Raw genomic sequence first — 115,343 nt, forward strand, 5'->3', positions numbered from 1 at the left:
CATTCGGCTTACGCCTGGGATTGATGTTGCAATGTCCGCGCAGCTACTGGCCGGTATTGCTCGGCAGCGAATGGCTGCTGCTGGTTTGGCTGTCGCGGGAAGTGGCCCTGCTTCATTTACCCTTATTGATGATCGGAAGCCTGCTGTCGCTGTTGCCCGTCACATTGATCAACCGGCGCCGGAATGACTGGCATAGCCTGTTGCTGCAGGGCGGCGCGCTGATCGCGGCCGCGCTATTACAATCCCTGCCATGGATTGGCGCGGATGAGGATCCGTTTACCGTATTGTTGCTGACGCTGACCGGCGGACTGACGCTGGCGCCCACCTGTCTGGTTATCTGGCACTACCTTACCAGCGCCACCTGGCTGCCGCTTGGCCCGGCGCTGGTTGCACAACCGATCAACTGGCGCGCCCGGCATCTGGTCTGGTATCTCCTGCTGTTTGTGGTCAGCCTGTGGCTACAGTTAGGGCTGCCGAATGAACTGGCGCGCTTTACTCCGTTTTGCCTGGCGCTGCCGATTATCGCCCTCGCCTGGCATTACGGTTGGCAAGGCGCGTTAATCGCGACGTTGATGAATGCCATCGCCCTGATCGCCAGTCAGACATGGCACGATCATCCCGTGGATTTGCTGCTCTCGCTGCTGGCGCAGAGCCTGACGGGATTACTCCTGGGGGCCGGGATTCAGCGCTTAAGAGAGCTTAATCTGTCCTTGCAAAACCAGCTCGCCCGCAACCACCGCTTGGCGGAACGGCTACTGGAAACCGAGGAGAGCGTGCGGCGGGAGGTCGCGCGCGAGTTGCACGACGATATCGGCCAGACGATTACCGCGATTCGTACCCAGGCCGGTATCCTGCAACGCCTGGCGCCGGAAAACGATGGCGTGAAACAGAGCGGCGCGTTGATAGAAACGCTGTCGCTTGGCATCTATGACTCGGTTCGTCGTCTGCTGGGCCGACTGCGTCCGCGCCAGTTAGACGACCTTTCCCTTGAGCAGGCGATGCGCTCGCTGATGCGCGAAATGGAGTTGGAAGCGCGCGGCATCGTAAGCCGCCTTACCTGGCAAATCGATGAAACGCAGCTCAGTGAAAGCCAGCGCGTCACGCTGTTTCGCGTCTGTCAGGAAGGACTGAACAACATCGTTAAACACGCCAATGCCGACACGGTCATGGTGCAATGCTGGAATAAAGACCACCAGCTGCTGCTGATGATTGAAGACGACGGCTGCGGTCTGCCGCCAAATTCGGACCAAACGGGTCTCGGTCTGACCAGCATGCGGGAACGCGTCTCGGCCCTTGGCGGTTCGCTGACGATTTCCTGCACGCGCGGCACGCGCGTCACCGTCAGTCTGCCGCTGCGTAATCAATAAGGATCGTCATGTTTGGTTTTCTGAAAATTCCTCCCGCCATACCGCCGCTGACCGACCGGCAAACGATCGACGATACGTACCGCTACTGGCGGCGACATATCCTTATCTCCATCTATCTGGGCTATGCGCTGTTTTACTTCACGCGTAAAAGTTTCAACGCGGCGATGCCGGATATTCTGGCTAACGACATTCTGACACGCAGCGATATCGGTCTGCTCGCCACGCTGTTTTACGTCACCTATGGGCTATCGAAATTCTTTTCCGGTATCGTCAGCGACCAGTCCAACGCCCGCTACTTCATGGGAGCGGGCCTGATGGCCAGCGGAGTAATAAACATCCTATTTGGCTTTTCATCATCGCTGTGGGTATTCGCCCTGCTGTGGGTCGCTAATGCGTTCTTTCAGGGATGGGGATCGCCGGTATGCGCGCGCTTACTCACTACCTGGTACTCACGTACCGAACGCGGCGGCTGGTGGGCGCTATGGAATACGGCGCATAACGTGGGCGGCGCGCTGATTCCCATGATCGTGGGGGCGGCGGCGCTGCACTACGGCTGGCGCACCGGGCTGATTATCGCCGGGACATTGGCTATATTGACCGGCCTGTTTTTGTGCTGGCGATTGCGCGATCGTCCGCAAGCCCTTGGGCTGCCAAGCGTGGGCGAATGGCGGCAAGACGCGCTGGAAATGTCGCAACAGCACGAAGGAATGGGATTGTCACACCGGGAAATCCTCCATAAGTACGTGCTCACCAACCCTTATATCTGGCTGCTGGCATTTTGCTATGTGTTGGTTTACGTGGTGCGGGCGGCCATCAACGACTGGGGGAATCTGTATATGTCGGAGACGCTCGGCGTGGATCTGGTTACGGCCAATTCGGCGGTAACCATGTTTGAATTGGGCGGATTTGTTGGCGCGCTGGTCGCAGGCTGGGGCTCGGACAAACTGTTCAACGGTAACCGTGGGCCGATGAACCTGATTTTCGCCGCCGGTATCCTGCTGTCTGTCGGATCGCTGTGGCTCATGCCGTTTGCCAGCTATGTCATGCAGGCGGCCTGTTTCTTTACCACGGGATTTTTTGTTTTTGGCCCGCAGATGTTGATAGGCATGGCGGCGGCGGAGTGCTCGCACAAAGACGCGGCGGGGGCCGCGACCGGCTTCGTCGGCCTATTCGCCTATCTGGGCGCTTCGCTTTCCGGCTGGCCGCTGGCGCAAATTATGGATATCTGGCACTGGACCGGTTTCTTTGCGATTATTGCGGTGGCGGCGGGCGTTTCCGCATTACTGTTACTGCCGTTTTTAAATGCCCAGGCTCCGCGCGGCCAGGAAAAAACGCCGTCAGAAGCGTGACCCACCTCACTCTTTTCCACACAAAAGGCCAAAACCGAGAAAATTTCCTAGTTTTGACTGGATGATGTCTTAAGCCAGCGCCGGCCCCGGTTTCTTACAATGCAGCCAATTTCCAGCGTTTGCATTGTAAGAGGAGACAACCATGCTGGCCTTTCTTAATCAGGTGCGCAAGCCGACCCTGAACCTACCGCTCGAAGAGCGGCGCAAAATGTGGTTCAAACCCTTTATGCAGTCTTATCTGGTGGTCTTTATCGGCTACCTGACGATGTACCTGATCCGCAAGAACTTTAACATCGCCCAGAATGATATGATCTCCACCTACGGCTTGAGTATGACTCAATTGGGGATGATCGGCCTGGGATTCTCCATCACCTACGGCGTGGGGAAAACGCTGGTCTCCTACTACGCGGACGGTAAAAATACCAAGCAGTTCCTGCCGTTTATGCTGATTCTCTCCGCCATCTGTATGCTGGGCTTCAGCGCCAGCATGGGATCCGGCTCCGTCAGCCTGTTTCTGATGATTGCCTTCTACGCGTTGAGCGGATTCTTCCAGAGCACCGGCGGATCGTGCAGCTATTCCACCATCACCAAATGGACGCCGCGCCGTAAGCGCGGAACCTATCTCGGCATGTGGAACATCTCTCATAACCTGGGCGGCGCCGGCGCGGCGGGCGTGGCGTTGTTCGGCGCGAACTATCTGTTCAACGGCCACGTGATCGGCATGTTCATCGTCCCCTCCGTTATCGCGCTGATTATCGGCTTTATTGGTCTGCGCTATGGCAGCGACTCCCCGGAGGCTTACGGTCTGGGCAAAGCGGAAGAGCTGTTTGGCGAAGAGCTCAGCGATGAAGACAAAGAAGCGGAAGACGGTTCGATGACGAAATGGCAGATCTTCGTCGAATACGTACTGAAAAACAAAGTTATCTGGCTGCTGTGTTTCTCCAACGTCTTCCTTTATGTGGTGCGTATTGGTATCGACCAATGGTCCACAGTCTATGCCTATCAAGAACTGAAGATGTCAAAAGAAGTGGCGATTCAGGGCTTTACCCTGTTTGAAGCCGGCGCGCTGGTGGGCACGCTGCTGTGGGGCTATCTCTCCGACCTTGCCAACGGCCGCCGCGCTCTGGTCGCCTGTATCGCACTGGCGCTGATCATTGCAACGCTGGGCATCTACCAGCACGCCAGCAATCCGTACATTTACCTCTCCTCGTTGTTTGCGCTCGGCTTCCTGGTCTTTGGTCCGCAACTGCTGATTGGCGTCGCCGCCGTGGGCTTTGTGCCGAAAAAAGCCATCAGCGCCGCCGACGGCATTAAAGGCACGTTTGCGTATCTGATTGGCGATAGCTTCGCAAAACTGGGGCTGGGAATGATTGCCGACGGTACGCCGATCTTCGGTCTGACCGGTTGGGCGGGAACGTTCGCCGCGCTGGATACGGCCGCCATCGCCTGTATCTGTCTGATGGCGATGGTGGCGGTAATGGAAGAACGTAAAATTCGCCGCGAGAAACGCGCGCGTCAACTGAAAACGGCATAACGCGTTGATTCTCGTCATTCCCGCGCAGGCGGGAATCAGCCAATGGCTATTCACGGTTTCAGCAGGAGATCCCCGTTAGCTTCCCTTGTTGCACCAGTTATTTTTAGGATTGATGCCGCCATTCGGCGAGGTATAACCAAGGCATCCCAATATCGAGTCAAACAGCTCTTCGTGACGGTGAGTGTTGCCAATCCGCTGTTGAGCCTTTAGCCGATCGAAAGCATTCAGGTTATTGGCATCTGCCAGAAATTTATCCGATGCCCATACCATCATCGGTGAGCGGAACTGTTCCGGCGGCGCCATTTCCCGTGGCGTACCGTGCAGATGAGAGTTTTCATCAATGGACTCGCCGTGATCGGAGGCGTAAAACACCAGAGCCTTTTTATCCCGCACCTGATTGATAACGTTGTCAATAAAGCTGTCGGTATACAATACGCTGTTATCAAATGCGTTAATCAGCTGTTCGCGGGAACAAGAGGCGTCTACCCCCATACATTCCGGCTGATAACGCGCATAACTGCGCGGATAACGCATCGAATAGAGATAGTGAGACCCTTTGGTATGCAGCACAATCAAGTGCTTGCCTTTAGGATAGCGCGCCAGGGAATCTTTCACTTCATCCACCAGCAGCATGTCATCCACAGATTTACCATCGTTCTCTTTTTCCGATGCGATCATTTCACGGAAAGAATAGTTATCCGCTTCAATGCTGTTATAAAACCAAACCTCGCTCTGCATCGCGAACAGCTCGGACGTGAACCCCAATTCCTTCAATACCGCAAAGATATTTTGTTCCTTCAGCGTCCGCTGCGGGTTATCTGCCGTTCCGCCTTCCCGTACAAACATGCAACGCAAGGAAAGTTTGGTCGAGGTATCGCAGGACTGTCCGCGGAAAGCCACCAGATTTTTTTCTTTCGACAGTTTCGGCGTGGTATCGCGCTCATACCCCAGCAGACCCATGTGATCCCAACGGGTGGTTTCGCCAATGATGAAAACCACATAAGTATCATCAATCCCTTTTGGCGGGATGTAGGTAAATTGTTTGCCGGGATCGAACAGATTCTCCTCGTCCTGATTTTCATCATATTTGGTGTAAGCGAACAGCCCCAGCGCCGACAGCCAGTTTGACGGCAGATAAGAGTGAGCGACCACTCCGCCATAGCTAGGCAGGTCTACGTTAGAAGACTTTTCAGAGATCGACTGGCTTTCCGCCATATAGCGGATCGGAAACCAGACCAGGGCAACCACCGCCAATAACACCAGAATCGGCGACAGACGTTTACCCGGCGATTTCAACTGCTCAAGCAACGTATAACGTAACGAACTCTTCCATATCAGCAGCAAAGGTAATGCGCTCACCCCCACCATCCATAGGATAAAACGGAACCCTATCACTTCTTTAGAAAGATCGATGTCGGTTGTCATGACGGCGGCAATAATGCCGTAACCGATAACGACATTAAAAAATGTCATGTAATAACTGGCGGCGACAGAAAAAAGTACCAGCAGTGACGCGGCAATACGATAAAAATAGCGCCCTCCCAGAGAGATAATGCGCATAAGAAAAAAGGTAAAAAATACGCAGGCCGCCAGCTCAACGATCACAGGGATAAACTTTGGTATCTGTGTGCTCGCCAGTAATGAGACAGAATCAAAACGTCGATGAAAAACGGAAAGATTAAGGAAAAAGCCGATATATATTGCCAGTACGAACGATAACTTGGTTTGTGAAAAAGAGGGGCTACACTTCATTGCGACAGATGCTCCGACAAATCTTTATTTATTATCTGAAGCTATAGGACAACAACGTAATGCCAGAGTTCAGGCTTGGAAAACAAGTCGCCATTTTTGTAAAATTAAGTAATTGAGACATAAATCCGTCAAAGCATCCTTAAACATCGTCAGCCGCATATTCAGAGAAAACAAAATGATATATTCATGTTTTAAATCATATAATAAAAAACAAAAAAAAGAGCAAAACCGCGGCGTCTTGTTTTTACAAGGTTAATTAAGCCACAGCTTTTTTATGGCTATATAGCGTTATTCCACCAACGAGCCAAACGATGAAATGTATTCCCCTTTAAACCCAGGATGGGCCGAGTAATAAAGCCAGCGTACGGGCAACTTGAAGTATGACGGGTACACCTTGGTTATGGCTGGCTTGCATCGTATTAACGGTCTAAGGATTCCCTGAAAATTACGTTTTGATCCCTTCCCGGCTTATCCTGGCAATAAAATCCACAACGATCGGATGGTGTAAAAAAGCCATAATCTCCTCAGCCAGTCTGGCGCCAATCCCCGGAAACTGTCGCCACTGCGACAATGTACGTTGTTGTAACTGCAGCCAGCTCATATTTTCCAGCGCGCTGCCGGCTGAACGAGGTAAGGGAAGCCCCAACGCCAGTAACCAACGCGCCAGAGGCTGCCGGCGAGCCTGTTGCAAACTCTCATAAACGTTATCGGCCTGTTTATTACCCATACCCCTGACCTCCCCTATCTGTTCTCTGGTCAGCGTCAACCATGAGATGACGTCGCTCAGCGCGCCATGCTGTATCAGACGCCGCCACATCCCCTCGCCGATACCGTTAAGATTCAGCCCGTGCTCCCCGCTTAGCCAAGTTAAGCGCGAGAGCATCTGCTGCCGACAGGGGATGCTGTACTGAAAACAGCTCAGGTTATGAAAATCCCCCTCATTCGGCGGAGTTATCGGTGAGCGCTCAGCCGTCCGCCAGACCACCTTCTCCAACCGTGGGATCCCCAGCCCGGCCAGACTGATGCTAACCTGATCGCCGGGCAGAACGTCCCACTGCTTCCAGCGCGATAGCGAGCCGACGTTAACCCGGCGCACAGACTTGTCATCCAGCCGCAATGGATTGAGATTCAAGACAACATTTATCTTGCCGGTGCGGCCGATAGAAAAATCAACGCCGTTGACCTCCGCCACCTGCTGAACCAGCGGATATTTCCAGGCGATTGCCCAGTCGGCGGGCGTATCCCGCCAGTAGCGACCTTGAGGTTCCTTGTCCTGACGAATCACCACACCGTCGGTAACGAAAGGCAGGGGACTACGATACCAGCGTTCCCGCCAACGCTCGGCATCTTCCAGCGAGGAAATGCGCTGCGTATAGTCAGCCGTCAAGGCAAATCCCATTACCCGTAATGCATTAAGGCGCTCAGACAGCGTGGCCGGGCCATCGGGCCATGCCCAGATAAAGATACCGATACGCGGCAAAACGGATGAAGCCGCATGGCGACGCATTTCCCCGGCAACCACTGCGCGGGCATTGATTCCGCCTTGCTGCTTTTGCCGATGATTGTCCACTTTAAGGAATAACTCCCCTTGTAACACCAATGCTGAAGGCGCATCCGTCAACTGTTTGGGAATATCCGGAATGGCAAGCGCCTTCTCCGTCCAGTTTTCGCCCTGTAACCCGTTGCCCCGGCTTATTGCCGATACCAGCCGCCCCTGTTGATACACCAGCGTTACCGCGACGCCGTCAATTTTGGGCTGGATCCATAAATCGTTATGCTGTGTTATCCATTGCGACAGCCGCCCTCGTTCAGATAGTTTTTTTAAACCCGTATGCGCAACGGGATGATTTTCTTTACCGTTGCTCGGCAACCGGATGGCGAAATCCGCCTTATCCGGTTGGAAGCAGCGCCGCCAGTGGTTTAATCGGCTCCTAAGCTGATCGTAAACCTCGTCATCCACCAGACTGATGCCCGCTTTATAGTAAGTGTCATCCCACAACGTCAGCTGCTGATGCAGCATCGCCATCTCTTTTTGGGCCCGCTCAGCCGGCCACGCCGGGCAAGAGGAGAGAGCGATGCACGGCCAAGCGGCCAACCCCGCCAGGGCCATGATGACAAACCGTCTGAACCAGCAATTCATGTAACCTTCCCCCCATCAATACGAACTGCATGCAGTACAACGCAGTCACCGGCATAAAACGAGGGAGAAAAGCGGGGAACGCAAAACGCTTCGCAAAGTTTTTTGTCGTTTGCAAACAGTATGAAAAATAACGGGAATCCGCCGTGCAGCACACGCGGAAAGGCTTGGCAAAAGGCATTTATAATGGCATAACGGTAAAACATTCCGCGATGATATTTATCGCAACGCGACTGATGGTGTATCGCCGTGTATAATGTGAGGGAATGCACACTCTGCTGCATCCATACCCATGATCAATCGTAATTAATAAAACTTCAATTATGGCTCAAGGCACGTTATATATCGTTTCCGCTCCCAGTGGGGCAGGAAAATCCAGTTTGATCCAGGCGCTATTGAAAACGCAGCCGCTTTACGACACCCAGGTATCGATTTCTCATACCACGCGAGCCAAACGGCCGGGAGAAAGTCACGGCGAACATTATTTCTTTGTCTCGACTGATGAATTTAAACGCATGATCCAGGAAAATGAATTTCTGGAGTATGCTGAAGTTTTCGGTAATTACTACGGTACGTCCCGTACTGCGATTGAACAGGTATTGGCAACGGGCGTGGATGTCTTTCTGGATATTGACTGGCAAGGCGCCCAGCAGATTCGTACCCAAATGCCGCTGGCGCGCAGCATTTTCATTTTGCCGCCGTCGAAAGAAGAGCTGGAACGCCGCCTGCGCGGCCGGGGTCAGGACAATGAAGACGTCATCGCGCGTCGTATGGCTCAGGCCGTCGCTGAAATGACGCATTATGCCGAATATGATTATTTGATTGTGAATGATGATTTCGATTTGGCATTGCTCGATTTAAAAACCATTATCCGCGCCGAACGTCTGCGTTTAAGCAGGCAAAAAGTCCGGCATGACGCATTAATCACCAAACTATTGGCAGACTGACGGCTCTTTCAGTATGATGCCCAGTCCTTTTATATCCCTGTGGAGTAGCACATTATGGCACGCGTAACTGTTCAAGACGCTGTAGAGAAAATTGGTAATCGTTTTGACCTGGTGTTGGTCGCTGCTCGTCGCGCCCGCCAAATCCAAACGGGCGGCAAAGAGCCGCTGGTTGCGGAAGAAAACGACAAATACACGGTTATCGCACTGCGCGAGATCGAAGAAGGTCTGATCAACGCCCAAATCCTGGACGTTCGTGACCGTCAGGAGCAGCAAGAGCAGGAAGCCGCGGAAATTCAAGCGGTCACCGCAATTGCTGAAGGCCGCCGTTAATTAGACTACGAGTCTCCCTTGTACCTTTTTGAAAGCCTGAATCAACTGATTAAGCGTTATCTGCCCGAAGAGCAGATTAAACGCTTACAGCAAGCTTATGTCGTCGCGCGTGATGCTCACGAGGGGCAAACACGCTCCAGCGGCGAACCCTATATCACGCACCCAGTCGCCGTGGCCAGTATTCTGGCTGAGATGCGTCTCGACTATGAGACGCTGATGGCCGCCTTGCTGCACGACGTGATAGAGGATACGCCCACCACCTATCAGGATATAGAACAGCTCTTCGGCAAGAGCGTCGCCGAGCTGGTGGAAGGCGTCTCCAAACTGGATAAGCTGAAATTTCGCGATAAGAAAGAAGCGCAGGCTGAAAACTTTCGCAAAATGATTATGGCGATGGTACAGGATATCCGCGTCATCCTGATCAAACTGGCCGACCGTACCCACAATATGCGCACGCTGGGCGCGCTTCGCCCGGACAAACGCCGCCGCATCGCCCGCGAAACATTGGAAATATACAGTCCGCTGGCGCATCGGCTGGGTATTCATAATCTGAAAACCGAGCTTGAAGAGCTGGGTTTTGAAGCGCTCTATCCTAACCGTTACCGCGTAATCAAAGAGGTGGTCAAAGCCGCTCGCGGCAACCGGAAGGAGATGATCCAGAAAATCCTTTCCGAGATTGAAGGCCGTTTAACCGAAGCCGGCATCGCCTGCCGCGTAAGCGGCCGCGAAAAGCATCTGTACTCCATCTACTGCAAGATGCATCTGAAAGAGCAACGTTTCCATTCCATTATGGACATTTACGCTTTCCGGGTGATCGTTAAAGAGGTCGATACCTGCTATCGCGTGTTAGGCCAGGTTCATAGCCTGTATAAGCCGCGCCCCGGCCGGGTAAAGGACTATATCGCCATTCCCAAGGCCAACGGCTATCAGTCGCTGCATACCTCGCTGATTGGCCCGCACGGCGTTCCGGTGGAAGTGCAGGTGCGCACCGAAGATATGGATCAGATGGCGGAAATGGGCGTGGCCGCGCACTGGGCGTACAAAGAGGGCGAAAGCAGCACTACGGCCCAGGTTCGCGCGCAGCGCTGGATGCAGAGCCTGCTGGAGTTGCAGCAGAGTGCGGGCAGTTCGTTTGAGTTTATTGAGAGCGTTAAGTCCGACCTCTTTCCGGACGAAATATATGTGTTCACGCCGGAAGGCCGGATTGTGGAATTGCCCGCCGGCGCCACGCCGGTCGATTTCGCCTATGCCGTGCATACCGACATCGGCCATGCCTGCGTCGGCGCCCGCGTCGATCGCCAGCCCTATCCGCTGTCGCAGTCGTTGAGCAGCGGTCAAACCGTTGAAATTATCACCGCCCCCGGCGCCAGGCCCAACGCCGCATGGCTGAACTTTGTCGTCAGCTCCAGAGCCCGCGCCAAAATTCGCCAGATGCTGAAAAATCTCAAACGTGATGACTCCGTCAGTCTGGGCCGGCGTTTGCTTAGCCACGCCTTGGGCAGCGGCCGTAAACTTTCAGACATCCCGCAAAAGAATATTCAGATTGAACTGGATAGGATGAAACTCGCTACGCTGGACGATCTGATGGCGGAGATCGGATTGGGCAATGCCATGAGCGTGGTGGTGGCGAAAAACCTGCTGAATGAACCGTCTCAGTTGAATAACGCCGGACCGCACAAATTGCCGATTAAAGGCGCGGACGGCGTGATGATCTCATTCGCCAAATGTTGCCGCCCGATTCCCGGCGATCCGATTATCGCGCATGTCAGCCCCGGTAAGGGACTGGTTATCCACCATGAATCCTGCCGCAATATTCGCGGTTACCAGAAAGAGCCGGAGAAGTTTATGGCTGTGGAATGGGACAAGGTGACCGAGCAGGAGTTTATTGCCGAGATCAAGGTGGATATGTTCAACCACCAGGGCGCATTGGCAAATTTGGCGTCCGCGATCAATGCCGCCAATTCAAACATCCAGAGCATCAATACGGAAGAAAGAGACGGCCGCGTATACAGCGCGTTTATCCGCCTCACGACGCTCGACCGCGTTCATCTGGCGAATATTATGCGTAAGCTGCGCGTAATGCCGGATGTAATAAAAGTTAACCGTAACCGAAATTAAACGTTATGACTCCTCAACGCTATGCGCGCATAAGAGAGATGCTGACCTGCCGTCAGCCCGACCTGACTATTTGCATGGAGCAGGTGCATAAGCCACATAATGTTTCCGCGGTTATTCGCACGGCCGATGCGGTGGGCGTCCATCAGATTCACGCCATATGGCCCACCAAAAAGATGAGAACGCTGGTTTCCTCCGCGGCCGGCAGCAATAGCTGGGTACAGGTTAAGACTCACCGCACCATCAACGCCGCGGTCAGCCAGTTGAAAATGGCGGGCATGCAGATTCTGGCGACCCATCTTTCCGAACAGGCCGTCGATTTTCGCGAAATCGATTACACTCGGCCGACCTGTATTCTGCTCGGTCAGGAAAAGACCGGTATTAGCGTGGAAGCGCTGAAACTGGCCGATCGGGATATCATCATCCCGATGACGGGCATGGTGCAGTCGCTGAATGTCTCCGTGGCTTCAGCATTAATTTTGTATGAAGCGCAGCGCCAACGCCAGTTGGCGGGGATGTATCTGCGCGAAAATAGCCCGCTGGATGAAGAAGATCAGCAGCGACTGCTGTTTGAAGGCGGATACCCGGTACTGGCGCGCGTCGCCAAACGTAAAGGCCTGCCTCGCCCTTATATCGATAACAACGGTCAAATCGTGGCGGATACGTCCTGGTGGGCATCAATGCAATCCTCGGAGTGCTGATGAAAGGCCGTCTGCTGAATACCCAACCGTTGAGCACGCTTGCCGGTGTGGGTGCCAGTCAGGCCGCCAAACTTGCCCGTATCGGGCTGGAAACCGTACAGGATTTATTGTTTCATCTGCCGTTACGTTACGAAGATCGCACCCGCCTCTACCCAATCGGCGATCTTCTTCCCGGCATGTATGCCACGGTAGAAGGTGAGATTCTGCGCAACGATATTACTTTTGGCCGCCGCCGCATGCTGACCTGCCAGATTAGCGACGGCAGCGGCATACTGACCATGCGCTTTTTTAATTTTAACGCGGCTATGAAGAACAGCATGGCGCCGGGTCAGCGAGTCACGGCCTACGGCGAAATCAAGCGGGGTAAAATCGGCGCGGAAATTATCCACCCGGAATATCGTCTGCAAGGCGATAACGCTCAGATTGAATTACAGGAATCTCTAACGCCGGTGTATCCCACCACCGAAGGCGTTCGCCAGGCAACGCTGCGCAAACTTACCGATCAGGCTTTGGCGCTGCTGGATGCCAACCCCATCGATGAACTACTGCCGGAAGAGCTAAGCCGCTCACTGATCAGCCTGCCCGAAGCCCTGCACATCCTGCATCGTCCGCCACCGGATGTGCAACTCGATGAATTGGAGCTGGGTAAACACCCGGCACAGCAGCGGCTGATCATGGAGGAGTTGCTGGCGCACAATTTAAGCATGCTGGCCGTGCGTGCCGGGGCGCAGAGCTATCGCGCGTTACCGTTGCCAGCAAACGACTCGCTGCAACAGCGCCTGCTTGCAACACTGCCTTTCTCGCCGACGCAGGCACAGGTTCGGGTTGTCGATGAGATTGACGCCGATCTGGCGAAAAATATTCCCATGATGCGATTAGTGCAGGGTGATGTCGGCTCGGGGAAAACGCTGGTTGCCGCACTGGCGGCCCTGCGCGCGATTGCGAACGGCAAACAGGTCGCGTTGATGGCGCCGACAGAGTTGCTGGCAGAGCAGCATGCCCATAATTTTCGCCAGTGGTTTGAACCCTTGGGGATTAAAGTGGGCTGGTTGGCCGGCAAACAGAAAGGGAAGGCCCGCCAGGCCCAGCAGGACGCCATCGCCGGCGGCCAGGTATCCATGGTCGTCGGCACCCACGCCATCTTTCAGCAACAGGTTAAGTTCAATGGTTTGGCGCTGGTGATCATTGATGAACAGCACCGTTTTGGCGTGCATCAGCGTCTGGCGCTGTGGGAAAAAGGCGAAGAGCAGGGTTTCCATCCTCATCAGTTGATTATGACCGCCACGCCAATCCCCCGCACGCTGGCGATGACCGCGTATGCCGATCTGGATACCTCGGTTATCGATGAATTACCGCCGGGAAGAACGCCGGTCACCACCGTCGCCATACCGGACTCGCGCCGTAACGATGTCATCCAACGGGTTAACAACGCCTGTCGGCAAGAGGGACGTCAGGCCTATTGGGTTTGTACGCTGATTGAAGAATCCGAGCTACTGGAAGCCCAGGCAGCCGAAGCGACCAGTCAGGAGCTGAAGGCGGCATTGCCGGACATCAGCGTCGGCTTGGTTCACGGACGAATGAAAACGCAGGAAAAACAATCCATTATGGAAGCCTTTAAACAAGGCGATCTCCAACTGTTGGTGGCGACAACAGTGATTGAAGTCGGGGTTGACGTACCGAATGCCAGCCTGATGATTATCGAAAACCCGGAGCGGTTGGGGCTGGCGCAACTTCACCAGTTGCGCGGGCGCGTTGGCAGAGGCGCCGTTGCTTCCCACTGTGTGCTGCTTTATAAAACGCCGTTAAGCAAAACCGCGCAAAAACGGCTTCAGGTGCTACGCGACAGCAATGACGGCTTTGTTATCGCGCAGCGCGATTTGGAAATTCGCGGGCCAGGCGAATTATTAGGTACGCGCCAGACCGGTAATGCCGAATTCAAAGTGGCTGATTTACTTCGCGATCAGGCCTTGATCCCGCAGGTACAGCGCGTTGCCCGCCATCTTCACCAACGCTATCCGCAACACGCCCGCGCCTTGATCGAACGCTGGTTGCCGGAACGCGCCCGCTATACCAATGCCTGACGACGCCCCGTCGCGCACATAGGCCATTCAATATCCCTCTATACCCAATAGATTTCGAGTTGCATCAAGGCGGCGACCGAATGAATCCCGATGAGCTTACTCAGGTAAGTGATTCGGGTGAGCAAGGGAAGCCAACGCCGATGCAGCTTGAAAGATGAAGGGTATAAATAATAAGGGGTTATCAGCCAAACATATTTCATATTGGAAACACCGTTCCGCAAACGTTTGCTTTTATAAGGGAGCGCATTAAAATGCCCTCTTTGTCGTTTTGGAACGCCAACTATTATGACTACCACCACGGATATTCCCCAGACAGAAGCGCCAGTTGCAACACGCCGCAGTGAATTGATCTACCGTCTGGAAGACAGACCTCCCCTTCCGCAAACGCTGTTTGCCGCCAGCCAGCATCTGCTGGCGATGTTTGTCGCGGTAATTACCCCCGCCCTGCTGATCTGTCAGGCGCTGGGTCTGCCAGCGCAAGACACGCAACACATCATCAGCATGTCGCTGTTTGCCTCCGGCCTGGCCTCTATTCTGCAAATAAAAACCTGGGGCCCGGTAGGATCGGGGCTGCTGTCCATTCAGGGCACCAGTTTTAACTTCGTGACGCCCTTGATTATGGGCGGACTGGCGCTGAAAAACGGCGGCGCCGATGTGCCCACCATGATGGCGGCGCTGTTCGGCACATTAATGGTCGCATCCTGCACGGAAATCATCCTCTCCCGCTTCCTGCACCTTGCCCGCCGGATTATTACGCCGCTGGTTTCGGGAGTGGTGGTAATGATAATCGGCCTGTCGCTGATCCAGGTCGGCCTGACGTCCATCGGCGGCGGTTACGCCGCAATGAATAATAATACCTTTGGCGCGCCGAAAAACCTGTTGCTGGCGGGGATCGTGCTATTGGTCATTATCCTGCTAAACCGCCAGCGTAACCCCTACCTGCGCGTGGCATCCCTGGTGATCGCCATGGCGGTCGGTTATCTGGGCGCCTGGCTGATGGATATGTTGCCAAGCAGCGCCCCGGCGGAACAGAGTTCATTAATCATGGTGCCCACGCCGCTGTATTATGGTCTGGGCTTTGACTGGAGTCTGCTGGTGCCGCTGATGTTGGTCTTTATGGTGACCTCGCTGGAAACCATCGGCGATATCACCGCGACATCCGATGTATCGGAACAACCGGTCAGCGGCCCTCTGTACATGAAACGCTTGAAAGGCGGCGTCCTGGCAAACGGACTGAACTCGTGTTTATCCGCGATCTTCAATACGTTCCCGAATTCCTGTTTCGGGCAGAACAATGGCGTCATCCAGCTCACCGGCGTCGCCAGCCGCTACGTTGGCTTTGTCGTGGCATTGATGTTGATTATTCTGGGGTTATTCCCTGCCGTCAGCGGCTTCGTACAGCATATTCCAGAGCCGGTGCTCGGCGGCGCGACCATCGTCATGTTCGGTACTATTGCCGCCTCCGGCGTGCGAATTGTGTCGCGTGAACCGCTGAATCGCCGCGCGATCATGATTATCGCCCTTTCCCTGGCCGTCGGGTTGGGGGTTTCACAGCAGCCGCTGATCCTGCAATTCGCGCCCGACTGGATAAAAACCCTGTTCTCTTCGGGGATCGCCGCCGGCGGTATTACGGCGATTGTGCTGAACCTGGTTTTCCCGCACGACGAAAAATAATAGCCATTTCCTTCAATAATTTCTGATAAACGTGGAAAAAGCGACCGAGGATGCAACAGCGGTCGCTTTTTACTGTCTGTAACTGCATTATCTATTGAGCCGTTAAGGTAATTGCGGCATAAAAACAGATATCCCTGACGATTGACATGGACTGACACGATGAGATTTATCGGGAAATTATTGCTGACCATTGCGCTGCTGGCATTGCTGGCGCTGGTTATATTGTATGTATTACTGCAAACCACCTGGGCTTCAGGTTGGATCAGCAATTGGGTGAATCAAAATACCAACTATCAGGTGTCGTTGGGGAAAATCGACCATGACTGGTCCGCTCCCGATCATCTTCAGCTAAAAGACGTTATCTTTGGTCATAAAGATCAGCCGCCGACACTCACCGCCAAACAGATTTCCGCAGGGCTAAGCGCACGCCAGTTAACCGAACCCGGTCATTTCGCCAGTCTGGAGTTGGAGGGCGGCGCGCTGAATCTGTCGCCAACGGCCGCAACACTGCCCATCGAAGCGGATGTTTTACAACTGCGGACGATGGCGCTTCAGGCGCAGGACGATAACTGGAATTTAAACGGCCAACAGATTAATGGCGGGATCGCCCCCTGGCGACCGGAAGAGGGATATCTATTAGGAAAACAGGGGCATTTTCAACTCAGCGCCCGCTCGCTGCGGCTCAACGATGTCCCCGCCAGCCAGGTTCTGGTACAAGGCGAGATTAATCAGAACCAGCTTACCCTGAGTAATTTTGGCGCCGACGTGGCGCAAGGCCAGTTAACCGGCAGCGCCAGCCGGGCGGAAGATGGCAGCTGGCAGATCGACAACCTGCGCCTCAGCAAGGTTCGCTTGCAAACGCCAAGAACCATGCAGGAGTTCTGGCAACCGATTACCGCATTGCCGTCAGTCGCCGTCTCCCGCTTTGATTTGATTGATGCCCGTATCGAAGGGCCGGGATGGGCGTTTATCGATCTTGACGTCACCTTGCAGAACGTCACCTTCAAGCAGGATGACTGGCAAAGCGAGAATGGCGAGCTGTCGTTCAATGCCACCGATATCGTTAACGGCAATATGCATCTGATCGATCCGATCGTTAACCTGAATCTTTCCCCGAATGGCGTGGAAATCAAACAGTTCACCACCCGTTGGGAAGGGGGTTTATTGCGTACCAACGGTAACTGGCAGCGCAGCGATCACCGTTTACAACTGAATGAATTCGTCGTGGCGGGCATGGAATACACGCTTCCGGGCGACTGGCTTCAGCGCTGGCAAACCGCGTTGCCGAACTGGCTGGCGGAAGTGAATATCAAAAAGTTTTCCGCTAACCGTAATCTGCTGATTGATATCAACCCGGACTTTCCATTCCAGCTTACCGCGCTTGATGGATACGGCAGCGATCTGCTGCTGGCCCGCAATCATCAGTGGGGTGTGTGGGGCGGCTCGCTGAACCTCAACGCCAGCGATGCCACGTTCAACAAGGTCGATGTCCGTCGGCCATCGTTGGCGTTAACCGCCAATGACAGCCAGATCTCGCTTACCGACCTCAGCGCTTTTACCCAAGACGGCCTGCTGGAAGCGAAAGCCACTATCGGCCAGACGCCCAGCCGGGCATTTTCAATTACGATGAACGGGCGTTCCGTACCCGCGGATATTTTAACTCGCTGGGGATGGCCGGCTCAGGTATCCGCGGCGCCGGGCAACGCCAATCTGCAGCTACAGCTGAACGGACAGCTGGCGGCCAATACCCCGCTTAAACCCACGCTAAACGGCGCATTGCACGGTGTCGGGCCTGATGGGCACCCCATCAGGCAGCACATTCAGCAGGGGGCGGTAACAGAGACTTCGCAGTAAAAAGCATCGGATGATGGGGCGACGTCACCTGATATCGGATCCGCCCTTCTCCAAAGGCGCTTCCGGCGTGGCGGGTAATACGATATAGACGCCCTCAAACAACGAGCCTTTTTTATCATCCCCGAACAGTTCCACTTTTAATTGAACTCTGGCTTTGCGTCCGCGGGCCAAACGATCCAGATCGCCGCTCAATGAGCCAAGATCGGCGATAGCGCTTGGCCTGCCGGTGATCGGCGTACTATAGCGAATGTGCGCATCGGCCAGAATAATCGTGCCGCCTAAATGTCTTTCCCGCAGCAACAGCCAGATCAGGCCCCATCCCGTCAGGGTGGCAAGAGAAAACATGCTGCCGGCAAATAGGGTACGATGGGGATTCTGGTTGCCGGTTTCCGGCATGGTAGTAATAAATTTTTGCCCGGTATACTGCGTGATTCGCACCCCCATTTTTTCACTCAACGGAATGCGATCGTACCAGGCTTGCTGCAATTGCCCGCACCAGTCGGGCCGATGCAGGATATCATCCAGCGTCGCTACCGGTTTGATCATCAGAAAATGCCGTATTGGCGTGGTCTGCGCTGCGGTAATTTCGCCCTGATTCACAAAGCCCAGTTTGGCGAAAAACGCCATCGCATCCTCGCGGGCGCTACAGACTACGCGTTTTACCCCTTCCTGCCGCGCCACCGACTCCAGCGTGATCGCCAGCAACGTTCCCAGCCCCTTGCCCCGAACATCGGGGTGAACCGCCAGAAAGCGGATTGACGCTTCGTTATCGGCATTGATCGATAGCCGGCCGATCGCCACCAGCCGCCCCTGTTCATCCACCACCGTCTGATGGTGCGCTAAGGCATCATAAGCATCGCGTTCAGATCCCAGCGGTTGGTGTAGCGGTTTACGCAACATCTCCCAGCGGAATTGATAGTACGCATCAAGTTCTTCTGCGGTTTGCGGTACTCTCAGGTGATACATAAACATGCCTCATGAAAAAAGAGTAACGGGGGCTTTTCGTTGCTAATCTGAAATATCGAGATACTGGAATCTGCCGTGGGTCATGTTCCTTACTGCAACCTCACCCCGCGCTCCTCCTAACAGCATAATTACGCAGCGCTTTCCTTATACTTGCAGCCAGAACGTCACCGGACCGTCATTAACCAGCGCTACTTTCATATCCGCCGCAAAACGCCCGGTTTCAGTATGAACGCCCTGTTCGCGGCACTGTCCGGCAAAATATTGATAGAGGCGGTCGGCCTCCGTCGGGTGGGCGCCACGGGAAAAACCGGGCCGCATGCCTTTCTGGGTATCGGCCACCAGCGTAAACTGCGACACCACCAACACACCGCCGCCCGCCTGGCGGATATTAAGGTTCATTTTGCCATTGTCGTCACTGAATATACGGTAACCGAGAACCCGCTCACAAAGGCGCGCGGCTTTTTGTTCGTTATCGCCTTGCTCAACGCCCAACAATACCAACAGCCCGCTCCCGATCTCCCCAACGATCGCACCGTCTACAGTAACGCTAGCGCTGGAAACCCGTTGAATTAACGCGATCATCGAATGTTACCGCTCCTGTTTTCATTATTCTGCAAGGGCCATAGCGAATATGCGCGCCCCCCAGGTTTGACTTTACTCACTGACAGCGGCGGTTTGCGCGGCAAAAAAGTCCGGAACCACCTGACGGTCTTTAACCAAAATGCTGCGGATACCCAGCGCCTGAGCGGCGGCGATATTGGCGGGGTTGTCATCAAAGAAGACGGCTTGATCCGGCGTAACCCCTTCCTGCGTCAACACATAGTGATAGATGGACGCTTCAGGCTTGCGTGCGCCGATATCCTGAGAGAGATAAAGACGATCGGCCGCTTCTTCCACTTCCGGGAACAAAACGGGCCAATGACCGCAATGCAAACGATTGGTGTTGGAAAGGATCACCACCCGGTGCCCTTCTTTACGAAGCAACTGCATGATATTGATGACTTCGGGACGCAATGCGACAAAAATAGCCTGCCAGCCTGCGGAAAACTGCTCAAAGCTCAGCGCGATGCCCATTTCATGGCATAACTGCTCGGCAAACACTTCATCACTGATTTCACCGCGTTCATGCTGTTCAAAGGTTTCGCCCATCACAAACCGCTCTTTCAGCGTGGCCAGCGGCGCACTGCTCAACCTGCTCCATACGCCTAATACACGGTTGAAATCAATATCAATGACAACATTGCCCAAATCAAAGATATAAAGCATGGCACTTTCCTTCTGCTGTAACCGTAGGATTTTTTACTGTAACGGGAAATGGCAAAACTGAACAGCGGGGAGATCAAAGCGAAGTGTATCAATAAAACTCAGGGCACCCGAAGGTGCCCTGTTATACGCCAAACGGCAGAAAAATCAGTTTCCGCCGCGATTAGCGCGTCGACGATCGTTTTCCGTCAGATAACGCTTACGGATACGAACCGACAACGGCGTTACTTCAACCAGTTCGTCATCATCGATAAACTCCAGCGCCTGCTCCAGCGACATTTTGATTGCCGGAACCAGCGTCGTCGCTTCATCCGTACCGGAAGCACGCATGTTGGTCAGTTTCTTACCGGTCAGGCAGTTTACCGTCAGATCGTTGGAACGGGAGTGGATGCCGATGATCTGGCCTTCATACACTTCCGCGCCGTGACCCAGGAACAGTTTACCGCGATCTTGCAGACCGAACAGCGCAAACGCGACGGCTTTACCCTGACCGTTGGAAATCAACACGCCGTTCTGACGCTGGCCGATATCGCCCGGACGTACGTCATCGTAGTGGCTGAAAGTGGAGTACAGCAGACCGGTACCGGATGTCATGGTCATGAATTCGGTACGGAAGCCAATCAGGCCGCGAGCCGGGATCAGGTAATCCAGACGGATACGACCCTTGCCATCCGGGACCATGTTTTTCACATCGCCCTTACGCTCGCCCATGGCTTGCATGACGGCGCCTTGATGCTGTTCTTCAATATCCAGCGTGACGTTTTCAAACGGTTCCTGATTGCGGCCGTCGATAACGCGGTTAATTACTTTCGGACGAGATACCGCAAGTTCAAACCCTTCACGACGCATGTTTTCAATCAGCACGGACAGATGAAGTTCGCCACGGCCGGATACGCGGAACGCATCCGCATCTTCCGTTTCTTCAACGCGCAGCGCCACGTTGTGGACCAGCTCTTTTTTCAGACGATCCAGGATCTGACGAGAAGTCACAAACTTCCCTTCCTTGCCACAGAACGGAGAGGTGTTAACACAGAAGAACATGGTTACCGTCGGCTCATCAACGCTCAACGCCGGCAACGCTTCAACCGTATTGGGATCGCAGATGGTATCGGAGATATTCAGTTCACCCAAACCGGTGATGGCAATGATATCGCCCGCTTCCGCCAGCGTGGTTTCGATACGTTCCAGGCCCATATGACCCAGGACTTTACCGACTTTACCGTTGCGGGTTTTCCCTTCACTGTCGATAATCGTAACTTGCTGATTAGGCTTGATTACTCCGCGTTTGATACGGCCGATGCCGATAACGCCGACATAGCTGTTGTAATCCAACTGGGAGATCTGCATCTGCAAAGGACCGTCGCGATCGACCTTCGGTGCGTCAACATGTTCGACAATCGCTTCAAACAGCGGCGTCATATCGCTTGCCATGTCATTATGATCCAGACCGGCAATACCGTTTAATGCGGAAGCATAAACGATAGGGAAATCCAGTTGTTCGTCCGTTGCATCCAGGTTTACGAACAGATCGAATACCTGATCGACAACCCAGTCGGGACGGGCGCCAGGACGGTCAACTTTGTTGATTACCACGATCGGCTTCAGACCATTAGCAAATGCTTTTTTGGTCACGAAACGGGTCTGCGGCATCGGGCCATCCATTGCATCAACGACTAACAGCACCGAGTCAACCATCGACATTACACGTTCAACCTCACCACCGAAGTCGGCGTGTCCGGGGGTATCCACGATGTTAATGCGGTAGTCTTTCCAGTTAATGGCGGTATTCTTGGCGAGAATGGTTATTCCACGCTCTTTCTCCAAATCGTTGGAGTCCATTACACGTTCGGTTGCTTCAGTGCGTTCTCCGAAAGTTCCGGATTGTTGCAACAACTTATCGACCAGGGTGGTTTTCCCATGGTCAACGTGCGCAATAATGGCGATGTTACGCAAATTTTCGATCACAGCTTTGCCTCAGGCATTTAGAAATAGCGCGCTATTGTACACGTATTAATCGAGAGACTAAACAGGATCACAAGCATCAATCATAAACAACCTGATACTGCTTACTTTGTGATCCCTTTCACGGTGCAAAAACGCTACAAGCGATCACCATAGCACCATTTTAGTGCAGTGATTCGCAGATAAAGCACCATTTTGGTGCTACAAGCTATAATGGTGCAGCGAATCTTGAGAGCAAAGCCCCAAGCGGCAACACATAGCATTAATTTAAAAAGTTGGCACACTTTTAGCTTTAGTCTACTCACGGTAACAACATCAATCTACAACGATATTCGTTCCACGACGATAAATGACAATCGGGAGAACCAAGTATGTCCGCAGAACACGTTTTGACGATGCTGAATGAACATGAAGTGAAGTTCGTTGATTTACGCTTTACCGACACCAAAGGCAAAGAACAGCACGTCACCATTCCAGCCCACCAGGTTGACGCCGACTTTTTCGAAGAAGGCAAAATGTTTGATGGTTCCTCGATTGGCGGCTGGAAGGGTATTAACGAATCCGACATGGTATTGATGCCGGATGCCAGCACCGCCGTCCTCGACCCTTTCTATGAAGAATCCACGCTGATCATCCGCTGCGACATTCTGGAACCAGGCACCATGCAGGGTTATGACCGCGACCCGCGTTCTATCTCTAAACGTGCGGAAGACTTCCTGCGTTCTTCCGGTATTGCCGACACCGTACTGTTTGGGCCGGAACCCGAATTTTTCCTGTTTGACGACGTACGCTTCGGCAGCAGCATCTCCGGTTCTCATGTCACTATCGATGACATCGAAGGCGCCTGGAACTCCAACAAAGAATATGAAGGCGGTAACAAAGGTCACCGTCCGGCAATCAAAGGCGGTTATTTCCCGGTTCCTCCGGTTGACTCATCACAGGACATCCGTTCCACCATGTGTCTGACCATGGAAGAAATGGGTCTGGTTGTTGAAGCGCATCACCACGAAGTGGCAACGGCTGGTCAGAACGAAGTGGCAACCCGCTTCAACTCCATGACCAAAAAAGCGGATGAAATCCAGATTTACAAATACGTTGTCCATAACGTCGCTCACGCTTTCGGCAAAACCGCCACATTCATGCCGAAACCGCTGTTCGGCGACAACGGCTCCGGTATGCACTGCCATATGTCTTTGTCCAAAGATGGCGCAAACCTGTTCTCCGGCGACAAATACGGCGGCCTGTCCGAAACTGCGCTGTACTACATCGGCGGCATCATCAAACACGCCAAAGCGATCAACGCGCTGGCCAACCCGACCACCAACTCTTACAAACGTCTGGTTCCAGGCTACGAAGCGCCGGTCATGCTGGCTTACTCCGCTCGTAACCGTTCCGCTTCCATCCGTATCCCGGTGGTCGCTAGCCCGAAAGCGCGCCGTATTGAAGTTCGCTTCCCGGATCCGGCTGCCAACCCATACCTGGCATTCTCCGCGCTGCTGATGGCCGGCCTGGACGGTATCATCAACAAGATCCATCCTGGCGATGCTATGGATAAGAACTTGTACGATCTGCCGCCGGAAGAAGCGAGCGAAATCCCAACCGTAGCCGGTTCTCTGGAAGAAGCGCTGAACGCGCTGGACGCAGACCGTGAGTTCCTGACCCGTGGCGGCGTATTCACTGATGATACGATTGATGCTTATATCGAGCTGCGTAAATCAGAAAACGATCGCGTTCGCATGACGCCGCACCCGGTTGAGTTTGAACTGTACTACAGCGTTTAATTACTCAGCGCTTAGCCGACAGTAGTCCGATCGCGCTGACGCTCGGGCTACTGCCAGGATAGCTAATTTTATTGATGTTTTGTTTCGTGACGGGCTTATCCATGTCCGTCACCTCAGGAGGGCCGTCGCGGCGCGACGTTTAAAAATTTCTCCTGGAAATTTTTTGTTGCCGTGGAAACTTTTCAGCCCATCTCATGATGGGCTTTTTTCTCCACGGGCTCTGAAGTGGCTACATCATATCTATAATCTACAATACTATGCACTCATATAGTGCGGGAGTCTGCGTTATGGCAACAGGCACGCTGCCCGATGCTGGGCAGATCCTAAATTCTTTAATAAACAGCATATTGTTATTGGATAACGATCTGGCTATTCATTATTCCAATCCGGCGGCACAACAATTACTGGCTCAGAGTTCCCGTAAATTGTCAGGAACGCCTCTGCCGGATTTGCTGGGATATTTTTCTCTGAATATAGATTTGATGCGTGAGAGTCTGGATTCAGGGCAAGGTTTTACGGATAACGAAGTCACCATTGTCGTAGACGGCAAAGCACATATCATGTCGCTCACCGCCCAGCGGATGCCCAATAGTTTCATCCTGCTGGAGATGGCGCCGATGGATAACCAACGCCGCCTTAGTCAAGAACAGCTTCAGCAAGCTCAACAGCAAGCTGCCCGCGATCTGGTCAGAGGGCTGGCCCATGAGATTAAAAATCCGCTTGGCGGGTTACGCGGGGCCGCACAGCTGCTTTCGAAAGCGTTGCCTGATCCAACGTTGACCGAATATACCAAAGTCATTATCGAACAGGCGGATCGCCTGCGTAATCTGGTCGACCGGCTGCTTGGCCCGCAACAACCCGGCCTGCATGTGACTCAAAGCATTCATCAGGTTGCAGAACGCGTATGCCAACTGGTTTCTTTGGAAAAACCAGACAATGTAACGCTGGTGAGAGATTACGATCCGAGTTTGCCGGAGCTCACTCACGATCCGGATCAGATTGAGCAGGTTCTGCTGAATATCACGCGTAATGCATTGCAGGCTTTAGGAAAGACAGGCGGCACCATTACCTTGCGAACCAGAACCGCATTTCAGCTCACTTTACATGGTGTACGTTATCGCCTTGCGGCACGCATTGATATTGAAGACGACGGCCCCGGCGTTCCCGCTCAACTACAGGATACGCTGTTTTATCCGATGGTAAGCGGACGCGAGGGCGGCACCGGTCTGGGACTATCGATTGCCCGCAACCTTATCGATCAACACTCCGGTAAAATTGAATTTAACAGTTGGCCAGGTCATACCGAATTTTCGGTTTATCTGCCCATTCGCCAGTGAGGTTCACAATGCAACGAGGGATAGTCTGGATTGTCGATGACGATAGCTCCATCCGTTGGGTGCTCGAGCGTGCGCTCACTGGTGCGGGTTTAACCTGCGCCACATTCGATAATGGGAATCAGGCTCTGCACGCGCTGGCGACACAAACGCCAGACGTACTGTTGTCCGATATCCGGATGCCGGGAATGGACGGGCTGGCGTTATTACAGCAAATAAAGCAACGGCATCCGATGCTGCCTGTCATCATTATGACGGCGCACTCCGATCTTGATGCCGCGGTCAGCGCTTATCAACAGGGCGCTTTTGATTACTTACCAAAACCATTTGATATTGATGAAGCGGTTGCCTTGGTCGAACGCGCCATCAGTCACTATCTGGAGCAACAGCAGCCCGTTCGCAACCAGCCAATGAATGGCCCGACAACGGACATCATCGGCGAAGCGCCCGCGATGCAGGATGTATTCCGGATTATCGGCCGTCTTTCACGCTCTTCCATCAGCGTATTAATCAATGGTGAATCCGGTACGGGTAAAGAGCTGGTCGCTCATGCCCTACACCGCCACAGCCCTCGGGCCAAAGCGCCGTTTATCGCTTTGAACATGGCGGCGATTCCAAAAGATTTAATCGAATCTGAATTGTTTGGTCATGAGAAAGGCGCGTTTACCGGCGCGAATCAAATTCGTCAGGGGCGCTTCGAACAGGCCGATGGCGGTACGCTGTTTCTTGATGAAATCGGCGATATGCCGCTGGATGTTCAGACGCGTCTATTACGTGTACTGGCCGATGGTCAATTTTATCGGGTGGGCGGCTATGCGGCGGTTAAAGTCGATGTGCGGATTATTGCCGCCACGCACCAGAATCTTGAGCTGCGGGTGCAGGAAGGCAAATTCCGCGAAGACCTCTTTCACCGCCTGAATGTCATTCGCGTCCATTTACCTCCGCTACGTGAGCGCCGTGAAGATATTCCTCGTCTGGCGCGCTACTTCTTACAGGCTACCGCCAAAGAGCTGGGCGTTGAACCCAAAAATCTTCATCCGGAAACGGAAACGGCGCTAACAAGACTGCCGTGGCCGGGTAACGTGCGTCAGTTAGAGAACACCTGCCGTTGGCTGACGGTGATGGCCGCCGGACAGGAGGTGTTGATTCAGGATTTACCGCCTGAGCTGTTCGAAACAACTGCGCCTGATGCCACGGTACATATGCTGCCGGATAGCTGGGCAACCTTGTTAGCGCAGTGGGCGGACAGAGCGCTACGTTCCGGTCATCAAAACCTGCTGGCGGAAGCCCAGCCGGAAATGGAAAGAACCTTGCTTACCACGGCACTGCGCCATACGCAGGGTCATAAGCAGGAAGCCGCGCGTTTGCTGGGTTGGGGGCGTAATACCCTTACCAGGAAGCTGAAAGAACTGGGCATGGAATAACCGACACAGCGATTGTTGATACCGCCATTCGTCACAACAACGGGTAAACAGCCTGGGAAGTGAGGATGCCGGTCACTTTTTAAGGGGGAAATACGGTGATGAGGACGCCTCGCACCGTGGCCGCCCCCGATATCTCGATTCTTAGCCGGGATCGAGATGACCCAAAATGGGACGATGACGAAAACGCAAACTACCGCACGAAATTGTCGTTAATTTATACTTTACATGCCCCAAGTCAGCAGTATGATCGTGTCGCTGATTCGGGAGGAGTACTATGCTGGATTCATTAATTTCCATGGTGACACATGGCGCTGAAATAGGCAGTGCGGCAAGCCATACGCCGCAGACGGCTATCGCAGCAATACTGTGTGCCGCTCTGATTAACTTCTTTAGTTAATGTTCAGGCCATGCTGTTGGCCTGAATCTTGACTAAAGACGTCTGAAACAGCCGCGTAAAGCGGCTGTTTGTTTTTAAATCACCTTAGAAAATTGCCGCGCCCGCATTTTGTCACGCAGATAGATATCGAAGCACATACAGATATTGCGAATCAGCAAACGTCCTTTCGGCGTCACCGCAATGCCGGCGTCCTTAATCTCGACCAGGCCATCCTGCGCCAATGGGGCCAGCATTCGTAAATCTTCAGCAAAATACAAGCGGCAATCAATACCGTATAACGCTTCGATCGCCGCATAATCCAGTTGGAAATTACAAATCAGGCTTTTGATCACGTCACGTCGAATACAGTCATCGTGCGTCAGGCGCAGCCCACGCCACAAGGCGTCGCCATGCATGCGAACCTTGTCATAGTAGGCTTTCAGCACCTTCTCATTCTGCATGTAATTATCACCGATCATACTAATCGCCGATACGCCCATACCCAACAGATCGCTATCCCCCTGGGTCGTATATCCCTGGAAATTACGATGTAATTTCCCAGCCCGCTGAGCAATCGCCAGTTCATCATCCGGGCGGGCAAAGTGGTCCATCCCGATAAACTGATAGCCAGCCTGGGTTAAGATGGCGATGGTTTCCCGCAGAATATCCAGCTTTTGCGCCGGGGTTGGTAAATCCGCTTCTTTTATTTTCCGCTGGGCGGAGAATAAACTGGGCAAATGCGCATAGTTAAAAACGCTAAGGCGGTGGGGGCTCAACTCGGCAACGCGCTGCAGGGTGAAAGCAAAACTCTCCGGCGTCTGTTTTGGCAAACCATAAATCAGATCAATATTGGTTGAGGTGAATCCCAGCGATTTAGCACGTTCAATCAATGCGAAGATAAATGACTCATCCTGCTCGCGATTTACCAGCGTTTGAACTTCTTTATTAAAATCCTGTACGCCCATGCTAAGGCGATTAAAGCCCTCAGCATGCAGATGATCGACAATATCCAGTTCAATTTCCCGTGGATCGATCTCCAGCGATAGCTCAGCCCGATCGGAAAACGAAAATTGATCGCGTAACAGCGACATCAAACGACCCATCTGCGCTTTAGTCAGATAGGTGGGCGTGCCGCCGCCCCAGTGCATCTGCGTCACCGTACGTCCGGCAAATAACGGAGCGCGCTTACGAATCTCCAGCTCCAGCACGTTCAGATACTCATCGGCCTTATGCTGCTGACGCGTGACCTGTTTATTGCAGCCGCAGAAGTAGCACAGCCGATGACAAAATGGGATATGGATATATAACGAAAGCGGCCGGTTCGGGTAACGTGTTATCGCCTGCTGAAAAGCCGATTCATCATAGCTTTCGCTGAACTCCAACGCGGTGGGATAAGAGGTATAGCGAGGCCCGGAATAATTATATTTTTGGATCAGGGCCAGGTCCCAGTCGACGGACTGCTCAGACATACTGCTCACTCCTTCCAGTCTTTTTTGTGCCGGGCGTCCTGCTCGCCCCTTTGCGGGCCGTTGCAGGCAACGTTTACCCTCGCTCCGGCGTTTTTTATTCGCCTCATTCATGAGACGCATCCATATGAGCCGCCACAAGCGGCGTTCAAAAACGCTTCCGGCGTTTTTTTCTGGCTGAACGCATCGTCGGCATCCGCCGCCTGCTAAAAACCGTACGATGCAGCAGAGCTTTTCGTTTCGACAGGAGCCATAGTTTGCCTAATAGGCAAACAAGGTAAAACGCAACCAATAATGCTAGCAGCAGGAACAGCAACTTCATTGATTAAAAATCGTCTTTCGGGCTATTGCGCTTCAAAAGTTGCAGCATATCTTCCTGTTGCTCGTCATCGTCGTCATCGCCCAGCTCAATTCCAAGCTGTTCCATCAATATATCGATGCGATCTAATGTCTCGTCCAGCCAGGACCGTTCTTTGGCGCTTAGCGTTTCACCATTCTCCAGACGGTCCAGTAGTTCATCCAGGCGATCGTCGTTTTCCAACTGCGCCAACTCTTCCTCTGGCGACAGGGCGATCGGTTTTGCTTCAGGCGCCGTAAATTTAGGCTTGGTTATCGCTTCCTCTTTAATCCCAAGCGGAACCGGTTTCTTACTGCCGATACGAGGATCGGCGACCTTGCTCTGTCCGCCGGTTTTACTTGCCGATCCGGTTTCCTGAGCACGGCTTCCCGCCGTATGACCACGATGCTTTTTCAGCCGCTTGCGATCGCGCGCTTCCTGATTCAACTCCTCACGGCTCTTTCTTTTCATTTTCGGTTTGGTGGCGTTACCACCAGATCCCTTAACTGGTCGGTTCATAATGGTGCTCTCAGGTACACAGGTGAAGGTAATTGCGGCGGAATCTAGCAGAAAGCCCGGCAATAAAAAAGAGCACACATCGACCAATGATGCTTTTCGTCATTTCAGGGGCAATTCCACGCTATGCCTAATGGATTTTAGAATGAAGAGTATAGACATAATCCCGCGGTACAGATAAAACCGCCTTTATTGTCAGTTACAGGTATAATCCCCAACCAGACATAGATCCAGACAGAGATAATCATTGTGACCCAGCAATATAATTACCACATGACGCATTTTGTCATCAGCGCCCCGGATATTCGCCACCTGGCAACAGATAGCGGTATTGAAGTTGCCTTTGCTGGGCGCTCTAACGCCGGTAAATCCAGCGCATTAAATACGCTGACCAATCAAAAAAATCTGGCTCGCACCAGTAAAACGCCAGGAAGAACGCAGCTCATCAACATGTTTGAAGTCGAGGAAAGTGTTCGTCTGGTCGACCTGCCCGGTTATGGTTATGCCGAAGTGCCAGAGGAAATGAAGCTCAAATGGCAGCGGGCATTGGGGGAATATCTCCAGAAACGGAATAGCCTGAAAGGGTTGGTCGTACTGATGGATATTCGCCATCCGCTGAAAGATCTCGATCAGCAAATGCTTTCATGGGCGGTCGAGTCGCAAATCCCGGTCTTGGTTTTGCTGACCAAAGCAGACAAGCTGGCTTCCGGCGCACGCAAAGCGCAACTCAATACGGTGCGTGAAGCGGTATTGCCATTTATGGGTGATATTCAGGTAGAAGCGTTTTCTTCTCTGAAGAAACTGGGCGTCGATAAGCTACGCCAGAAGCTTGATAGCTGGTTCAGCACTCTGCCGCAGGCAGAAGAAGGAAATCCGCAGGAAAGCGAATAATCAGACCAGGTGGTGTGCAGGATGTTCGCACCACCCCTTTGATGTTTCAGACTGTTTTATCGGTAACCACTCAGCATGCTTAAAGATGCCTGACAACATCCAACAAAAAGCCGGGAACACTTTCCAACGCTGTACAAATGGCCCGAAACGTGGTCGGTAGGGTTAGATAGCCCACAATAAAAAACGCCCCAGTCAAAACTGACCGGGGCGGCTAACATTCAGCCAAATCCGATTACGTGAAGTAAAAGGTCTGAAAGATAGAACATCTTACCTCTGTACCCTACGTCTTTAACTCTACCCTATTTTTTAATGATAAAAAAGGGGTTTTTGTTGTTTACTTTCATAAAAAATGGCGACCTATTGTACAAAGTTAAACCTGGTCACACGATCCTGTTGTTTAATTACAGGAATTGGCGGCGTTTAATGCGCCTCATCCCAATTCCGTCCGGTTCCGATATCCACCCGCAGCGGCACATTAAGCTGCATACAGCCTTCCATTAACTCTCTGATTTTACTTTTAGATTCTTCCAGCAACGAATCATGAACCTCAAAAACCAGCTCATCGTGAACCTGCATAATCATCTTCACTAACGGCTTGTCTTTTTGTAACCAACCATCGATAGCGATCATCGCCTTCTTGATAATATCGGCGGCGGTTCCCTGCATGGGCGCATTAATCGCCGCGCGTTCAGCAGCTTTACGGGCAATGGCGTTACGCGACTGAATATCCGGCAGATAGAGACGCCGGCCGTCCAGCGTCGAGACATAGCCTTGTTCCGCGGCATGCTGGCGGGTTCGCTCCATATAATCGTGAACGCCAGGGTAGCGTTCAAAATACAGATTCATATACTTCTGTGATTCACTGCGCGGGATATTCAGCTGACGGGACAGCCCAAACGCGCTCATGCCATAAATCAAACCAAAGTTAATCGCCTTAGCGCTGCGACGCTGCTCAGGCGACACTTTATCGAGTTCAAGACCGAATACTTCCGCCGCGGTAGCCCGGTGGATATCTTTCCCTTCCGAGAAGGCGCGCAGCAGTCCGTTATCGCCGGAAAGATGCGCCATGATGCGTAACTCAATCTGTGAATAGTCCGCCGCAACGATGCTATACCCTTTCGGCGCGATAAACGCCTGCCGGATACGGCGGCCTTCGTCATTACGCACCGGAATATTCTGCAAGTTGGGATCGCTGGAGGATAGGCGCCCGGTCGCCGTTACCGCCTGATGATACGAAGTATGCACACGCTTGGTAGACGGATTAATCATCAGCGGCAGCTTGTCGGTATAGGTCGACTTCAGTTTCGCCAGGCCGCGATATTCAAGAATCAGCTTCGGCAGCGGATAATCCAGCGCCAGCTCGGCCAACACTTCCTCATTGGTGGATGGCGCCCCTTTGGGCGTTTTTTTTAGCACCGGCAGTTTTTGCTTCTCGTACAGAATGCCCTGTAGCTGCTTGGTTGACGACAGGTTGAACTCTTCGCCAGCCAGTTCATAAGCCTGTGCTTCCAATTCTCCCAGGCGAAGGGTGATCTCTTTCGAGTGTTCCGCCAATATATTGGGATCGATAAGAACGCCGGTACGCTCCATACGGGATAGCACCGGTACCAGCGGCATATCGATTGCCTGGAACACCTTACATAGTTCCGCATGCTGCTGTAATTTAGCCCACATTTTCTGATGCAGGTACAGCGTGACATCCGCATCTTCTGCCGCGTAGGGGCCGGCCTGCTCCAGGGCGATCTGATTGAAGGTCAGCTGATTTTTACCCTTGCCCGCGATCTCTTCGAACTTGATGGTTTTATGACCAAGATAGCGATCCGCCAGACTATCCATATCGTGACGCCCGGCAACGCTGTCCAGAACATAAGACTCCAGCATGGTATCAAAGGCGATACCCCGTAATTCGATGTCATAGCGCTTCATCACGCCCTTATCGAACTTGAGATTCTGGCCGATCTTTAACAGCTTTTCATCTTCCAGCAGCGGTTTAAACAACGCCAGAACCCGATCGCGATCCAACTGTTCCGGCGCATCCAGATAATCATGCGCCAACGGCAGATAGGCAGCTTCTCCCGGCGTCACAGCAAATGACATCCCGATAAGATTGGCCGTAAGCGTGTCCAACCCATCGGTTTCGGTATCAAAAGCGAAAATCCCCGCTTTCTTTATCCGCTCAACCCATTGCTGCAACGTATTTTCATCCAGGATGGTGACGTAGCCTTCAGAAGACAGCGTGGCGCCGCTTTCTTCCTTATCCTTATCGGCGCTTTCTTTAGCCGCTACCGTCACTTTCTGTGTCGGCTGATTATTCTTTTTGCCTTGTAACCAAGTACCGGACTCGACATCCGACAGCCAACGCCTGAATTCGTAGCGAGAAAATAAGTGGTGCAGCTCATCTACATCCGGTTCAGCAACGGCTAGCTGCTCACAGGTCAACTCCAGTTCAACGTCCGTTTTGATCGTGGCCAACTGGTAGGAAAGGTAGGCGACCTCTTTATGCTGCTCCAGTTTCGGCGCCATGGTCTTGGCTCCACGAAACGACAGATCGGCAATCTTATCCAGATTGGCATACAGCGTATCCAATCCCCCCAGCCCTTGCAGTAAAGCCTGGGCCGTCTTTTCGCCCACGCCGGGCACGCCGGGGATATTGTCGGATGAGTCGCCCATCAGAGCGAGAAAATCGATGATTAATTCAGGGGGAATGCCATATTTGTCGCAGACTTCCTGTGGGCCCAGGATGGTATTGTTCATGGTGTTAATCAGCGTAACGTTTGGCGTTACCAACTGAGCCATATCTTTATCTCCGGTGCTGATTAATACCGGAACACCCGACTTTTCCGCCTGCAGGGCAAGCGTACCGATAACATCGTCGGCTTCGACGCCAGAAACGGCCAATAGCGGCAATCCCATCGCTTTAACCATGCGATGCAAGGGTTCAATTTGTTCGCGCAAATCATCCGGCATCGGGGGACGATGAGCTTTATAGCTCTCAAATAACTCATCGCGGAACGTTTTGCCTTTGGCATCAAAGACCACGGCGACATGAGTGGGGTGATATTGCACCAGCAAACTTCGCAACATATTTAATACGCCATACATTGCGCCTGTCGGTTCTCCGGCACTGTTTGTTAACGGGGGGAATGCGTGATATGCGCGGTACAAATAGGAAGAACCATCCACCAGAATTAAAGGGTTTTCTGCAATCTGAGTCATAGCCTGTTGTGATCTTTGTCGTCTGCCATGTAGCTAAGCATGCCATAGCTGAGGGAAAGAGACGATCCTTAACGCACGATATTTGTCGTTTTTTGCGAGGATATCCGCAAGATCAACCTGTGGATAACTTTGTGAATAGAAATAACAAATTAATTATCCATGATGGCTGTAGATCAGGTTATTATTTTTATATCTATGATTTTCATGTAGTTACAATAACTGTATTATTTATGACATTTAACAAAAGGCAATTCATATTTGTGGATATAAATTATTTCCCGGATATTAATGCAAAGCAGGTTTCATCGTCTAAACAAGTGATTGCGATAGATGAATACAACCACGCCGATATAGCCAGCGTGGTTTCTATTGTAAATAGATTATTTTTTATCAAGCAGGAACTTTACAACTTCAGCATACTGCTTTACATAAACATCCATTGAGCTGGTGTCAAGCCCATCACTCTTGATCATATATTTCCCGTTAACGAACATAGCGGGAACACCGCGTAATTGTAAATCCGCCGCGGCTTTCTCCTGCTGAACCACTAATGACTTCACAACAAAGCTGTTTAATGCGCCGTCATATTCTTCCGCACTGACGCCGGCACTAATAAACACATTACGAATATCTTCCGGATTCTGTACGGTTTGCGTTTTCTGAACCGCATCAAACATCAATGGGCTAACTTTATCTTCTACGCCCAGCGCAATCGCCACGGCCCAGGCTTGGGTTAACTCTTTCCCTAAGGGACCAAGAAAATCAACGTGATAACGCGTGAATTTGGTTCCAGCAGGTAACGATTTTTCTACCGCTTCCGGAATATGGTAAACCTCGGAAAATTGGTAGCAGTGCGGACAGTAAAATGAGAAAAATTCGAGAACCAGAGGTTCCTGAGTAGCGGATTTATCTAATTCCACATATTGCTTACCATTAGAAAAATCAGCTGCCGATGCACTAAATGCCAGAACTACGCCAATCAGTGCAAACCATAATTTTTTCATAAAATGCTCTCTCTTCATTCAATTTCAGTACATTGGCATCAGCTGCAGAGGAGGTTCCTGCAGCAGCTTAACCTGTTCGGTAAATATTGATGTCTGTTTAAGCCAGAAATCCGCATCCTTTATCCAAGGAAAATTTCGGGGAAAAGCAGGATCCTCCCAACGTCGTATAATCCAGGCTAAATAATGCACCTGTCGCATAGCTCGCAAAGGCTCGATTAATGACAACTCTTTGTCCTGAAATTCAGCAAACTCGCTGTAAGCCTCCAACAGAATATCTAACTGGATCCGCTGTTCACGGCGTTCACCGTGCAACAACATCCACAAATCCTGTATGGCCGGACCATTACGGGCATCGTCCAAATCAACGAACAGAGGACCATCACGCCATAAAATATTACCTGGGTGACAGTCCCCATGCAGACGAATAGATTGCCAATCAGTACGCCAGTAAACCTCAACGGTATCTATCAGCTTACTGGTTGCCTGTAAAAAAGCATTTCGATAAGTTTTCGGGATTAGCGGGCAACTCTCTAACAACCTATAGGGTTCATGCAGATATTCATTCAAACCTATCGTTGGTCTTTCCAAAAATGAAGATCTACGACCAACCTGATGGATTCTGCCTAAAAAACGCCCAACCCATTCCAATTGATCTTCATTATCCATCTCATATTGCCGCCCCCCGACGCTTGGAAAAACAGCAAAATGAAACCCATCATAAAGATGGAGCGTATGGCCATTAAGCGCTAACGGCGCAACTATAGGCACTTCATCGTCTGCAAGCTCGCTCGCAAAAGCGTGTTCTTCCATAATCTGCGCGGTACTCCACCGTTCAGGACGGTAAAACTTAACGACAAAACGCTTTCGGTCCTCATCCGTGAACTGATACACCCGGTTTTCATAACTGTTTAGGGCTGTTAAACCAGAGTCCACACGTATTCCTGCGTCTAACAAGGCATCCATTATCAATTCAGGAAACAACGTCTGAAAATTAAAAACTGAACTGTTCATAACAACCACTACCAGTAACGTACGATGTAAGATAAGCGCGCACGGATATCGCCATCAAAAATCAGGTTATGTAAGTCGGGCTTTCCCAACAGTATCAATCCTTAATTACTCCACGAGCACGAAGTAATGCGGTTTTGAAATCTTCTTCATAATCTTTTTTGAGTCCCGGGATAGTCTGCTCTTTATCTGAGTCGCGCATTTTCAGATGATAAATAAGGATATCATCAGTCAGCTCACTAAACTCCCCCTTAAAGCCCGCCTCCTGTGCAAGTTTTTGTAAAAATTGTACCAGATTTAAATCTGGCTCTTTTTGCCAGGCCGGATGCAACAGCTCAATCAGTTCATTAACGCGATGACATTTCATTTTTTTACCCTCAGATGTAAATACAATGACAAAAATAACAGTCTTATTAATATGTGAAAAGAACTTGGTCTTCAGCGAATGTTTTCAGAAAATAGCGTATGGCTTAAATAACCGAGGCGAAAAATGATCACAGGCGTGATTCTGGCTGGCGGACAGGCAACCCGGATGGGCGGCGACGATAAAGGTCTGCTGGAGCTAAATGGGTTGCCGTTATATCAACATGTGCTGTCACGACTGAGAAAACAGGTCGATGAAGTTATTATTAATGCCAATCGAAATATTCCTGTCTATCAACAAAGTGGATGTAGAGTAATAAGCGACCTGCAAAATGGCTTTTCAGGGCCACTGGCTGGCATCCTTACCGGCCTGTCCGCCGTCACATCGGAATGGCTGGTTTTCGTTCCCTGCGATGTCCCTAACCTGCCACAGGACTTGGTAAAACGGCTATGGAAAGGCCGGAAAGAAAAAAACGCAGCCTATGCTACTGACGGTCAACGAGAGCATCCCACTTTACTGCTAATAAATCGGCGTCTGATGAAACCACTGGAAGATTATCTTAGTCATGGCGATCGTAAGCTAATGATCTTTATGGAGCAGATCGGAGCAACCGCCGTCTCCTTTGCCGATCAGCCAGAAGCATTCCGCAACCTGAATTTCCCCGAGGATCTGTCTCGCCTCCAAAGGCAACATCATGAATCCTGATCAGCCTCGTCTGCTTGCTATTGCCGCTTACAGCGGCACCGGCAAAACAACCTTGTTAAAAGCCCTCATTCCTATCCTTAAGCGCGATGGTATTCGGGTTGGGTTAATCAAACATACCCATCATGACATGGATATTGATACGCCAGGCAAGGACAGCTATGAGTTGCGTAAGGCGGGAGCAGAGCAAACCATGGTGGTCAGCAGCCAAAGATGGGCCTTGATGACAGAAACGCCGGCGCAACAGCGACCCGATTTACATGAACTGGCAAAAAAGATGGATACCTCCGCACTCGATCTCATCTTGGTGGAGGGTTTTAAGCAGGAGAAAATTAACAAGATCGTCCTGTTTCGTCAGGCATTGGGACGTCCGCTGAGCGATTTACTGGACGACTATGTTATCGCTATCGGCACAGACGCCCCCTTCTCCACTTCCATATCGCTGCCGTTGTTAGATATCAATCAGCCTCAGCAGGTAGCCAATTTTATCCGCCAGTGGCTCAATCAGACGCGCTAACCGCTGTCCGCCATCCGTCGCCTAAAACGCAAAAAAGCCCCATGCTTGCGCATGAGGCTTCTTTACGTGTTTGATGCCTGGCAGTTCCCTACTCTCACATGGGGAGACCCCACACTACCATCGGCGCTTCGGCGTTTCACTTCTGAGTTCGGCATGGGGTCAGGTGGGACCACCGCGCTATCGCCGCCAGGCAAATTCTGTTTTATCCCAACCGTCGCAGTTTTCTCTGCAACCATCAGAACCAATCTTCGAACAAGCTAAATATCTTCGTCGTCTCTAAAACACCTTCGGTGTTGTAAGGTTAAGCCTCTCGGGTCATTAGTACCGGTTAGCTCAACGCATCGCTGCGCTTACACACCCGGCCTATCTACGTCGTCGTCTTCAACGGCCCTTCAGGGGACTCAAAGTCCCAGGGAAGACTCATCTCGAGGCAAGTTTCCCGCTTAGATGCTTTCAGCGGTTATCTCTTCCGCACTTAGCTACCGGGCAATGCAATTGGCATCACAACCCGTACACCAGTGGTGCGTTCACTCCGGTCCTCTCGTACTAGGAGCAACCCCTCTCAATCTTCCAACGCCCACGGCAGATAGGGACCGAACTGTCTCACGACGTTCTAAACCCAGCTCGCGTACCACTTTAAATGGCGAACAGCCATACCCTTGGGACCTACTTCAGCCCCAGGATGTGATGAGCCGACATCGAGGTGCCAAACACCGCCGTCGATATGAACTCTTGGGCGGTATCAGCCTGTTATCCCCGGAGTACCTTTTATCCGTTGAGCGATGGCCCTTCCATGCAGAACCACCGGATCACTAAGACCTGCTTTCGCACCTGCTCGAGCCGTCACTCTCGCAGTCAAGCTAGCTTATGCCTTTGCACTAACCTCCTGATGTCCGACCAGGATTAGCTAACCTTCGTGCTCCTCCGTTACTCTTTGGGAGGAGACCGCCCCAGTCAAACTACCCACCAGACACTGTCCGCAACCCCGCTCAGGGGCCCACGTTAGAACATCAAACATTAAAGGGTGGTATTTCAAGGTCGGCTCCACGCAGACTGGCGTCCACGCTTCGAAGCCTCCCACCTATCCTACACATCAAGGCTCAAGGTTCAGTGTCAAGCTATAGTAAAGGTTCACGGGGTCTTTCCGTCTTGCCGCGGGTACACTGCATCTTCACAGCGAGTTCAATTTCACTGAGTCTCGGGTGGAGACAGCCTGGCCATCATTACGCCATTCGTGCAGGTCGGAACTTACCCGACAAGGAATTTCGCTACCTTAGGACCGTTATAGTTACGGCCGCCGTTTACCGGGGCTTCGATCAAGAGCTTCGCATTGCTGCTTACCCCATCAATTAACCTTCCGGCACCGGGCAGGCGTCACACCGTATACGTCCACTTTCGTGTTTGCACAGTGCTGTGTTTTTATTAAACAGTTGCAGCCAGCTGGTATCTGCGACTGGTCTCAGCTCCGTCCGCAAGGGACTTCACCAAATCCAGCGTGCCTTCTCCCGAAGTTACGGCACCATTTTGCCTAGTTCCTTCACCCGAGTTCTCTCAAGCGCCTGAGTATTCTCTACCTGACCACCTGTGTCGGTTTGGGGTACGATTGATTGTTACCTGGTGCTTAGAGGCTTTTCCTGGAAGCGTAGCATCGGTTACTTCATCACCGTAGTGACTCGTCATCACGCCTCAGTGTTGACGGTGTTCCGGATTTACCAAAAACACCCACCTGCACGCTTAAACCGGGACTACCGTCGCCCGGCCAACCTAGCTTTCTCCGTCCCCCCTTCGCAGTAACAACCAGTACGGGAATATTAACCCGTTTCCCATCGACTACGCCTTTCGGCCTCGCCTTAGGGGTCGACTCACCCTGCCCCGATTAACGTTGGACAGGAACCCTTGGTCTTCCGGCGTGCGGGTTTTTCACCCGCATTATCGTTACTTATGTCAGCATTCGCACTTCTGATACCTCCAGCAACCCTCACAGGTCACCTTCGACGGCTTACAGAACGCTCCCCTACCCAACGAACGTATCCCTAAGTCAACTCGACTTTGTAAAACGCATTGATGTCGCTTCGCGCCATCAATCGTCATTCGACATCGCCAAATTGGCTTGGGTGATACGTTCGCTGCCGCAGCTTCGGTGCATGGTTTAGCCCCGTTACATCTTCCGCGCGGGCCGACTCGACCAGTGAGCTATTACGCTTTCTTTAAATGATGGCTGCTTCTAAGCCAACATCCTGGCTGTCTGGGCCTTCCCACCTCGTTTCCCACTTAACCATGACTTTGGGACCTTAGCTGGCGGTCTGGGTTGTTTCCCTCTTCACGACGGACGTTAGCACCCGCCGTGTGTCTCCCGTGATAACATTCTTCGGTATTCGCAGTTTGCATCGAGTTGGTAAGTCGGGATGACCCCCTAGTCGAAACAGTGCTCTACCCCCGAAGATGAATTCACGAGGCGCTACCTAAATAGCTTTCGGGGAGAACCAGCTATCTCCCGGTTTGATTGGCCTTTCACCCCCAGCCACAAGTCATCCGCTAATTTTTCAACATTAGTCGGTTCGGTCCTCCAGTTAGTGTTACCCAACCTTCAACCTGCCCATGGCTAGATCACCGGGTTTCGGGTCTATACCCTGCAACTTAACGCCCAGTTAAGACTCGGTTTCCCTGCGGCTCCCCTATTCGGTTAACCTTGCTACAGAATATAAGTCGCTGACCCATTATACAAAAGGTACGCAGTCACCCCACCCCAAAACACTCACTGCTTGTTTTGTGTGTTGCTCATCGCAAAAAACGCGATGACAACCGTCACCTCGACATCCGCATCGCCTTTCGGCCCGGAAGTGTTTTGGTGGTGGGGCTCCCACTGCTTGTACGTACACGGTTTCAGGTTCTATTTCACTCCCCTCGCCGGGGTTCTTTTCGCCTTTCCCTCACGGTACTGGTTCACTATCGGTCAGTCAGGAGTATTTAGCCTTGGAGGATGGTCCCCCCATCTTCAGACAGGATATCTCGTGTCCCGCCCTACTCATCGAGCTCACAACCTGTGCATCTTCGTGTACGGGACTCTCACCCTTTGTTGTGCGACTTTCCAGACGCTTCCACTGACACACAAGCTGATGCAGACTCTGGGCTCCTCCCCGTTCGCTCGCCGCTACTAGGGGAATCTCGGTTGATTTCTTTTCCTCGGGGTACTGAGATGTTTCAGTTCCCCCGGTTCGCCTCATCACACTATGTATTCATGTGATGATAATGTGTCGAAACACACTGGGTTTCCCCATTCGGGTATCGTCGGGTGTAACGGTTCATATCACCTTACCGACGCTTTTCGCAGATTAGCACGCCCTTCATCGCCTCTGACTGCCTAGGCATCCACCGTGTACGCTTAGTCGCTTAACCTCACAACCCGAAGGTGTCTTTCGACATCTCGCGCTGCGATTATTTGAGAGACTCTGATACAGCCAAATCACATCTCAGTACTGCACGGAGAGATATGTTTAGCCGCATCGTTTCAAATTTCAGCTTGTTCCAGATTGTTAAAGAGCAATATCTTAAACACGACTCGGTAAAGTCATCTTTAAGATATTCGGTGATAATGTCTTTCACTCATTATCGGTATGGCGTCCCCAAGGGGATTCGAACCCCTGTTACAGCCGTGAAAGGGCAGTGTCCTAGGCCTCTAGACGATGGGGACACGAAATCCGACTAAACCTCAGGCTTAATCGTTCCGCATCAGCATGAGTCCAGGACTCATTACATCAACAGGTGCGCTTGCTCATTATTTTTCATCAGACAATCTGTTGTGGACACTGCACATTACCTACATCAGGCTTTTGGTAAGGAGGTGATCCAACCGCAGGTTCCCCTACGGTTACCTTGTTACGACTTCACCCCAGTCATGAATCACAAAGTGGTAAGCGCCCCCCCGAAGGTTAAGCTACCTACTTCTTTTGCAACCCACTCCCATGGTGTGACGGGCGGTGTGTACAAGGCCCGGGAACGTATTCACCGTAGCATTCTGATCTACGATTACTAGCGATTCCGACTTCATGGAGTCGAGTTGCAGACTCCAATCCGGACTACGACGCACTTTATGAGGTCCGCTTACTCTCGCGAGGTCGCTTCTCTTTGTATGCGCCATTGTAGCACGTGTGTAGCCCTACTCGTAAGGGCCATGATGACTTGACGTCATCCCCACCTTCCTCCGGTTTATCACCGGCAGTCTCCTTTGAGTTCCCGACCGAATCGCTGGCAACAAAGGATAAGGGTTGCGCTCGTTGCGGGACTTAACCCAACATTTCACAACACGAGCTGACGACAGCCATGCAGCACCTGTCTCAGAGCTCCCGAAGGCACATTCGCATCTCTGCAAACTTCTCTGGATGTCAAGAGTAGGTAAGGTTCTTCGCGTTGCATCGAATTAAACCACATGCTCCACCGCTTGTGCGGGCCCCCGTCAATTCATTTGAGTTTTAACCTTGCGGCCGTACTCCCCAGGCGGTCGACTTAACGCGTTAGCTCCGGAAGCCACGGTTCAAGACCACAGCCTCCAAGTCGACATCGTTTACGGCGTGGACTACCAGGGTATCTAATCCTGTTTGCTCCCCACGCTTTCGCACCTGAGCGTCAGTCTTCGTCCAGGGGGCCGCCTTCGCCACCGGTATTCCTCCAGATCTCTACGCATTTCACCGCTACACCTGGAATTCTACCCCCCTCTACGAGACTCTAGCCTGCCAGTCTTGAATGCAGTTCCCAGGTTAAGCCCGGGGATTTCACATCCAACTTAACAGACCGCCTGCGTGCGCTTTACGCCCAGTCATTCCGATTAACGCTTGCACCCTCCGTATTACCGCGGCTGCTGGCACGGAGTTAGCCGGTGCTTCTTCTGCGGGTAACGTCAATGAACAAGGTTATTAACCCTATCCCCTTCCTCCCCGCTGAAAGTACTTTACAACCCGAAGGCCTTCTTCATACACGCGGCATGGCTGCATCAGGGTTTCCCCCATTGTGCAATATTCCCCACTGCTGCCTCCCGTAGGAGTCTGGACCGTGTCTCAGTTCCAGTGTGGCTGGTCATCCTCTCAGACCAGCTAGGGATCGTCGCCTAGGTGGGCCCTTACCCCGCCTACTAGCTAATCCCATCTGGGTTCATCCGATGGTGTGAGGCCCTAAGGTCCCCCACTTTGGTCTTGCGACGTTATGCGGTATTAGCTACCGTTTCCAGTAGTTATCCCCCTCCATCGGGCAGATCCCCAGACTTTACTCACCCGTCCGCCGCTCGCCGGCAAAGAAGCAAGCTTCTTCCCGCTGCCGCTCGACTTGCATGTGTTAGGCCTGCCGCCAGCGTTCAATCTGAGCCATGATCAAACTCTTCAATTTAAGATTTGTTTGATTCGCTAAGTTAATAGCTGTGCTCAAAGAATTAGTAACTGTTTATTCGTAATGAATTTACTGCTAGTCACTCTTCAAGACTTTTTATATCGTTGCCGATACGGTCTTGTGAGTGCCCACACAGATTGTCTGATTAAATTGTTAAAGAGCAGTGCCACATTAACCTGTGGCGCGGGCGGCATATACTATGCTTTTCCGCTGGAAAGTCAAGTGATTATTGCCTGACTTCCGACTCGCCGCACAACCGCGCAAGCGCTGTTGCCGGGTCAGTGGGAGCGCATTATAGGGACTTCTCGGCGGCTGACAAGCGCTAATTACAAAAAAAAGACCGAGTGTGTTTTTTTTCGGCAACTCGGTGGGAAAGACAGCGCGATGTGGTCTTTTTAAGCGTTAATAGACTCGAATCATTCGTGAAATTAGCTAGCTGACAGATTTACGCACCATCAATTCCGGCGTAAGCACCAGAACATTCGGCTCAGTATCGGGATGTTCCAGCCGATACAGTAGCGTATCAACAGCTAATTCGCCGAGCTCATCTTTTGGTTGATGGATTGTCGTAAGAGGAGGAGACATATAGCGGGCCAATTCAATATCATCATAGCCGATAACCGCCATGTCTCTGGGAATAGAGAGCCCGGCCTGATATAGCGCATGATAAACGCCAACCGCCATAGCATCATTACCGGCAAACACGGCATCGGGTTTATCTTCTAACGACAATAGCTGCTGCATCGCCCGATAACCGGTTTCAAATTCAAAATCACCAAAAATTTCATACTCATCTGGAATGGATAACCCTGCGTGCTGCATGGCCTGACGATACCCTTCGAGACGGTTATAGGCGGTGGTTTTATCTTTCGGTCCCGCGATACAGGCTATCTTGCGATAACCGCGGGAAATCAGGTAATTAGTCGCCATCTCGCCGCCCAGCAGGGAATTATCTTTAATAACGTCAATTCCCCCATCAAACGGCGCCCAATCCATCACTATCATCGGTATAGAAGGATAGCGACTCATCATGTCAGGCAGGGGTCGATGGCTTTCCGTGCACATCAGCAGCACGCCATCGACGCGCTTTTGCAGTAATGTTTCTAGACTACGACTCATTCGATCGTGGTCGCCTTCGGTATTACACAGAATTAGACTGTAGCCCCGTTCATAGCAACTGCGCTCAACGCCTCGAACCACCTCGGCATAAAATGGGTTATTACTGGCCGTCAGCAGCATGCCTATCGTTTGAGTCTGATTTATTTTGAGACTTCTGGCCAACGCCGAAGGCGCATAATTAAGTTGCTCAACGGCAGCCATCACTCTGTCGCGGATGGTATCGCTGACAAAGCGGTCATTATTGATAACGTGAGAAACCGTAGAGGTGGAAACACCCGCTAAGCGGGCGACGTCTTTCATGGTTGTCAAAGCTCACCCCTGGGATTGCAAAAAAGCATCTATCTCTTCACGCCATGGTACGGACGGCTGAGCGCCGGGACGAGTCACGGCGATCGCGGCGGCGGCATGCGCAAACTTAACCGCGGCCGACATCGGCTGGTTCTCCAGTAGCGCCGTTACCAGCGCGCCGTTGAACGTGTCCCCGGCGGCAATCGTGTCCACCGCCTGAACCGGATAGCCAGGAATACGCTGCCCGTTGCCTTCTTCACTCAACCAGACGCCACGACTGCCCAGCGTAATCAGTACGGTTGCAATCCCTTTATCGTGCAATACCCGCGAGGCGCGGGCAGCATCTTCTTCTGTCCTGACGGCGATGCCCGTCAGACGCTGAGCTTCAGTCTCGTTGGGGGTAATGATATCCACCAGCGACAGTAAATCATCGGGCAGTTCACAGGCCGGCGCGGGATTAAGAATAACCGCGGTGTGATGTTCATGGGCAACTTTGGCCGCCGCCGCCACGGTTTCCAGCGGTGACTCAAGCTGCACAAGCAAGGCGGAAGCATCAATAATCAGTTGCTGATGACGGCGAAGATAGTCAGGCGTAACGGCGGCGTTGGCGCCAGCGTTAATCGCGATCATATTTTCCGCCTCGCCATTGACAAAGATCAGCGCCACGCCGGTTGTTTGGCCGGGCACCGCTTCAACAGCCGAAACATCAATACGATCTTCACTTAACTGCTGACGAATCCTGGCGCCGATATCATCATCGCCGACACAGGCGATAAAAGCGATATCCGCGCCGCTGCGGCCGGCGGCGACAGCCTGATTAGCCCCTTTCCCGCCGAAAGCGACGCGGTATTGCTTACCGATCACCGTTTCCCCCGGGCGGGGAAATTGCTCCAGATTGAGAATATGGTCAGCATTAATACTGCCCAGCACCACCAGCTTACCCATTTTCATAATGCTGAATTCCGCTACGTTTATTATGCGCCACCGCATCGGCGGTGGCGCTCGCCCTGCTTTTCTTTATTTCTTTATATTGACTACTTTGTTACCAGTTTCAGATCAACCGGAATAATGGCCTGAACTTTTTCGCCTTTCAGCGCTTTATTCGCGGTTTCAACGCCGATAACCCCAATCTGATCGGGACGTTGCGCAACCGTTGCCGCCAGTTTTCCAGACTCAACGGCCTTCACGCCGTCTTCCGTGCCGTCAAACCCTACCACCAGCACATCGGTTTTACCTGCGGTTTGCAGCGCTCGCAACGCGCCCAGCGCCATTTCGTCATTTTGAGCAAACACCGCCTGCACTTCGGGGTGCGCCGTCAAAAGGTTCTGCATTACATTCAGCCCCTTAGTGCGATCGAAGTCGGCGGGCTGACTGGCAAGAATGGTAAATTTGTTATTTTCAGCCGATTTCATAAAACCCGCGCCGCGTTCACGCGCCGCAGACGTTCCGGCAATCCCTTCCAGCTGGATGATCTTGGCGCCTTCACCCACTTTTTTCGCAATAAAATCGCCGGCGACTTTACCGCCAAAGGCATTGTCAGAAGCGACGTGGCTAACCACTTCACCGCTGCTTGCCACGCGGTCGAGAGTAATGACCGGTATTTTCGCCTGATTAGCCAGCTTAATCGCGTTACCCACCGCATCGGAGTCGGTAGGGTTAATCAGCAGTACTTTCGTGCCACGAACCGTCAGATCCTGAACGTTCGCCAGCTCTTTGGCCGGGTTGTTTTGAGAATCCAGCACCACCAGGTTATATCCCAGCTTATCGGCTTCTTTTTGCGCCCCGTCTTTCATTGACACAAAGAACGGGTTATTCAATGTCGATACCACCAGAGCAATCGTATCTTTGGCCAGTGCGTTGGCGCTGACAGCCGCACTCAGCGCAACAGCAGAAACCAGAATCGCCAGTTTTTTCATATTCATAGCTCAATTCCTGTGTGAATAAGGGTTATTTACCGCTTTTGTTATCTACCAAAACCGCCAGCAAAATAACGACAGCCTTGACGATCATCTGGTAGTAAGAAGAAACACCTAATAAATTCAATCCATTGTTAAGAAATCCGAGGATCAGCGCGCCAATCAGCGTGCCGACAATCCGTCCTTTACCGCCGGCCAAACTTGTCCCACCCAGCACGACGGCCGCAATGGCGTCAAGCTCGTAGCCCATTCCTGCCGTAGGTTGAGCCGACGATAACCGAGCGACTTCAATAATTCCCGCCAGGGCAGACAGCAAGCCACACAGGGAATAGACAATGACCTTGATTTTATCAACGCTGATGCCCGACAGTCGGGTGGCGGACTCATTGCCGCCCAGCGCATAGATATAACGGCCCAGGCGGGTGTGGTGCAGCATGTACCAGGCCGCCGCGAATACGATAGCCATAATCCAGACGGGCGTCGGGATACCCAACGGACGACCGATACCGAACCAGCCAAAGGCATCCGCTGCAGCGGAAAAGCCGGTGTTCATCGGGCTGCCGTTGGTATAAACCATGGTGACGCCGCGTAATAACAGCATCATGACCAACGTTGCGATGAACGCCTGGACCTTGCCCTTTGCGACGATAACGCCGGTTCCCGCGCCAATAAACGCACCCAGCGCCAGCGCCCCGAACACCGCGAACAGGGCATTAACCTCAAGACCGACAATTGATGCCGCCACCGCGCCGGTCAGCGCCAGCAAAGAACCAACGGAGAGATCGATGCCGGAGGTAAGAATGACCAGCGTCATTCCCACTGCCATGATGGCATTGACGGACGTTTGCTGGAGAATATTGAACAGGTTGTTCAAAGTGAAAAAATTAGGGCTCATGGCGGAAACAGCCGCAATAAGGATCAGCAGGGCTATCAGCGATTTTTGCTCAAGTAGCCATTCTTTGCTGAACCAGCGTTTTGCCGTGATGGATTGGGAATTCATGTTTGACTCACTCCTGCTTTACGCCGTATTGCTTACCAACGGCCGCCGCCATCAGCGCTTCCTGGGTTGCTTGCTCAATCGAAAATTCGCCGCTTAAACGACCTTCATGCATAACAATGATGCGATCGCTCATGCCCAAAACTTCGGGCATTTCGGATGAGACCAAGATGATGCTCAGACCTTCTTGTTTAAACTGATTGATTAACTGGTAGATCTCTTTTTTGGCCCCCACATCGACTCCGCGGGTAGGCTCATCAAGGATCAGCACGTTAGGACGGGTCATCAATCCGCGGGCGATGGCGACTTTTTGCTGATTACCGCCGGATAACAGCCCAATGGGTTGTTCCATTGACGGCGTTTTGATATTAAACAGGCGGATAAAATCGCCGACGGCCAACTGCTCTTCCGGATGTTTGATTTGTCCGCCGCGGCGGCTGAAATAGCGCAGTGCGGTTAATGACATGTTCTCTTTAACCGACATGCCCAATACCAGACCATCTCGCTTTCGATCTTCAGAAATATAAACAATCCCGTTTGCCAGGCCGTCCTGCGGTTTACGAACCATCACTTCCCGGCCATCCAGCGTTATATAACCGCCGGTCCGCGGCAGGGCACCGTAAAGTATTTTCATTAATTCGGTGCGACCGGCGCCCATTAACCCAGCAACGCCAAGAATCTCGCCTTTGCGTACGGTAAAGCTGATGTCATCAACGCCCGGCCCGCAAAGATTTTTCACCTGTAAGCGAACCTCTCCCGGAGCCTGATTCAACCGCGGGTATTGTTCTTCGAGCTTACGCCCGACCATCATTTCGATAAGCCGATCTTCCTGCAACGCACTGACCGGGCATTCGCCGATAAACTGGCCGTCGCGAAACACGGTCACGTCATCGCATATTTCAAAAATCTCTTTCAAACGGTGGGAAATATAAACAATGCCGCGTCCCTGAGCCTGTAACTCTTTAATTACGCTGAATAACGATGCGGTTTCGGTATCGGTCAGCGCGTCGGTCGGCTCATCCATGATGATGACTTTTGATTCAAAACTCAGCACCTTGGCGATCTCCACCATTTGCTGATCGCCAATCGATAAGTCACCGACAATACGCCGGCTGTCATAACGCAGATTCAGGCGCTTTAGCAGTTTGTCCGCCTCCGCGTACATCTTTTTCCAGTCAATACGGCCAAAACGGTTGGTGAACTCACGGCCAAGAAAAATATTCTCGGCGATAGTGAGCTGAGGGATCAGGTTAAGTTCTTGATGAATAATGCCGATGCCAGCGTCCTGAGAGGCTTTAGGGCCGCTGAACGCCACTTCCTTTCCCAGAAAATGCACGCTGCCGGCGTCTTTATGGTAGATACCGGTCAGCACTTTCATCATGGTGGATTTACCGGCGCCATTTTCGCCCACCAGCGCCATAACCTTGCCCGGATAAACATTTAACGCCGCGCCGGAAAGCGCCTTAACGCCGGGAAAAGTTTTGGTAATGCCTTGCAGTTGCAGTAAAGGTTGCATTGATGCCTCAGAACGTTACGCCAGCGCAAAGGATGACATTGGCATACGGGGAACATTCCCCGCTGCGAATGATAGCCCGGCTTTTTCCGCTTTGAATTTTAAAATCCTCATGGCTGACATAATGCAATTCGATTGAGTTTCCCTGGTGTATCTCAAGATGTTTTAATTGATCGAGTAACGCGTTATGGAGCGTCGGATTTTTTTCCGCCATTTCTTCCGCAACAATAGCGGCCTCGACCTGCATCTCACTGGTGACGGCCGCCACAACCTGCAAAAAGGTTGGAACGTTGTGAGTCAATGCCATATCGATTCGCACTGTCGTATCAGGAATAGGTAAGCCTGCATCACCAATCACGACCCGATCGGTATGGCCCAAACGGGAAATCACGGAAGAAATATCAGCATTCAGCAATACGGCTTTTTTCATCGATTCACTCCACCAGCGAAACGTTTCGCTGGTAAAGAGTGTAGAAAAAGAGAGTAAGGAAAGGCAAAGGCGACATAGCGAAAGTGTGATCGCCATCGAAACGTTTCGCTCACATAAAACAAGAAAAGAACATAGGACGGTAAAAAACAGCGCAGAAATGCGGATAAAGACCACGGCCGAAAAGAAAATCGATGTAAAAGGCGGACTCTCGCCCGCCCGGCGCTATCGTTTAAACCTTATGTTCAAAGCTTGCGGATATGTTTTACTTCCAGCTCAACGGAGTTGAAGTCTTTATCCAACTCCCCCTGAATTTCAACCTTGTCCGTGGGAGAAACGGTCTGTCCGTTCCAACGCTTATGATCGATCTCCACTCTTATCGTGCCCGTCGCGTCACGGAACAGATAGTCATCATTGCCAATGCGTTGTTCTATATTACCTGTCAGGGTGATCCAACTGTCATCTTTCATTTCCAGAGCCTTGTCTACCGTCGTCGCGCTGCTATTGGGGCCGGAAAATCCGCCTTGCGGCGCGCTGGCAACCGAAGAATCAGGGCTGACCAGTCCTCCCGTCTGGGCGGCAAAGACCGGTGCGGAAATCAGGGCCGTAATGGCGAAAAGTGCGATTGTTTTTTTCATGCTCTACCTTCCTTATTCCATGTATTTTCATCGTAGTTCAGTTTTCAGGCAGCATTAAAACAAACGGTTCTTAACAGCATCTTAAGAAATGGCCGCCGGTGATTTTATTTGTTTATCTTGTCGTTATTGCCCGATTCTGGCGATTTTACCTGTACATGCCGTCACGCTATTTCGTATAAAAACCCAAGACAAGAATGCATGGAGCAGCCATGAGAATTTTGTTAATCGAAGACGATCGCCTGATTGGCGACGGGCTAAAAGCCGGACTAACCAAACTTGGTTTTAATGTTGACTGGTTTACGCAAGGTAAAGAAGGCGCCGCGGCCATAGACGCGGCGCCTTATGATGCGGTGGTGCTCGATCTCAGCCTGCCGGAAATAGACGGGTTGGATATTCTGCGGCAATGGCGCCAGGCCAAACACGATGAACCGGTACTGGTCCTCACCGCCCGAGACGCATTGGAGCAGCGCGTTGAGGGGTTGCAACAGGGCGCTGACGACTATCTGAGTAAACCCTTTGCCCTGACGGAGGTCGCCGCGCGCCTACAAGCGCTGATCCGTCGTCGGCACGGACAGCTTCAGCCCGTACTGACGCATGGCGCCGTATCGCTTGAGCTAGGATCTCGTACCGTAACTTTAAACAACGAACCGCAGGTGCTTAAATCCCGCGAGTTGGCGCTGCTTGAACTGTTCCTGATGAATCCCGGCCGCGTATTGACGCGCGCGCAGTTGGAAGAAAAACTGTATGGCTGGGATGATGACGTATCCAGCAACGCTGTCGAAGTGCATATTCATCATTTACGCAAAAAGCTGGGCAGCGGCTTCATCCGCACGGTACACGGCGTCGGCTATATTCTGGGAGAGGCGTCATGAAGTCTCTCAGCCTGCGCCTGCGGCTGGCTATCGGATTTATTTTGCTGACGCTGGTCTGTTGGGGGATCGCCGGACTCCTGTCCTGGCATCAAACACGCCATACGATTAATGAACTGTTCGACACCCAGCAAATGCTATTTGCCAAACGGCTGGCCACTGTAAATCCCAAAGAGTTAAGCGCCAATCCCCAGTCACTGCCGAAAACCAAAAAGCTGGCGCGCCATCATCGAGGCAATCAGGAAGAAGATGCGCTGGCCTTTGCGCTATTCACCCGGGATGGCCGGATGGTGCTGAATGATGGCGAGAACGGTAAAGATTTCATCTTTAACTACTCGCAAAATGGGTTTATCGACGGCAGGCTGCGCGACGATGATGATAAATGGCGTATGGTATGGCTGGCGACGGAAGATAACCGCTATATCGTCGTTGTCGGGCAGGAATGGGAATACCGTCGGGATAGGGTTCTGGATATCGTAAAGACTAATCTCATGCCCTGGCTATTTGCCCTGCCGGTTATGCTGCTACTGATGTTCTGGCTGATTTCCCGTGAACTGTCGCCGCTTAAGCTCATCGCCAGACAGCTTAGCCGGCGTCCTCCTGAAGAGGACGCGCCGCTTGATACCCGCGCGATACCCAAGGAAGTTCTGCCGCTGGTCAATGAGCTGAACAACCTGTTTACCCGCATCAGCGACATGCTGTTGCGCGAGCGTCGCTTTACCTCCGATGCCGCCCATGAGTTGCGCAGCCCGCTGGCGGCCCTGAAGGTGCAGACGGAACTGGCGCAGTTGTCCGATGACGACGAGATCGTACGTCGTCGGGCGCTGAATAATCTGGACGAAGGAATAGATCGCGCCACGCGGCTGGTGGATCAACTGTTAACGCTTTCCCGGCTGGATTCTCAATCCTTCGTTAACGAACAGCGGCCCGTTCAGTTACAAGATCTGCTGCAACAAATGGTTGTCGACCATTACCGGAAAGCGCACGCGGCGGGCATTGAACTGATGCTGGATATCCCGAACGAGCCCGTTGTCATCCAGGGCCATCCATTACTGATGGCGGTGCTGATTCGTAATCTGCTGGATAACGCCATCCGCTACAGTCATAAGGGCGGAACGATAAAACTGAAGCTCTCGGCGCGAAATATCCAGGTTCTCGATGATGGGCCAGGCCTCAGCCGTGAGGCGCTGGCGCGAGTCGGCGAGCGTTTTTTTCGCCCCCCGGGACAGGAAAAATCCGGCAGCGGTTTAGGGCTATCCATCGTGAATAATATCGCCCGTCTGCATGGCATGCAGGTTCATCTAAGCAATCGCCCCAAAGGCGGACTGGAAGCGGCGGTAAGCTGGTAAGAGCTAAAAACGCCGCTGGCCTTATCGGTTGCTAAATCTCTACCTGAATACCAAGTTCAATCAGCCGGTTAGGGGGTATTTCAAACTGATCGGCCGCCCGCAGCGCATTACGACTAAGCATCATAAACAGTTTGCCGCGTATACACAGATACCACGGGCGTTTGCCCATCGTCAGCGACTCGTTGGACATAAAGAATGAGGTTTCCAACATCTCGCAGGTTAACCCATCCTGCCAACAACGATGGAATACCTCTTCTACGTTAGGCGTTTCACGCCAGCCATAGTTGGCGATAACGCGCCAGAATGTGGGTGAAAGCTGTTCCACCGAGACCCGGCGCGCATTAAGCACATAGGGCGCATCCTCGTTTTTCATGGTCAGCAGCACCACCCGTTCATGCAATATCTTGTTATGTTTCAGGTTGTGCAACAGCGCAAACGGGATAACATGTGTGGCCCGCGACAGATAAACCGCCGTTCCGGGTACTTTTAACGGGGGATTTTTCTCTAATGAGGCGATCATGGCGTCCAGTGAATTGCCATGTTCATTCAGGCGCCGCAACAGTCTGAATCGTTCGCTTTTCCAGGTAGTCATGACGATAAACATCACCATTCCCAGCGTCAGCGGCAACCAGCCTCCCGAGAATATTTTCATCACGTTGGCTAAAAACATCGGCACATCAATCAGCAACAGTCCGATCAGCAGTATCCACACCAGGTAGCGATGCCAGTGCCAATTATGTATTGCCACGGTACAAGATAGGATACTGGTCAACACCATGGTCCCGGTTACCGCGATACCGTACGCCGCGGCCAGGTTGCTTGAATGTTCAAAGCTGGCGATCACGATCACCACGGCAACGTATAACAGCCAGTTAATCGACGGGATATAAATCTGGCCAGACTCCATATCGGACGTATGCACAATACGCATGGGGGGAAGATATCCCAGGCGCACCGCCTGACGGGTGAGTGAAAATACGCCCGAAATTACCGCCTGTGATGCAATAATCGTCGCCAGCGTCGCCAACACCAGCAATGGAATCAACGCCCAGTTGGGCGCCAATAGAAAGAAGGGGTTTTTAATCGCATCCGGATTTTTAAGTAATAGAGCGCCCTGACCAAAATAATTGAGCACCAGCGAGGGAAGGACGACGGTAAACCAGGCCAGACGAATAGGAAACTTGCCGAAGTGCCCCATATCCGCATACAGCGCCTCTACGCCGGTAATAGCCAGCACCACCGCCCCCAGTGCAAAAAACGCCACCATTTTATATTCAATAAAGAAGTGGATGGCCCACATCGGATTCAGCGCATGCAGCACTTGCGGGTTGGCAATGATGCTCCGCGCGCCCAGCACCGCCAGCGTAAGAAACCAGAGCATCATGACCGGCGCAAACAGTTTTCCTACGCTGCCGGTACCATGCTTCTGAATAATAAACAGTAATGTCAGCACGACAATCGATGCCGGAACGATATAGTGATCCATCGACGGCGCGACGATTTCAATCCCCTCTATTGCAGACATCACCGATATTGCCGGCGTGATGACCACCTCGCCATAGAAAAAACTGCCGCCAATCAGCCCCATAATGACCAATATCGACGTCATTCGATAAGAGGTATTACGCCCGGCCAGCGACATCAGCGTGAGGATACCGCCTTCACCGGCGTTATCGGCTCGCATGACATAAGCCAGATACTTCAGAGAGACGACAATGATCAATAGCCAAAAGATCAAAGAAAGAAAACCAAATACGGAGTCTGGTTCAACACCAAAACCAAACTGCCCAGATAAGCACTCCCTTAGCGTATAAAGCGGGCTGGTTCCTATATCTCCGTAAACCACCCCTATCGCTGCCAGCGTGACGGCCGGAAGCGAACGTTTATGTTCTGAGCTCATAAAACTTATCTTCTTTTATCAATCTGTTAGCGAATATTGATATTCAATTTCTATCCGCTCAAAAACGCACAGTATGCACAAATAGCAGCAAAAACCTATTTTTATATTGATTACGAAACATCCTGAAAAAGGTCGTTTATTGATTAACCAACCCGGAAGGGTCGATAATCTGCTAATTATTGCTAATAAAAAAATGTGATCTGCCGTTTATTATTAGTATTGTTTTTATGCTTATGAAACCACGGGAATGATTGACTAATTATGGTTCAATCCGCCACTTTGGCTGAGAGAATTTCGCGCCTCAGTAATGCGCTGGAGCATGGCCTGTATGAACGGCAACATGCTATTCGCCTGTGCTTACTGGCCGCATTAAGCGGGGAAAGCGTTTTTCTGCTGGGGCCGCCGGGCATCGCCAAAAGCATGATCGCCCGACGTCTTAAATTCGCTTTTCGTCATGCGAATGCTTTTGAGTACCTGATGACGCGCTTTTCCACGCCCGAAGAAGTGTTCGGTCCGTTGTCTATTCAGGCATTAAAAGATGAAGGCCGTTACCAGCGATTAACCGAAGGCTACCTGCCGGAAGCGGAGATTGTCTTTCTGGATGAAATCTGGAAAGCCGGCCCGGCCATATTAAACACGTTACTGACCGCCATTAACGAGCGTCGTTTCCGCAACGGCAACAGTGAAGATCCCATACCAATGCGTCTTCTGGTTACCGCTTCCAATGAATTGCCCGAAGCAGACAGCAGTCTGGAAGCCCTGTATGACCGAATGCTCATTCGCCTGTGGTTGGACCGGGTACAGGAGAAGCATAATTTCCGCGCCCTGCTGGTGAATAACGGTAGCGCCCATGACAACCCCGTCAGCCCGTCCGTTAGCGTCAGCGATGAAGAATACCAGCAGTGGCAAAAAGAGATTGATCAGATTTCCCTGCCGGAAAACGGCTTTGAACTGATTTATCAACTACGTCAGAAGCTCGATACCCTGGAGCAGGCGCCCTATATCTCTGACCGACGCTGGAAAAAGGCGCTGCGTTTACTTCAGGCCTGCGCTTTTTTCAGCGGGCGGGAAAGCATCACCCCGGTGGATATCATTTTGCTGAAGGATTGTCTCTGGCACGACAGAGATACCCTGGTTCTGGTGGAGCAACAGCTCGAACAGCTGGTAACCGAGCAGGCTTATCAACAAAAGAGTCTGCTGTTTCGATTACAACAGCTAAATATGAAGCGTCAGCAATATCAGATGCAGCAGAGCGAGTTACAGGCACTGACGCTGGAAAAACACGGCCACTTTTTAGGCAGGAAATACCACTATTCCCTGCCGGAGACGCTGAGCGCAGATTCGATCGGTCTGGTTCTGCAACGGCCGTTAGTGCTTAACGACATCGACGTCACTCATCTGGTCATTGATAAAAATGCCCTGCAGAACTGGCTGCAAAAAGGGGGGGAAATTCGCGGAAAACTGAATGGCATCGGTTTTACCCAACGTCTGGATCTGGTGGTGGACGAACGCCATCATCTGACTATCCGCGATATCAGCCTGCAATCATCCATCCTGTCACTGCCGGAAAAGCGTAACAGCGTACTACCGGCCGAACTCGTGGATGAATATGAAAATCTGAAAATTCAATTGCGTGAACAACGGCGTTTATTCAATCGGCATCAGCCCTGTCTGTTCGTGCCTGGAGAATGGCTGGCAAAAATCGAATCCAGCCTGCAACACGTAGCTGAACAAATTCAGCAATCAGAGCTGGATTAAACGCCTATGATCACGCTGGAATCATTGGAAATACTCCTGTCGATAGACGAAAACGAACTATTGGACGATATGATAGTGACGCTTTTGTCTACTCCGCAGTTGGCGGTTTTCTTTGAAAAATCTCCCAGACTAAAGTCCGCTCTGCTTAACGATATCCCTATCTGGAAAGAAACCTTAAAGCAGCGACTGCACAGTACTCAGGCGCCCCCGGAGCTGGAAACGGAGTTCGGATGCTATCAGCGTGCCCAAACCACCGACCATCAGGCATTTCAGACTCGCCTGCCTCGGATCATGGAAATGCTCAGTACGGTTGAATCGCCATTTCTGACCCAGGCCGACCAGTTGGTACACCAACCGGAGTTCACCTTAGGGCAAAAGATCAGCAGCGGATTACAGGCGCTGTTTCTGCAACGCTGGCGGCTGAGCCTGACGCTGCAAACCGTTTCCCTGCACCATCAGATAATGGAGCAGGAACGGGAGAGTCTGCTGGATGAACTACAGCAACGACTAACGCTGAGCGGCAAACTGGAGCCCATTCTGGCGGAGAATGAACATGCGGCTGGAAGGCTGTGGGATCTCAGCGCCGGGCAACTGATTCGTACCGATAGCCAAATCCTGCTGGATTTTGGCGCCTTCCTGCAACGACAGCCCACATTACAGCGCCTGGCCGAACGCCTGGGACGCAGCCGAGAGACAAAATCCATTCTAAGTCAGGACGCGCCGAAAGAGACCTTCCGGGTGATGGTTCGCGAACCAGAAACCGTTCCCGAACAAGTCAGCGGCATTCATCAAAGCGATGACATCCTGCGTTTATTACCGGTGGAGATGGCTTCAATGAACATCGGTGAACTGGAATATGAATTCTATCGCCGATTACTGGAGCATCGTCTGTTGACTTACCGTTTGCAGGGCGAAAACTGGCGCGAAAAAGTCAGCGAACGGCCGGTAATTCACCAACAAAACGAACAACAGCCGCGCGGGCCGTTTATTGTCTGTGTTGATACATCTGGCTCTATGGGCGGATTTAACGAACGCTGTGCGAAAGCCTTCTGTCTGGCGCTATTGCGCGTGGCCCTGGCTGACAATCGCCGTTGTTACATCATGCTGTTTTCAACCGGCATCGTGAAATACGAACTGACCGGCGAAAACGGACTCGAACAAGCGGTTCGCTTCCTAAGCCAGACATTCCGCGGCGGAACGGATTTGAGCGCCTGTTTATCCGCGCTGCTGGATAAGATGGACGACAAACAGTGGCACGATGCCGACGCCGTCGTTATTTCCGATTTTATTGCCCAGCGCCTGCCGGATGAGGTGATCAATAAAGTCAAACAGCGTCAGAAACAGCTACAGCACCGTTTTCATGCCGTAGCGATGTCCGATCACGGCAAACCCGGCATTATGCGCATTTTCGATCATATCTGGCGCTTTGATACCGGTTTAAAAAGCCGATTGATACGGCGTTGGCGGCACGGTTAACTTTCCCCTACCCACCAAACGGCTGAGAGATGCCGGCCCCCTGCTGTTTGAGAGATGACAGCGCTATCTGAATCAGCGTATAAACGGTATTCTTGATTGAGATTCTTCTACGCAAGTTGCCCTTTAACGGTCAATCCAGCACCTTATAACGGTATTAAATGAAAATTTAAGGAGAAAACATGTCGGAAACTTATCAGATCGATAATCTCGATCGCGGGATACTCTCGGCGTTAATGGATAACGCCAGAACGCCCTATGCCGAACTGGCGAAACAGTTTTCCGTCAGTCCCGGAACCATCCATGTCAGGGTGGAAAAGATGAAACAGGCGGGGATCATCATCGGTACACGGCTGGATGTCAGTCCAAAACGACTGGGATATGACGTGTGTTGCTTTATTGGCATTATTCTGAAAAGCGCCAAAGACTATCCGTCGGCGCTGGAAAAGTTGAATAACCTGGAAGAAGTGGTGGAAGCCTATTACACCACCGGCCATTACAGCATTTTTATTAAAGTCATGTGCCGCTCGATCGACGCCCTGCAACATGTACTTATCAACAAGATCCAAACAATTGATGAAATACAGTCCACTGAGACGCTGATCTCCCTGCAAAACCCCATTATGCGGACGATCGCGCCCTAATCCATTTTTCTATACCCCTATTATCCACAGGTAGATCCCAGCCTGATCACAGCGTACAATGACCCGTCTTTTATCAGGTGGGATGGTGTATGGCGGACATTACGCTAATCAGCGGCAGTACCCTGGGCAGCGCCGAATACGTGGCGGAGCATTTAGCCGAAATACTGGAAAAGGAAAACTTCTCCACTGAAATGCTGCACGGTCCCGAGCTCAATGAGCTGCCGGATAGCGGTTTATGGTTGGTGGTCACATCAACTCACGGAGCGGGTGAACTGCCGGACAATCTGCAACCTTTATTTGAACAGTTGGAACAGCAGAAACCCGATCTTTCTCAAGTAAGTTTCGGCGCGATCGGCATCGGCAGTAAAGAGTACGATACGTTTTGTGGCGCGATCCTCACCGTGGATCGAATTCTCAGCCAGCTTGGTGCAAAAAGGATCGGCGAAATACTGCGGATAGACATTACCCAACACGAAATTCCAGAGGATCCCGCGGAAGAATGGTTGGGATCCTGGATTAATTTACTCAATTAAGGCGAAATATTCAGCAGTTGAATGTGGATAACTATGCTTAATTCCGGTGTTAAAGCGGTAGTTATCCCAATAACAACCGCTGATTGTTTTTTGTCCTGTGTATAAGTAGCCATTAAGATCCCAGCTTATACGATGCAGGATCACCGATCATTCACAGCTAATGATCTTTATTAATCCGTTGATCCTTAATACGAATAATCACTTATCCACATGGATCGTCGATCCTAATAAGAGATCTAATAAAGAGATCTTTAAATAAAAAGATCTTTCTTTAATTAGCAACGATCCAGGCGACTTGGTGGTTTGCTTAAAGTTGAGTAGAATCCACCACCCCAAGCTAGCAACGATCGTTCGTAACTATTCATTCGCAACCATGCGAGGAGCAGTACCATGTTTTATCCAGATCCTTTTGACGTCATCGTGATCGGTGGCGGTCATGCCGGTACGGAAGCGGCAATGGCTTCCGCCCGTATGGGAAGACAAACCCTTTTGCTGACGCACAATATCGATACGCTGGGACAAATGTCTTGTAACCCGGCGGTTGGCGGTATTGGGAAAGGTCATCTGGTTAAAGAGATCGATGCCATGGGCGGACTGATGGCGCGCGCCGTCGACCAGGCCGGTATTCAGTTTAGGATACTAAACATCAGTAAAGGACCGGCGGTTCGTGCTACACGCGCTCAGGCGGATCGCGTTCTGTATCGGCAAGCGATCCGTACCGCACTGGAAAACCAACCTAATTTGACGATCTTCCAACAAGCGGTGGACGATCTTATCGTTGAAAACGATCGGGTGGTGGGTGCGGTTACCCAGATGGGATTAAAATTCCGGGCAAAAGCCATCGTGTTGACCGTAGGGACTTTTCTTGACGGTAAAATTCATATTGGTCTGGATAACTACAGTGGCGGACGCGCTGGCGATCCGCCCTCCATTCCGCTGGCGCGGCGCCTGCGTGAGCTACCGCTGCGGGTTAATCGCCTGAAAACCGGTACGCCGCCGCGTATCGACGCCAGAACCATCGATTTTAGCGTACTGAAGCAGCAGCATGGCGACGATCCCATGCCGGTGTTTTCATTCCTGGGACAGGCGAGCCAGCATCCGGCGCAAATGCCTTGTTACATCACGCACACCAATGAAAAAACCCATGACGTGATCCGTAATAACCTGGATCGCAGCCCGATGTACGCCGGGATCATCGAAGGGATCGGCCCCCGTTACTGCCCTTCTATCGAAGATAAGGTGATGCGCTTTGCCGATCGCAATTCGCACCAGATCTTCCTGGAGCCTGAAGGGCTGACCAGCAATGAAATTTATCCCAATGGCATTTCAACCAGCCTGCCGTTTGATGTGCAATGGCAGATCGTACGCTCCATGACCGGGATGGAAAATGCGCGTATCGTTCGTCCTGGTTATGCCATTGAGTACGATTTCTTCGATCCGCGGGATTTAAAAAATACGCTGGAGAACAAGTTTATCCACGGTCTGTTCTTTGCGGGCCAGATTAACGGCACCACCGGCTATGAAGAAGCCGCGGCTCAGGGAATGCTGGCGGGCTTAAATGCCGCTCGCCTGGCGTTCGAACAGGAAGGTTGGTCGCCGCGTCGCGATCAAGCCTATCTGGGGGTGCTGGTGGACGATCTCTGTACGCTGGGAACCAAAGAACCCTACCGTATGTTTACCTCCCGTGCCGAATACCGCCTGATGTTGCGGGAAGACAATGCCGACTTGCGTTTGACGGAAATCGGTCGCGAACTGGGCATGGTGGACGACTATCGTTGGGCGCGTTTCAATGAGAAGCTGGAACGCATTGAAAAAGAACGTCAGCGTTTACGTGATATCCGAATTCATCCGCAATCGGAACACCTGGAGCAGGTCAATACGTTGTTGAAAACGCCGCTTTCACGTGAATCAAACGGCGAAGAGCTGCTGCGTCGTCCGGAAGTCGACTATGCCATGCTCACTAAACTGCCGTTATTCGCCCCGGCTTTAACGGACGAACAGGCCGCCGAACAGGTTGAAATTCAGGTTAAATACGAAGGGTATATCGCCCGTCAGCAGGACGAGATCGAGAAACAGCTGCGGAACGAGAATACGCTTCTGCCTGCCGATCTGGATTATCGCCAGGTCAATGGGCTGTCTAATGAAGTGATCGCCAAACTTAACGATCATAAACCCGGGTCGATCGGCCAGGCTTCGCGTATTTCCGGTATTACGCCCGCGGCGATCTCTATCCTGTTGGTATGGTTGAAAAAACAAGGTCTGCTGCGCCGCAGCGCCTGAGTTGGCGTTACCTTATCTCTCTGGGGCGGGAATGACGGGATACTTGCCGCCGCCAGTTTGATATTCACATAAACAATTCCAGGATCTTATTGTGCACAACACTCTCGATAATCTGCTGAAAACCGCCGGCATTGTTATCTCAGATAAACAAAAAAACTTATTAATACAATATGTTGAGATGCTGAATAAGTGGAATAAGGCCTATAACCTGACATCCGTCCGCGATCCCGGGCAAATGCTTGTCAGACACATTATGGACAGTATCGTGGTCGAGCCCCATTTGCAGGGGCAACGGTTTATCGATGTGGGAACCGGGCCCGGATTACCGGGGATCCCATTGGCGATAGTCCGTCCCGGGTCGCATTTTACGCTGCTCGACAGCCTGGGAAAACGCGTTCGCTTTCTGCGTCAGGTCCAGCACGAGCTGCGGCTTGAGAATATTTCGCCGGTACAAAGCCGCGTCGAAGATTTTCCCGCCGACCCCCCCTTTGATGGTATTATCAGTCGGGCATTCGCTTCTCTACAGGATATGGTTAAGTGGTGTCGCCATCTCCCTGCCAGATCGTCCGGTCGCTTCTATGCCCTGAAAGGCGTATTGCCAGAAGAAGAGCTTGCGTCGCTGCCGCAGGGGATCGAGTTAGAGCAGGCGATTAGTTTGTCGGTGCCGGAACTGGAAGGCGAGCGTCATCTGATTGTGCTTAAACCAAATTAATTTTGCGTTTTATCAAAAAAATTATAACTAATTATCTTGTTATCGGTTATTCACATTCCTGGTGGTTCTAAGTGTGCTTTGAGGGTTAACGATCACCAATATTTCACATATGCCTGTTTTGCTTTTGAAAAATTTACTTTCAACATTCATGATCATCGATCAAAAAGTTGGCTGCTCACAAAAATCACGCTGATTTGTTTGTTAAACAGGTAAAGTAAAAACATTAATAATGTCAACAAATGGTTTATACGCTGTGTATGACATGTTTTCGATGACTGTTTTTTTAACTAATTGAATTTAAATAACATAAATAGCTCTCTCTGCTAAAGACAAGAAATGATGCTATCCGCTATAAAATGTTAAGCAACGCGTTTATGTGAGATAGATCACGGTTTAGGCGGCTTTAGAAATTAATTGCAATACATCGATGCAAGTAGGGTTGTTAGCGAAAATGAGGTTTTGGAAAGAGATTTAAATAATTGTTCACCTTTTCGCTACTTATCGATTGAATTCGCAGGGATGCCCCGTATAATTTGCTCGTTTTTTGCTGCTTGACTCAAGGGTATAAAGGCAGTTTTATACGTCTTCAGCATGCCTCTGAAAGGTACGGAGAAAACAAACGTTATGTCTGTGTCCCTTTACAGCGGAAAAACAGCGCTGAGGCTGTTGTTGTTGCAGCTAGCCACCTTTGTTCTGCTGAGCGCGGCGTTTGCTGCTCGCAGCGTTGAGGCCGGGTGTTCCGCGTTGGGTGGCGGGCTGGCGGCTTGGCTGCCAAACGTCTTGTTTGTGCTGTTTACCTTGCGTCATCAGTCAAATAAACCAGCAGATGGACGCGTTGCCTGGTCGTTTGCTATTGGTGAGGCGCTTAAGGTATTGATCACCATTGCACTATTGGTGGTAGCGTTAGGGATGTTCAAAGCGGCTTTTTTTCCGCTTGGCCTGACTTATTTATCGGTGCTGGTTATGCAGATAGTGGCACCGGCCATCGTTAACCGTTACCGTAATTAACAACAAAAGGGTAAGAGACATCATGTCTGCATCAGGAGAAATCTCTACTCCTCAAGAGTATATCGGTCATCACCTGACACACTTGCAGGTGGGAACGGGATTCTGGTCGATTAACATTGATTCGATGTTTTTCTCTATTGCTCTTGGGATCCTCTTTCTGGCTATCTTCCGTCGAGTTGCCAAAAATGCGACCAGCGGCGTACCAGGTAAATTGCAAACGGCTGTCGAGCTGATTATCGGCTTTGTCGATGGCAACGTTCGCGATATGTTTCATGGCAAAAGCAAGCTAATCGCTCCCCTGGCGCTGACCATTTTCGTCTGGGTATTCCTGATGAACCTGATGGATCTGCTGCCCATCGATTTTCTGCCGCAGATCTGGGCCGGCATCTATAGCGTTCTCGGACACGATCCGGCGCATGCTTATCTGCGCGTCGTGCCGTCTGCCGACGTGAATATCACGCTGTCCATGGCGCTTGGCGTTTTCGCTCTTGTCCTGTTCTACAGCATTAAAATGAAGGGTGTTGGCGGGTTTGTTAAAGAACTGACCATGCAGCCGTTTAATCATCCAGTATTTATCCCTATCAACCTGATTCTTGAAGGTGTCAGCCTGCTGTCTAAACCGGTTTCTCTTGGTTTGCGACTGTTTGGCAACATGTATGCGGGTGAGTTGATCTTCATCCTGATTGCCGGCTTGCTGCCGTGGTGGTCGCAATGGGTGTTGAATGTGCCTTGGGCCATTTTCCACATTTTGATCATTACGCTTCAGGCTTTTATTTTCATGGTTCTGACGGTTGTTTATCTCTCGATGGCATCTGAAGAGCATTAATTTTCTTACAACACAATAACGTTTTAACTGAAACAAACTGGAGACTGTCATGGAAAACCTGAGTGTGGATCTGCTGTACATGGCTGCCGCGTTAATGATGGGTTTGGCGGCAATCGGTGCTGCGATCGGTATCGGCATTCTGGGTGGTAAATTCTTGGAAGGTGCTGCGCGTCAGCCTGACCTGATCCCTCTGCTGCGTACACAGTTCTTTATCGTTATGGGTCTGGTCGACGCCATCCCGATGATTGCTGTTGGTCTGGGCCTGTATGTGATGTTTGCGGTGGCCTAAGCGGAAATGTTTTCTGCTGGGGTTGAAACATCAAATTATTTAACTTTGAAAGAGGCATTGTGCTGTGAATATTAACGCAACAATCCTCGGCCAAGCCATTGCGTTCGTCCTGTTTGTCTGGTTCTGCATGAAGTATGTATGGCCGCCGATTATGGCAGCCATTGAGAAGCGTCAGAAAGAAATCGCTGACGGTTTGTCTTCTGCTGAACGTGCCAAAAAAGATTTGAACTTGGCGCAGGCCAATGCGACGGATCAACTGAAAAAAGCTAAAGCGGATGCACAGGTCATCATTGAGCAGGCAAACAAACGCCGCGCTCAAATCCTGGATGAAGCTAAAGTTGAAGCGGAAGCTGAACGTAACAAAATTGTGGCGCAGGCGCAGGCTGAAATTGAAGCCGAACGTAAACGCGCTCGTGAAGAGTTGCGCAAGCAGGTCGCTATGTTGGCTATTGCCGGTGCCGAGAAAATTATTGAACGTTCCGTGGATGAAGCTGCCAACAGCGACATCGTTGATAAACTGGTCGCTGAACTGTAAGGAGGAAGGGGCTGATGTCTGAATTTATCACGGTAGCTCGCCCCTACGCCAAAGCAGCTTTTGACTTTGCGGTTGAGAATCAGGCCGTTGAACGCTGGCAGAATATGTTGGCATTTGTGGCTGAAGTCGCGAGTAATGAACAGATTGCCGAGCTGTTGTCCGGGGCGATGGCTCCGGATGAACTGGCGAAAACGTTCATTGCCGTTTGTGGTGATCAACTTGATGAAGCCGGTCAGAACCTGATCAGGGTTATGGCCGAGAACGGACGTTTGCCGGTGCTTCCCGAAGTACTGGAACAATTTATTCAACTGAGGGCGGCACAGGATTCGACAGTCGATGTCGATGTTGTTTCTGCCAGCACGTTGAATGAGCAGCAGTTAGCGAAGATAGCTGCTGCGATGGAACAACGTCTGTCACGCAAAGTGAAGCTGAATTGCAAAATTGATAAGTCTGTCATGGCTGGCGTGGTTATTCGCGCAGGCGACATGGTGATAGATGGCAGCATTCGTGGTCGTCTGGAACGTCTGGCAGACGTCTTGCAGTCTTAAGGGGACTGGAGCATGCAACTGAATTCCACCGAAATCAGCGAACTGATCAAGCAGCGCATTGCTCAGTTCAATGTAGTGAGCGAAGCTCACAATGAAGGTACCATTGTTTCCGTCAGTGACGGGATCATCCGTATTCACGGTCTTGCCGATGTTATGCAGGGGGAAATGATTTCCCTGCCGGGCAACCGTTATGGGATTGCACTGAACCTGGAGCGTGACTCCGTTGGTGCGGTGGTTATGGGTCCGTATACGGACCTGGCTGAAGGCATGAAAGTAAAATGCACCGGCCGTATTCTTGAAGTACCCGTTGGTCGCGGTCTGCTGGGTCGTGTTGTTAACACGCTGGGCGCGCCGATTGATGGTAAAGGTCCGCTGGATCATGATGGTTTTTCCGCTGTTGAAGCGATAGCCCCTGGCGTTATCGAACGTCAGTCCGTCGATCAACCGGTTCAGACGGGGTATAAATCCGTCGACGCCATGATCCCGATCGGCCGTGGTCAGCGTGAGTTGATCATCGGTGACCGTCAGACCGGTAAAACCGCGTTGGCGATTGATGCCATCATCAACCAGCGTGATTCCGGTATTAAGTGTATCTACGTTGCTATCGGCCAGAAAGCCTCCACCATTTCCAACGTGGTGCGTAAACTGGAAGAGCATGGCGCGCTGGAAAACACCATCGTGGTGGTTGCCACGGCGTCGGAATCCGCCGCACTGCAATATCTGGCGCCGTATGCCGGATGCGCCATGGGTGAATATTTCCGCGACCGCGGTGAAGACGCGCTGATTATTTATGATGACCTGTCTAAACAGGCTGTTGCTTATCGTCAGATTTCCCTGCTGCTTCGTCGTCCGCCAGGTCGTGAAGCTTATCCGGGTGACGTTTTCTACCTCCACTCCCGTCTGTTGGAACGTGCTGCGCGCGTAAACGCCGACTACGTCGAGGCTTTCACCAAGGGTGAAGTTAAAGGGAAAACGGGGTCTCTGACCGCGTTGCCGATCATTGAAACTCAGGCCGGCGACGTTTCCGCGTTCGTTCCGACCAACGTGATTTCGATTACCGATGGTCAGATCTTCCTGGAGTCCAACCTGTTCAACGCCGGTATCCGTCCTGCGGTTAACCCGGGGATTTCCGTATCCCGTGTTGGTGGTTCCGCACAGACCAAGGTGATGAAAAAACTGTCCGGCGGTATTCGTACCGCGTTGGCTCAGTATCGTGAACTGGCGGCATTCTCCCAGTTTGCATCCGATTTGGATGATGCAACACGTAAGCAGTTAAGCCACGGTCAGAAAGTGACCGAATTGCTGAAACAGAAACAGTATGCGCCGATGTCTGTCGCGCAGCAGTCTCTGGTTCTGTTCGCTGCGGAACGTGGTTACCTGGAAGATGTCGATCTGGCGAAAGTCGGTAGCTTTGAAGCGGCGCTACTGGCATATGCCGATCGCGAGCATGGCGAACTTCTGCAACAAATCGACCAGACTGGCGCTTATAACGATGAGATCGAGGGTAAATTCAAAGGCATCCTCGATACCTTTAAAGCAACTCAGTCCTGGTAACGCCCGGTGGCCTGCTTTACGGCAGGCCGCAAGGCTTTGAGGAGAAGCAAAGATGGCCGGCGCAAAAGAGATACGTAGTAAGATCGCAAGCGTCCAGAACACGCAGAAGATCACTAAAGCGATGGAAATGGTCGCCGCTTCCAAAATGCGTAAATCGCAGGATCGTATGGCGGCCAGCCGTCCTTATGCAAAAACCATACGCAATGTGATTGGTCACCTTGCGTTGGGGAATCTGGAATATAAACACCCATACCTGGAAGAGCGAGACGTTAAGCGCGTTGGGTATCTGGTGGTGTCTACCGACCGTGGCCTGTGCGGTGGTTTGAATATCAACCTGTTCAAAAAACTGCTGGCTGAAATGAAAAGCTGGAACGAGAAAAACGTTGATATTGATTTGGCGCTGATTGGCTCCAAAGCGGTCTCTTTTTTCGGTTCGGTAGGCGGAAATGTTGTTGCTCAGGTCACCGGCATGGGGGATAACCCTTCCGTGTCAGAGTTGATCGGTCCGGTGAAGGTCATGCTGCAAGCCTATGACGAAGGTCGCCTGGACAAGCTGTATATTGTGAGTAACAAGTTCATTAATACCATGTCTCAGGAACCGCTGGTGGTTCAACTGCTGCCGTTGCCGCCCGCGGATGACGGCGAGTTGAAGAAAAAATCCTGGGATTATCTGTATGAACCCGATCCTAAGTCGCTGCTGGATACCCTGCTGCGCCGTTATGTGGAGTCACAGGTTTATCAGGGCGTCGTAGAAAACCTGGCCAGTGAGCAAGCCGCTCGGATGGTAGCGATGAAAGCCGCTACCGATAATGGCGGTAGTCTGATCAAAGAGTTGCAGTTGGTATACAACAAGGCTCGTCAGGCCAGCATCACCCAGGAACTCACTGAAATCGTCGGGGGAGCCTCCGCGGTTTAAACCAGGTTTACGAATTACGTATTGTCGAATTACGTAGAGGATTCAAGATGGCTACTGGAAAGATTATCCAGGTAATCGGCGCCGTGGTGGACGTCGAGTTCCCGCAAGATGCCGTACCGAAAGTGTACGATGCGCTTGAGGTAAAAAACGGTGCTGAAAAACTGGTGCTGGAAGTTCAGCAGCAGTTGGGCGGCGGCGTTGTTCGCTGTATCGCAATGGGGTCTTCCGACGGCCTGCGTCGTGGGTTGGATGTTACTAACCTGGAGCACCCGATTGAAGTACCGGTTGGTAAAGCAACGCTGGGTCGTATCATGAACGTACTGGGTGACCCGGTCGACATGAAAGGCGACATCGGTGAAGAAGAGCGTTGGGCTATTCACCGCGCTGCGCCAAGCTACGAAGAATTGTCCAGCTCGCAAGACCTGCTGGAAACCGGCATCAAGGTTATCGACCTGATGTGCCCGTTCGCCAAAGGCGGTAAAGTTGGTCTGTTCGGTGGCGCGGGCGTAGGTAAAACCGTAAACATGATGGAGCTGATCCGTAACATCGCGATCGAACACTCCGGTTATTCCGTGTTTGCCGGTGTGGGTGAACGTACCCGTGAAGGTAACGACTTCTATCATGAAATGACCGAATCCAACGTACTGGATAAAGTATCGCTGGTGTACGGTCAGATGAACGAGCCGCCGGGTAACCGTCTGCGCGTGGCGCTGACCGGGCTGACCATGGCGGAAAAATTCCGTGATGAAGGCCGTGACGTGCTGCTGTTTGTCGATAACATTTATCGTTATACCCTGGCCGGTACGGAAGTTTCCGCATTGTTGGGGCGTATGCCTTCCGCGGTAGGCTACCAGCCGACGCTGGCGGAAGAAATGGGTGTGCTGCAGGAACGTATCACGTCCACGAAAACCGGTTCCATTACCTCCGTTCAGGCGGTTTATGTTCCCGCGGATGACTTGACTGACCCGTCGCCGGCCACCACCTTTGCCCACTTGGATGCAACAGTGGTACTGAGCCGTCAGATCGCGTCTCTGGGTATTTACCCTGCGGTTGATCCGCTGGATTCCACCAGTCGTCAGCTGGATCCGCTGGTTGTCGGTCAGGAACACTACGATGTTGCGCGTGGCGTACAGTCTGTTCTGCAACGTTATCAGGAACTGAAAGATATCATTGCGATCCTGGGGATGGACGAACTGTCGGAAGAAGACAAACTGGTCGTATCCCGTGCCCGTAAGATCCAGCGCTTCCTGTCGCAGCCGTTCTTCGTGGCGGAAGTGTTCACCGGTTCTCCGGGTAAGTATGTTTCGCTGAAAGATACCATTCGTGGTTTTAAAGGTATTATGGATGGCGAATACGACCACCTGCCGGAGCAGGCGTTCTACATGGTTGGTTCCATTGAAGAAGCAATGGAAAAAGCCAAGAAACTGTAACGCCTTGTAGGAGGGTGATATGGCTGCTATGACTTACCATCTGGATGTCGTTAGTGCGGAACAGGAAATGTTCTCCGGTCTGGTGGAGAAAATCCAGGTGACGGGGAGCGAAGGCGAGCTGGGTATTTATCCGGGACACGCCCCTCTGCTCACTGCCATTAAGCCCGGTATGGTGCGTATTGTTAAACAGCACGGTGAAGAAGAGTATATTTACCTGTCCGGCGGCATCCTTGAGGTGCAGCCGAATATGGTTACCGTACTGTCAGATACCGCCATTCGTGGGCAGGATCTGGATGAAGCGCGCGCGTTGGAAGCGAAACGCAAAGCGGAAGATCATATCCGTAATTCGCATGGCGACGTGGATTATGCTCAGGCGTCCGCCGAGCTGACGAAAGCCATTGCGAAACTGCGCGTTATCGAACTGACCAGAAAAGCGATGTAACAGATAAGCGTATGATAGATAAAAGCCAGTCAACGAAAGTTGCCTGGCTTTTTGTTTTGATGAATCAAGCGCGAAAACCCTTTTCAGTATGCGTTTTTCAGAAAAAAGAGGTCTGTTTCCGGCATAAGTTTCGATAAACTCTAATACTCTTGCAGTGATAGTGAAACAACCCTCTGATGGCAGGTTTTGCGGGATAATCCATTATAAAAAGAGGTAGTAATTCTGTGTTATAACAGGTTTACTTTTATCCATCTATTTTGATTATCTGTCGATCAGTTTTGTCAGGATGCTTATGTCAAACAGCGCTATGAGTGTGGTTATTCTTGCCGCAGGTAAAGGAAGCCGCATGTATTCCGATCTTCCAAAAGTGTTGCACCCGTTAGCCGGGAAACCGATGGTCCAGCATGTGATTGATGCCGCGATGACCATCGGCGCACAGCATGTTCATCTGGTTTATGGGCATGGGGGGGATTTATTGAAAAGTACGCTGTGCGATCCGGCATTGAATTGGGTATTGCAGGCGGAGCAATTGGGGACGGGTCATGCCATGCAGCAGGCCGCCCCCTATTTTGCCGACGATGAAGATATTCTGATGTTGTACGGTGATGTGCCGTTAATTTCCCCGGCAACGCTGCAACGTTTGCTGCATGCTAAACCGCAGGACGGCATAGGATTGCTTACCGTGAAGCTGGACAATCCGTCAGGTTATGGACGTATTGTGCGTGAGAACGGCGAGGTTGTCGGGATCGTTGAGCATAAAGACGCCAGCGATGAACAGCGGCGGATTAATGAAATCAATACCGGAATTCTGGTTGCCGGCGGCAAGGATTTGAAACGCTGGTTAAGCCAGTTGAATAATGATAATTCACAGGGCGAGTATTACATCACCGATATCATTGCGATGGCCGCCGCGGAAGGGCGCCGTGTAGCCGCCGTGCATCCTGAGCGGTTGAGCGAAGTAGAGGGGGTGAATAATCGTCTGCAACTTTCGTCCCTGGAGCGAGTTTACCAGCGCGAACAGGCCGATAGGTTATTGCTGGAAGGCATTATGTTGCTTGATCCGTCCCGCTTTGATCTACGTGGTGAATTACGCCACGGACGGGATGTTACTATTGATGCCAACGTGGTGCTGGAAGGTCAGGTTACGCTGGGTCATCGGGTTAAAATCGGCGCGGGTTGCGTCATCAGGAACTCGATTATTGGTGATGATTGCGAAATCAGCCCATACTCAGTACTGGAAGATGCGGTGCTGGAGGCTGAGTGTACGGTGGGGCCGTTTGCTCGTCTGCGTCCGGGGGCTGAGCTGGCACAAGGCGCTCACGTCGGTAACTTCGTCGAACTGAAAAAAGCCCGTTTGGGCAAAGGTTCGAAAGCCGGCCATCTGAGCTACCTCGGTGATGCGGATATTGGTGCTGGGGTTAATATTGGCGCGGGAACCATTACCTGTAACTATGACGGCGCCAATAAATATAAAACAATCATTGGCGATGATGTGTTTGTTGGCTCGGATACCCAACTGGTGGCGCCGGTTAAGGTGGCGGCAGGCGCGACTATCGCCGCGGGTACTACGGTGATGAAAGACGTCAATGGCGCGGAGCTAGTCTATAACCGTAAAGAACAGAACCACAAAGCGGGCTGGCAGCGGCCGGTGAAGAAGAAATAGTTGGTTTTAGCCTTCGCCGGCGGCGGAGGCTGTTTTGCCCTGCGTTTTGATGAATGGTCAAAAGCGCACGGCAAAACATAATAATCCCCTCTCTCTACAAGGCTCGGGGAACCCGGAAAAAACCGGAATAATCAGGTCAAAGACATCCCAGGTGACACAATATGTCACTTTTATAGGAATACAATCGATGTGTGGAATTGTAGGCGCTGTTGCGCAGCGTGATATCGCAGAAATCCTGTTGGAAGGTTTACGCCGTCTTGAATACCGGGGTTATGACTCCGCGGGTCTGGCGGTGGTAAATAGTGAAGGGCAGGTTGCCCGTTTACGGCGGTTGGGAAAGGTTCAGATTCTGGCTCAGGCGGCCGAAGAACATGCGCTGAATGGCGGAACCGGGATTGCCCATACCCGTTGGGCAACGCACGGCGAGCCCTCAGAAGCCAATGCGCATCCCCATGTTTCTGAAAACATTCTCATCGTTCATAACGGAATTATCGAAAACCATGAACCGTTGCGCGAACTGATGATTGAACGCGGCTACCATTTTGTTTCGGAAACGGATACGGAAGTCGTAGCCCATCTTATTCATTTCGAACAAAAACAGGGCGGTTCACTGGTTGAAGTGGTTAAACGCGTCATCCCGCAACTGCGTGGCGCCTATGGCATGGTGGTGTTGGATAGCCGTGACCCCAGCGTATTGGTTGCCGCCCGTTCAGGCAGTCCGCTGGTTATCGGGCGCGGTATGGGTGAGAACTTTATCGCATCCGATCAATTAGCGCTGTTGCCGGTTACCCGTCGCTTTATTTTCCTGGAAGAGGGCGATGTCGCTGAAATCACACGTCGTGACGTTCGCATATTTGATAAAGCCGGTAACCTTGCGGAACGTGAAGAGGTTGAATCAAAAGTTAATTACGATGCCGGTGACAAAGGCGCTTACCGTCATTACATGCAAAAAGAGATCTATGAACAGCCGATGGCGATTAAGAACACCCTTGAAGGGCGTTTCAGCCACGGCGAAGTCAATCTTTCTGAATTGGGCCCGCAAGCGGATGAACTGTTGTCGAAGGTCCAACATGTTCAAATTATCGCCTGCGGCACGTCGTACAATTCCGGTATGGTTTCACGCTATTGGTTTGAAGCATTGGCGGGGGTTCCCTGCGATGTGGAAATTGCCTCTGAGTTTCGCTATCGCAAACCGGCGGTTCGCCAAAATAGCCTGATGATCACTCTGTCTCAATCGGGTGAGACCGCCGATACGCTGGCGGCGCTGCGTTTGTCCAAAGAGCTGGGCTATCTGGGATCGCTGGCTATCTGTAACGTGGCGGGTTCGTCGCTGGTTCGTGAATCCGATCTGTCGCTGATGACCAAAGCGGGCGTCGAAATCGGCGTGGCGTCCACCAAAGCGTTTACCACTCAACTGACCGTGCTATTGATGCTGGTGGCGCGTATCGGCCGCCTGCGCGGTATGGATGCCGAGGTTGAGCAGGGTATTGTGCATAGTCTGCAGGCATTGCCGGCGCGAATTGAGCAAATGCTGTCGCAAGACAAGCTCATCGAATCTCTGGCGGAAGGTTTCTCTGATAAGCATCATGCGCTGTTCCTGGGACGTGGCGATCAGTATCCGATCGCGATGGAAGGGGCGCTGAAGCTGAAAGAAATCTCTTATATTCACGCTGAAGCCTATGCCGCCGGTGAACTGAAACACGGTCCGCTGGCGTTGATTGACGCCGATATGCCGGTCGTGGTGGTGGCGCCCAACAATGAGCTGCTGGAAAAACTGAAATCCAATATTGAAGAGGTGCGCGCGCGAGGCGGCGAACTGTACGTCTTTGCTGATGAAGATGCCGGATTTACCAGCAGTGAAAATATGAAAATTATTCCGTTGCCGCACATTGAAGAAGTGATTGCGCCGATTTTCTATACCGTGCCGCTGCAATTGCTGGCTTACCATGTTGCTCTGATCAAAGGCACCGATGTCGATCAGCCGCGTAACCTGGCCAAGTCTGTAACGGTGGAATAAACCGATAAGTTACAATGCATAAAAAGTCCGGAAAAGTATTGCCGGACTTTTTTATTGGCTTGAAAACTTACTTGGCAGGCAGAAAAGAAATATCCATGTAGTATTTTTTTTCGTTGTTTCTGTCGACGTAAACGGTCACGGTATCGCGGTTAATGTCGTGCTCCGGGTTGTAAAAGATATTAGCGCTGTAAAAGGTTTTCGTTTGATTGGCGCTGTCGGTAAATTGGGCGACGATCCGGTATGGGTGGGCGCCGTTCACTTTCAGCATGCTATTTTGCCGTACTTCGGTTATTTTCGCGGTGATTGGCGTGCCGGTGCGCTTGAGCGTTTCGCCCATGGCTTGCTTTCTGCGGATCAGATAAAGCGGCACGCACCCGGCAAGGATAAAGGTCAGTCCCATGATAGCCATCATAAAGGGGGCGAAATAAAACAGGAAAGTCGACTGGGGATTAATTTTGGCGTTACCCGGGTTGTCCGGATCGTACAGTACGTCAACCACTTCACCATAACTGTCGGCATAGCTGCTGCTGCCCATGTCGGAACGAAAGGTGATTTTTTTTCCATCAGGGGCAAAAAAAGCGATGATAGGAAAATAAGATGAGGACGCAGATGAAGATGAGGACTTATTTACGCTGCGATCGAGGTCGACGATCACGCCTTTAGCGCTGACGGCGTTTTGCTTGAAATTGTAATCTTTGATGAAAAAATAACCGCTCCCGCCAAAAATCATCATACCGATCACTAAAAAACACACGAGTACTTTCTTCATATTTAGCCGATGCTCCTTGCTTTAGGTTGTCCGTTTTATCAATGGGTTCTGTTCAGGCAGGATTCTGTAGAAAAAAAGCGCGCAGTTCAATTTATTTAACTGCACAGTTTGTTTAATGGTAATAAATCGCGTGAATTCGGAGGCTATTTCCCGGTGGCGACTGGGCGTGAAACCGTATCACTATTAACATGTTAGAATAGTCGCTAATTTTCAGTATTATCAAAACAGATCGTTATGAACAATAAACAACAGTATTTGGATATTGCCGCAGGAAAAGGTAAGGTCGCGCCCTCTACCATGGTTGTTTTTCCTTCTGAAGCGCTGAACTACCCATTGTTGGAAAAGAATTTAGAGGCGCAGCGTTTCTTCACCGACGGAGAGGTGAGCTACGCGGAAGATGAACAGGACGGCTTTGTTTACAGCTGTCGCCACGGCGACGATGCTCTGGCGTTTCGTATTCAAATTTTGGATCGCTCAGAGGAAGATGAGGTTAAGCCGTATTACTCAACCGATCCTCTCTCGCCCGAACGGCTTGCCGAAGTCAACGCTTCACCGCAGGCCGTGTTCGTGGAGTGCGTATTCAAACAGCATCCGTTGATCTCCTATCGTTATCAACTGAGGATACTGCGCCTGTTGGTGCCGGATTTATTACTTGGTATCGATGTTTCCGCCGCTGACAAAGCGTTTACGCCTGAATGGCTGCGCTTCCAACTGGAAGATGATGTGTTGCCGGATGTGGAGAATCTATACACGATCCACGCCATTTACGACCCGCACAACAACCCACCGACCGCCTTTTGGTTCCATACCCACGGGCTTACCCGTTGCGGCATAACTGAAGTGGAGCTGGTTATTCCGCATACGCTGAATTCCTATTACGGCATTCCCGAATTGTTCAGAAACTTCGCTAATAACTGTATTGAAAACCAGCAGGTTACGTTTAACAAACCGATTTTGTGTGGGCAAACGCAAGCTGGATACGAATATGTGGTGGCATTGCCTTTTGAAGAAGGCCTGCGCCACGTCAATAAACCAATCTCCGTCGTTCAGCTTAGACCGCTTGAAGAGATGCATTACGACCTGTCCGATGCGCCTGAAGGCGAATTTCTTGGCGATCGGGCCGATCGTGATGACGTTCACATGACGCCATCCTGTATGCTGTTCCGCGCAACGGAAGAAAATTCGGCGCTGGAGACGTTTTTTAAGGGATTTGAAGAGCAGAATGCCATCATGTTCTGGCGAACCAACGCCGAGACGTATGAAATGTCGCGCAAGGCTAAGCTGCGTTGGCATTACTTTGGCCGGATGTTCGAAAACTATGCCGTGTCCGCGGAACCGATTAAAAAAGGCTTTTTTGCAAAACTGCTCAATAAATCAGCCGAACCGCAGCAGGAAAACGAATGGCGCTTTCTGGTCAAATGCGGGATTCCCTACGGCGACCCCGCAGAGGACGAGCGTGAGCATATGTGGTTTATACCTGAGTCGATGAACGGCGACGCCTTTAGCGGAAAATTAATAAATCATCCTTTCTATATCGATAAGATGAAAGAGGGGGGCGTTTACCCGCTCGATTTGGGGTTAATTACCGACTGGGCGATTTATTACCAGGATGATAAATATACGCCGGATACCATCTATAAACTATTAGGCGGAAATGGTCAGACCCATTAAAAGCGTTGACCAACGCTAATCTGCCTGAAGCGAAATCAGCGCGTGGGTTCGGCGTTACTGCTCGCCGACGTACGTTTCGCGGATGGGTTGCTATGCCTATGTTAGAACGTATAGGTAATGGCGGCCATGCCGGTTAGTCCAATAACTTTGCCTTTGGCGGTATTAATACGTCATTGGTTTTCCGCCGCTGGCGGTGAGTTGGCGATAATAGCCAGAAACATGAGTGAATGCTTCAACCTCACGTCAGCCAGAAATCAGTGATTGGCTGACGTGGATTTTACTGGGTTTTTTTATCTATTTTATTGATAATAAATGATGGTTTTGTTTTCTTTATTCGTTGAGCGCTCTTTTTGAGTTATTGGTAACGTGCTTTTCTTCCTTACAGCGGTAGTGTTTTCTTACTCCGTCATAAAACTGTCACATTTCGTACATTTTACTGTCACTCAACTGTCCTATTTTTCCTCCTGCAAACTACACTCTGATTAATCACGACTTCGGGTCGACAATACTTTTGGTATCCCACAGGAGGGATTATGAAACTTATGCGTACCACTATTGCCAGTATTGTTGCGGCAACGTTTTCTCTGACGGCGGTTTCCGCTTTTGCCGCTACTAACCTTACTGGCGCTGGTGCGACATTCCCCGCACCGGTCTATGCCAAATGGGCTGACTCCTATCAGAAAGAAACCGGTAATAAAGTTAACTATCAAGGTATCGGATCTTCAGGTGGTGTAAAACAGATTCTTGCTAAAACCGTTGATTTCGGTGCGACCGATGCGCCGCTGACTGACGCCAAGCTGGCGGAAGATGGCTTGTTCCAGTTCCCGACCGTTATCGGCGGTGTGGTGCTGGCGGTGAATATTCCTGGCATCAAATCCGGCGATCTAACGCTGGACGGTAAAACCCTGGGTGATATCTACCTGGGTAAAATCAAAAAATGGAACGACCCAGCCATTACCAAACTGAATCCTAATGCTAAGCTGCCGGATCAGGATATTGCCGTAGTGCGTCGTGCCGATGGTTCCGGTACTTCTTTTGTGTTCACCAGCTATCTGGCGAAAGTAAACCCGGAATGGAAGGAAAAAATCGGTTCCGGCTCTACGGTTAACTGGCCGACCGGTCTGGGCGGTAAAGGTAACGATGGCATCGCCGCATTCGTTCAGCGTCTTCCCGGTTCCATTGGCTACGTTGAGTATGCTTACGCGAAGCAGAATAACCTGGCTTACACCAAACTGCTTTCCGCAGACGGTAAAGTCGTCAGCCCGACAGGAACGACTTTCAGTAATGCGGCCAAGGGCGCAGACTGGAGCAAATCTTTCGCTCAAGATCTGACGAACCAGAAAGGCGATGATGCATGGCCTATCACCTCAACGACTTTCATCCTGGTGCAAAAAACACAGCCGAAAGCTGAGCAAGGTACGGAAGTGCTGAAATTCTTTGACTGGGCTTATGAGAAGGGCGGTTCTGAGGCTACAGCGCTGGATTATGCTATTCTGCCGACCGAAGTGGTTGAACAGATTCGCGCCGCTTGGAAAACCAATGTGAAGGATAGCAGTGGTAAGGCATTGTATTAAATATAATTAGAAAAATATTGGATTAAGAGTAAGTGTACTAAAATTGTACTACGTTCCTTGTGTTTGGTAGCAAGGTTATCTCGCTGAGCGCAGCAGGATAAAGGGATGGGGAGATCATGACTCTCCATCCTTCGCTGCGCTTTTGTTTGTTATCAAGCATCGTTAAATTAAGAAGAGAGACACATGGCTGAGTACAAGCCAACGATCAAAGCCCCCGGAAAGCATGGCGACATCATTTTTGGTGCGCTGGTGAAATTGGCCGCGCTGGTGACGCTACTGTTATTAGGGGGCATTATTGTTTCCCTAATTGTGGCTTCCTGGCCCAGCATCGAAAAATTCGGTTTTTCCTTTCTGTGGACGAAAAACTGGGATGCTCCCGCCGAGCAGTTTGGCGCGCTGGTACCGATCTACGGCACCGTTGTTACCTCACTGATTGCTCTGATTATCGCGATACCCATCAGTTTTGGTATTGCGCTGTTTCTAACTGAACTGGCTCCGGGGTGGCTGAAACGCCCTTTGGGTGTAGCCATCGAACTGCTAGCCGCGATCCCCAGTATTGTTTACGGTATGTGGGGGTTGTTTGTTTTTGCGCCGTTATTCGCCAAATATTTTCAGCAGCCAGTAGGCAATGTGCTGTCCGGCATTCCAATTTTGGGATCGTTGTTCTCAGGCCCGGCATTTGGTATCGGCATTCTGGCCGCGGGGGTGATTCTGGCCATCATGATCATTCCTTATATTGCGGCGGTGATGCGCGATGTCTTTGAACAAACGCCGGTGATGATGAAAGAATCCGCTTATGGTATCGGCTGTACGACCTGGGAGGTTATCTGGCGTATCGTTCTGCCTTACACCAAAAATGGGGTGATTGGCGGCATTATGTTGGGATTAGGCCGTGCGTTGGGAGAAACCATGGCGGTAACCTTTATTATCGGGAATACCTACCAACTGGATAGCGCATCGCTGTATATGCCCGGCAACAGTATTACGTCGGCGTTGGCGAACGAATTCGCCGAGGCGGAATCCGGTCTGCACACCGCGGCGCTGATGGAACTGGGTCTGATCCTGTTTGTTATTACCTTTATTGTTCTGGCGTGCTCTAAGTTGATGATTATGCGACTGACTCAGAACGAGGGGGCTCGCTCATGACGACATTAGGCGTGGAACAAGAAGCGCAACTGTTGCGCTCACGGCAAAAAATGCAGGCCTGGCGGCGTCAGAAAAACCGTATCGCCCTGTGTTTATCCATGATTACCATGGCTTTCGGCCTTTTCTGGCTGATTTGGATCCTGTTTTCAACCGTTAGCAAAGGGTTTGACGGGATGTCGCTGGCGTTATTTACCGAAATGACGCCGCCGCCAAACAGCGAAGGCGGCGGGTTGGCAAACGCCATTGTCGGCAGCGGTCTGTTAATCCTGTGGGCGACCATTTTCGGCACGCCGCTTGGCATCATGGCCGGTATCTATCTGGCCGAGTACGGCCGGAAATCGTTTATTGCCGAAGTTATCCGCTTTATTAACGATATCCTGCTGTCGGCGCCATCAATCGTGGTCGGGCTTTTCGTCTATACCCTGGTGGTGGCGAAAATGGAGCATTTCTCCGGTTGGGCCGGGGTGATTGCGCTGGCTCTGCTGCAGGTGCCTATCGTTATCCGCACTACGGAAAATATGCTCAAGCTGGTGCCGGATAGCCTGCGTGAAGCGGCGTACGCGTTAGGCACGCCGAAATGGAAGATGATTTCCGCCATCACATTGAAAGCGTCTATTTCCGGCATTATGACGGGGATTTTACTGGCGATAGCGCGTATCGCCGGGGAAACCGCGCCGTTGCTGTTTACGTCGCTGTCCAATCAGTTCTGGAGCACGGATCTTATGCATCCGATTGCTAACCTGCCAGTGACCATATTCAAGTTTGCCATGAGTCCGTTTGTTGAGTGGCAGCAATTGGCCTGGGCCGGGGTGTTGCTGATTACCCTGTGTGTCCTGCTGCTGAATATTCTGGCGCGCGTTATTTTTTCCGCCAAGAAACACTAATAAATTTAAGATGCTGCTTCGCGGCATCCGTGTAAAAGAGAGAAGTCTTAATGAGTATGGCTACTGAGACATCCACCAGTAAGATCCAGGTTCGTAATCTGAATTTCTTTTATGGGAAATTCCATGCGTTGAAAGACATCACGCTGGATATCGCCACCAATCAGGTTACTGCTTTTATCGGTCCTTCGGGCTGCGGTAAATCGACGCTGCTGCGTACCCTGAACAAGATGTATCAGCTCTATCCGGAACAGCGAGCCGAGGGTGAGATTCTGCTTGATGGCGATAATATTCTGAGTGATAGAAAGGATATCTCACTGCTCAGGGCCAAGGTAGGAATGGTATTCCAGAAGCCGACGCCGTTTCCGATGTCCATTTACGACAACATTGCCTTCGGCGTGCGGTTGTTTGAGAAGCTGTCGCGGGCGGATATGGATGAACGGGTGGAATGGGCGTTAACCAAAGCCGCGCTATGGCACGAAACCAAAGATAAACTGCACCAGAGCGGTTACAGTTTGTCTGGTGGTCAGCAGCAGCGTCTATGCATTGCGCGAGGCATCGCCATTCGTCCGGATGTATTGCTGCTGGATGAGCCCTGCTCCGCCCTTGACCCAATCTCTACCGGCAGAATTGAAGAGCTGATTTCTGAACTGAAGAATGATTACACCGTGGTGATCGTCACCCACAATATGCAGCAGGCTGCACGTTGTTCGGACTACACTGCATTTATGTATCTGGGTGAACTGATCGAATTCAGCGATACTGACACGCTGTTTACTGCGCCACGGCAGAAACAGACTGAAGATTACATCACCGGCCGTTACGGTTGATTACGGGAAGCATCATGGATAATTTGAATCTGAATAAACACATTTCCGGGCAGTTTAATGCCGAGTTGGAAAACATCCGTACCCAGGTGCTAACCATGGGTGGGCTGGTGGAGCAGCAGCTAACCGACGCCATCACCGCGATGCACAATCAGGATGCTGAATTGGCGCAGCGCGTGGTTGAAGCGGACGCCAAGGTCAACATGATGGAAGTGACCATTGATGAAGCCTGCGTGCGCATCATCGCTAAACGCCAGCCGACCGCCAGCGATTTGCGTCTGGTGATGGCGATCATCAAAACGATTTCCGAACTGGAACGTATCGGCGATGTGGCGGATAAAATCTGCCGCACCGCGCTGGAGAAATTCTCCCATCAGCATCAGCCGTTACTGGTCAGCCTGGAATCGTTGGGGCGTCATACGGTGCAAATGCTGCATGATGTGCTGGATGCGTTTGCCCGCATGGATCTGGATGAAGCCGTGCGTATCTATCGCGAAGATAAAAAGGTGGATAAAGAGTACGAAGGCATTGTACGTCAGTTGATGACGTACATGATGGAAGACTCCCGCACGATTCCAAGCGTGCTGACGGCGCTGTTCTGCGCTCGTTCCATCGAGCGTATTGGCGACCGCTGCCAGAATATCTGCGAATTTATTTTCTATTTCGTCAAAGGGCAGGATTTTCGCCACCTGGGCGGCGATGCGCTGGAAAAACTGCTGGTCGAGAAAGATAATAAAGAAGAGGAATAACGCTATCCTCGGCTTATATTAAAACGCCCTGCTTTTGCGGGGCGTTTTGCTTTTTAATAGTGCAAAAAAAGAACACTTGTGCACTATTACCGCGCTAACGGTCTAGATGAAATCCTTATAGGTAAAATAGCGCATTTAATTTATTCCCCGCAGTATTCAAAAATAGTGCATGCCACGTCTACGGTTTCTTATTTTTAGAAATCTCTTACCTAAAATCAGTAAGGTTATAAACCCGCTGTTGGCTTCACTCTTGCAATGAATATCCCTGTCATCTTTCACGTTGCAGGTGTGTTGACTTATTTAAATTACTTAGCGCAAGACAGCCGATGGTCAGTCAACTCGTCGTTCTGTTGTCGATTTCCTGCACCCTGAAATTTATTGGGCATACATGGTGGCTATTTAATTTATTCATTACCGACATGGAGAAATAGCATGACTCGTTCCCTGGCAAGACGGATACAACAATATGCTTTATCTGCATTACTGATTGGGTGCGCATCTTATAGTTATGCGGGCAAACAGAATGATACTTTGGTTTATGCCTCGGATAACGAGGTAGAAAATATTAGTCCTTATCATAATAACATGCGCGAAGGCGTAATTATTTCCAACCTGGTCTGGGACAGGCTTGTCTATCGCGATCCCAAAACCGGTGAATATGAACCTCTGTTGGCTACGTCATGGGAGTGGGATTCGCCGGAAATACTGGTTTTGCATTTGCGTAAAGGCGTCAAGTTTCATAACGGCGATGATTTTACCGCCGATGATGTGGTTTACACCTTCAATGATATCGCCGGCGCAGCGGATTCAGTGGTTCCACAGAGCGTTGACTGGATTAAGACAGCTGAAAAAGTTGATGACTACACGGTAAGACTGCTGCTGAAAAAGCCTTTCCCGGCGGCGCTGGAATATTTATCCGGCCCGACGCCGATCTTTCCTGCCAAATACTATCAGCAAGTTAAGCTGGCCGGCTTCAGTAGAGCGCCGATCGGCACCGGCCCTTATAAGATCACCAGCGTGACCCCGGCGCAGGGCATCTCTATGGAGAAAAATCCCGATTACTTTAAAGACAGCCCGATCGGTCAGCCGAAAATCGGCAAATTGCAGTTTGTGGTGATCCGCGATCCGGAAACCCGTCTGGCGCAATTGATGACCGGTCAGGTTGACTGGATCTGGCGGGTTCCCGCCGATCAGATGACTTCGCTGGAAAGCATGCCGAACATCTCAGTAAAAAGCGGCGAAACCATGAGAATCGGCTTCCTGGCGCTGAACACCAATGCTTCCGGACCGGGTGGCGAGCCGTTTAAGGATCTGCGCGTCCGTCAGGCGGTGAACTACGCCATTAACCGTCAGGGAATGGTTGATAATCTGGTGCGCGGCGGCAGCCAGCCGGTCTATTCCGCCTGTTTCTATACTCAGGCGGCCTGCAACACCAGCAAAGTGATTAAGTATGAGTACGACCCGGAAAAAGCCAAGCAGCTGCTGGCGGAAGCGGGTTATCCCAATGGTTTCGATACCGATATCTGGGCCTATCGTGAGCGCGATTATGCCGAAGCGATTATCGGCGATTTGCGTAAAGTGGGGATTCGCGCGCGCTTGCACTATGTGCAGTATCCGGTGCTGGCCGCCGATCTGATTTCCGGTAAAGCGCCGATGGCGGTTCGTACCTGGGGATCTTTTTCCATTAACGATGCTTCCGCCTTCGTTACGCCTTATTTCGGCGGCAAGGGTGATGACATATGGAAAGACGCGGAAGTCACCAGCCAGCTGACCAAAGCGGATGAAACCATTGATACCAAACAACGTAGCGCCATGTATGCGGATTTGCTGGGGCGAATTTCTTCCCAGGCTTATCTGGCGCCGCTGTTTTCCTATTCAACCAATTACGCCTTTACCTCCGATTTGAACTTTGACAGTTGGCCGGATGAATTGCCACGTTTCGCCATGGCGAGCTGGAAGTAACAAGCTGCCGGGGATCGGTAGCGATACCGGTTCCCGCAGACATCTGGTGAGAATGAGGAACCGCTCATGATTATCTATATCTTACATCGGCTTCTGGTCGCGCTGGCGGTGCTGTTTACCGTGGCGGTAGTCAGTTTCTCTCTCTTGCATCTTTCCGGCGATTTAGCGGCGGCTATTGCCGGACCGGAGGCAACGGCCGAGGTTGTTGAACGTATCCGGGTGCAGTATGGGCTGGATCAGCCATTGACCACGCAGTTTATGCACTGGATGTGGTCGGCTTTGCATCTTGATTTCGGCCGCTCGTTCTATTTTGAGAACACGGTCATGGAGCTGGTCGGCCAGAGAATGCCCGTCACCCTGAAGCTGGGGGCGGTTTCCCTGCTGCTGGCGCTGGTGGTGGCTATTCCGCTTGGGGTGCTGGCGGCGGTATTTCGCGATACCTGGATCGACAGATGTTCCATTTTCGTTTCCGTAATCGGTCAGGCTATGCCGAATTTCTGGTTTGCCCTGTTGCTGATAGTCATCTTTGCCGTGGGCTTGAGGTGGTTGCCGGTGGCGGGGAACAGCAGTTGGCAGAACTTCGTATTACCGGCAATCGCGCTTGGCTACTACGCCATGCCGTCGCTGATGCGTCTGACGCGCTCCGGCATGCTGGACGTGCTGGGTTCGGACTATATCCGTACCGCGCGGGCCAAGGGGCTGAGTTCTTTCAAGGTGATCGTCAAGCATGGTCTGCGCAACGCCATCATTCCCGTGGTGGCGCTGGCGACGGTTGAACTGGGCTTTATGTTGGGGGGATCGGTGGTGATTGAGTCGGTATTTGCCTTGCAGGGATTGGGGCAACTGGCATGGGATTCCATCTCCCGCAACGATTTTCCTGTTGTGCAGGCCATTGTACTGATTATCTCGGTGTTTTATATCGGGCTGACATTCCTGGCTGATGTCCTTAATGCGGCTCTTGATCCGCGTCTGCGTAGCTCATAGGGAGCCTCTATGAAAACGTCTTCATCACTCTCTTCCACGCTGGCGGCCAAACCGATGATGCCTGAATCGGGATTGATTCCGGAGCCGGCCCCCTGGCGGCGCTGGGTTCGCAGTATCCTCGGTCATCACAGTATGACGTTCGGCCTGATTGTTCTGGCGGTTATTGTGCTGGCGGCGATCTTCGCGCCATTAATCAGCCCGCACGATCCCTACGCGCAGGATGTGAGCCAGCGTCTGATCCCGCCGGTATGGCATGAGAAAGGCAGTTGGGAATACATCTTGGGAACGGACAAACTGGGGCGCGATTATCTGAGCCGGCTACTGTTCGGCGCCCGGGTGTCGTTAACCATCGGGCTGGTTTCCGTGCTGGTGGCCGGGTTTATCGGCATCACGCTGGGCGTGCTGGCGGGCTATTTCGGCGGCCGGGTGGATGCGGTGGTCAGCTATATTCTGACGGTTCGCTTATCCATGCCCATCATTCTGGTGGCGCTGGCGACGGCCTCGCTGGTGGGAGGCTCGGTAAAAGTGGTGATCCTGCTGCTGGGGTTGCTGCTGTGGGATCGCTTCCTGATTGTTTCCCGCTCGGTCACCCGGCAGCTGCGCGAAGCGGAGTTTATCGCCGCGGCCAAGACGCTGGGAGCCTCTTCGCTGTTCATTATGCTACGGGAAATTCTGCCCAATTTGCTTGGTCCGCTGACGGTGGTGGCGACGCTGGAAATTGCCCATGCCATTCTGCTGGAAGCCACGCTCTCTTTCCTCGGGCTGGGCGTACAGCCGCCGATGCCGTCATGGGGACTGATGGTGGCGGAAGGCAAGGCGTACATGTTCTTTCAACCCTGGGTCATCCTGATCCCGGGCGTGGTGCTGGCTATCCTCGTGCTGGGGATCAATCTGGTGGGAGACGGCCTGCGCGACGTTACCGCGCTGGACGGACGTAACTGAGGAAGTGGCCATGAATAATGACATTTTGCTGGATGTAAAAAATCTGCGCGTCGATCTGCCGACTGCCCGAGGTACGCTGCATGCGGTACGCGGACTGGATTTCTCGGTACGGCGCGGGGAAATGTTGTGTCTGGTGGGCGAGTCCGGCTGTGGTAAATCCATGACGTCGCTGGCGCTGATGGACCTGCTGCCGCGCAAGGCGGTGCGCACCGCGGATCATATTCTCTTTAAAGGCACCGAGCTACAGTCGTTGAAAAAACGGGAAATTACCGCGCTGCGCGGCGATAAGATGTCGATGATTTTTCAGGAGCCGATGACGTCGCTCAATCCCTCCTACACGCTGGGCAACCAGCTATGCGAGACGCTGTTGGCCCATCGCAACGTTTCCCAGTCGCAGGCGCGCGATCGGGCGGTTTACCTGATGGAACGCGTGGGCATCCCCATGGCGGCCGATCGTCTGAATCAGTACCCGCATCAGCTTTCCGGCGGCCTGCGGCAGCGCATCATGATCGCCATGTCGCTGATGTGCGAACCGGAGCTGATTATCGCCGATGAGCCGACCACCGCGCTGGATGTCACCATTCAGGCGCAGATCCTGCGCATGCTGCGTGAGCTGCAACAGGAGTTCGGCATGGCGGTGATTTTCATTACTCACGATCTGGGCGTCGTGGCGCGTATTGCCGATCGGGTGGCGGTGATGTATGCCGGGAAAATCGTCGAAACCGCGCCGGTGATGACGCTATTTAACCATCCCCAACACCCCTATACCCAGGCGCTGCTCGACTGTATTCCCATTCAGGGGAAAACCGTACCGGGGCAGCCGTTGAACGCCATCCCCGGCGTTGTTCCCAGTCTGGTTGGCGTACAACAGGGCTGCGCGTTTAGTAATCGTTGCGCCTATTGTACGGATGCCTGTAACCAGGAAACGCCTTATGTCGAGGTAACGGACCAGCACGCGGTGCGTTGCATTCGGGCATTACCGGTGCGGAATGCGGAGGTTGCATGAATCAGAGCGTAAACCATGAGGTCGCGCCTGCCGCGCTGCCGACGCATATTCCGGGTAATGATGATATTGCGCTGGAGCTGTGTTCCTTATCGCGGGTTTTTCGCCTTAATCGCGGCTTATTCTCCCGTGCGGGTGAAATCCGGGCGGTGAATGAGGTTTCCTTGCGTATCCGGCGGGGAGAAACGCTGGGGTTGGTCGGGGAGTCGGGATGCGGAAAAAGTACGCTGGCGAAAATGCTGCTGGGTTTGCTGCCGCCGACTTCCGGCAACGTACTGATTGAAGGCCGTGAAATTGATTCCGGCAACCGTAAGGAGATGGCGTCCCGCATTCAGCCAATCTTTCAGGATCCCTATTCATCGCTGAACCCGCGCCGTTCCGTCGCCGATATCGTGGAAGTCGCGTTGCGTCTGCACGGTATCGGCACGCCTGAAGAGCGTAAAGCGCGCGTAAAAGAAATGCTTGATGTGGTCGGCATGCCCGCCCGTACGCACAGCCAGTATCCCGGTCAACTGTCCGGCGGCCAGCGTCAGCGGGTGGCCATTGCCCGCGCGCTGATTATGCGGCCTGACATTCTGATCTGCGATGAGCCGACATCGGCATTGGACGTGTCGGTTCAGGCGCAAATTCTCAATCTGCTGCTGGCGCTGAAACAGGAGTTTGGGCTGACTTACCTGCTTATCAGCCACAACCTGTCGGTGGTGGAGCATCTGGTCGACCATGTGGCGGTGATGCAGAAGGGAACGATTGTCGAACAGGGAACGCGCGAGCAGATTTTTCACTCGCCGCAGCACCCTTATACCAAATCGCTGCTGGCTTCGGTGCTGACGCCGGAGCCGGGACTGGGCATTCCGGATATCGAACAGTGTTAACCGATACCCGGGATCTCGTTTCTTAGACGATCGGCATTACGCCCAAGGGGCAATGCTGTTGATTAACGAATATTAGAGAAAATGAGGACAGACAGAATATGACGCGTGAAGAGACGATCCAGGCAACCGTCGATTATTTTGCTTCAGGAACATTCAAGGAAACCCTGGCGCGCAGGGTGGCATATCGGACGGAGAGTCAGGATGCCGGCAGCGGACCCGTTCTGATGTCCTACCTGACGGATGAAATGATCCCGGTGCTTAAGGCCATGGGCTTTGAGTGTTTGCTGGCGGATAACCCCATCAGCGGCAAAGGGCCTTTTTTGCTGGCGCGGCGCCTGGAGCCGGAGGCTGCGCTGACGCTGTTGACCTATGGTCATGGCGATGTGGTACGGGGTTACGATGACCAATGGCGCGAGGGATTATCGCCGTGGCAGCTGATTCAGGACGGCAACCTCTGGTATGGGCGCGGCACCGCTGACAACAAAGGGCAGCATTCCATTAATCTGGCGGCGCTGGAGCAGGTTTTGCAGGCGCGCAACGGCCAGCTTGGCTACAACGTGAAAATCATTCTGGAGATGGGCGAAGAGGATGGTTCGCCAGGGTTGAACGAAATTTGCGAGCAATACCGCGACTGGCTGGCCGCCGATCTATTTATCGCCTCCGATGGGCCGCGGATATCCGCCGCCCGTCCCACTCTGTTCCTGGGATCGCGCGGCGTGTTCAATTTTGAACTGCGGGTGAATCTGCGTGAAGGCGCGCACCATTCGGGGAACTGGGGCGGACTGTTGAGCAATCCCGGCATCCGTTTGTCCCACGCGCTTGCCAGTATGGTGGACGCGCACGGCCGTATTTTGGTGCCGGGTTTGCGTCCGCCGGCGATATCCGAGACCATGCGTCGTATTCTTGCCGATATCGAACTGGGCGGCGGAGCGACGGATCCGGCCATCGATCCCGGTTGGGGCGAGCCAGGACTGACGGCGGCGGAGAAACTTTATGGCTGGAATACGCTGGATGTGCTGGCCTTTGTCACCGGTAATCCCGACAAACCGGCACACGCTATTCCGCCGAGCGCCAAAGCAAATTGCCATATGCGCTATGTGCTGGGCAGCGACGTGGAGAACTTCGGTCAACATATCCGCCGTCACCTGGACGCCAACGGATTTGAAGACGTGGAGATCGTTAACGCCATCAGCAATTACGCCGCTACCCGGCTCGATCCCAACGATTTGTGGGTGGAATGGGGGAAGGCGTCGATTACCCGATCCGCCGGCGCCAAGGCCGCGGTGCTGCCGAACTTCGGCGGCGGATTGCCGAATGCCTGTTTCTCGGAAACGCTGGGCTTGCCGACGCTGTGGGTGCCGCACTCATACCCCGCCTGTTCGCAGCATGCGCCCAATGAGCATATTCTGGCTGATATGACGCTGCAAGCGCTTAAAATCATGACCGGTCTGTTCTGGGATCTGGCCGAGCAAGGGGCGGATGTGGCGCATCGTCGTTCACAGATGAAAGCGCGGCAACCAGCAGCAACAGTCTAGACTGGATAAATGACGCGACGAATGACGTGTCTGTGTTTTGCTTACTCTTTCCGTATAGCCGGTATCATGGGCGATACGGGCTTCTTTTGATGATTCATGGTTACACCACATGTGTGAGAGACAATGCATAGCAATGAAATTCGTTACTTTATGGCGGTGGCCAGCACCGGGTCGCTGAGCGCGGCCAGTCAGCAGCTATTTGTCGCCGTTTCAGCCATCAGCAGACAGATCCAGCGGCTGGAGGCGCGCCTGGGCGTCCCGCTGTTTGAGCGGCATGCCAGAGGCATGGTGCTGAATGACGCCGGACATATTCTGGAGAATCATGTCCGGCGCAGCATGGCGGACATGGAACTGGCCGTTGCTGAAATTGAAGGGATGAAGTCCGCCCGTCAGACCACTATCCGGGTGGTGTGTACCGACGGCATCGGGTTTAATCTGCTGCCGACGCTGATGGCGAAGTTTCGGCGGCAGTGCGCCGAGGTCAACTTTATACTGACGGTCGGCAGCGCCAGACAGGTTCCCGATCTGATTCGTAACGGCGAGAGCGATGTGGCGTTGAAGTTCAGTCTGGCGCCGGAACACGGCGTTCAGGTGATCGCCTCTTTTCCCGCCCCGTTTCTGGCCGTGATGCAGGCCGACCATCCGCTGGCCGCAAGAGATTTCCAGCTTGACGATTTGAGCACCTATCCGATCGTACTGCCCGATCAGGCGGCTACCGTGCGTCAGCTATTTGATCTCTCATGCCGGATGAAAGGGGTTTTCATCGATCCGGTGTTTACCTGTAACCATTTTTCAACGCTGTACGCCTTCTTGCTGGATACGCCGGACGCTATTGTCATATGCAGCCACTTTTCCGTGCTGTATAGCGCCAAACGCGACGGTTTGCAGGTGAAGTCCATCAAGATGGATCAATTGGGGCAGCGGATGTTGCAAATTCAGACCGAGGTGGGGAAACCGGCAACCAAGGTGATGGAGGATTTTTTTGCCTTTCTGCGCCACGAGCTGGAAACGCAGGACGCGCTGTTTCGGCAGGAATATCCTTTTCAGGGGTGATGACCCCTGAGACATTAGCAGATTTTCAGTCCGCTCTGGGACGCGGCTTATTCAAGGTGACTACCAGCATCCCGGCGATGATGGCGACGACGCCGACAATCAGCCCGGCGCTCAGGGATTCGTTGAGAAACAGGATCGAGATAAACAGCCCGACTACCGGCACGCCCAGCATGGAAGAAGCCATGCTGGTGCTGGAGATCCACTGGCTGGCTGCATTGACGGCGCAGAAACAGAAAGCCGTGGCGAGCGGCCCGACAAACAGCGAAATCTCCCAGAAACGCAGCGAATTATCGCCGGTGTACGGCCCCTCTTTATACCAGGCGATGATGATCAGCGGGACGGTGGCGATCAGCATCTGCCAGGGCGCCAGATGATAGGCGCTGGATGCGCCGCGGTGATGACGCAGATGCAGGATACAGATGGCCCAGCAGAATGATGCGATCAGCAGCAGGGTATTGGCCTGCAGCGCTTTGGTGTCCGTCCAGTCCAGCGTCAACGGATTAAACAGGATGGCGACGCCGGCGATACCCAACAGCGTGCCGATCAATTCCTGACGGGTGACGCGCTGTCTGAACAGCAGAATCGCCCCCGGCAGAACCCACAATGGCGTGGTGTAGGCCAGAATCGCGGAGCGGCCGGCGGGGATCTCGGTCATGGCGATGGCGCCCAGCGCGGTGAACGTCAGCATCTGCAACAGGCCGACGCTGAACAGCAGGGGAACATCACGACGTTGAGGCAGTTTCAGCGTGCCTGTGACCACCTGGATAAAGAACAGGCACAGCCCGCCAAGCGCAAAACGCAATGCGGAGAACCAAAGCGGCGTAATGTGTTCCAGCCCGAGTTTCATTACCGGCCAGTTGGCGCCCCAAACAACGATCGCCAGTAAAAGCAGAATGATTCCCCCGACCTGACGCAATGGTAATGCCGTAGCGGATTTATCTTTCAGCCAGATTATTTTCTTATTTCTTAATGAGGGAGAAATCATTTTATATTTTCTGTTCGCCAATTACTGGATAAACACCAGTCTATTATTTTTCAGGCGGAAATTTTTTCCCTTATTAATCGTGATATTTGGGTTCGCAGGGTAATTTTTCCAGCCGATTTATTATTAACAGTAAAGGTTTTCTTTTATGCGCAAACTGGATAAAACCGATATCAGTATCCTCAATAAATTGCAGGAAAATGCGAAAGTCACGCATGTTGAATTGGCGAAAGCGGTCAATCTTTCCACCACGCCCTGTTTCAACCGGGTGAAGACGCTGGAGGAACTCGGGCTTATCCGTCAGCAGGTGACGCTGCTGTCGCCGGAGCGGCTGGGGTTACATGTGAACGTGTTTATTCACGTCAGCCTTGATCGGCAGATAGAAGAGGTTTTGCAACGCTTTGAACAGGCCATTTCCGAGCGGCCGGAGGTGATGGAATGCTACCTGATGACCGGAGACGCCGATTATCTTCTGCGGGTGTTGGTTAAAAATATCAATGAGATAGAGCATTTTATCCTCAACCATCTGACCCGTATTCCCGGCGTGGCCAATATCCGCTCCAGCTTTGCGCTTAAGCAGGTGCGCTATAAGACCGCCCTGCCTTTGCCGCCGGAAGGGATGTTTTTGCCATAGGAAGCAATAGAGTGTTAATTTTATTTCGTTATGTGTGATTTTTTCGCAACCCAAAAGATCATTATTGGTTTTTAGAGAAATTTTTATGATAAATAATAATTAATTTAGCAATTTAAATTCATTTGTTTACAGGTAATATGATGAGCATGGAGTGACGGTATTTCTCAATGGAATATTGACAACCTGCGGCTATCATTTCTCATTATTATTTACCGGAGCGCTATTATGAATCTGGAGAAATTTCCACGTTATCCATTAACTTTTGGACCTTCCCCCATTACGCCAATGAAAAGGCTGAGTGAATATTTGGGCGGAGAGGTAGAAATATATGCCAAGCGTGAAGATTGTAATAGTGGTCTGGCGTTTGGCGGTAATAAAACCCGTAAACTGGAATATCTTATTCCCGAAGCGTTGGAGCAGGGTTGCGATACCTTGGTCTCCATCGGCGGTATTCAGTCAAACCAGACGCGTCAGGTGGCCGCGGTGGCCGCGCATCTGGGCATGAAATGTATCCTGGTGCAGGAAAACTGGGTGAATTATGCCGATGCGGTGTATGACCGGGTGGGTAATATTGAGCTGTCGCGCATTATGGGCGCCGATGTTCGTCTGGATGCCGCTGGTTTTGATATCGGTATTCGCGAAAGCTGGAAAAACGCCATGGAAGAAGCGGCGCAAAACGGCGGCAAACCCTTCCCGATCCCGGCCGGTTGTTCCGAACACCCTTACGGCGGGCTGGGATTCGTCGGCTTCGCGGAAGAAGTGCGCCAGCAGGAAAAAGAGCTGGGCTTCAAGTTTGACTATATCGTTGTGTGCTCCGTCACCGGCAGCACCCAGGCCGGTATGGTGGTCGGTTTCGCCGCCGACGGCCGCGCCCGTAACGTCATCGGTATCGATGCTTCGGCAAAACCGGAGAAAACCAAGGCGCAGATCCTGCGTATCGCGCAGAACACCGCCAAACTGGTTGAGCTGGGCCAGGAGCTTACCGAAGAAGACGTGGTGCTGGATACGCGCTATGGCGGCCCGGAATATGGTCTGCCGAACGAAGGCACGCTGGAAGCCATCCGTTTGTGCGCCCGGATGGAAGGCGTGATGACCGATCCGGTGTATGAAGGCAAGTCGATGCAGGGCATGATCGGTATGATCCGCAACGGCGAATTCCCGAAAGGCTCTAAGGTGTTGTATGCCCACCTGGGCGGCGCCCCGGCGCTGAGCGCCTACAGCTATATTTTCCGCAACGGCTGACAGACAGTATTTACCCACCAGTGGGTGCTAGACCGCCAAGTCGTCTTGTGGTGTCATCCTCGCGAAAGCGGGGATCTTTTTATAGATAACTCATCGGTTAAAAAGATTCCCGCCTGCGCGGGAATGACGGTTTGATCTATTAAGATTTTGTCGTCAACCTCAGAACGTCAATTGCGTGGTGGAAAGCACTTCCCGCAGGCCGATAAAAGAGCGGATCTGACGCACGCCGGGCAGAAACAGCAGTTGTTCGGCGTGCAGCCGGTTAAAGCTCTGATTATCCTTGGTGCGGATCTTCAAAATATAATCAAACTCGCCGGTAACCACATGACATTCCATACAGCCGCTGATCTGCTGCACCGATGCTTCAAAATCTTCAAACGAGCTCGGCGTCGAGCGATCCAGCACCACCCCGATTAATACCACCAGACCGGCGTTAAGCGCTTCCGGGTCAAGCAGCGCGACAACGTTTTTAATCAGGCCGATCTGTTTGAGGCGTTCAACCCGCCGCAGACTGGCGGGCGGGCTGAGATTGACCTTTTCCGCCAGCGCCACGTTGGACAGCGAGGCATCCGCCTGCAAAAGACGCAGGATGGCGATATCAAAGCGGTCCAACTCATAGGATTTCTTTTCCTCCGGCGGAGGCGTGGCGGCAGGGGATTTGGCTTTCATGCGGGGGTTCCTCGTTTCTGCACCGATATCGCATTATGACAATACAATAATTGTGCCGTGAAGATATTTTTTGCAATTAAGCGATAGGAGGATGGCCCATATCCCGTAAAAAATTATAAGAAATTATCTTTATGGGAAATTAATGGCGTTTGTATGTCTATTGGCTTGTTTCCTGTTTTAATACGACGTCGGGCGGCGGTTGCGGATAGATTAAATGCTTTTTATTTTCAATTGGATATCTATAGTATTCCCTATGTAACATAAGGTTATATTATAGCTGTTTATATTATTTCCCGCTTTTCCACTGCTCTGATAGCCTGAAACCAATATATTGACTGGTTAGGGGCAGGGAATGAAGAATCGTATCTTGGCATTGTCGTTATTGATGGGTTTAGCTTCTGTTTCTGGCGTCGCGCAGGCTGATAAGCTGGATGATATTCAAAAAGCCGGCGTGGTTAAAGTCGCGGTATTCGACAGCAATCCGCCGTTTGGTTTCGTCGATCCGCAGAGCAAGAAGCTGGTGGGGTACGATGTTGATATTGCCGAAGAGATTGGCAAAGCGCTGGGAGTGAAGGTTGAATTGCGGGCGACGAATCCGGCTAACCGTATTCCGCTGTTAAGCTCGCAGAAAGTGGATCTGATCGCCGCCAATTTCACCATTACGGACGAGCGCGCCAAGCAGGTAAACTTCAGTATTCCCTATTTCGCAACCGGACAAAAATTCATTGCCCGCAAAGGCGTGCTGAAAACCCCGGACGATATTAAAGCGCTGCGTATCGGCGCGGATAAGGGCACGGTACAGGAAATCACCCTGCGCGAGCATTACCCGACCGCAAAAGTGATTTCGTATGACGATACGCCGCTGGCGTTTGCCGCTCTGCGTAACGGCAACGTTCAGGCCATCACGCAGGATGACGCCAAACTGGTCGGTTTGCTGGGCAATGTGCCGGATGCCCAGAAAGCCGATTTCGAAATCTCGCCTTTCAGCATCACCAAAGAGTATCAGGGGATTGGTATTCCAAAAGGTGAAGAGCATCTGACAGAGAAGGTAAACGAAATATTACTGAATCTGGAAAAACAGGGCGAGGCAAAGAAGATCTACGACCGCTGGTTCGGACCTGAAACCAAAGCGTACCAGCCGCGCGGCGACTTTACCTTCGCACCAATAGATCAGCAGCCAAAAGCCTGATGTAGGCTCATAGGTCTGGTTGTTTCGGCCCTCTGCCCGGCAGGGGGCATTGTTGTTTATGAAAATTAGTTAATGATGAAACTGACAGATACGGCATGGCGATATGTTGAAACGTGGCTGCTGGCTCCCCACTATCTCAGTTGGCTGTGGCAGGGCTTTCTGGTCACGTTGTGGATTTCTTTGTGTACGGTAATACTGGCGACGGCGCTGGGATTCTTGCTGGCGGCGGCGCGGGATAGCCAATTACGCCTGTTGCGCTGGCCGGTTATCGCCTATAGCTCGCTATTTCGCAATACCCCTTTGCTGATTCAGCTTTTTTTCTGGTACTTCGGCGCCGGACAGCTATTCCCCTCGGCCATGATGCAATGGCTTAATACGCCCCATGATTTCACGCTGCCGGGCGTGAATGTGGCATGGCCTTCGTTTGAGTTTCTGGCCGGGCTGTGGGGGCTGACGCTCTACTCCAGCGCCTTTATTGCCGAAGAGATCCGGGCCGGTATCGGCGGCGTGGCGCGCGGGCAAAAGTTTGCGGCGCTGGCGCTGGGGCTAACCGGGTGGCAATCCATGCGCTATGTCGTATTGCCGCAGGCGTTGAGAATCGCCTTGCCGCCTCTGTTGGGCCAGTACATGAATGTGATTAAGAACTCCTCATTGACCATGGCGATTGGCGTGGCCGAACTCTCTTATGCCTCCCGTCAGGTAGAAACGGAAACCTTGCGAACCTTTCAGGCGTTCGGGGTCGCGACCGTGCTGTACATCGCGATCATCGCGCTGATGGAAGGCTGGGGAATGTGGCGTCAGCAACGCCGTCTGGTCGGGGAGCGCTGAATATGGATTTCACCATTATTTACGATAACTTCGGTTATCTCATGTGGGGCACCTTTCCGGATGGCCCGCTGGGCGGCGCCGCGCTGACGCTGGCGATCAGCCTGCTGGCGGGCATTGCCTCCGCCGTACTGGGAACCATACTGGGCGTGGCGCTGGCGATGTCCCGCGGCTGGTGGGCCGTATTGCTGTCGATGGTGCTCGGTTTTTTCCGCGCGATCCCGGTCATCATGCTGATTTTCTGGACCTATTTCCTGCTGCCGATTCTTTTTGGCGTCGATATCCCCGAGATTACCACGGTGGTGTGCGCGCTGGCGCTGATTGCGTCGGCGTATCTGGCGCATGGGGTGAAAGCGGGAATTGTCGCCATTGGCCGCGGTCAGTGGCAGGCCGGGTTATCTCTGGGCTTCAACCGCTGGACGGTGCTGTGGTATATCGTCCTGCCGCAGGCGCTGAGAATGATGGTGCCGTCTTTCATCAACCAGTGGATTTCGCTGATTAAAGATACCTCGCTGGCGTACATCGTAGGCGTGGGCGAACTGACGTTTTTAGCCACGCAGGTAAACAACCGCAGCATGGTTTATCCGATGGAAGTCTTCCTGTTTGTCGCGCTGGTCTATTTTGTTTTTTGCCTGTCGCTGGAACTGCTGGCGAATGGGGTTAACAAGCGTTTTAGCCAGCAGGAAAGCGTGCTAAAACGCACATGGCTGTGGCGGCGGAATAAACCGGCCTGATTGTTACGCCACAATATCCCAGCCTTTTTCCCGCCATATCTGCGGTAGTTCGTTCATGTCGTTAAACATGGTGACCAGCGGATGGTGAATCGGCGTGTTATGCGGGTCGGCGCAGTAGTAAAACACCGGAATTCCGGCGGCAATACCGGCCTGAACGCCGGATGTCGAGTCTTCCACCAGAATACCGTGCTGCACAGACACCTGCATTTGCTCGGCGGCGTAGAAGATTACGGCGGGATCGGGCTTCCATTTTTGCAGGTCGTAGCCGCTGTAGAGGTGGTCGCCAAAGAATTCGAGCATATTCGTCAGCCCCAACGAATGCTGCATCTTGCTGACGGGGCCGTTGGAAACCACGGCTATCGGCACCTTAATCGACTGAATCAGCTCACGCGCCCCTTTGATCGGTTGCAGCGATTCGTCAAACAGGCGTGTTACCTCTTGCCGGTAATGACGCTCGACGCTTTCCATTGATACGTTCAGACCGTGTTTCTGGCTGATGCGGGCAATGATTTCATGCAGTTTCATGCCCTTGTAGGTTTTTATCACTTCTTCCAGCGATAGCTTGATGCCGTAGGGAATAAAAATATTCACATAAGCCTGACAGCACAGCACTTCGCTATCTACCAGCGTGCCGTCACAGTCAAAGAAGACGCATTCAATTCGGGGCATGAAAGATCCTTACTGGTGAAATTAAGGGTTAACTAATGACTTTTAATACGTTGTTTTTATCTGTCCGTTCCTTGCCGGGCATTCGGCCGCAACCCTTTTAAATATACTGACCGGGTTCAGGGTGTTGAGCGGCGGACGAACGGATGGCATTCGTCGTCCTTTGTATCGACCAGAGTATAATATGTGCAATGAAACGACTACCCGCCTTTACGTTTCCATGAAGACCAAAGGGCCGTCAGGCGCGTTCGACAAGGCGTGTCATTTATCTTTCCCGCAAACTTTCCGTCGTCGCCCGCTGTATCGGACTGGTAATAAACTCGATGATGCGGCGCTTGCCGGTTTTGATTTCAGCCGTGAGGTTCATGCCGGGACTGAGGTGGATGGTCTTACCGTCGATATCCATCCGCGTTTGGTGCAGCCGCAGCGTCACCATGAAGATGGCGCCCTTCTTTTCGTCCTGAATGGCATCCTGCGTGATTTTTTCCACCGTGGCGTTTAGCGTGCCGTAACGGGTATAGGGGAAGGTCTCCAGTTTGATCGCCGCCTGCTGACCGGGATAGACGAAGCCGATATCTTTGTTTTCCAAGGCCACTTCCGCGGTGAGACTGGCTGATTCAGGCACGATGACCATCAGCGTTTGCGCTTCGGTCACCACGCCGCCCTCGGTATGGGCGGCCAGTTGTTGCACGGTGCCATCCACCGGCGCAATGAGCGTGGCCAGATATTCACGCTGTATGGCCTTGGCCAGTTCCTGCGTGGTTTGCCGGATTTGCAATCCGGCCTGTATCTGCCGCTCGTTCAGGGTCCGGCGGGTTTCAGCCAGATAGGCGTGACGAGCCTGCTCGCTTTCATACAGTGCGGCTTGAGCTTGCTGGAACTCAGCCCGTTGTGTGGCCAGGTCGCGTTCCAGTTCAATGCGTTCGCGCGTTTTATCCTGCACGCTATGACTGGACACAAAACCCTGCCCGGCCAACTGCAGGAAGTCTTGTTCCCGTTTTTGCACAATGGGTAGCGTGGTTTGCAGTTTGGTGATGAACGCGCGGGCGGTGACCACTTCGGCCTGACGTTGCTGTGTTTCCGCCGCCAGACGGGAAAGCTGGGCGCGGATGTCCTGCCATTGCGTCGTCAGTTGATATTGCGCAGCCTGGGCGTCGTTCTCATTCCAGTCATCGGGAATCTCTTTGCCCGGTAGCCGGGGGGCGCCTGCGGACGGATTATCAGAGAGCGCTTGCAGCAGAGTGCGGCTACGCAGCGCCTCGGATCGGGCGTTTTTGCGTACTTCCTGCAGGCTGATTTTATCGGCGCGGGCTTCGGTGGGGTCGAGCTCCACCAGCGGCTGGCCGATTTTAACGTGCTGGCCGTCATGCACCAGGATGCGGGTGACGACGCTATTCTGCAACGGTTGTACCACCTTGGTACGCTCACTGACGATAATTCGTCCCGGCGCCACGGCGACGATATCCACTTTGCCGAAAATGGCCCAGGCCACGGCGATCAGAAACAAGGCGATGAGCGTCCACGCCAGCCGCAACGGCGCGGGGTGTGTCGGCGTTTCCTGCAGGCTCAGGGCGGCGGGCAGAAAGGCGGCTTCGTCCGCCAGATGTCCGGGGCCGGCCAGTTCGTGGCGCATCGCCCAGCTTGCCGTCAGGATGGCGCGATACCGGGCAAGCAGTTCACTCGCCGGCCGCGCTTGTTGGGATTCATGGGATAGGCCGGACGTCATAGCAGGTTCTCTGATGCGGTACTGTTGGATGCGTGGGGAGCGGTACGAGTATGTCGGGCCGGTATTTCATCGCCGCCCTGATTATTTTGGATGGCCCACAGATGGGCATACAGCCCCCCGGACTTGCGGATCAATTCATCATGTGGACCAGCTTCCACGATACGGCCTTTATCCATCACGATAATACGGTCGGCCCGCCGTACCGCGCTGAGACGATGGGCGATGATAAGCACGGTGCGCCCCTGACAAATGGCGGCCATGTTGCGCTGAATGACGGCCTCGCTCTCATAATCCAGCGCGCTGGTGGCTTCGTCGAAAATAAGGATGCGTGGTTGAGCGAACAAGGTTCTGGCAATCGCGATGCGCTGGCGTTGCCCGCCGGAGAGGGTGCTGCCCTGTTCGGCGACGAGGGTGTCGTAGCCTTCCGTCAGTTCGCTGATGAATTCATGCGCGCCGGCCAGTTGCGCGGCGCGTATAACCCGTTCCAGCGGCGCGGCGGGGTCGGCAATGGCGATGTTTTCGCGTACGCTGCGGTTGAATAGCAAATTATCCTGTAGAACGACGCCGGTCTGGCGGCGCAACTGGGCGGCGTCGATCAGGCTGATGTCCAGCCCATCGATGAGTACGCGGCCCTGCTCGGGGGTATACAGGCGTTGCAATAACCGGGTCAGGGTGCTTTTGCCGGAGCCTGAACGTCCGACGATGCCGATGATTTCGCCCGGTCGGATATCCAGGCTGAGATCCTGAATAACGGGCGATGCTTCGGGTCGGTAGCGAAAGCCTATGTTTTCGAAACGGATACGTCCTTGCAGTCTGGGCAACTGTGCGGCATTGACGGGCGGGACTTCGGTGCGGGTATTGAGGATGTCGCCCAGCCGGGCCATCGAGATACCGGTTTGCTGGAAGTCCGTCCACAGCTGCGCCATGCGCATAATGGGTTGGGATACGCGCTGTGCGAACATATTAAAAGCGACGAATTGACCAACGGTAAGCGAACCGGTCATGACCAGATGAGCGCCATACCAAAGGGTGGCGGCGTTGACCAGTTTACCGATCAGGTTGACGCCTTCATGCGCCCAGGCGGCCAGGTTTTGGGTTTTGAAGCTGGCCGAGACATAGGCGGCCAGTTGGTTATCCCAGCGCCGGGCGAACGACGGCTCCAGCGCGGCGGCCTTAACGGTCTGGATGCCGGTGATGCTTTCCACCAGCATGGCCTGATTTTCCGCGCCCCGAGCGAATTTTTCATCGAGACGACGGCGCAGAATGGGAACAACCAACAGGCTCAGGCCGAAATAGAGCGGCAGACTGACCAGCACGATCAGCGTCAGCGGTACGCTGTAAAGCATCATTACGGCAATGAAGACGATGGAAAATAACGTGTCCAGCAGTACCGTCAGCGCATTGCCGGTGAGAAAGCTGCGGATGTTCTCCAGTTCGCGCACGCGCGCCACGGAGTCGCCCACGCGGCGCGCCAGAAAATAAGACAGCGGCAATTGCACCAGATGCCGATATAGCCGTGCGCCCAGCTCAACGTCGATGCGGCTGGTGGTGTGGCTGAAGACGTAGGATCTCAGGCCGTTGAGGATGCTCTCGAATACCATCACCACGACCAGCCCGACGATCAACACATCCAGCGTAGTAAGGCCGCGGTGTACCAGTACTTTGTCCATGACAACCTGGAAGAACAGCGGGCTGACCAGGGCGAACAGTTGCAGCATCAGCGAGATAAACAGCACCCGTCCCAGCAGCTTGCGGTATTTCACCATGCAGGGAATAAACCAGGAGAAGTCAAACCTGGCCATCTCTCCCGCCAGACTGGCGCGGCTGGTGATAAGAATCAGTTCGCCGGTCCACAGCGCGGCGAATGCCGCCAGCTCCATCACCTGCGGGCGGGAGCCGCCGTCCGCTTCCGCAGCGGCGAAGTCTTGCAGCAGCAGGCGCTTGCCGTCGCACTTCGCCAGCACCACGTAGCGCGCCGGGTGATCCGGTCGCCGTATTTTCGCCAGCGCGGGTAACGGCGTTAACGCAAGGCGCTGGACGCTGGTTTTGGTTGCTTTGGCTTTCAGCCCGATATGTTTCGCGGCCAGCAACAGGCTGGCCTCGTCGATGGCCGTATCGCCGGGCAGCGCCAGACTATGCGCCAGTGTGGCCGGGTCGGCGGCTATCTGGTGGAGCCGGGCGATGGCGCAAAGTGCGGTCAAATCGGAAGATACAGCGGTAGTGGCTTGGTGTTCTGTCATCGACAACGTCGCTCCTTGACGGTCTGAATTATTCGCTGGAACAGCGGGGAAACGGGCGCTTCCCCGCTAAAGGGTTACTGCCAGTTTGCCGCCAGCACCTGCTCGAACTGAGGGCGCTGTTCCGGCGTTAGCCGGATCTCTCCGCCTCTCGGCGCGCCGAATGCGGCCATGGCATCAATGAGGCTGTCCACATTGGCGGCGGCCAGCGATGCGCCTTCGGTTTGAATGCTGTCAAGGCGCTGACCGGCGTCGGTATACCAGTTTTGTACCACGACGCGATCGGGCGAACCGATGACATCGATCATCAGGTCGTTTTTATATCGCGACAGCCACAGAGCGTCGTTGGCGATACCCTCAAAACGCAGGACGTCGAAATCGGCGTCCGGCGTACCGGACTGATTCCTGATTACCGTCTGGTTTTCGCCGGCGGCGAAGACATAGGTATCGCTGCCGTCCCCGCCAATCAGAAGATCGTTGCCGCGTCCGCCGTACAGGGTGTCGTTGCCGCCTTCGCCTTTAATATAATCATTGCCGTTTTCGCCATAGATGACGTCATCGCCGCCGCGGCCCCAGGCCTGATCGTTGCCGTCGCCCAGCAGCATAGACTCGCTTTTATCTCGATAACCGACCAATTTATCGATGCCGTCGGTGCCGCGCCGCACCGTGCGTTTTTCCACCTCGGCCTGATTGAGCGAGGTGCCGTCGGCGAACACGATATGGTTCAGTTTGAAATGGTCGCTCATTCCCCGAAACCAGTTCTGTACGGTAATGGTATCGCCGTCGCCATACCCGATAATCAGATCGCTGTCGCGGTGCGTGAAGTCGAGATCGTCTGCCGTAATGCCGTCGCCGAAGCGCAGCGTGTCGCTGCTCGGCGTAACCTGGGGGAGAGCCATGTTGGTGCGGCACTCGATTAATAAATCCTGACCGTCTCCCCGTTCGAACAGGTAGGTGTCGTCGCCGTAGGAACCATAGAGGGTATCGTTGCCGCTGCCGCCATTCAGCGTATTGGCATAGCGGTATCTGCGGTGGCTGAGGGTTTCCAGCACGTCATCGCCCGCGCCGCCCAGCAACGTATCGGCTCCCTGACCGCGCAGGGTATCGTTGCCGTCGCCGCCGTCGAGCACGCCGGTGCCGAGCAGCGTATCGTTGCCCGCTTCGCCGTACAGTGTGTTGGCGCCTTCGCCGTCGTTTAAACTATCGTCGCCGTCGCCGCCATACAGGGCGTCATTGCCCTGGTTGCCGTAGAGCGTGTCATGGCCTGTGCCGCCCGCCAGCATGTCGTTGCCGCTGCCGCCATGGAGGATGTCATCGCCTTCGTCGCCATACAGCCGATCGTCGCCGCCCAGGCCGTAAATCGTATCGTTGCCCGCCAGTGTATTAATGACGTCGCCTTTATCGTCGCCGAATGCCGTATCGTCCCCGGTTGTACGCGATGCGGCGTTTAGCGCATCCAGCATCTGCTGCTGGCTCAGGCTGCCGCCGTCGATAAAATGGAGCCGCTCGATAGCGCCAGTGGCCACCGAGCCGTCGGCGTTGAAGAAATTGTCGATGCGCACCGAACCGGCGTTGCTGCCGTCGGCGTTTTTGACCTGGATATGGACCGTGGCGGCGTCTCGTGAGAATGTCAGATCGGTCTGGCTGATACCGTTGCCGAATAGAATTTGATCCATACCGCCGCGATCGGAGAGGGTATCGTCGCCCTGGTTGCGGAAGATATAGTAGCTGTCGTCTTTCCACTGTCCCTGGAGCCGGTCGTTGCCGTCGAAGCCAATAAAGGCGGACCCGGTATTCACGCCGGACAGATTATCGTCGCCCGTTGTGCCGAACAGGACGCTAGATTCAAAGAAGGGCGCCAGGCTGGCGTTGGCGTCGATAATCGCCTGGAAAGCGGCGTCGCGTCTGCTCCGGTAGCCGGGCGAATAGGCGCCCAGATCGGTCAGAATCGCCAATACGCCGGTGATACGTTCAACCCGGCTCTCGGCGTACAGCGCTTGCAGTTTGCTTTCCAGCGCGGCCCAGTCAACCGTAATGCTGTGCGCGTCGGAACCAAACGCCGAACGAATGCTATCCAGCTCTTCGACATAGTTGGTTTGCGCCTGGAGTTGCGCAGCGGTGAAGCGTTTGAACTTCTGATACTCCTCCTTGAGGATTGAGGCCGCTCCGGGAGGCGGATTGGCACTCTCTTTGCCCGAGTTCCATGCACTTACAAATGGGCGGCCGGTCAGACTTTCCAGCGCGACAAGCTGGCGCGCGTCCATATAATGACTGACTCCCCGCGAGTCGCGGCTATGGGGATCGACATCGGCAACCCCGGTCCAGCGGTAGATCAGGTCGTCAAGCAGAGCATCGCGGTCTGCGCCGTCTGCGGCCGCGGTATATTGGTTCAGCAGGTCTTTCAACCCAGGATCGAGTATTATCGCCTGGCGCAAATCGTGCACCTTGCCAAACCCTTTGGCGTTAGCCAGAGACAGTGACTCGATGGTCAGCTTGATATCGCCGCTGTTGATGCGGCGAGCGCTATCCACCTTGAACCACACATCCGCCGCGCTGGACGTTGTACCATCGCTCAGCGTCACGCTTGCCGTCTGACGGTGCTGGTGGCCGTGGGCATCGACGCGGCTGGAATTGTTGTAGTCGGTGCTGATGGCGGCCACGCCAGCGTCGGCAAGGCTTTGCAGCTCGCCTTTATCGCTGATGCCGTTGCCGTTAAGGTCGCGCCAGATTTGCAGGGTGGCGTAGGCGGCATCCTGCGCGTCGATGGCCTTGTCGCCGTTATCATCATACTCGGCCAGCGCCAGGAAGCCGTTGTCGGCCGTCTCGCCGTTGCTCAGTATGCTGTGGTTGCCGAACAGTTCGCCGCCGTTGCTGATGCGGCCGTCGCCGTTGCGATCGAGCGCCAGCAGTCCGTCGTCGGGGCTCACCCAGCCGGTCAGTTCGCTCAGCGCGTCACTATTGAAATCGAAATACGCCGCGCCGGTTTTCAGCGTTTCGATGCCGTCGCCATCCAGATCGATAACAATGGGCGAGGTAGCGTTTTCGGCCTTGCCGGTATCCGGCGCTTCATCCGGCTCGTCGTCGCTCAACACGATGTTCAGCGAGTTTTTATCCTTATCATAATTGCGAATGGTCAGGCTTCCGTTAACGGTCAGCGTACTGCCGTCCAGCACATACTCGTTGCCGCCGGCGTAATAAGTATTCTCGGGATCGTCTTCCTGGCGGGTGCCGCCGGTGAGGAGTTTGTTGTTGAAGTAAATACTTCCTTTATGATCCGAATCGAGAATGGTATCGCAGTCATCAACGAAATAAATATCGTTTCCGGCTTCGCCTTTTAGGATATCGTCACCCAGTCCGCCAATAAGAATATCATCGTGATGGGTTCCTTTGATGGTGTCATTTCCTGCTCCCCCCACATAAGCAACACCATTGTCGGCATAGTTCCCCAGGTGCCGGTGGTCGTCCAGATCTTCATTTTTTGCATCATAGCCCGTCATGACGTCGCTTTGCCGGCTGCCATAGAATATCGGCTTGTTATCGAACAGCGCCCGCGTTGAACCGGACGCGAACAGTTCATCCGTCAAGCTCTGGATTTCACTCAACAGGGATAACTTAGGCGTAAGGCTTTCGCGGGGTTTTGAGGCAACCGCCTGACGGTAACCCTCCGCATCCAGTGTCGTCAGGGGGCGATCCCCTGTAAAGTTAATGATAACCTTTCGCCCGATGCCGGAAGGATCGACGATCTCCTCAAGATAGCCGTTGCCCAGTCTGGCCAGCTTGTCTCCAGATTCGAAGTCGAAGTTTTCGGGGCCGCGGTTAAGGGGAGTAATGGCGAAGTTTTCTATCCGTCGGCTGCCATCTTTTTCAACGATAAAGCGGACGCGATCGTCAATCTCAAACGCCGTTGAGTTCCAGATATATACCCGTGCGGCATAGTCGTCGGTGTCGTCGCTGAAAGCCCACTGCTTCTGTACAATCCATTTTTCATCCACGTCAAGTAGGTCACGCATGTCTTGCTCGTTGTAGCTGCCGACAGGTAGATCGTCCGAGGCAAAAAATTTATTGATGATTTCAAAATCGGCGGGGGAGGTGAAGCGGCCAACCTCGGCCATGTAGTCGTTAATGTCTACTTCTGTAGAGGCTTCCGCCTTAGCCGCCTGTATTTCTTCAGCGGAGGCGCGGATAAGGCGCTCATCCAGCAGGTCGACGGGGCGTGACTTTGTGCCGTAGAGGTAAAGGTTGGTAATCTCTTCCGGGGTCAGTACGGGCATAGCATTTCTCCTTGTTTGCTATCGGGTCAGATTCCTGACCATGGATGACCGCAATTAGATATCGCGACAAATTCAGTAACCGTTTTTGATGCGCGCTGGTTGTTTGCATCCAGATAAAAGGTCTGGTACTTCACTTCGACAAAGCTGCTGATGCTACCCCATAGCCGATCTCCCAGCGTGATTTGGTAGCCCAAGCGCTCCTGAACATTGGTGATTCGGCAGCAGTCCGGGTTGGCCTGCCGGAAGTGAGCGATGTCTTTGTAGGGGAAGGGCGGCGTTGTAGCATTTGATAGCTCACGCGTTCCGCCATATAACGTGGAACGGTAATGTGCCTGCGTATTCCGGAGAGCGATGGTGATTTTTTCCTCGTCGGAAAGGCGCTTATAGGTCTCAAAGCAGAAGCCGAAATAATTGAGCGTCAGATGCATAATGATGGCAACCAGCGGGAAGAGCAGCAGTAAAAACAGCGCTTCCCGCAGTAGCTTCCAGATAGTCATGTTATTCACCCGCCTGTTTTTGGTGTGCGCTTAATGCCTGATTGACGGAGTTCGTCCTGGCGCGTTTTTTCCGGGTCAGTATCGGTATCATATTTTCTCTTTTGGGTTGTCTGGTCACCGATTCACCACGGCATGCCGCAGTTGTATATCACGACACGGTTAGTCACCGTCTGTGATGCGTGCCGGTTATCCGCATCCCGGTAAAACACCTTGTAAGTCACGTTAACCGCACTGCCTGCGCCGCCTGTCAAACGACTTTTTAGCGAGGCATAGTCACTGATCTGTTTCCAGGAAAGAATTTTGCAGCAATCCGGGTTAACGTCCCGGAAATGGGCGATATCGCGATAGTCGATCGGGTGTTCGGGCCGCTCTCTTTTGGTCCATTCCCTCCAGTAAGGCGAAGAGGTGTCGTTGCCCATATTTATCAATGGCGGGTAGGTCGCCAGTATATATCTGATGGCCGTGGTTATTTTCTCTTCACGGGAAAGCGGCCGCATGTTTTCGAAGCAGAAACCGGAAAAATTAAGCGCCAGGCACAGCAGGACGGTAACCGGGGTCGCATAAAGCAGAAAGATGAAGGTTTTTTTGACATTCAAACGCCTGAGCGCCAGCCGCAGGAGTACGGTGAACAGCATAGCTGCCATTAGAAATATAAGATGATTATTATTGGTCATGCTATTTATTCATCCTGAATAATTTGATGAGCGGTAGCCGTAAGTTCCATAGACAGATTGTGGGTAGCATTACCCGGTGTAAAAAGTAAATAAATATCGAAAAACATTCCCACAGTGAATTTGGTTACCGCACTAATGTTTATCTTTTAACTTTATGAATTACCTTTAACTGTTTGTTATTATGCTAATTAATTTATATTGAAATAATTTAATTTCGTACTAATGATTCCATTAGCGGATAGTTGCCAAACGATGAGAGCTATTTTATACATTGAAGCTCAATGTGCTTCAATGAAATTTTTGTGAACGTTTTTTATTTTTTCTGCCGAGTAAGAATGTTAATTGAGAATTATTGTAATGAATTAAAGTTATTATTGGTTCTGAGGACCAATTTATTGGTAACTTGCTCTGCGCTGGGAAGTGCCATAATTCTATCCTTGAAATAATATTGAATTTTGATTAAAAATCGTAATGTTAATTTTCACCTGTTGGGTGTATTTTTTATGTAAGAGATAAGCCTAAGGCATAACCGCAATTATTAACTTGATAATATATGTATTTAGAAAAAATTTCTTTATAAGTATTGTGTTTTTTATCTATATAGCGAATCTTATGTCGAAAATCGAACATACCATCGCCGATGCCATCCGTGCGTTCCCATAAATCGAAAACAGGTCCCTCGACCAATCCCCAAGTACGTTCGCAACAAGCCGGATTTTCTTTTATGAATGCCTCTTTGCTGTTGTACTGAATCAAAATGAAGCGTTGTTCCAATTCGTCAAAATCGTCAGAATTAATGCGTTCTGCTTTTCTTATCTCTAAATAATCATCAGTAATCTGATATTGCAGATACTTGGCGATAGCAATATCCAGCCGTTCCTGCGTGGTATAACGCTTTCCCATTCGTTGATTATCCCAGGTGCAGTAGCCGAGATAGTTACGTGTACTGGTATAGATCATTTCAATAATCGCAACAATCACCAGAGTGATAAACATTAGCAGTAATATTTTTAGGATGAATTTGATTACCGAGCTAACTTTTATTTTTGGTTTTTTGCTAATCACCTTGGTGTCCTGCTATTTATTATTTTGCTAATTAATTTACATTGAATTAGTTGGATGTCTATTCCATTGGCGGATAGTTGCCAAATGATGCGAGCTATTTTATACATTGAAGCGCAATGTGCTTCAATGAAATTTTTGTGAACAGTTTTTGTTTTTTCTGCCGAGTAAGAATGTTAATTGAGAATTATTGTAATGAATTAAAGTTATTATTGGTTCTGAGGACCAATTTATTGGTAACTTGCTTTGTGCTGGGAAGTGCCATGACTCTCTCCTTGAGATTATTTGGTTATAATTCAATTAATTTGTTTATTGGTTACAGTATTTAAAATATATAGCCACTAGCCACGGCGGGCATAACCGCAGTTGTTTACTTGATAATTTGTATCTTTGGACATAATTTCTTTATGGATGCCGGTTTTTTTATCTATATAGCGAATTTTATGCTGGAAAATAAACATGCCGTCGCCGATGCCATCCGCGCGCTCCCAAAATCCGAATTGTTCGCCCCATGTGGTGAGTTCACAACACTCTGGGTTTTCTTTCAGAAATTCTTCTTTGTTGCCGTAGGGTATCAAGGTAAAGCGATTTTCTAGATCTTCAAAGAAATTTCTTCTACGGCGGTTATTATTTTCAATAATCTCAATTTCAGAAAAATCAATAAAATTTTGATTTTTTAAATAATAATTGATAGCGATATCCAACCGTTCCTCAGTGGTAAACCGCTTCCCCATTCTTTCTTCATCCCAGGTACAATATCCTTGGTAGGTGCGGATGTTGCTATAGGTACTATCGATAAGCCAGAGAATCATAATGGTAATAAACATGGCCACGAAAATCTTTAGCATGAATTTTATTAGCGCGATAATTTTTATTTTTGGTTTTTTGCTAATCACCTTGGTGTCCTGCTATTTATTATTTTACTAATTAATTTACATTGAATTAGTTGGATGTCTATTCCATTGGCGGATAGTTGCCAAATGATGCGAGCTATTTTATACATTGAAGCTCAATACGCTTCAATGAAATTTTTGTGAACTGTTTTTAATTTTTTTCTGTTGAGTAAGAATGTTAATTGAAAATTATTGCAACGGATTAAAGTTGTTATTGATTCTGAGAACCAATTTATTGGTAACCTGCTCTGTGCTGGGAAGTGCCATAACTCTCTCCTTGAGGTGTTTGGTTCAAATAGGTTACAGATTAGTTAACTAATATAGGTTTTCTTTATTGCATTGAATTAACTGCTTGTATAACCGAAGTTATTAATCACGTAATACGTATTTTGAGATATTATTTCCTTACGGACGTTGGTTACTCTGTCGATATAGCGAATTTTATACTGATAAATAAATTTACTTCAAATACTATTTTTATAGTTTCTTTTTTATATAGGGTTTTATTTAGTTAGCCAGATAGTCATATTTTTATTTTCTGTTTTTTATATAAATAAATGCAGCTTGAAATATTGTATGGAAACGCTTCCTCTGCATCGCCGGTATAGATAACCCATTCCTCGCCGTCCGCAACGTTGAACCAGGCAGGCGCGTTCGGCGAAATCTGGAGCGCTTGTGCCGAGATAGATTTGGTTGAAGGTATAACTGCCGGGCGGGCCAGCGCTATTGTCTTCTGCTCGCTCCTTTTCGGCCTCTTGAAATCTATTGGCATAAGTTATGTTTATAGAAAGAAAAAAAATGGCGGAACCGCGTTAATGCGTATCATTTTGTTATAGGATACCCGAAAATCATCACACTCTTTTTTGGAACTCTGACAATGAATAAATCGCAATCTGGTCATGCCGATGAGCAAGGACTGCTGGAGCGTGTGTTTAAACTGACGCAGCACGGCACTACTGCGCGGACAGAAATGATCGCGGGCTTCACCACCTTTTTGACCATGGTGTATATCGTTTTTGTTAACCCGCAGATTTTAGGCGTGGCGGGCATGGATACCCAGGCGGTGTTTGTCACTACCTGCCTGATTGCCGCCTTTGGCAGTATCTTTATGGGGCTGCTGGCTAATTTGCCGGTTGCGCTGGCGCCGGCCATGGGCCTGAACGCCTTTTTCGCTTTTGCCGTCGTCGGGGCGATGGGGCTTCCATGGCAGGTGGCGATGGGGGCGGTTTTCTGGGGCGCAGTCGGTTTCCTGCTGCTGACCATCTTCCAGATCCGTTACTGGATGATTGCCAATATACCGGTGAGTTTGCGATTGGGGATCGCCAGCGGTATCGGCCTGTTTATTGCCATGATGGGGCTGAAGAACGCCGGCATTATCGTTTCCAACCCCGAAACGCTGGTTACCGTGGGTAATTTAACCTCACACAGCGTGTTGCTGGGGGCGCTGGGCTTCTTCATTATTGCGGCGCTCGCTTCGCGAAGCATTCATGCGGCGGTGCTGATTTCCATCGTGATTACCACATCTATCGGCTTGCTGTTGGGTGACGTTAAGTTCAACGGCTTTTTCTCCATGCCGCCGAGCGTGACTTCCGTGGTCGGGCAGGTTGATTTGGCGGGCGCGCTGAATCTGGGGCTTTCCGGCGTTATCTTTTCCTTCATGCTGGTCAACCTGTTCGACTCGTCCGGTACGTTGATTGGGGTCACGGATAAAGCCGGCCTGGTGGATGCGCGCGGTAAGTTTCCCCGTATGAAACAGGCGCTGTATGTGGATAGTATCAGCTCGGTCGCCGGGGCGTTTATCGGCACTTCTTCGGTTACCGCCTATATCGAAAGTTCTTCCGGCGTGTCCGTCGGCGGGCGTACCGGGTTGACCGCCGTCGTCGTCGGGCTGTTGTTCCTGCTGGTTATTTTCCTGTCGCCGCTGGCCGGTATGGTGCCGGCTTATGCCGCCGCGGGCGCGCTGATTTACGTGGGCGTGTTGATGACATCAAGCCTGGCGCGGGTGAAGTGGGATGATTTGACCGAAGCCGTTCCAGCCTTTATTACGGCGGTGATGATGCCGTTCAGTTTCTCTATCACCGAAGGGATTGCCCTGGGCTTCATCTCTTACTGCGTGATGAAGCTGGCAACGGGGCGCTGGCGCGAGATTAGCCCTTGTGTGGTGGTGGTTGCGCTGTTGTTCCTGCTAAAGATTATCTTTATCGACGCGCATTAATTTCATGATGCTCCGGGGTATTCGCCCCGGAGTTCTGTATTGGTCATCAGTCTGAACATCTCAATTTACGTCACCGAACGGGGTTACTGAGGTATCACCGATGTCGGTTTTTCCGCCGTGTGGCTGGTGAGCTTCATGTAGCGCAAGGACTGGCGTTGCTGATGCACGATTTCACCGCTTTTCTTCATGCCCGCGTCCGTCGTGTAGGTCCACATAATCAACCGGTTAAGCGTTGGAACATGGGCACATGCCCAGGCCAGATAATCATCGATGTCGCTCATCACCTCAACGGCGGGAAGGCAGTTGGAGCGCAGCCGTCCGGAGGCGGGGTGGAGTTGCAGATTTTCTGCACGGTACTCATTCGATCTGGGTATTTTCATCAGGGAATGACGAATGGTGCACAGTTGCGTGGCGGCCTCCAGCGGATCGTGCTGCGCCTCAATCCAGGCTTTTTCAGCCAGAGTCTGCGGCTGCATATCGGCCGGCGCCTGGCTGTTTGACCGGACATGAACGATCTCGATATCTATGCCGACGCTGCCCTCTTCGCTCAGCACAATAGCAATGGTATTGCCGGCATAACCCAGGCTGAAACTCGGCAGATTAGGATCGGCGAAATAGGGACGTCCGTCCGGGGAAACAAGCAGCTTAGGGAGTAGCGGATAGCCGAAAAAATAGAACATCATCTCAGCTAACAACACCCGGCTTTTCAAATAGCGTTCGCGACGTTTAGCCGAAAACCCGTCTGTTGATGAAATCAGTTCATCCGGCAATCTCTGTAGATTGGGAGGCGCTTCCGTGCTGGTCCACCTGACGAAATGGCAGGACATTGTTCACTCCGTGATGATGATGAAAACAGAATGTCCCGCATGAGACATGCTTAAAAAGGGAACGCTTACTCTTTCACGCCGTGGTGTTAATTACCCGTTTCTTCCGGGCATCGCCTCTTGGGGGTCCACTCGACGGCTGTTTTCCTGCATTTTGAAATCCATTGAATCATAGACGCATATTATCAGACAAAAATATGATCTAAAGAAAAATAAGTGGATAAATCGGCGATTATCGTTTGTTAATCACAATTATCTTCCGAATTTCTATTTTTTATTGAAAAATAACATATACAGGGAATCGTCCGTATCGCCGCGGAGACCGCCCATCTGGTAACCCATTCTCCGGCTTTTTCTAACGCTATCTTCGATACGATGCGTTGCCTGTCGCGGCGTTATATCGGGATGCGGAAGAGTACGATATCCATCGTCATCGATAACGATGAAAGTCCGGTTGATTTGAACCGGTACGCGGTTGTGGAGCGCAAGCGCCAATGGCCTGCGGTGTTGAACGGCAGTCAAACGCCGCTAGCGGTATTATCGGTATTCATGCCGAACGGCGTGTCGACAGTTTAACGCTGAAGGTTGCAGACCAAGGATCCGGATTACGCTATTGCTTCCTGCAAGGCGGTATGCCCGATTATTTATCTGAATAGGTTTCCTGCGCCGCTAATATCGCTGTCAGATTTTCCTCTATCCAGTCCGCCAGGATTTTGACTCGCTCGCTGGCCTCTTTGCCCAGCGGCGTCAGGCAGTATTCAACATGCGGCGGCACTGCTTCCCTTGTATAGCCTGCTTCGTCTCTGACGCCCGATTCTGGAAACAGAGAATGACCACAAATCAGGCGAAAAATCGGCCGCCTATGTACGGGGTTATTGTTAATAAAATCTTATCTTTATCGAATTGAAAAGCGTTCTGTGAAATTTAACTCTATGAGCAAGAAAATGGATTTTTATTTATTTTTTTATAAAAAAATCAATGTGTTGTTTCTTTTTTGGCTTACGTATTTCGTCTGGTTTAGGTTACGCGGGAACAATATAAAACAAAAATAAACATAAATAAACTACATCATTTAGGAAAGCTGATATACAGTTGGAAAAAATGACGAAGATAATCGCTATCCCCATTAGAGGATATTTTTAGTTCTGTTTTTTATAAAGTTATTCAGGTATAAATATTGATTTCATTAATCAGAGCGAAATAGATTTCAGGTACGAAACCGACGATAAAAATATAATTCAATTAGCCAACAAACTTGAGGGCTTGACGATGAAGAGAAAAATCATTCGCTTGATTTTTGGTTCTATTATATCCGTATTTATACTTTGCATTGCCAATCAATTTGATTTTTTTTATTTGAATCAAGATATTTCAATCGCTATTATTGTAATCGCCTCAATGATTGCAACCGACTTAATATTATCCATGATGGATTTTTTCTATAAAAAAGAGGGTTAAGGAATGTTAAAAGATATTCATGAGTTAAACGTTCAAGAAATCGCCTTTATTTCCGGCGGTAATGCGAACTCCGCTTATGAAGGAGGCTGTTCGAGAGCAGCGGCAAGAGGCGCCATGACAGGGGCGATGGCCGGCGCCGGCGCCGGTTTGATTCGCGGCGCGGTTGGCGGTGTTGGCGGCGGGCCTGCGGGAGTTGCTCTTGGAGGTCTTTCCGGTGCGGCAGAAGGCGGCGTCTATGGCGCCGTTACTGGCGGTATTACAGGTTTCGTCGGATGCAGGGCGGATCGCAGCAGTCATAATGGCGGTGGAAATAACTCCTGTAGCAGCAGTCGTTCATCAAAAGGCAGCTCATGCGGCAGTTCTATGGGCGGTCAATGCAGCAGGTAAAATTAAACATATCACTGAGTTCGTGAGAAGGATTTACTCTCCGCTTTTTCAGTGTGTTTTATCTTAATAAAAGGTGACTATTAGTAATAGTCACCTTTTATTAAGATAAGGAAAAAATCGATGTTTTTATCCATCATATAAAATAAAAAATTAATATTTTTTGATATCAAAACTATCATCGTTAAAAACGATTTCATACCGCTGAATAATATCCAGTCGTTAAACATATATTTCACTCAAAGGATAATAATGCTTTTTAGGCAGGAAGCTGTAGATTACAGAAAAAATCTTTGGTCAGGCAAGGCTCTTCTGGCGCCCGGTATTCCAGCATGGTTGGTTTCAACGTTTACTCTCCTTTTCTTTATTTGTTTTATAACGTTCCTTATTTTCGGCACCTACACCCGCCGGATAAATGTTACGGGTGAACTTATTTCTTCTCCGCGTGCCGTTACCGTGTTTTCAGCTCAGCAGGGATTTGTGATCAGCCAGTTGGTCAATCCCGGAGATAGGGTGACAAAAGGCCAGGCGCTTTATCAGATCGATGTCAGCCGCACCACTACCTCTGGCGTTGTCAGTAAGAAACAGCGGGAAGATATTGAAAGGCAAATAAGCGCCATTGACAGGATTATCGAGAAAATTAGAGAAAACAAAGAAGTTACGCTGAACATGCTGAAACAGCAGCAAATCAGTTACAAAACGGCTCTGCAACATTCGTCTGACGTTTTGAAAAAAGCGGAAGAGGGGCTGAGGATAATGAAGGAAAACATGGAGAACTACAAAGTTTATCAACGCAAAGGGCTGATAAATAAAGATCAAATGACTAGCCAGGCCTCTCTATATTATCAGCAGCAGAACGATCTGCTCGGACTCAGCGGTCAGAATGAACAGAATGCCCTGCAGGTGCTCACCTTGCAGGGGAACATTCGGACCCAAGAAGCTGATTTTGACAACCAGATATATCAGTTGGAAATTCAGAAAAACGATCTGACCCGACAAATTACCGATGTCGATGCCGGTAGCATTTTGGTGGTCAGTTCACCGGTTGACGGCAGGATTGATTCACTGAGCGTAACCCCCGGACAGATGATCGGTACGGGGGATAGCCTGCTGCAAATCATACCCGGCGATACGCGAAGCTATGTGCTGGTGCTTTGGGTGCCGGATAGCGCCGTTCCTTATCTTTCTCCGGGCGATCGCCTCAACATCCGCTACGATGCCTTTCCCGCGGAAAGGTTTGGCCAGTTTCCCGGCAAAATTCTTTTTGTCTCCAGTACGCCGGCATCCCTTCAGGAAATGGCTACCTACCCTGGGGCACCCGGTAGAACGGCGGATAAACCACAGACCTGGTACAAAGTGGTTGTCAGTCCGCAGAGTAGCCAGTTCCGCTATCGGGGTAAACAGCTGGAGGCGGAGAATGGAATGAAAGCCACCAGTACGCTGTTTCTTGAGAACCGGACGTTGTATCAGTGGTTGTTGTCGCCTCTCTATGACATCAGCACCAGCGCGCAAGGGCCAGTCAATGGAAAATAATATGCTGGAACGGTTGCGCAACAGGCTCGATTTTTCATTCCTACGCCGAGTACCGGTGCAGCTACAGACCGAGGCAGCGGAATGTGGCCTGGCTTGCTTGGCGATGGTCTGCGGTTTCTATGGAAAACAGATTGATCTGCTTAGTTTGCGGCAGGATTTTGGCGTATCTTCGCGGGGCACCTCGTTGGCGACGCTGATGCAGCTTGCCCATAACCTAAGCCTGTCTACCCGGCCCTTGTCGCTGGATATCGAACACTTAACCGCTATTCGCAAGCCCTGCATCCTTCACTGGGATTTCAATCATTTTGTTGTGCTGGTCAGTGCTGCGGCGGATAAGGTTGTCATCCACGATCCGGCTGTGGGCAGGTGCGTTATCGCCAGGAAAGAACTCTCGGACCATTTTACCGGTGTGGCGTTGGAGCTGTGGCCGGACACAGGATTCATTCCTGAAGTTCGCAAACAACGGATAAAAACCGGAGAGCTGATACGAAATATCAGCGGATTCAAAAGCGCCCTGCTGAAAATATTTTGCCTGTCTCTGGTTATCGAATTCATCAGCCTGCTGATGCCTGTAGGGACCCAGTTGGTTATGGACCATGCCGTCCCCGCCGGAGATAAGGGGTTGCTGGTGCTGATATGTATGGGATTGTTTGTGCTTGTCCTGTTGCAGGCCGGTATCAGCATGTTCAGAAGTTGGACTACCTTGGTGATGAGTACGATCATCGATATTCAGTGGAAGGACGGGCTGTTTCGGCATTTGATGAAGCTGCCGCTATCCTGGTTTGAAAAACGGAAAATAGGCGATATCCAGTCCCGCTTCGGTTCACTGGATGTATTGCGGGCCACTTTTACCCAGAATATAACCGGTATGGTCATAGACAGCATCATGGCGACCGGCGCTTTGATTCTACTGGTGCTTTATGGCGGCGTCCTGGTCTGGGTCGTGGTGGGGTTCACCTTTGTGTTCGTGTTGCTGCGGATTGCTACCTATTCCCGCTACAGGCAGGCATCGGAGGAGTTGCTGATAAAGAGCGCGCGGGCTGGTTCCTGCTTTACGGAAACCTTGTATGGTATTGCGACGATCCGTGCCCAAGATTTGGCGGAACAGCGGCGGTATAATTGGCTGAATCTGGTGACGGATACCGCTAATACATCGATCGGCCTTTCCCGGTTCGATATGTTATTCAGCATTATCAGCACATTTATTGGCGCCTGTGACAACGTATTCATTTTGTGGCTGGGGATCTCCTTCGTGATGGACCAGCATATGACCATCGGCGCATTTGTGGCTTTCAGCTCATACCGCGGTATTTTTTCCGATCGGGTACTGTCACTTACCGGCGTATTTCTGCAATTGCGGATGCTGTCGTTGCATAATGAACGAATTACTGACATAGCGCTGACGCCGCCAGAGCCTACGATGCCCGAAAAGTCCTTTTTCCCTTCCGGCAACGCGCTTTCTCTTGAGGCGCAAGGGCTAAGTTTCCGATACGACAAACAATCCCCCTTTATATTTAGCGGACTTGATCTTACGGTAGCGGCAGGGGAAAGTGTTGCCGTTACAGGTCCGTCCGGCGCGGGAAAGACGACGCTAATGAAGCTTCTCGGCGGACTGACTGAACCCACCGAGGGCAGAATTCTGGTCGATGGCCGGGATATACACTCCATCGGTGTGAACAATTACCGCCGGGCCGTAGCCTGCATTTTGCAAGAAGACCGTTTGTTTGCAGGATCCCTGCGTGAAAACATCACGGGGTTTAGCCGGGAAGTCGATGATGAGTGGCTGGAAACTTGCGCCCGGCTTAGCCATATCCATGACGATATCATGGCTCTGCCGATGGGCTACGAGACGCTGACGGGCGAACTAGGCGAGGGGCTTTCCGGCGGACAGCGGCAGCGGATTTTTATTGCAAGAGCGTTGTACCGCAGGCCAGGGATACTCTTTATGGATGAGGCGACCAGCCATCTTGATGAGCGTAATGAGGCACTGATCAATCATGCCATCGCCGGTCTTAGTATTACGCGGGTCATCATTGCACATCGCCAGTCAACTATCCGATCGGCGGATCGCATCATCACCCTCGGCGATACGGAAGAAATTTAAGAAATACGACGGAAAGAAGGAAAGCAATGAACGCGTGCCGTCAGTCTACGGCGCTGGTTTCCAGTACATCAGCCGATCTTCGCTCAAGATTTCTCTGGGGAAGTTTCCTGTGCCGCTAATATCGCAGCCAGATTTTCCTCTATCCAGTCCGCCAGGATTTTGACCCGCTCGCTGACCTCTTTGCCCAGCGGCGTCAGACTGTATTCAACATGCGGCGGCACCACCGGGTATGAGGTTCTCAGGATAAAACCATCGCTTTCCAGCCATTGCAGCGTCTGCGCCAGCATCCGCTCGCTGACGCCGCCGATTTTGCGCCGCAGTTGACTGAAGCGAAGCGTTCCATCCAATAATGCCACTAAAATCAGCACGCCCCAACGGCTGGTTACGTGGTTAAGTATCTGGCGGGAAGGACATTTTTCAGCGAACAGATTTCCCTGCAACGGTATAACGGACAATAACGAGGCGGCTTTTACTTTTTCCGGCATGAAACTTACCTTTGTGTGCGTACTTACTTAAAGTTAGTTTATTGTCTATTCTACCTGTCAATGACGGTCAAAAAAAGGAGCTT

Annotated in this window: 94 protein-coding genes, 1 tRNA gene, 3 rRNA genes and 1 pseudogene (1 of these 99 cut by a window edge); 60 read left to right on the forward strand and 39 right to left on the reverse strand. The window is 51.9% G+C overall.

The features are described 5' to 3' along the window. The 3 genes from uhpB to uhpT all read left to right on the forward strand — a co-directional run. On the forward strand, positions 1 to 1,367 hold the 3' portion of the coding sequence (gene uhpB, locus ACN28R_RS18405; protein ID WP_095835158.1) for a signal transduction histidine-protein kinase/phosphatase UhpB. Its footprint begins 130 nt before the window's first position; only the last 1,367 of its 1,497 coding nucleotides appear in the window; its start codon lies off the left edge, out of view; it ends in the stop codon at positions 1,365 to 1,367. Between the two features lie 8 nt (positions 1,368 to 1,375). Next, positions 1,376 to 2,716, forward strand: coding sequence for an MFS transporter (gene uhpC, locus ACN28R_RS18410; protein WP_048636739.1), 1,341 nt, complete (start codon positions 1,376 to 1,378; stop codon positions 2,714 to 2,716). Positions 2,717 to 2,858: 142 nt separating this feature from the next. Next, positions 2,859 to 4,250 (forward strand): hexose-6-phosphate:phosphate antiporter, encoded by a 1,392-nt coding sequence (uhpT, locus tag ACN28R_RS18415; protein WP_048636740.1) that lies wholly within the window; start codon positions 2,859 to 2,861, stop codon positions 4,248 to 4,250. Positions 4,251 to 4,325: 75 nt separating this feature from the next. Here uhpT and eptB read toward each other — a convergent pair whose 3' ends face one another. Both eptB and ligB read right to left on the reverse strand, forming a co-directional pair. After that, positions 4,326 to 6,002, reverse strand: a complete 1,677-nt coding sequence (eptB, locus tag ACN28R_RS18420) for a kdo(2)-lipid A phosphoethanolamine 7''-transferase (RefSeq protein ID WP_048636742.1) — start codon at positions 6,000 to 6,002, stop codon at positions 4,326 to 4,328. Positions 6,003 to 6,447: 445 nt separating this feature from the next. Further along, positions 6,448 to 8,142, reverse strand: a complete 1,695-nt coding sequence (gene ligB, locus ACN28R_RS18425; RefSeq protein ID WP_095835159.1) for an NAD-dependent DNA ligase LigB — start codon at positions 8,140 to 8,142, stop codon at positions 6,448 to 6,450. A gap of 320 nt (positions 8,143 to 8,462) precedes the next feature. On the opposite strand from ligB, the gene gmk reads away from it, so the two are divergent. The 7 genes from gmk to ACN28R_RS18460 all read left to right on the forward strand — a co-directional run bounded on the left by gmk (position 8,463) and on the right by ACN28R_RS18460 (position 17,841). Continuing rightward, entirely contained in the window at positions 8,463 to 9,086 is a 624-nt protein-coding gene (gmk, locus tag ACN28R_RS18430; RefSeq protein WP_048636743.1) for a guanylate kinase, read from the forward strand. Positions 9,087 to 9,140: 54 nt separating this feature from the next. Then, entirely contained in the window at positions 9,141 to 9,416 is a 276-nt protein-coding gene (rpoZ, locus tag ACN28R_RS18435; RefSeq protein ID WP_048636744.1) for a DNA-directed RNA polymerase subunit omega, read from the forward strand. Between the two features lie 18 nt (positions 9,417 to 9,434). Then, positions 9,435 to 11,534, forward strand: coding sequence for a bifunctional GTP diphosphokinase/guanosine-3',5'-bis pyrophosphate 3'-pyrophosphohydrolase (gene spoT, locus ACN28R_RS18440; protein ID WP_095835161.1), 2,100 nt, complete (start codon positions 9,435 to 9,437; stop codon positions 11,532 to 11,534). A 5-nt stretch (positions 11,535 to 11,539) separates the two neighbouring features. After that, positions 11,540 to 12,232 carry a tRNA (guanosine(18)-2'-O)-methyltransferase TrmH gene (trmH, locus tag ACN28R_RS18445; RefSeq protein ID WP_095835162.1) on the forward strand — a complete coding sequence of 231 codons (693 nt, stop codon included), beginning with the start codon at positions 11,540 to 11,542 and terminating at the stop codon, positions 12,230 to 12,232. Next, positions 12,232 to 14,313, forward strand: coding sequence for an ATP-dependent DNA helicase RecG (recG, locus tag ACN28R_RS18450; protein ID WP_095835163.1), 2,082 nt, complete (start codon positions 12,232 to 12,234; stop codon positions 14,311 to 14,313). The genes trmH and recG overlap by 1 nt, the downstream gene beginning before the upstream one ends. Positions 14,314 to 14,598: 285 nt before the next feature. Next, positions 14,599 to 15,987: a uracil-xanthine permease family protein gene (locus ACN28R_RS18455; RefSeq protein WP_048636748.1), complete on the forward strand. Its 1,389-nt coding sequence runs from the start codon at positions 14,599 to 14,601 to the stop codon at positions 15,985 to 15,987. A 159-nt stretch (positions 15,988 to 16,146) separates the two neighbouring features. Further along, positions 16,147 to 17,841 (forward strand): AsmA family protein, encoded by a 1,695-nt coding sequence (locus ACN28R_RS18460; RefSeq protein ID WP_095835164.1) that lies wholly within the window; start codon positions 16,147 to 16,149, stop codon positions 17,839 to 17,841. Between the two features lie 24 nt (positions 17,842 to 17,865). Here ACN28R_RS18460 and fabY read toward each other — a convergent pair whose 3' ends face one another. The 4 genes from fabY to typA form a co-directional block, all read right to left on the reverse strand. Further along, on the reverse strand, positions 17,866 to 18,807 hold the full coding sequence (fabY, locus tag ACN28R_RS18465) for a fatty acid biosynthesis protein FabY (RefSeq protein WP_048636750.1): 942 nt from the start codon (positions 18,805 to 18,807) through the stop codon (positions 17,866 to 17,868). Between the two features lie 144 nt (positions 18,808 to 18,951). After that, positions 18,952 to 19,389 (reverse strand): D-aminoacyl-tRNA deacylase, encoded by a 438-nt coding sequence (dtd, locus tag ACN28R_RS18470; protein ID WP_048636751.1) that lies wholly within the window; start codon positions 19,387 to 19,389, stop codon positions 18,952 to 18,954. Positions 19,390 to 19,461: 72 nt separating this feature from the next. Further along, positions 19,462 to 20,073, reverse strand: a complete 612-nt coding sequence (yihX, locus tag ACN28R_RS18475; RefSeq protein WP_048636752.1) for a glucose-1-phosphatase — start codon at positions 20,071 to 20,073, stop codon at positions 19,462 to 19,464. A gap of 144 nt (positions 20,074 to 20,217) precedes the next feature. Then, a complete protein-coding gene (gene typA, locus ACN28R_RS18480; RefSeq protein ID WP_048636753.1) occupies positions 20,218 to 22,035 on the reverse strand; it encodes a ribosome-dependent GTPase TypA in 1,818 nt (605 codons plus the stop codon). A gap of 368 nt (positions 22,036 to 22,403) precedes the next feature. Here typA and glnA point away from each other — a divergent pair, with 368 nt between their 5' ends. The 4 genes from glnA (at position 22,404) to ACN28R_RS18500 (ending at position 26,968) form a co-directional block, all read left to right on the forward strand. Next, the gene (gene glnA / locus ACN28R_RS18485; protein ID WP_048636754.1) at positions 22,404 to 23,813 is read left to right on the forward strand and encodes a glutamate--ammonia ligase; all 1,410 of its coding nucleotides are present in this window, start codon (positions 22,404 to 22,406) and stop codon (positions 23,811 to 23,813) included. A 287-nt stretch (positions 23,814 to 24,100) separates the two neighbouring features. Beyond that, a complete protein-coding gene (glnL, locus tag ACN28R_RS18490) occupies positions 24,101 to 25,150 on the forward strand; it encodes a nitrogen regulation protein NR(II) (protein ID WP_048636755.1) in 1,050 nt (349 codons plus the stop codon). Positions 25,151 to 25,158: 8 nt separating this feature from the next. Beyond that, a complete protein-coding gene (glnG, locus tag ACN28R_RS18495) occupies positions 25,159 to 26,571 on the forward strand; it encodes a nitrogen regulation protein NR(I) (protein WP_048636756.1) in 1,413 nt (470 codons plus the stop codon). 274 nt (positions 26,572 to 26,845) lie between these two features. After that, the gene (locus ACN28R_RS18500; RefSeq protein WP_145957980.1) at positions 26,846 to 26,968 is read left to right on the forward strand and encodes a YshB family small membrane protein; all 123 of its coding nucleotides are present in this window, start codon (positions 26,846 to 26,848) and stop codon (positions 26,966 to 26,968) included. A 74-nt stretch (positions 26,969 to 27,042) separates the two neighbouring features. Here the strand turns inward: ACN28R_RS18500 and hemN are convergent, their stop codons facing one another. Together hemN and yihI are read right to left on the reverse strand one after the other, a co-directional pair. Next, on the reverse strand, positions 27,043 to 28,416 hold the full coding sequence (gene hemN / locus ACN28R_RS18505; RefSeq protein WP_095835165.1) for an oxygen-independent coproporphyrinogen III oxidase: 1,374 nt from the start codon (positions 28,414 to 28,416) through the stop codon (positions 27,043 to 27,045). A gap of 322 nt (positions 28,417 to 28,738) precedes the next feature. Next, positions 28,739 to 29,269: a Der GTPase-activating protein YihI gene (gene yihI, locus ACN28R_RS18510; protein ID WP_095835847.1), complete on the reverse strand. Its 531-nt coding sequence runs from the start codon at positions 29,267 to 29,269 to the stop codon at positions 28,739 to 28,741. A 246-nt stretch (positions 29,270 to 29,515) separates the two neighbouring features. On the opposite strand from yihI, the gene yihA reads away from it, so the two are divergent. Then, positions 29,516 to 30,157 (forward strand): ribosome biogenesis GTP-binding protein YihA/YsxC, encoded by a 642-nt coding sequence (gene yihA / locus ACN28R_RS18515; RefSeq protein WP_095835166.1) that lies wholly within the window; start codon positions 29,516 to 29,518, stop codon positions 30,155 to 30,157. 218 nt (positions 30,158 to 30,375) lie between these two features. Here the strand turns inward: yihA and spfP are convergent, their stop codons facing one another. The 5 genes from spfP to ACN28R_RS18535 form a co-directional block, all read right to left on the reverse strand. Continuing rightward, positions 30,376 to 30,423 carry a small protein SpfP gene (spfP, locus tag ACN28R_RS23865; RefSeq protein WP_071892919.1) on the reverse strand — a complete coding sequence of 16 codons (48 nt, stop codon included), beginning with the start codon at positions 30,421 to 30,423 and terminating at the stop codon, positions 30,376 to 30,378. A gap of 154 nt (positions 30,424 to 30,577) precedes the next feature. Beyond that, on the reverse strand, positions 30,578 to 33,373 hold the full coding sequence (gene polA / locus ACN28R_RS18520; protein WP_095835167.1) for a DNA polymerase I: 2,796 nt from the start codon (positions 33,371 to 33,373) through the stop codon (positions 30,578 to 30,580). 380 nt (positions 33,374 to 33,753) lie between these two features. After that, positions 33,754 to 34,377 (reverse strand): thiol:disulfide interchange protein DsbA, encoded by a 624-nt coding sequence (dsbA, locus tag ACN28R_RS18525; RefSeq protein WP_095835168.1) that lies wholly within the window; start codon positions 34,375 to 34,377, stop codon positions 33,754 to 33,756. 24 nt (positions 34,378 to 34,401) lie between these two features. Beyond that, the gene (locus tag ACN28R_RS18530) at positions 34,402 to 35,388 is read right to left on the reverse strand and encodes a serine/threonine protein kinase (protein WP_095835169.1); all 987 of its coding nucleotides are present in this window, start codon (positions 35,386 to 35,388) and stop codon (positions 34,402 to 34,404) included. 94 nt (positions 35,389 to 35,482) lie between these two features. Further along, entirely contained in the window at positions 35,483 to 35,752 is a 270-nt protein-coding gene (locus ACN28R_RS18535) for a YihD family protein (RefSeq protein WP_048636763.1), read from the reverse strand. Positions 35,753 to 35,875: 123 nt separating this feature from the next. Here ACN28R_RS18535 and mobA point away from each other — a divergent pair, with 123 nt between their 5' ends. Both mobA and mobB read left to right on the forward strand, forming a co-directional pair. Further along, positions 35,876 to 36,454 (forward strand): molybdenum cofactor guanylyltransferase MobA, encoded by a 579-nt coding sequence (gene mobA, locus ACN28R_RS18540; protein ID WP_095835170.1) that lies wholly within the window; start codon positions 35,876 to 35,878, stop codon positions 36,452 to 36,454. Next, positions 36,444 to 36,968 (forward strand): molybdopterin-guanine dinucleotide biosynthesis protein MobB, encoded by a 525-nt coding sequence (mobB, locus tag ACN28R_RS18545; protein ID WP_095835171.1) that lies wholly within the window; start codon positions 36,444 to 36,446, stop codon positions 36,966 to 36,968. The genes mobA and mobB overlap by 11 nt, the downstream gene beginning before the upstream one ends. A gap of 75 nt (positions 36,969 to 37,043) precedes the next feature. Here the strand turns inward: mobB and rrf are convergent. The 11 genes from rrf to ACN28R_RS18600 form a co-directional block, all read right to left on the reverse strand. Beyond that, positions 37,044 to 37,159: ribosomal RNA gene (gene rrf, locus ACN28R_RS18550) — 5S ribosomal RNA — on the reverse strand. A 106-nt stretch (positions 37,160 to 37,265) separates the two neighbouring features. Further along, positions 37,266 to 40,364 (reverse strand): 23S ribosomal RNA (locus tag ACN28R_RS18555). Between the two features lie 219 nt (positions 40,365 to 40,583). Beyond that, positions 40,584 to 40,659 (reverse strand) — tRNA-Glu (locus ACN28R_RS18560). Between the two features lie 143 nt (positions 40,660 to 40,802). Next, positions 40,803 to 42,344: ribosomal RNA gene (locus ACN28R_RS18565) — 16S ribosomal RNA — on the reverse strand. Together the 16S, 23S and 5S rRNA genes with 1 tRNA gene alongside form the textbook arrangement of a ribosomal RNA operon. A gap of 432 nt (positions 42,345 to 42,776) precedes the next feature. Further along, complete coding sequence (rbsR, locus tag ACN28R_RS18570) at positions 42,777 to 43,772, reverse strand: ribose operon transcriptional repressor RbsR (protein ID WP_197088965.1); 996 nt, start codon at positions 43,770 to 43,772, stop codon at positions 42,777 to 42,779. Between the two features lie 3 nt (positions 43,773 to 43,775). Beyond that, positions 43,776 to 44,702 carry a ribokinase gene (rbsK, locus tag ACN28R_RS18575; protein WP_095835172.1) on the reverse strand — a complete coding sequence of 309 codons (927 nt, stop codon included), beginning with the start codon at positions 44,700 to 44,702 and terminating at the stop codon, positions 43,776 to 43,778. 83 nt (positions 44,703 to 44,785) lie between these two features. After that, on the reverse strand, positions 44,786 to 45,673 hold the full coding sequence (rbsB, locus tag ACN28R_RS18580; protein ID WP_095835173.1) for a ribose ABC transporter substrate-binding protein RbsB: 888 nt from the start codon (positions 45,671 to 45,673) through the stop codon (positions 44,786 to 44,788). Between the two features lie 25 nt (positions 45,674 to 45,698). Beyond that, entirely contained in the window at positions 45,699 to 46,667 is a 969-nt protein-coding gene (gene rbsC, locus ACN28R_RS18585; protein WP_095835174.1) for a ribose ABC transporter permease, read from the reverse strand. Between the two features lie 7 nt (positions 46,668 to 46,674). After that, positions 46,675 to 48,180, reverse strand: coding sequence for a ribose ABC transporter ATP-binding protein RbsA (gene rbsA, locus ACN28R_RS18590; protein WP_048636770.1), 1,506 nt, complete (start codon positions 48,178 to 48,180; stop codon positions 46,675 to 46,677). A 7-nt stretch (positions 48,181 to 48,187) separates the two neighbouring features. Beyond that, the gene (rbsD, locus tag ACN28R_RS18595) at positions 48,188 to 48,607 is read right to left on the reverse strand and encodes a D-ribose pyranase (RefSeq protein WP_095835175.1); all 420 of its coding nucleotides are present in this window, start codon (positions 48,605 to 48,607) and stop codon (positions 48,188 to 48,190) included. Positions 48,608 to 48,849: 242 nt separating this feature from the next. Then, positions 48,850 to 49,242, reverse strand: a complete 393-nt coding sequence (locus ACN28R_RS18600) for a YgiW/YdeI family stress tolerance OB fold protein (protein WP_048636772.1) — start codon at positions 49,240 to 49,242, stop codon at positions 48,850 to 48,852. Between the two features lie 209 nt (positions 49,243 to 49,451). Here ACN28R_RS18600 and qseB point away from each other — a divergent pair, with 209 nt between their 5' ends. Both qseB and qseC read left to right on the forward strand, forming a co-directional pair. Beyond that, complete coding sequence (gene qseB, locus ACN28R_RS18605) at positions 49,452 to 50,114, forward strand: quorum sensing response regulator transcription factor QseB (RefSeq protein WP_048636773.1); 663 nt, start codon at positions 49,452 to 49,454, stop codon at positions 50,112 to 50,114. Beyond that, positions 50,111 to 51,460: a quorum sensing histidine kinase QseC gene (qseC, locus tag ACN28R_RS18610; protein ID WP_048636774.1), complete on the forward strand. Its 1,350-nt coding sequence runs from the start codon at positions 50,111 to 50,113 to the stop codon at positions 51,458 to 51,460. Before qseB ends, qseC begins: the two co-directional genes overlap by 4 nt. 31 nt (positions 51,461 to 51,491) lie before the next feature. Here qseC and kup read toward each other — a convergent pair whose 3' ends face one another. Beyond that, positions 51,492 to 53,360, reverse strand: a complete 1,869-nt coding sequence (gene kup, locus ACN28R_RS18615; RefSeq protein ID WP_095835176.1) for a low affinity potassium transporter Kup — start codon at positions 53,358 to 53,360, stop codon at positions 51,492 to 51,494. A 261-nt stretch (positions 53,361 to 53,621) separates the two neighbouring features. Between kup and ravA the strand changes: the two genes are divergently transcribed. From ravA to glmS, 17 genes are all read left to right on the forward strand, one after another. Further along, positions 53,622 to 55,118: an ATPase RavA gene (gene ravA, locus ACN28R_RS18620; protein ID WP_048636776.1), complete on the forward strand. Its 1,497-nt coding sequence runs from the start codon at positions 53,622 to 53,624 to the stop codon at positions 55,116 to 55,118. Positions 55,119 to 55,124: 6 nt separating this feature from the next. Further along, the gene (viaA, locus tag ACN28R_RS18625) at positions 55,125 to 56,594 is read left to right on the forward strand and encodes an ATPase RavA stimulator ViaA (protein WP_095835177.1); all 1,470 of its coding nucleotides are present in this window, start codon (positions 55,125 to 55,127) and stop codon (positions 56,592 to 56,594) included. Between the two features lie 179 nt (positions 56,595 to 56,773). Beyond that, positions 56,774 to 57,235, forward strand: coding sequence for a transcriptional regulator AsnC (gene asnC / locus ACN28R_RS18630; protein ID WP_048636778.1), 462 nt, complete (start codon positions 56,774 to 56,776; stop codon positions 57,233 to 57,235). 89 nt (positions 57,236 to 57,324) lie between these two features. Further along, positions 57,325 to 57,768 (forward strand): FMN-binding protein MioC, encoded by a 444-nt coding sequence (gene mioC / locus ACN28R_RS18635; protein WP_095835178.1) that lies wholly within the window; start codon positions 57,325 to 57,327, stop codon positions 57,766 to 57,768. A gap of 390 nt (positions 57,769 to 58,158) precedes the next feature. Then, a complete protein-coding gene (gene mnmG / locus ACN28R_RS18640; RefSeq protein WP_048636780.1) occupies positions 58,159 to 60,048 on the forward strand; it encodes a tRNA uridine-5-carboxymethylaminomethyl(34) synthesis enzyme MnmG in 1,890 nt (629 codons plus the stop codon). 91 nt (positions 60,049 to 60,139) lie between these two features. After that, positions 60,140 to 60,760 carry a 16S rRNA (guanine(527)-N(7))-methyltransferase RsmG gene (gene rsmG, locus ACN28R_RS18645; protein WP_095835179.1) on the forward strand — a complete coding sequence of 207 codons (621 nt, stop codon included), beginning with the start codon at positions 60,140 to 60,142 and terminating at the stop codon, positions 60,758 to 60,760. Positions 60,761 to 61,384: 624 nt separating this feature from the next. After that, complete coding sequence (gene atpI / locus ACN28R_RS18650; RefSeq protein ID WP_095835848.1) at positions 61,385 to 61,768, forward strand: F0F1 ATP synthase subunit I; 384 nt, start codon at positions 61,385 to 61,387, stop codon at positions 61,766 to 61,768. A gap of 22 nt (positions 61,769 to 61,790) precedes the next feature. Beyond that, complete coding sequence (gene atpB / locus ACN28R_RS18655) at positions 61,791 to 62,594, forward strand: F0F1 ATP synthase subunit A (RefSeq protein ID WP_048636782.1); 804 nt, start codon at positions 61,791 to 61,793, stop codon at positions 62,592 to 62,594. Between the two features lie 49 nt (positions 62,595 to 62,643). Further along, positions 62,644 to 62,883 carry a F0F1 ATP synthase subunit C gene (atpE, locus tag ACN28R_RS18660; RefSeq protein ID WP_005976545.1) on the forward strand — a complete coding sequence of 80 codons (240 nt, stop codon included), beginning with the start codon at positions 62,644 to 62,646 and terminating at the stop codon, positions 62,881 to 62,883. A 64-nt stretch (positions 62,884 to 62,947) separates the two neighbouring features. Further along, on the forward strand, positions 62,948 to 63,418 hold the full coding sequence (gene atpF, locus ACN28R_RS18665) for a F0F1 ATP synthase subunit B (protein WP_048636783.1): 471 nt from the start codon (positions 62,948 to 62,950) through the stop codon (positions 63,416 to 63,418). A 14-nt stretch (positions 63,419 to 63,432) separates the two neighbouring features. Next, entirely contained in the window at positions 63,433 to 63,966 is a 534-nt protein-coding gene (gene atpH / locus ACN28R_RS18670; RefSeq protein ID WP_048636784.1) for a F0F1 ATP synthase subunit delta, read from the forward strand. A gap of 12 nt (positions 63,967 to 63,978) precedes the next feature. Then, positions 63,979 to 65,520, forward strand: a complete 1,542-nt coding sequence (atpA, locus tag ACN28R_RS18675) for a F0F1 ATP synthase subunit alpha (protein WP_048636785.1) — start codon at positions 63,979 to 63,981, stop codon at positions 65,518 to 65,520. 52 nt (positions 65,521 to 65,572) lie between these two features. Continuing rightward, on the forward strand, positions 65,573 to 66,436 hold the full coding sequence (atpG, locus tag ACN28R_RS18680) for a F0F1 ATP synthase subunit gamma (protein WP_048636786.1): 864 nt from the start codon (positions 65,573 to 65,575) through the stop codon (positions 66,434 to 66,436). Positions 66,437 to 66,483: 47 nt separating this feature from the next. Next, positions 66,484 to 67,866: a F0F1 ATP synthase subunit beta gene (gene atpD / locus ACN28R_RS18685; protein ID WP_048636787.1), complete on the forward strand. Its 1,383-nt coding sequence runs from the start codon at positions 66,484 to 66,486 to the stop codon at positions 67,864 to 67,866. Positions 67,867 to 67,894: 28 nt separating this feature from the next. Further along, positions 67,895 to 68,308, forward strand: coding sequence for a F0F1 ATP synthase subunit epsilon (locus ACN28R_RS18690; RefSeq protein ID WP_183092102.1), 414 nt, complete (start codon positions 67,895 to 67,897; stop codon positions 68,306 to 68,308). A 292-nt stretch (positions 68,309 to 68,600) separates the two neighbouring features. Beyond that, the gene (gene glmU, locus ACN28R_RS18695) at positions 68,601 to 69,971 is read left to right on the forward strand and encodes a bifunctional UDP-N-acetylglucosamine diphosphorylase/glucosamine-1-phosphate N-acetyltransferase GlmU (protein ID WP_048636789.1); all 1,371 of its coding nucleotides are present in this window, start codon (positions 68,601 to 68,603) and stop codon (positions 69,969 to 69,971) included. A 187-nt stretch (positions 69,972 to 70,158) separates the two neighbouring features. Beyond that, complete coding sequence (gene glmS / locus ACN28R_RS18700) at positions 70,159 to 71,988, forward strand: glutamine--fructose-6-phosphate transaminase (isomerizing) (protein WP_048636790.1); 1,830 nt, start codon at positions 70,159 to 70,161, stop codon at positions 71,986 to 71,988. A gap of 67 nt (positions 71,989 to 72,055) precedes the next feature. Here the strand turns inward: glmS and ACN28R_RS18705 are convergent, their stop codons facing one another. Beyond that, positions 72,056 to 72,757, reverse strand: a complete 702-nt coding sequence (locus ACN28R_RS18705; RefSeq protein ID WP_095835180.1) for a DUF3592 domain-containing protein — start codon at positions 72,755 to 72,757, stop codon at positions 72,056 to 72,058. A 234-nt stretch (positions 72,758 to 72,991) separates the two neighbouring features. On the opposite strand from ACN28R_RS18705, the gene ACN28R_RS18710 reads away from it, so the two are divergent. The 13 genes from ACN28R_RS18710 to ACN28R_RS18770 all read left to right on the forward strand — a co-directional run bounded on the left by ACN28R_RS18710 (position 72,992) and on the right by ACN28R_RS18770 (position 87,956). Then, positions 72,992 to 74,428 carry a DUF4026 domain-containing protein gene (locus tag ACN28R_RS18710; protein WP_095835181.1) on the forward strand — a complete coding sequence of 479 codons (1,437 nt, stop codon included), beginning with the start codon at positions 72,992 to 72,994 and terminating at the stop codon, positions 74,426 to 74,428. A 533-nt stretch (positions 74,429 to 74,961) separates the two neighbouring features. Further along, positions 74,962 to 76,002, forward strand: coding sequence for a phosphate ABC transporter substrate-binding protein PstS (gene pstS / locus ACN28R_RS18715; RefSeq protein ID WP_048636807.1), 1,041 nt, complete (start codon positions 74,962 to 74,964; stop codon positions 76,000 to 76,002). Between the two features lie 183 nt (positions 76,003 to 76,185). After that, positions 76,186 to 77,148: a phosphate ABC transporter permease PstC gene (pstC, locus tag ACN28R_RS18720; RefSeq protein WP_048636808.1), complete on the forward strand. Its 963-nt coding sequence runs from the start codon at positions 76,186 to 76,188 to the stop codon at positions 77,146 to 77,148. After that, positions 77,145 to 78,032, forward strand: coding sequence for a phosphate ABC transporter permease PstA (pstA, locus tag ACN28R_RS18725; protein WP_095835182.1), 888 nt, complete (start codon positions 77,145 to 77,147; stop codon positions 78,030 to 78,032). The genes pstC and pstA overlap by 4 nt, the downstream gene beginning before the upstream one ends. 50 nt (positions 78,033 to 78,082) lie before the next feature. After that, positions 78,083 to 78,859: a phosphate ABC transporter ATP-binding protein PstB gene (gene pstB / locus ACN28R_RS18730; RefSeq protein ID WP_048636810.1), complete on the forward strand. Its 777-nt coding sequence runs from the start codon at positions 78,083 to 78,085 to the stop codon at positions 78,857 to 78,859. Positions 78,860 to 78,873: 14 nt separating this feature from the next. After that, positions 78,874 to 79,605 (forward strand): phosphate signaling complex protein PhoU, encoded by a 732-nt coding sequence (phoU, locus tag ACN28R_RS18735; RefSeq protein WP_048636811.1) that lies wholly within the window; start codon positions 78,874 to 78,876, stop codon positions 79,603 to 79,605. Positions 79,606 to 80,037: 432 nt separating this feature from the next. Beyond that, positions 80,038 to 81,567 carry an ABC transporter substrate-binding protein gene (locus ACN28R_RS18740; RefSeq protein ID WP_095835183.1) on the forward strand — a complete coding sequence of 510 codons (1,530 nt, stop codon included), beginning with the start codon at positions 80,038 to 80,040 and terminating at the stop codon, positions 81,565 to 81,567. A gap of 66 nt (positions 81,568 to 81,633) precedes the next feature. Beyond that, positions 81,634 to 82,551: an ABC transporter permease gene (locus ACN28R_RS18745; RefSeq protein ID WP_048636813.1), complete on the forward strand. Its 918-nt coding sequence runs from the start codon at positions 81,634 to 81,636 to the stop codon at positions 82,549 to 82,551. 9 nt (positions 82,552 to 82,560) lie between these two features. Next, the gene (locus ACN28R_RS18750; protein ID WP_095835184.1) at positions 82,561 to 83,493 is read left to right on the forward strand and encodes an ABC transporter permease; all 933 of its coding nucleotides are present in this window, start codon (positions 82,561 to 82,563) and stop codon (positions 83,491 to 83,493) included. A gap of 10 nt (positions 83,494 to 83,503) precedes the next feature. Continuing rightward, positions 83,504 to 84,499, forward strand: a complete 996-nt coding sequence (locus tag ACN28R_RS18755; protein ID WP_048636815.1) for an ABC transporter ATP-binding protein — start codon at positions 83,504 to 83,506, stop codon at positions 84,497 to 84,499. After that, positions 84,496 to 85,368 (forward strand): ATP-binding cassette domain-containing protein, encoded by an 873-nt coding sequence (locus ACN28R_RS18760; protein ID WP_095835185.1) that lies wholly within the window; start codon positions 84,496 to 84,498, stop codon positions 85,366 to 85,368. Before ACN28R_RS18755 ends, ACN28R_RS18760 begins: the two co-directional genes overlap by 4 nt. A gap of 98 nt (positions 85,369 to 85,466) precedes the next feature. Beyond that, entirely contained in the window at positions 85,467 to 86,903 is a 1,437-nt protein-coding gene (locus ACN28R_RS18765) for a M20 family metallopeptidase (protein ID WP_095835186.1), read from the forward strand. Positions 86,904 to 87,026: 123 nt separating this feature from the next. Further along, the gene (locus ACN28R_RS18770; protein WP_048636818.1) at positions 87,027 to 87,956 is read left to right on the forward strand and encodes a LysR family transcriptional regulator; all 930 of its coding nucleotides are present in this window, start codon (positions 87,027 to 87,029) and stop codon (positions 87,954 to 87,956) included. A gap of 25 nt (positions 87,957 to 87,981) precedes the next feature. Here ACN28R_RS18770 and ACN28R_RS18775 read toward each other — a convergent pair whose 3' ends face one another. Further along, positions 87,982 to 88,941: a DMT family transporter gene (locus ACN28R_RS18775; protein WP_053085515.1), complete on the reverse strand. Its 960-nt coding sequence runs from the start codon at positions 88,939 to 88,941 to the stop codon at positions 87,982 to 87,984. A 145-nt stretch (positions 88,942 to 89,086) separates the two neighbouring features. Between ACN28R_RS18775 and ACN28R_RS18780 the strand changes: the two genes are divergently transcribed. Next, positions 89,087 to 89,572, forward strand: coding sequence for an Lrp/AsnC family transcriptional regulator (locus ACN28R_RS18780; RefSeq protein WP_095835187.1), 486 nt, complete (start codon positions 89,087 to 89,089; stop codon positions 89,570 to 89,572). Positions 89,573 to 89,797: 225 nt separating this feature from the next. After that, positions 89,798 to 90,814, forward strand: a complete 1,017-nt coding sequence (locus ACN28R_RS18785; protein WP_095835188.1) for a 1-aminocyclopropane-1-carboxylate deaminase — start codon at positions 89,798 to 89,800, stop codon at positions 90,812 to 90,814. 159 nt (positions 90,815 to 90,973) lie between these two features. On the opposite strand, the gene ACN28R_RS18790 is transcribed toward ACN28R_RS18785, so the two are convergent. Next, a complete protein-coding gene (locus ACN28R_RS18790) occupies positions 90,974 to 91,483 on the reverse strand; it encodes an Lrp/AsnC family transcriptional regulator (protein ID WP_048636827.1) in 510 nt (169 codons plus the stop codon). A 352-nt stretch (positions 91,484 to 91,835) separates the two neighbouring features. Here ACN28R_RS18790 and ACN28R_RS18795 point away from each other — a divergent pair, with 352 nt between their 5' ends. From ACN28R_RS18795 to ACN28R_RS18805, 3 genes are all read left to right on the forward strand, one after another. Beyond that, positions 91,836 to 92,672, forward strand: a complete 837-nt coding sequence (locus tag ACN28R_RS18795; protein ID WP_048636828.1) for an ABC transporter substrate-binding protein — start codon at positions 91,836 to 91,838, stop codon at positions 92,670 to 92,672. 75 nt (positions 92,673 to 92,747) lie between these two features. Beyond that, positions 92,748 to 93,500 (forward strand): amino acid ABC transporter permease, encoded by a 753-nt coding sequence (locus ACN28R_RS18800; RefSeq protein ID WP_048639721.1) that lies wholly within the window; start codon positions 92,748 to 92,750, stop codon positions 93,498 to 93,500. Between the two features lie 2 nt (positions 93,501 to 93,502). After that, the gene (locus tag ACN28R_RS18805) at positions 93,503 to 94,231 is read left to right on the forward strand and encodes an amino acid ABC transporter permease (RefSeq protein ID WP_095835189.1); all 729 of its coding nucleotides are present in this window, start codon (positions 93,503 to 93,505) and stop codon (positions 94,229 to 94,231) included. A 3-nt stretch (positions 94,232 to 94,234) separates the two neighbouring features. Here the strand turns inward: ACN28R_RS18805 and yieH are convergent, their stop codons facing one another. The 8 genes from yieH to ACN28R_RS18845 form a co-directional block, all read right to left on the reverse strand. After that, the gene (gene yieH, locus ACN28R_RS18810; protein ID WP_095835190.1) at positions 94,235 to 94,900 is read right to left on the reverse strand and encodes a 6-phosphogluconate phosphatase; all 666 of its coding nucleotides are present in this window, start codon (positions 94,898 to 94,900) and stop codon (positions 94,235 to 94,237) included. A gap of 262 nt (positions 94,901 to 95,162) precedes the next feature. Beyond that, the gene (locus ACN28R_RS18815; RefSeq protein WP_095835191.1) at positions 95,163 to 96,623 is read right to left on the reverse strand and encodes an HlyD family type I secretion periplasmic adaptor subunit; all 1,461 of its coding nucleotides are present in this window, start codon (positions 96,621 to 96,623) and stop codon (positions 95,163 to 95,165) included. Beyond that, entirely contained in the window at positions 96,620 to 98,863 is a 2,244-nt protein-coding gene (locus ACN28R_RS18820; protein WP_095835192.1) for a type I secretion system permease/ATPase, read from the reverse strand. Before ACN28R_RS18820 ends, ACN28R_RS18815 begins: the two co-directional genes overlap by 4 nt. 74 nt (positions 98,864 to 98,937) lie before the next feature. Continuing rightward, entirely contained in the window at positions 98,938 to 103,131 is a 4,194-nt protein-coding gene (locus ACN28R_RS18825) for a calcium-binding protein (protein WP_095835193.1), read from the reverse strand. 26 nt (positions 103,132 to 103,157) lie between these two features. Beyond that, entirely contained in the window at positions 103,158 to 103,628 is a 471-nt protein-coding gene (locus tag ACN28R_RS18830; protein ID WP_048636834.1) for a hypothetical protein, read from the reverse strand. A 122-nt stretch (positions 103,629 to 103,750) separates the two neighbouring features. After that, on the reverse strand, positions 103,751 to 104,302 hold the full coding sequence (locus ACN28R_RS18835; protein WP_095835194.1) for a hypothetical protein: 552 nt from the start codon (positions 104,300 to 104,302) through the stop codon (positions 103,751 to 103,753). A gap of 501 nt (positions 104,303 to 104,803) precedes the next feature. After that, entirely contained in the window at positions 104,804 to 105,367 is a 564-nt protein-coding gene (locus ACN28R_RS18840) for a hypothetical protein (RefSeq protein ID WP_048636836.1), read from the reverse strand. Positions 105,368 to 105,705: 338 nt separating this feature from the next. Continuing rightward, positions 105,706 to 106,260: a hypothetical protein gene (locus ACN28R_RS18845; RefSeq protein ID WP_048636837.1), complete on the reverse strand. Its 555-nt coding sequence runs from the start codon at positions 106,258 to 106,260 to the stop codon at positions 105,706 to 105,708. 874 nt (positions 106,261 to 107,134) lie between these two features. Between ACN28R_RS18845 and ACN28R_RS18850 the strand changes: the two genes are divergently transcribed. Beyond that, positions 107,135 to 108,472, forward strand: a complete 1,338-nt coding sequence (locus ACN28R_RS18850) for an NCS2 family permease (protein WP_048636839.1) — start codon at positions 107,135 to 107,137, stop codon at positions 108,470 to 108,472. Between the two features lie 83 nt (positions 108,473 to 108,555). Here the strand turns inward: ACN28R_RS18850 and ACN28R_RS18855 are convergent, their stop codons facing one another. Beyond that, positions 108,556 to 109,299: a 4'-phosphopantetheinyl transferase family protein gene (locus ACN28R_RS18855; RefSeq protein WP_095835196.1), complete on the reverse strand. Its 744-nt coding sequence runs from the start codon at positions 109,297 to 109,299 to the stop codon at positions 108,556 to 108,558. Positions 109,300 to 109,701: 402 nt separating this feature from the next. Here ACN28R_RS18855 and ACN28R_RS18860 point away from each other — a divergent pair, with 402 nt between their 5' ends. After that, positions 109,702 to 109,872 carry a hypothetical protein gene (locus ACN28R_RS18860; protein ID WP_183096851.1) on the forward strand — a complete coding sequence of 57 codons (171 nt, stop codon included), beginning with the start codon at positions 109,702 to 109,704 and terminating at the stop codon, positions 109,870 to 109,872. A 64-nt stretch (positions 109,873 to 109,936) separates the two neighbouring features. On the opposite strand, the pseudogene ACN28R_RS18865 reads toward ACN28R_RS18860, so the two are convergent. Next, a pseudogene (locus ACN28R_RS18865) lies at positions 109,937 to 110,071 on the reverse strand (winged helix-turn-helix transcriptional regulator); the annotation flags it as partial. Positions 110,072 to 110,565: 494 nt separating this feature from the next. On the opposite strand from ACN28R_RS18865, the gene ACN28R_RS18870 reads away from it, so the two are divergent. The 4 genes from ACN28R_RS18870 (at position 110,566) to ACN28R_RS18885 (ending at position 114,775) form a co-directional block, all read left to right on the forward strand. Continuing rightward, a complete protein-coding gene (locus ACN28R_RS18870; RefSeq protein ID WP_048636843.1) occupies positions 110,566 to 110,754 on the forward strand; it encodes a hypothetical protein in 189 nt (62 codons plus the stop codon). 3 nt (positions 110,755 to 110,757) lie between these two features. Continuing rightward, complete coding sequence (locus ACN28R_RS18875) at positions 110,758 to 111,141, forward strand: hypothetical protein (RefSeq protein ID WP_072065822.1); 384 nt, start codon at positions 110,758 to 110,760, stop codon at positions 111,139 to 111,141. Between the two features lie 249 nt (positions 111,142 to 111,390). Beyond that, entirely contained in the window at positions 111,391 to 112,671 is a 1,281-nt protein-coding gene (locus ACN28R_RS18880) for an HlyD family secretion protein (protein WP_048636844.1), read from the forward strand. Then, positions 112,661 to 114,775, forward strand: a complete 2,115-nt coding sequence (locus tag ACN28R_RS18885) for a peptidase domain-containing ABC transporter (protein ID WP_095835198.1) — start codon at positions 112,661 to 112,663, stop codon at positions 114,773 to 114,775. Before ACN28R_RS18880 ends, ACN28R_RS18885 begins: the two co-directional genes overlap by 11 nt. An 83-nt stretch (positions 114,776 to 114,858) precedes the next feature. Here the strand turns inward: ACN28R_RS18885 and ACN28R_RS18890 are convergent, their stop codons facing one another. Further along, on the reverse strand, positions 114,859 to 115,260 hold the full coding sequence (locus tag ACN28R_RS18890) for a winged helix-turn-helix transcriptional regulator (protein ID WP_048636846.1): 402 nt from the start codon (positions 115,258 to 115,260) through the stop codon (positions 114,859 to 114,861). Positions 115,261 to 115,343: the final 83 nt, after the last annotated feature.

It is taken from the genome of Brenneria goodwinii (assembly GCF_002291445.1).
In the GTDB taxonomy this organism is placed as follows: Bacteria; Pseudomonadota; Gammaproteobacteria; order Enterobacterales; family Enterobacteriaceae; genus Brenneria; species Brenneria goodwinii.

Excerpts from the sequence above, each read along its gene's own strand:
- ACN28R_RS18850 (WP_048636839.1), top strand. The coding sequence starts at position 107,135 with ATGAATAAATCGCAATCTGGTCATGCCGATGAGCAAGGACTGCTGGAG.
- pstC (WP_048636808.1), top strand. The coding sequence starts at position 76,186 with ATGGCTGAGTACAAGCCAACGATCAAAGCCCCCGGAAAGCATGGCGAC.
- glnA (WP_048636754.1), top strand. The coding sequence starts at position 22,404 with ATGTCCGCAGAACACGTTTTGACGATGCTGAATGAACATGAAGTGAAG.
- ACN28R_RS18870 (WP_048636843.1), top strand. The coding sequence starts at position 110,566 with ATGAAGAGAAAAATCATTCGCTTGATTTTTGGTTCTATTATATCCGTA.
- ACN28R_RS18875 (WP_072065822.1), top strand. The coding sequence starts at position 110,758 with ATGTTAAAAGATATTCATGAGTTAAACGTTCAAGAAATCGCCTTTATT.
- ACN28R_RS18690 (WP_183092102.1), top strand. The coding sequence starts at position 67,895 with ATGACTTACCATCTGGATGTCGTTAGTGCGGAACAGGAAATGTTCTCC.
- mobB (WP_095835171.1), top strand. The coding sequence starts at position 36,444 with ATGAATCCTGATCAGCCTCGTCTGCTTGCTATTGCCGCTTACAGCGGC.
- ACN28R_RS18825 (WP_095835193.1), bottom strand. The coding sequence starts at position 103,131 with ATGCCCGTACTGACCCCGGAAGAGATTACCAACCTTTACCTCTACGGC.
- atpE (WP_005976545.1), top strand. The coding sequence starts at position 62,644 with ATGGAAAACCTGAGTGTGGATCTGCTGTACATGGCTGCCGCGTTAATG.
- trmH (WP_095835162.1), top strand. The coding sequence starts at position 11,540 with ATGACTCCTCAACGCTATGCGCGCATAAGAGAGATGCTGACCTGCCGT.
- rbsB (WP_095835173.1), bottom strand. The coding sequence starts at position 45,673 with ATGAATATGAAAAAACTGGCGATTCTGGTTTCTGCTGTTGCGCTGAGT.
- ACN28R_RS18535 (WP_048636763.1), bottom strand. The coding sequence starts at position 35,752 with ATGAAATGTCATCGCGTTAATGAACTGATTGAGCTGTTGCATCCGGCC.
- ACN28R_RS18600 (WP_048636772.1), bottom strand. The coding sequence starts at position 49,242 with ATGAAAAAAACAATCGCACTTTTCGCCATTACGGCCCTGATTTCCGCA.
- ACN28R_RS18790 (WP_048636827.1), bottom strand. The coding sequence starts at position 91,483 with ATGAAAGCCAAATCCCCTGCCGCCACGCCTCCGCCGGAGGAAAAGAAA.
- pstB (WP_048636810.1), top strand. The coding sequence starts at position 78,083 with ATGAGTATGGCTACTGAGACATCCACCAGTAAGATCCAGGTTCGTAAT.
- glmU (WP_048636789.1), top strand. The coding sequence starts at position 68,601 with ATGTCAAACAGCGCTATGAGTGTGGTTATTCTTGCCGCAGGTAAAGGA.
- ACN28R_RS18800 (WP_048639721.1), top strand. The coding sequence starts at position 92,748 with ATGAAACTGACAGATACGGCATGGCGATATGTTGAAACGTGGCTGCTG.
- hemN (WP_095835165.1), bottom strand. The coding sequence starts at position 28,416 with ATGTCTGAGCAGTCCGTCGACTGGGACCTGGCCCTGATCCAAAAATAT.
- eptB (WP_048636742.1), bottom strand. The coding sequence starts at position 6,002 with ATGAAGTGTAGCCCCTCTTTTTCACAAACCAAGTTATCGTTCGTACTG.
- ACN28R_RS18710 (WP_095835181.1), top strand. The coding sequence starts at position 72,992 with ATGAACAATAAACAACAGTATTTGGATATTGCCGCAGGAAAAGGTAAG.
- ACN28R_RS18705 (WP_095835180.1), bottom strand. The coding sequence starts at position 72,757 with ATGAAGAAAGTACTCGTGTGTTTTTTAGTGATCGGTATGATGATTTTT.
- ACN28R_RS18460 (WP_095835164.1), top strand. The coding sequence starts at position 16,147 with ATGAGATTTATCGGGAAATTATTGCTGACCATTGCGCTGCTGGCATTG.
- ACN28R_RS18880 (WP_048636844.1), top strand. The coding sequence starts at position 111,391 with ATGCTTTTTAGGCAGGAAGCTGTAGATTACAGAAAAAATCTTTGGTCA.
- fabY (WP_048636750.1), bottom strand. The coding sequence starts at position 18,807 with ATGTATCACCTGAGAGTACCGCAAACCGCAGAAGAACTTGATGCGTAC.
- ACN28R_RS18530 (WP_095835169.1), bottom strand. The coding sequence starts at position 35,388 with ATGAACAGTTCAGTTTTTAATTTTCAGACGTTGTTTCCTGAATTGATA.
- viaA (WP_095835177.1), top strand. The coding sequence starts at position 55,125 with ATGATCACGCTGGAATCATTGGAAATACTCCTGTCGATAGACGAAAAC.
- qseB (WP_048636773.1), top strand. The coding sequence starts at position 49,452 with ATGAGAATTTTGTTAATCGAAGACGATCGCCTGATTGGCGACGGGCTA.
- ravA (WP_048636776.1), top strand. The coding sequence starts at position 53,622 with ATGGTTCAATCCGCCACTTTGGCTGAGAGAATTTCGCGCCTCAGTAAT.
- pstS (WP_048636807.1), top strand. The coding sequence starts at position 74,962 with ATGAAACTTATGCGTACCACTATTGCCAGTATTGTTGCGGCAACGTTT.
- ACN28R_RS18785 (WP_095835188.1), top strand. The coding sequence starts at position 89,798 with ATGAATCTGGAGAAATTTCCACGTTATCCATTAACTTTTGGACCTTCC.
- ACN28R_RS18890 (WP_048636846.1), bottom strand. The coding sequence starts at position 115,260 with ATGCCGGAAAAAGTAAAAGCCGCCTCGTTATTGTCCGTTATACCGTTG.
- atpG (WP_048636786.1), top strand. The coding sequence starts at position 65,573 with ATGGCCGGCGCAAAAGAGATACGTAGTAAGATCGCAAGCGTCCAGAAC.
- glnG (WP_048636756.1), top strand. The coding sequence starts at position 25,159 with ATGCAACGAGGGATAGTCTGGATTGTCGATGACGATAGCTCCATCCGT.
- ACN28R_RS18830 (WP_048636834.1), bottom strand. The coding sequence starts at position 103,628 with ATGACTATCTGGAAGCTACTGCGGGAAGCGCTGTTTTTACTGCTGCTC.
- ACN28R_RS18860 (WP_183096851.1), top strand. The coding sequence starts at position 109,702 with ATGCGGAAGAGTACGATATCCATCGTCATCGATAACGATGAAAGTCCG.
- ACN28R_RS18885 (WP_095835198.1), top strand. The coding sequence starts at position 112,661 with ATGGAAAATAATATGCTGGAACGGTTGCGCAACAGGCTCGATTTTTCA.
- ACN28R_RS18455 (WP_048636748.1), top strand. The coding sequence starts at position 14,599 with ATGACTACCACCACGGATATTCCCCAGACAGAAGCGCCAGTTGCAACA.
- atpH (WP_048636784.1), top strand. The coding sequence starts at position 63,433 with ATGTCTGAATTTATCACGGTAGCTCGCCCCTACGCCAAAGCAGCTTTT.
- dtd (WP_048636751.1), bottom strand. The coding sequence starts at position 19,389 with ATGATCGCGTTAATTCAACGGGTTTCCAGCGCTAGCGTTACTGTAGAC.
- ACN28R_RS18855 (WP_095835196.1), bottom strand. The coding sequence starts at position 109,299 with ATGTCCTGCCATTTCGTCAGGTGGACCAGCACGGAAGCGCCTCCCAAT.
- pstA (WP_095835182.1), top strand. The coding sequence starts at position 77,145 with ATGACGACATTAGGCGTGGAACAAGAAGCGCAACTGTTGCGCTCACGG.
- yihX (WP_048636752.1), bottom strand. The coding sequence starts at position 20,073 with ATGCTTTATATCTTTGATTTGGGCAATGTTGTCATTGATATTGATTTC.
- ACN28R_RS18750 (WP_095835184.1), top strand. The coding sequence starts at position 82,561 with ATGAAAACGTCTTCATCACTCTCTTCCACGCTGGCGGCCAAACCGATG.
- ACN28R_RS18820 (WP_095835192.1), bottom strand. The coding sequence starts at position 98,863 with ATGACAGAACACCAAGCCACTACCGCTGTATCTTCCGATTTGACCGCA.
- yieH (WP_095835190.1), bottom strand. The coding sequence starts at position 94,900 with ATGCCCCGAATTGAATGCGTCTTCTTTGACTGTGACGGCACGCTGGTA.
- ACN28R_RS18765 (WP_095835186.1), top strand. The coding sequence starts at position 85,467 with ATGACGCGTGAAGAGACGATCCAGGCAACCGTCGATTATTTTGCTTCA.
- ligB (WP_095835159.1), bottom strand. The coding sequence starts at position 8,142 with ATGAATTGCTGGTTCAGACGGTTTGTCATCATGGCCCTGGCGGGGTTG.
- mobA (WP_095835170.1), top strand. The coding sequence starts at position 35,876 with ATGATCACAGGCGTGATTCTGGCTGGCGGACAGGCAACCCGGATGGGC.
- mnmG (WP_048636780.1), top strand. The coding sequence starts at position 58,159 with ATGTTTTATCCAGATCCTTTTGACGTCATCGTGATCGGTGGCGGTCAT.
- rbsC (WP_095835174.1), bottom strand. The coding sequence starts at position 46,667 with ATGAATTCCCAATCCATCACGGCAAAACGCTGGTTCAGCAAAGAATGG.
- atpB (WP_048636782.1), top strand. The coding sequence starts at position 61,791 with ATGTCTGCATCAGGAGAAATCTCTACTCCTCAAGAGTATATCGGTCAT.
- phoU (WP_048636811.1), top strand. The coding sequence starts at position 78,874 with ATGGATAATTTGAATCTGAATAAACACATTTCCGGGCAGTTTAATGCC.
- rbsD (WP_095835175.1), bottom strand. The coding sequence starts at position 48,607 with ATGAAAAAAGCCGTATTGCTGAATGCTGATATTTCTTCCGTGATTTCC.
- rpoZ (WP_048636744.1), top strand. The coding sequence starts at position 9,141 with ATGGCACGCGTAACTGTTCAAGACGCTGTAGAGAAAATTGGTAATCGT.
- mioC (WP_095835178.1), top strand. The coding sequence starts at position 57,325 with ATGGCGGACATTACGCTAATCAGCGGCAGTACCCTGGGCAGCGCCGAA.
- glnL (WP_048636755.1), top strand. The coding sequence starts at position 24,101 with ATGGCAACAGGCACGCTGCCCGATGCTGGGCAGATCCTAAATTCTTTA.
- yihI (WP_095835847.1), bottom strand. The coding sequence starts at position 29,269 with ATGAACCGACCAGTTAAGGGATCTGGTGGTAACGCCACCAAACCGAAA.
- uhpT (WP_048636740.1), top strand. The coding sequence starts at position 2,859 with ATGCTGGCCTTTCTTAATCAGGTGCGCAAGCCGACCCTGAACCTACCG.
- dsbA (WP_095835168.1), bottom strand. The coding sequence starts at position 34,377 with ATGAAAAAATTATGGTTTGCACTGATTGGCGTAGTTCTGGCATTTAGT.
- ACN28R_RS18745 (WP_048636813.1), top strand. The coding sequence starts at position 81,634 with ATGATTATCTATATCTTACATCGGCTTCTGGTCGCGCTGGCGGTGCTG.
- gmk (WP_048636743.1), top strand. The coding sequence starts at position 8,463 with ATGGCTCAAGGCACGTTATATATCGTTTCCGCTCCCAGTGGGGCAGGA.
- asnC (WP_048636778.1), top strand. The coding sequence starts at position 56,774 with ATGTCGGAAACTTATCAGATCGATAATCTCGATCGCGGGATACTCTCG.
- ACN28R_RS18795 (WP_048636828.1), top strand. The coding sequence starts at position 91,836 with ATGAAGAATCGTATCTTGGCATTGTCGTTATTGATGGGTTTAGCTTCT.
- uhpC (WP_048636739.1), top strand. The coding sequence starts at position 1,376 with ATGTTTGGTTTTCTGAAAATTCCTCCCGCCATACCGCCGCTGACCGAC.
- ACN28R_RS18755 (WP_048636815.1), top strand. The coding sequence starts at position 83,504 with ATGAATAATGACATTTTGCTGGATGTAAAAAATCTGCGCGTCGATCTG.
- atpI (WP_095835848.1), top strand. The coding sequence starts at position 61,385 with ATGTCTGTGTCCCTTTACAGCGGAAAAACAGCGCTGAGGCTGTTGTTG.
- ACN28R_RS18815 (WP_095835191.1), bottom strand. The coding sequence starts at position 96,623 with ATGACGTCCGGCCTATCCCATGAATCCCAACAAGCGCGGCCGGCGAGT.
- qseC (WP_048636774.1), top strand. The coding sequence starts at position 50,111 with ATGAAGTCTCTCAGCCTGCGCCTGCGGCTGGCTATCGGATTTATTTTG.
- atpA (WP_048636785.1), top strand. The coding sequence starts at position 63,979 with ATGCAACTGAATTCCACCGAAATCAGCGAACTGATCAAGCAGCGCATT.
- atpD (WP_048636787.1), top strand. The coding sequence starts at position 66,484 with ATGGCTACTGGAAAGATTATCCAGGTAATCGGCGCCGTGGTGGACGTC.
- ACN28R_RS18780 (WP_095835187.1), top strand. The coding sequence starts at position 89,087 with ATGCGCAAACTGGATAAAACCGATATCAGTATCCTCAATAAATTGCAG.
- ACN28R_RS18770 (WP_048636818.1), top strand. The coding sequence starts at position 87,027 with ATGCATAGCAATGAAATTCGTTACTTTATGGCGGTGGCCAGCACCGGG.
- polA (WP_095835167.1), bottom strand. The coding sequence starts at position 33,373 with ATGACTCAGATTGCAGAAAACCCTTTAATTCTGGTGGATGGTTCTTCC.
- recG (WP_095835163.1), top strand. The coding sequence starts at position 12,232 with ATGAAAGGCCGTCTGCTGAATACCCAACCGTTGAGCACGCTTGCCGGT.
- ACN28R_RS18835 (WP_095835194.1), bottom strand. The coding sequence starts at position 104,302 with ATGACCAATAATAATCATCTTATATTTCTAATGGCAGCTATGCTGTTC.
- rbsK (WP_095835172.1), bottom strand. The coding sequence starts at position 44,702 with ATGAAAATGGGTAAGCTGGTGGTGCTGGGCAGTATTAATGCTGACCAT.
- kup (WP_095835176.1), bottom strand. The coding sequence starts at position 53,360 with ATGAGCTCAGAACATAAACGTTCGCTTCCGGCCGTCACGCTGGCAGCG.
- rbsA (WP_048636770.1), bottom strand. The coding sequence starts at position 48,180 with ATGCAACCTTTACTGCAACTGCAAGGCATTACCAAAACTTTTCCCGGC.
- ACN28R_RS18805 (WP_095835189.1), top strand. The coding sequence starts at position 93,503 with ATGGATTTCACCATTATTTACGATAACTTCGGTTATCTCATGTGGGGC.
- ACN28R_RS18775 (WP_053085515.1), bottom strand. The coding sequence starts at position 88,941 with ATGATTTCTCCCTCATTAAGAAATAAGAAAATAATCTGGCTGAAAGAT.
- ACN28R_RS18500 (WP_145957980.1), top strand. The coding sequence starts at position 26,846 with ATGCTGGATTCATTAATTTCCATGGTGACACATGGCGCTGAAATAGGC.
- ACN28R_RS18760 (WP_095835185.1), top strand. The coding sequence starts at position 84,496 with ATGAATCAGAGCGTAAACCATGAGGTCGCGCCTGCCGCGCTGCCGACG.
- glmS (WP_048636790.1), top strand. The coding sequence starts at position 70,159 with ATGTGTGGAATTGTAGGCGCTGTTGCGCAGCGTGATATCGCAGAAATC.
- ACN28R_RS18740 (WP_095835183.1), top strand. The coding sequence starts at position 80,038 with ATGACTCGTTCCCTGGCAAGACGGATACAACAATATGCTTTATCTGCA.